Origin of the sequence: Cryobacterium tepidiphilum (assembly GCF_003716325.1) — a bacterium.
Classification (GTDB): Bacteria; Actinomycetota; Actinomycetes; order Actinomycetales; family Microbacteriaceae; genus Cryobacterium; species Cryobacterium tepidiphilum.
Map to the genome: position 1 here is coordinate 1 of NZ_RDSR01000001.1, position 111,707 is coordinate 111,707.

General features: G+C 68.8%; 116 protein-coding genes, 1 tRNA gene and 1 pseudogene (1 of these 118 running past the window's edge). 57 read left to right on the forward strand and 61 right to left on the reverse strand.

The annotated features are described in order from the left end of the window. Positions 1–189: 189 nt before the first annotated feature. Genes EEJ31_RS00005 through EEJ31_RS00015 form a run of 3 tightly spaced genes read left to right on the forward strand, consistent with a single transcriptional unit; the run spans position 190 to position 3,354 of the window. Positions 190–1,503, forward strand: coding sequence for an ABC transporter substrate-binding protein (locus EEJ31_RS00005; protein ID WP_123044242.1), 1,314 nt, complete (start codon positions 190–192; stop codon positions 1,501–1,503). A gap of 1 nt (position 1,504) precedes the next feature. After that, positions 1,505–2,431 (forward strand): carbohydrate ABC transporter permease, encoded by a 927-nt coding sequence (locus EEJ31_RS00010; protein ID WP_123044243.1) that lies wholly within the window; start codon positions 1,505–1,507, stop codon positions 2,429–2,431. Continuing rightward, positions 2,428–3,354: a carbohydrate ABC transporter permease gene (locus EEJ31_RS00015; RefSeq protein WP_233563637.1), complete on the forward strand. Its 927-nt coding sequence runs from the start codon at positions 2,428–2,430 to the stop codon at positions 3,352–3,354. The genes EEJ31_RS00010 and EEJ31_RS00015 overlap by 4 nt, the downstream gene beginning before the upstream one ends. A gap of 12 nt (positions 3,355–3,366) precedes the next feature. Here the strand turns inward: EEJ31_RS00015 and EEJ31_RS00020 are convergent, their stop codons facing one another. After that, positions 3,367–4,023 carry a GntR family transcriptional regulator gene (locus EEJ31_RS00020; protein ID WP_123044244.1) on the reverse strand — a complete coding sequence of 219 codons (657 nt, stop codon included), beginning with the start codon at positions 4,021–4,023 and terminating at the stop codon, positions 3,367–3,369. A gap of 141 nt (positions 4,024–4,164) precedes the next feature. Here EEJ31_RS00020 and EEJ31_RS00025 point away from each other — a divergent pair, with 141 nt between their 5' ends. From EEJ31_RS00025 to EEJ31_RS00065, 9 genes and pseudogenes are all read left to right on the forward strand, one after another. Continuing rightward, positions 4,165–6,246 (forward strand): beta-galactosidase, encoded by a 2,082-nt coding sequence (locus tag EEJ31_RS00025; protein WP_123044245.1) that lies wholly within the window; start codon positions 4,165–4,167, stop codon positions 6,244–6,246. A gap of 4 nt (positions 6,247–6,250) precedes the next feature. Next, positions 6,251–7,666, forward strand: coding sequence for an aminomethyl-transferring glycine dehydrogenase subunit GcvPA (gene gcvPA / locus EEJ31_RS00030; protein WP_123044246.1), 1,416 nt, complete (start codon positions 6,251–6,253; stop codon positions 7,664–7,666). Next, positions 7,663–9,225 carry an aminomethyl-transferring glycine dehydrogenase subunit GcvPB gene (gene gcvPB, locus EEJ31_RS00035; RefSeq protein WP_123044247.1) on the forward strand — a complete coding sequence of 521 codons (1,563 nt, stop codon included), beginning with the start codon at positions 7,663–7,665 and terminating at the stop codon, positions 9,223–9,225. Before gcvPA ends, gcvPB begins: the two co-directional genes overlap by 4 nt. Positions 9,226–9,227: 2 nt before the next feature. Beyond that, positions 9,228–10,388 carry an ATP-NAD kinase family protein gene (locus EEJ31_RS00040; RefSeq protein ID WP_123044248.1) on the forward strand — a complete coding sequence of 387 codons (1,161 nt, stop codon included), beginning with the start codon at positions 9,228–9,230 and terminating at the stop codon, positions 10,386–10,388. Next, entirely contained in the window at positions 10,379–11,137 is a 759-nt protein-coding gene (locus EEJ31_RS00045; protein ID WP_123044249.1) for an SDR family NAD(P)-dependent oxidoreductase, read from the forward strand. Before EEJ31_RS00040 ends, EEJ31_RS00045 begins: the two co-directional genes overlap by 10 nt. A gap of 17 nt (positions 11,138–11,154) precedes the next feature. Beyond that, positions 11,155–11,382, forward strand: a pseudogene (locus tag EEJ31_RS14040) (NUDIX domain-containing protein); the annotation flags it as partial. 306 nt (positions 11,383–11,688) lie between these two features. Further along, a complete protein-coding gene (locus EEJ31_RS00055) occupies positions 11,689–12,039 on the forward strand; it encodes a cupredoxin domain-containing protein (RefSeq protein WP_123044480.1) in 351 nt (116 codons plus the stop codon). Further along, positions 12,036–12,473: a hypothetical protein gene (locus EEJ31_RS00060; RefSeq protein WP_123044250.1), complete on the forward strand. Its 438-nt coding sequence runs from the start codon at positions 12,036–12,038 to the stop codon at positions 12,471–12,473. The genes EEJ31_RS00055 and EEJ31_RS00060 overlap by 4 nt, the downstream gene beginning before the upstream one ends. Before the next feature lie 144 nt (positions 12,474–12,617). Continuing rightward, positions 12,618–13,919: an L-fuconate dehydratase gene (locus EEJ31_RS00065; protein ID WP_123044251.1), complete on the forward strand. Its 1,302-nt coding sequence runs from the start codon at positions 12,618–12,620 to the stop codon at positions 13,917–13,919. A gap of 68 nt (positions 13,920–13,987) precedes the next feature. Here EEJ31_RS00065 and EEJ31_RS00070 read toward each other — a convergent pair whose 3' ends face one another. After that, positions 13,988–14,869, reverse strand: coding sequence for a fumarylacetoacetate hydrolase family protein (locus tag EEJ31_RS00070; RefSeq protein WP_199727224.1), 882 nt, complete (start codon positions 14,867–14,869; stop codon positions 13,988–13,990). A 119-nt stretch (positions 14,870–14,988) separates the two neighbouring features. Between EEJ31_RS00070 and EEJ31_RS00075 the strand changes: the two genes are divergently transcribed. After that, positions 14,989–16,296, forward strand: coding sequence for an enolase C-terminal domain-like protein (locus EEJ31_RS00075; RefSeq protein ID WP_123044253.1), 1,308 nt, complete (start codon positions 14,989–14,991; stop codon positions 16,294–16,296). A gap of 34 nt (positions 16,297–16,330) precedes the next feature. On the opposite strand, the gene EEJ31_RS00080 is transcribed toward EEJ31_RS00075, so the two are convergent. Then, complete coding sequence (locus EEJ31_RS00080; protein ID WP_123044254.1) at positions 16,331–17,005, reverse strand: FadR/GntR family transcriptional regulator; 675 nt, start codon at positions 17,003–17,005, stop codon at positions 16,331–16,333. A gap of 232 nt (positions 17,006–17,237) precedes the next feature. Between EEJ31_RS00080 and EEJ31_RS00085 the strand changes: the two genes are divergently transcribed. The 5 genes from EEJ31_RS00085 to EEJ31_RS00105 all read left to right on the forward strand — a co-directional run bounded on the left by EEJ31_RS00085 (position 17,238) and on the right by EEJ31_RS00105 (position 20,873). Beyond that, positions 17,238–18,104, forward strand: a complete 867-nt coding sequence (locus EEJ31_RS00085) for a transporter substrate-binding domain-containing protein (RefSeq protein WP_158603863.1) — start codon at positions 17,238–17,240, stop codon at positions 18,102–18,104. A 107-nt stretch (positions 18,105–18,211) separates the two neighbouring features. Next, on the forward strand, positions 18,212–18,925 hold the full coding sequence (locus EEJ31_RS00090; RefSeq protein WP_123044256.1) for an amino acid ABC transporter permease: 714 nt from the start codon (positions 18,212–18,214) through the stop codon (positions 18,923–18,925). Position 18,926: 1 nt separating this feature from the next. Beyond that, positions 18,927–19,577 (forward strand): amino acid ABC transporter permease, encoded by a 651-nt coding sequence (locus EEJ31_RS00095; protein ID WP_123044257.1) that lies wholly within the window; start codon positions 18,927–18,929, stop codon positions 19,575–19,577. Then, positions 19,574–20,302, forward strand: a complete 729-nt coding sequence (locus EEJ31_RS00100) for an amino acid ABC transporter ATP-binding protein (RefSeq protein WP_123044258.1) — start codon at positions 19,574–19,576, stop codon at positions 20,300–20,302. Before EEJ31_RS00095 ends, EEJ31_RS00100 begins: the two co-directional genes overlap by 4 nt. A 160-nt stretch (positions 20,303–20,462) precedes the next feature. After that, positions 20,463–20,873: a GNAT family acetyltransferase gene (locus tag EEJ31_RS00105; RefSeq protein WP_123044259.1), complete on the forward strand. Its 411-nt coding sequence runs from the start codon at positions 20,463–20,465 to the stop codon at positions 20,871–20,873. Positions 20,874–20,882: 9 nt separating this feature from the next. On the opposite strand, the gene EEJ31_RS00110 is transcribed toward EEJ31_RS00105, so the two are convergent. From EEJ31_RS00110 to EEJ31_RS00150, 9 genes are all read right to left on the reverse strand, one after another. Next, complete coding sequence (locus tag EEJ31_RS00110; RefSeq protein WP_123044260.1) at positions 20,883–21,329, reverse strand: hypothetical protein; 447 nt, start codon at positions 21,327–21,329, stop codon at positions 20,883–20,885. A gap of 36 nt (positions 21,330–21,365) precedes the next feature. Then, positions 21,366–21,761, reverse strand: a complete 396-nt coding sequence (locus tag EEJ31_RS00115) for a hypothetical protein (protein ID WP_123044261.1) — start codon at positions 21,759–21,761, stop codon at positions 21,366–21,368. A gap of 93 nt (positions 21,762–21,854) precedes the next feature. After that, positions 21,855–22,346, reverse strand: a complete 492-nt coding sequence (locus tag EEJ31_RS00120; protein ID WP_123044262.1) for an SRPBCC family protein — start codon at positions 22,344–22,346, stop codon at positions 21,855–21,857. Further along, complete coding sequence (locus EEJ31_RS00125) at positions 22,343–22,759, reverse strand: ArsR/SmtB family transcription factor (protein ID WP_123044263.1); 417 nt, start codon at positions 22,757–22,759, stop codon at positions 22,343–22,345. The genes EEJ31_RS00120 and EEJ31_RS00125 overlap by 4 nt, the downstream gene beginning before the upstream one ends. 71 nt (positions 22,760–22,830) lie before the next feature. Then, positions 22,831–23,460 carry a class I SAM-dependent methyltransferase gene (locus EEJ31_RS00130; RefSeq protein WP_123044264.1) on the reverse strand — a complete coding sequence of 210 codons (630 nt, stop codon included), beginning with the start codon at positions 23,458–23,460 and terminating at the stop codon, positions 22,831–22,833. A 4-nt stretch (positions 23,461–23,464) separates the two neighbouring features. Then, positions 23,465–24,067, reverse strand: a complete 603-nt coding sequence (locus tag EEJ31_RS00135) for an RDD family protein (RefSeq protein WP_123044265.1) — start codon at positions 24,065–24,067, stop codon at positions 23,465–23,467. Positions 24,068–24,316: 249 nt separating this feature from the next. Continuing rightward, positions 24,317–24,517 (reverse strand): hypothetical protein, encoded by a 201-nt coding sequence (locus tag EEJ31_RS00140; protein WP_123044266.1) that lies wholly within the window; start codon positions 24,515–24,517, stop codon positions 24,317–24,319. Continuing rightward, positions 24,510–24,962, reverse strand: a complete 453-nt coding sequence (locus EEJ31_RS00145) for a hypothetical protein (protein ID WP_123044267.1) — start codon at positions 24,960–24,962, stop codon at positions 24,510–24,512. The genes EEJ31_RS00140 and EEJ31_RS00145 overlap by 8 nt, the downstream gene beginning before the upstream one ends. Before the next feature lie 82 nt (positions 24,963–25,044). Then, a tRNA-Gly gene (locus tag EEJ31_RS00150) sits at positions 25,045–25,115 on the reverse strand. 74 nt (positions 25,116–25,189) lie between these two features. Between EEJ31_RS00150 and dcd the strand changes: the two genes are divergently transcribed. Next, positions 25,190–25,798: a dCTP deaminase gene (gene dcd, locus EEJ31_RS00155; protein ID WP_123044268.1), complete on the forward strand. Its 609-nt coding sequence runs from the start codon at positions 25,190–25,192 to the stop codon at positions 25,796–25,798. A gap of 145 nt (positions 25,799–25,943) precedes the next feature. Here dcd and EEJ31_RS00160 read toward each other — a convergent pair whose 3' ends face one another. Then, positions 25,944–26,183, reverse strand: a complete 240-nt coding sequence (locus EEJ31_RS00160; protein WP_123044269.1) for a hypothetical protein — start codon at positions 26,181–26,183, stop codon at positions 25,944–25,946. A 157-nt stretch (positions 26,184–26,340) separates the two neighbouring features. On the opposite strand from EEJ31_RS00160, the gene EEJ31_RS14230 reads away from it, so the two are divergent. The 3 genes from EEJ31_RS14230 (at position 26,341) to EEJ31_RS00175 (ending at position 30,735) form a co-directional block, all read left to right on the forward strand. Beyond that, on the forward strand, positions 26,341–29,277 hold the full coding sequence (locus tag EEJ31_RS14230) for a helix-turn-helix transcriptional regulator (protein ID WP_123044270.1): 2,937 nt from the start codon (positions 26,341–26,343) through the stop codon (positions 29,275–29,277). A 97-nt stretch (positions 29,278–29,374) separates the two neighbouring features. Then, positions 29,375–30,166 carry an alpha/beta fold hydrolase gene (locus tag EEJ31_RS00170; RefSeq protein WP_123044271.1) on the forward strand — a complete coding sequence of 264 codons (792 nt, stop codon included), beginning with the start codon at positions 29,375–29,377 and terminating at the stop codon, positions 30,164–30,166. 44 nt (positions 30,167–30,210) lie between these two features. Beyond that, the gene (locus EEJ31_RS00175) at positions 30,211–30,735 is read left to right on the forward strand and encodes a hypothetical protein (RefSeq protein WP_123044272.1); all 525 of its coding nucleotides are present in this window, start codon (positions 30,211–30,213) and stop codon (positions 30,733–30,735) included. Positions 30,736–30,748: 13 nt separating this feature from the next. On the opposite strand, the gene EEJ31_RS00180 is transcribed toward EEJ31_RS00175, so the two are convergent. From EEJ31_RS00180 to EEJ31_RS00190, 3 genes are all read right to left on the reverse strand, one after another. Beyond that, positions 30,749–31,525 (reverse strand): SDR family NAD(P)-dependent oxidoreductase, encoded by a 777-nt coding sequence (locus EEJ31_RS00180; protein WP_199727232.1) that lies wholly within the window; start codon positions 31,523–31,525, stop codon positions 30,749–30,751. Positions 31,526–31,616: 91 nt separating this feature from the next. Beyond that, positions 31,617–32,249 carry a bifunctional 4-hydroxy-2-oxoglutarate aldolase/2-dehydro-3-deoxy-phosphogluconate aldolase gene (locus EEJ31_RS00185; RefSeq protein WP_123044274.1) on the reverse strand — a complete coding sequence of 211 codons (633 nt, stop codon included), beginning with the start codon at positions 32,247–32,249 and terminating at the stop codon, positions 31,617–31,619. 62 nt (positions 32,250–32,311) lie between these two features. Then, positions 32,312–33,640 carry an MFS transporter gene (locus EEJ31_RS00190; protein WP_123044275.1) on the reverse strand — a complete coding sequence of 443 codons (1,329 nt, stop codon included), beginning with the start codon at positions 33,638–33,640 and terminating at the stop codon, positions 32,312–32,314. Between the two features lie 179 nt (positions 33,641–33,819). On the opposite strand from EEJ31_RS00190, the gene dnaK reads away from it, so the two are divergent. From dnaK to EEJ31_RS13795, 8 genes are all read left to right on the forward strand, one after another. After that, positions 33,820–35,682, forward strand: a complete 1,863-nt coding sequence (dnaK, locus tag EEJ31_RS00195; RefSeq protein WP_123044276.1) for a molecular chaperone DnaK — start codon at positions 33,820–33,822, stop codon at positions 35,680–35,682. Positions 35,683–35,690: 8 nt separating this feature from the next. Further along, complete coding sequence (locus EEJ31_RS00200) at positions 35,691–36,308, forward strand: nucleotide exchange factor GrpE (protein ID WP_123044277.1); 618 nt, start codon at positions 35,691–35,693, stop codon at positions 36,306–36,308. Continuing rightward, a complete protein-coding gene (locus EEJ31_RS00205) occupies positions 36,301–37,293 on the forward strand; it encodes a DnaJ C-terminal domain-containing protein (RefSeq protein ID WP_123044278.1) in 993 nt (330 codons plus the stop codon). Before EEJ31_RS00200 ends, EEJ31_RS00205 begins: the two co-directional genes overlap by 8 nt. 14 nt (positions 37,294–37,307) lie before the next feature. Beyond that, entirely contained in the window at positions 37,308–37,733 is a 426-nt protein-coding gene (locus EEJ31_RS00210) for a heat shock protein transcriptional repressor HspR (protein ID WP_123044279.1), read from the forward strand. Between the two features lie 21 nt (positions 37,734–37,754). Beyond that, positions 37,755–38,885, forward strand: coding sequence for a class I SAM-dependent methyltransferase (locus EEJ31_RS00215; protein WP_123044280.1), 1,131 nt, complete (start codon positions 37,755–37,757; stop codon positions 38,883–38,885). 137 nt (positions 38,886–39,022) lie between these two features. Continuing rightward, positions 39,023–39,412: a hypothetical protein gene (locus EEJ31_RS00220; protein ID WP_123044281.1), complete on the forward strand. Its 390-nt coding sequence runs from the start codon at positions 39,023–39,025 to the stop codon at positions 39,410–39,412. 46 nt (positions 39,413–39,458) lie between these two features. Continuing rightward, positions 39,459–41,627, forward strand: a complete 2,169-nt coding sequence (locus EEJ31_RS00225) for an ATP-dependent Clp protease ATP-binding subunit (protein WP_123044282.1) — start codon at positions 39,459–39,461, stop codon at positions 41,625–41,627. A 38-nt stretch (positions 41,628–41,665) separates the two neighbouring features. Beyond that, positions 41,666–42,742: an FUSC family protein gene (locus EEJ31_RS13795; protein WP_158603864.1), complete on the forward strand. Its 1,077-nt coding sequence runs from the start codon at positions 41,666–41,668 to the stop codon at positions 42,740–42,742. Here the strand turns inward: EEJ31_RS13795 and EEJ31_RS00245 are convergent. Continuing rightward, positions 42,736–43,293, reverse strand: coding sequence for a gluconokinase (locus tag EEJ31_RS00245; RefSeq protein WP_123044285.1), 558 nt, complete (start codon positions 43,291–43,293; stop codon positions 42,736–42,738). The genes EEJ31_RS13795 and EEJ31_RS00245 overlap by 7 nt on opposite strands. A 55-nt stretch (positions 43,294–43,348) precedes the next feature. Between EEJ31_RS00245 and EEJ31_RS00250 the strand changes: the two genes are divergently transcribed. Next, entirely contained in the window at positions 43,349–44,398 is a 1,050-nt protein-coding gene (locus EEJ31_RS00250; RefSeq protein ID WP_123044286.1) for a zinc-dependent alcohol dehydrogenase family protein, read from the forward strand. Between the two features lie 45 nt (positions 44,399–44,443). On the opposite strand, the gene EEJ31_RS00255 is transcribed toward EEJ31_RS00250, so the two are convergent. The 4 genes from EEJ31_RS00255 to EEJ31_RS00270 all read right to left on the reverse strand — a co-directional run bounded on the left by EEJ31_RS00255 (position 44,444) and on the right by EEJ31_RS00270 (position 48,227). After that, the gene (locus tag EEJ31_RS00255; protein WP_123044287.1) at positions 44,444–45,037 is read right to left on the reverse strand and encodes a nitroreductase family protein; all 594 of its coding nucleotides are present in this window, start codon (positions 45,035–45,037) and stop codon (positions 44,444–44,446) included. An 82-nt stretch (positions 45,038–45,119) separates the two neighbouring features. Then, entirely contained in the window at positions 45,120–46,208 is a 1,089-nt protein-coding gene (locus tag EEJ31_RS00260; RefSeq protein WP_123044288.1) for a threonine aldolase family protein, read from the reverse strand. A 16-nt stretch (positions 46,209–46,224) separates the two neighbouring features. Next, positions 46,225–47,346, reverse strand: coding sequence for an ABC transporter permease (locus EEJ31_RS00265; RefSeq protein ID WP_407643181.1), 1,122 nt, complete (start codon positions 47,344–47,346; stop codon positions 46,225–46,227). After that, a complete protein-coding gene (locus EEJ31_RS00270; protein WP_123044289.1) occupies positions 47,343–48,227 on the reverse strand; it encodes an ABC transporter ATP-binding protein in 885 nt (294 codons plus the stop codon). The genes EEJ31_RS00265 and EEJ31_RS00270 overlap by 4 nt, the downstream gene beginning before the upstream one ends. 87 nt (positions 48,228–48,314) lie before the next feature. Between EEJ31_RS00270 and EEJ31_RS00275 the strand changes: the two genes are divergently transcribed. After that, the gene (locus EEJ31_RS00275; RefSeq protein ID WP_233563638.1) at positions 48,315–49,538 is read left to right on the forward strand and encodes an MFS transporter; all 1,224 of its coding nucleotides are present in this window, start codon (positions 48,315–48,317) and stop codon (positions 49,536–49,538) included. A 104-nt stretch (positions 49,539–49,642) separates the two neighbouring features. Here EEJ31_RS00275 and EEJ31_RS00280 read toward each other — a convergent pair whose 3' ends face one another. The 3 genes from EEJ31_RS00280 to EEJ31_RS00290 all read right to left on the reverse strand — a co-directional run bounded on the left by EEJ31_RS00280 (position 49,643) and on the right by EEJ31_RS00290 (position 53,499). After that, entirely contained in the window at positions 49,643–50,560 is a 918-nt protein-coding gene (locus EEJ31_RS00280) for an aldose 1-epimerase family protein (protein WP_123044290.1), read from the reverse strand. 4 nt (positions 50,561–50,564) lie between these two features. Then, complete coding sequence (locus EEJ31_RS00285; protein ID WP_123044291.1) at positions 50,565–52,403, reverse strand: glycoside hydrolase family 2 protein; 1,839 nt, start codon at positions 52,401–52,403, stop codon at positions 50,565–50,567. A 67-nt stretch (positions 52,404–52,470) separates the two neighbouring features. Then, entirely contained in the window at positions 52,471–53,499 is a 1,029-nt protein-coding gene (locus EEJ31_RS00290; RefSeq protein ID WP_123044292.1) for a LacI family DNA-binding transcriptional regulator, read from the reverse strand. A gap of 248 nt (positions 53,500–53,747) precedes the next feature. On the opposite strand from EEJ31_RS00290, the gene EEJ31_RS00295 reads away from it, so the two are divergent. Genes EEJ31_RS00295 through EEJ31_RS00305 form a run of 3 tightly spaced genes read left to right on the forward strand, consistent with a single transcriptional unit; the run spans position 53,748 to position 56,919 of the window. Continuing rightward, complete coding sequence (locus tag EEJ31_RS00295) at positions 53,748–55,067, forward strand: ABC transporter substrate-binding protein (RefSeq protein ID WP_123044293.1); 1,320 nt, start codon at positions 53,748–53,750, stop codon at positions 55,065–55,067. Further along, on the forward strand, positions 55,060–56,001 hold the full coding sequence (locus tag EEJ31_RS00300) for a carbohydrate ABC transporter permease (RefSeq protein WP_123044294.1): 942 nt from the start codon (positions 55,060–55,062) through the stop codon (positions 55,999–56,001). The genes EEJ31_RS00295 and EEJ31_RS00300 overlap by 8 nt, the downstream gene beginning before the upstream one ends. 6 nt (positions 56,002–56,007) lie before the next feature. Continuing rightward, on the forward strand, positions 56,008–56,919 hold the full coding sequence (locus EEJ31_RS00305; RefSeq protein WP_123044295.1) for a carbohydrate ABC transporter permease: 912 nt from the start codon (positions 56,008–56,010) through the stop codon (positions 56,917–56,919). Between the two features lie 89 nt (positions 56,920–57,008). Here EEJ31_RS00305 and EEJ31_RS00310 read toward each other — a convergent pair whose 3' ends face one another. The 5 genes from EEJ31_RS00310 to EEJ31_RS00330 all read right to left on the reverse strand — a co-directional run bounded on the left by EEJ31_RS00310 (position 57,009) and on the right by EEJ31_RS00330 (position 63,430). Continuing rightward, positions 57,009–58,139, reverse strand: a complete 1,131-nt coding sequence (locus EEJ31_RS00310) for an acetylxylan esterase (RefSeq protein ID WP_233563639.1) — start codon at positions 58,137–58,139, stop codon at positions 57,009–57,011. A gap of 100 nt (positions 58,140–58,239) precedes the next feature. Then, positions 58,240–59,625 (reverse strand): carboxypeptidase-like regulatory domain-containing protein, encoded by a 1,386-nt coding sequence (locus EEJ31_RS00315; protein ID WP_123044296.1) that lies wholly within the window; start codon positions 59,623–59,625, stop codon positions 58,240–58,242. Positions 59,626–59,816: 191 nt separating this feature from the next. After that, entirely contained in the window at positions 59,817–61,313 is a 1,497-nt protein-coding gene (locus tag EEJ31_RS00320) for an FAD-dependent oxidoreductase (RefSeq protein WP_123044297.1), read from the reverse strand. 28 nt (positions 61,314–61,341) lie between these two features. Next, on the reverse strand, positions 61,342–62,043 hold the full coding sequence (locus tag EEJ31_RS00325) for an SDR family NAD(P)-dependent oxidoreductase (RefSeq protein WP_123044298.1): 702 nt from the start codon (positions 62,041–62,043) through the stop codon (positions 61,342–61,344). Beyond that, the gene (locus EEJ31_RS00330; protein WP_123044299.1) at positions 62,036–63,430 is read right to left on the reverse strand and encodes a DUF6421 family protein; all 1,395 of its coding nucleotides are present in this window, start codon (positions 63,428–63,430) and stop codon (positions 62,036–62,038) included. Before EEJ31_RS00330 ends, EEJ31_RS00325 begins: the two co-directional genes overlap by 8 nt. Positions 63,431–63,620: 190 nt before the next feature. On the opposite strand from EEJ31_RS00330, the gene EEJ31_RS00335 reads away from it, so the two are divergent. Then, complete coding sequence (locus EEJ31_RS00335) at positions 63,621–64,397, forward strand: DNA alkylation repair protein (RefSeq protein WP_199727226.1); 777 nt, start codon at positions 63,621–63,623, stop codon at positions 64,395–64,397. Here the strand turns inward: EEJ31_RS00335 and EEJ31_RS00340 are convergent. The 5 genes from EEJ31_RS00340 to EEJ31_RS00360 form a co-directional block, all read right to left on the reverse strand. After that, a complete protein-coding gene (locus tag EEJ31_RS00340) occupies positions 64,378–65,370 on the reverse strand; it encodes an LLM class F420-dependent oxidoreductase (protein WP_123044301.1) in 993 nt (330 codons plus the stop codon). The two genes, EEJ31_RS00335 and EEJ31_RS00340, sit on opposite strands and share 20 nt — an antisense overlap. Positions 65,371–65,530: 160 nt before the next feature. After that, a complete protein-coding gene (locus EEJ31_RS00345; RefSeq protein WP_123044302.1) occupies positions 65,531–66,334 on the reverse strand; it encodes an ABC transporter permease in 804 nt (267 codons plus the stop codon). 21 nt (positions 66,335–66,355) lie between these two features. Further along, positions 66,356–67,387, reverse strand: coding sequence for an aliphatic sulfonate ABC transporter substrate-binding protein (locus EEJ31_RS00350; RefSeq protein ID WP_123044303.1), 1,032 nt, complete (start codon positions 67,385–67,387; stop codon positions 66,356–66,358). 68 nt (positions 67,388–67,455) lie between these two features. Then, positions 67,456–68,415 carry an ABC transporter ATP-binding protein gene (locus tag EEJ31_RS00355; protein ID WP_123044304.1) on the reverse strand — a complete coding sequence of 320 codons (960 nt, stop codon included), beginning with the start codon at positions 68,413–68,415 and terminating at the stop codon, positions 67,456–67,458. A 124-nt stretch (positions 68,416–68,539) separates the two neighbouring features. Continuing rightward, a complete protein-coding gene (locus EEJ31_RS00360; RefSeq protein ID WP_123044305.1) occupies positions 68,540–69,208 on the reverse strand; it encodes a hypothetical protein in 669 nt (222 codons plus the stop codon). Positions 69,209–69,359: 151 nt separating this feature from the next. Here EEJ31_RS00360 and EEJ31_RS00365 point away from each other — a divergent pair, with 151 nt between their 5' ends. After that, on the forward strand, positions 69,360–70,178 hold the full coding sequence (locus EEJ31_RS00365) for an SDR family NAD(P)-dependent oxidoreductase (RefSeq protein ID WP_123044306.1): 819 nt from the start codon (positions 69,360–69,362) through the stop codon (positions 70,176–70,178). Positions 70,179–70,202: 24 nt separating this feature from the next. Here the strand turns inward: EEJ31_RS00365 and EEJ31_RS00370 are convergent, their stop codons facing one another. Together EEJ31_RS00370 and EEJ31_RS00375 are read right to left on the reverse strand one after the other, a co-directional pair. Then, positions 70,203–70,823, reverse strand: a complete 621-nt coding sequence (locus tag EEJ31_RS00370; protein ID WP_233563640.1) for a nucleoside/nucleotide kinase family protein — start codon at positions 70,821–70,823, stop codon at positions 70,203–70,205. Between the two features lie 4 nt (positions 70,824–70,827). After that, positions 70,828–71,196 carry a hypothetical protein gene (locus EEJ31_RS00375; protein WP_123044307.1) on the reverse strand — a complete coding sequence of 123 codons (369 nt, stop codon included), beginning with the start codon at positions 71,194–71,196 and terminating at the stop codon, positions 70,828–70,830. Between the two features lie 181 nt (positions 71,197–71,377). Here EEJ31_RS00375 and EEJ31_RS00380 point away from each other — a divergent pair, with 181 nt between their 5' ends. Continuing rightward, positions 71,378–72,409 carry a serine hydrolase domain-containing protein gene (locus EEJ31_RS00380; protein ID WP_123044308.1) on the forward strand — a complete coding sequence of 344 codons (1,032 nt, stop codon included), beginning with the start codon at positions 71,378–71,380 and terminating at the stop codon, positions 72,407–72,409. A 108-nt stretch (positions 72,410–72,517) separates the two neighbouring features. Here the strand turns inward: EEJ31_RS00380 and EEJ31_RS00385 are convergent, their stop codons facing one another. Continuing rightward, positions 72,518–73,333, reverse strand: a complete 816-nt coding sequence (locus EEJ31_RS00385) for an alpha/beta fold hydrolase (protein WP_158603865.1) — start codon at positions 73,331–73,333, stop codon at positions 72,518–72,520. Positions 73,334–73,357: 24 nt separating this feature from the next. Here EEJ31_RS00385 and EEJ31_RS00390 point away from each other — a divergent pair, with 24 nt between their 5' ends. After that, positions 73,358–74,278 carry an AEC family transporter gene (locus tag EEJ31_RS00390; protein ID WP_123044310.1) on the forward strand — a complete coding sequence of 307 codons (921 nt, stop codon included), beginning with the start codon at positions 73,358–73,360 and terminating at the stop codon, positions 74,276–74,278. 50 nt (positions 74,279–74,328) lie between these two features. On the opposite strand, the gene EEJ31_RS00395 is transcribed toward EEJ31_RS00390, so the two are convergent. Next, positions 74,329–75,162 carry an exodeoxyribonuclease III gene (locus EEJ31_RS00395; protein WP_123044311.1) on the reverse strand — a complete coding sequence of 278 codons (834 nt, stop codon included), beginning with the start codon at positions 75,160–75,162 and terminating at the stop codon, positions 74,329–74,331. A gap of 82 nt (positions 75,163–75,244) precedes the next feature. Here EEJ31_RS00395 and EEJ31_RS00400 point away from each other — a divergent pair, with 82 nt between their 5' ends. Genes EEJ31_RS00400 through cofC form a run of 3 tightly spaced genes read left to right on the forward strand, consistent with a single transcriptional unit; the run spans position 75,245 to position 77,786 of the window. Continuing rightward, entirely contained in the window at positions 75,245–76,246 is a 1,002-nt protein-coding gene (locus EEJ31_RS00400; protein WP_123044312.1) for a TIGR03557 family F420-dependent LLM class oxidoreductase, read from the forward strand. Positions 76,247–76,248: 2 nt separating this feature from the next. Continuing rightward, a complete protein-coding gene (cofE, locus tag EEJ31_RS00405; protein ID WP_123044313.1) occupies positions 76,249–77,154 on the forward strand; it encodes a coenzyme F420-0:L-glutamate ligase in 906 nt (301 codons plus the stop codon). Beyond that, positions 77,151–77,786, forward strand: a complete 636-nt coding sequence (cofC, locus tag EEJ31_RS00410; protein ID WP_123044314.1) for a 2-phospho-L-lactate guanylyltransferase — start codon at positions 77,151–77,153, stop codon at positions 77,784–77,786. The genes cofE and cofC overlap by 4 nt, the downstream gene beginning before the upstream one ends. On the opposite strand, the gene EEJ31_RS00415 is transcribed toward cofC, so the two are convergent. Genes EEJ31_RS00415 through idi form a run of 7 tightly spaced genes read right to left on the reverse strand, consistent with a single transcriptional unit; the run spans position 77,768 to position 83,418 of the window. Beyond that, entirely contained in the window at positions 77,768–78,643 is an 876-nt protein-coding gene (locus EEJ31_RS00415) for a prenyltransferase (protein ID WP_123044315.1), read from the reverse strand. The two genes, cofC and EEJ31_RS00415, sit on opposite strands and share 19 nt — an antisense overlap. Further along, entirely contained in the window at positions 78,633–78,959 is a 327-nt protein-coding gene (locus EEJ31_RS00420) for a lycopene cyclase domain-containing protein (RefSeq protein WP_123044316.1), read from the reverse strand. Before EEJ31_RS00420 ends, EEJ31_RS00415 begins: the two co-directional genes overlap by 11 nt. Next, positions 78,956–79,285 (reverse strand): lycopene cyclase domain-containing protein, encoded by a 330-nt coding sequence (locus EEJ31_RS00425; RefSeq protein WP_123044317.1) that lies wholly within the window; start codon positions 79,283–79,285, stop codon positions 78,956–78,958. Before EEJ31_RS00425 ends, EEJ31_RS00420 begins: the two co-directional genes overlap by 4 nt. Beyond that, a complete protein-coding gene (crtI, locus tag EEJ31_RS00430) occupies positions 79,282–80,859 on the reverse strand; it encodes a phytoene desaturase family protein (protein WP_233563641.1) in 1,578 nt (525 codons plus the stop codon). Before crtI ends, EEJ31_RS00425 begins: the two co-directional genes overlap by 4 nt. Beyond that, complete coding sequence (locus EEJ31_RS00435; protein ID WP_123044319.1) at positions 80,844–81,734, reverse strand: phytoene/squalene synthase family protein; 891 nt, start codon at positions 81,732–81,734, stop codon at positions 80,844–80,846. Before EEJ31_RS00435 ends, crtI begins: the two co-directional genes overlap by 16 nt. A 2-nt stretch (positions 81,735–81,736) precedes the next feature. After that, positions 81,737–82,804 (reverse strand): polyprenyl synthetase family protein, encoded by a 1,068-nt coding sequence (locus EEJ31_RS00440; protein ID WP_233563642.1) that lies wholly within the window; start codon positions 82,802–82,804, stop codon positions 81,737–81,739. Further along, a complete protein-coding gene (gene idi / locus EEJ31_RS00445; RefSeq protein WP_123044320.1) occupies positions 82,801–83,418 on the reverse strand; it encodes an isopentenyl-diphosphate Delta-isomerase in 618 nt (205 codons plus the stop codon). Before idi ends, EEJ31_RS00440 begins: the two co-directional genes overlap by 4 nt. A gap of 60 nt (positions 83,419–83,478) precedes the next feature. Between idi and EEJ31_RS00450 the strand changes: the two genes are divergently transcribed. Together EEJ31_RS00450 and EEJ31_RS00455 are read left to right on the forward strand one after the other, a co-directional pair. Next, on the forward strand, positions 83,479–84,063 hold the full coding sequence (locus tag EEJ31_RS00450; RefSeq protein WP_233563643.1) for a MarR family winged helix-turn-helix transcriptional regulator: 585 nt from the start codon (positions 83,479–83,481) through the stop codon (positions 84,061–84,063). A 279-nt stretch (positions 84,064–84,342) separates the two neighbouring features. After that, positions 84,343–85,536, forward strand: a complete 1,194-nt coding sequence (locus tag EEJ31_RS00455; protein ID WP_123044321.1) for an ATP-binding protein — start codon at positions 84,343–84,345, stop codon at positions 85,534–85,536. A 2-nt stretch (positions 85,537–85,538) separates the two neighbouring features. Here EEJ31_RS00455 and cofD read toward each other — a convergent pair whose 3' ends face one another. Further along, complete coding sequence (gene cofD / locus EEJ31_RS00460; protein WP_123044322.1) at positions 85,539–86,525, reverse strand: 2-phospho-L-lactate transferase; 987 nt, start codon at positions 86,523–86,525, stop codon at positions 85,539–85,541. A 58-nt stretch (positions 86,526–86,583) separates the two neighbouring features. Here cofD and pyrE point away from each other — a divergent pair, with 58 nt between their 5' ends. The 3 genes from pyrE (at position 86,584) to EEJ31_RS00475 (ending at position 88,475) form a co-directional block, all read left to right on the forward strand. Further along, positions 86,584–87,132: an orotate phosphoribosyltransferase gene (gene pyrE / locus EEJ31_RS00465; protein WP_123044323.1), complete on the forward strand. Its 549-nt coding sequence runs from the start codon at positions 86,584–86,586 to the stop codon at positions 87,130–87,132. Between the two features lie 232 nt (positions 87,133–87,364). Next, complete coding sequence (locus tag EEJ31_RS00470; protein WP_148040100.1) at positions 87,365–88,111, forward strand: hypothetical protein; 747 nt, start codon at positions 87,365–87,367, stop codon at positions 88,109–88,111. A gap of 40 nt (positions 88,112–88,151) precedes the next feature. Then, positions 88,152–88,475 carry a hypothetical protein gene (locus EEJ31_RS00475; RefSeq protein ID WP_123044325.1) on the forward strand — a complete coding sequence of 108 codons (324 nt, stop codon included), beginning with the start codon at positions 88,152–88,154 and terminating at the stop codon, positions 88,473–88,475. Here EEJ31_RS00475 and EEJ31_RS00480 read toward each other — a convergent pair. Further along, positions 88,472–89,272 (reverse strand): HAD-IIA family hydrolase, encoded by an 801-nt coding sequence (locus EEJ31_RS00480; protein ID WP_123044326.1) that lies wholly within the window; start codon positions 89,270–89,272, stop codon positions 88,472–88,474. The genes EEJ31_RS00475 and EEJ31_RS00480 overlap by 4 nt on opposite strands. A gap of 62 nt (positions 89,273–89,334) precedes the next feature. Further along, a complete protein-coding gene (locus EEJ31_RS00485; RefSeq protein WP_123044327.1) occupies positions 89,335–90,564 on the reverse strand; it encodes an Nramp family divalent metal transporter in 1,230 nt (409 codons plus the stop codon). A 58-nt stretch (positions 90,565–90,622) separates the two neighbouring features. Between EEJ31_RS00485 and EEJ31_RS00490 the strand changes: the two genes are divergently transcribed. Together EEJ31_RS00490 and EEJ31_RS00495 are read left to right on the forward strand one after the other, a co-directional pair. After that, positions 90,623–91,282: a TrmH family RNA methyltransferase gene (locus EEJ31_RS00490; RefSeq protein ID WP_123044328.1), complete on the forward strand. Its 660-nt coding sequence runs from the start codon at positions 90,623–90,625 to the stop codon at positions 91,280–91,282. 22 nt (positions 91,283–91,304) lie between these two features. Then, the gene (locus tag EEJ31_RS00495) at positions 91,305–91,673 is read left to right on the forward strand and encodes a DUF4440 domain-containing protein (protein ID WP_123044329.1); all 369 of its coding nucleotides are present in this window, start codon (positions 91,305–91,307) and stop codon (positions 91,671–91,673) included. Between the two features lie 16 nt (positions 91,674–91,689). Here the strand turns inward: EEJ31_RS00495 and EEJ31_RS00500 are convergent, their stop codons facing one another. The 3 genes from EEJ31_RS00500 to EEJ31_RS00510 are packed head-to-tail and all read right to left on the reverse strand — an operon-like array spanning position 91,690 to position 94,369. Then, positions 91,690–92,424, reverse strand: a complete 735-nt coding sequence (locus EEJ31_RS00500; protein ID WP_158603866.1) for an FAD:protein FMN transferase — start codon at positions 92,422–92,424, stop codon at positions 91,690–91,692. Between the two features lie 44 nt (positions 92,425–92,468). Beyond that, a complete protein-coding gene (locus EEJ31_RS00505) occupies positions 92,469–92,960 on the reverse strand; it encodes an FMN-binding protein (RefSeq protein ID WP_199727227.1) in 492 nt (163 codons plus the stop codon). Then, positions 92,957–94,369: a ferredoxin reductase family protein gene (locus tag EEJ31_RS00510; RefSeq protein ID WP_158603867.1), complete on the reverse strand. Its 1,413-nt coding sequence runs from the start codon at positions 94,367–94,369 to the stop codon at positions 92,957–92,959. The genes EEJ31_RS00505 and EEJ31_RS00510 overlap by 4 nt, the downstream gene beginning before the upstream one ends. Positions 94,370–94,655: 286 nt before the next feature. Here EEJ31_RS00510 and EEJ31_RS00515 point away from each other — a divergent pair, with 286 nt between their 5' ends. From EEJ31_RS00515 to EEJ31_RS00545, 7 genes are all read left to right on the forward strand, one after another. Beyond that, positions 94,656–95,867, forward strand: coding sequence for a baeRF2 domain-containing protein (locus EEJ31_RS00515; RefSeq protein ID WP_148040101.1), 1,212 nt, complete (start codon positions 94,656–94,658; stop codon positions 95,865–95,867). 125 nt (positions 95,868–95,992) lie between these two features. After that, complete coding sequence (locus tag EEJ31_RS00520; protein WP_123044333.1) at positions 95,993–96,196, forward strand: hypothetical protein; 204 nt, start codon at positions 95,993–95,995, stop codon at positions 96,194–96,196. A 779-nt stretch (positions 96,197–96,975) separates the two neighbouring features. Beyond that, positions 96,976–98,085 carry an ABC transporter substrate-binding protein gene (locus EEJ31_RS00525; RefSeq protein ID WP_158603868.1) on the forward strand — a complete coding sequence of 370 codons (1,110 nt, stop codon included), beginning with the start codon at positions 96,976–96,978 and terminating at the stop codon, positions 98,083–98,085. Positions 98,086–98,230: 145 nt separating this feature from the next. Then, on the forward strand, positions 98,231–99,370 hold the full coding sequence (locus tag EEJ31_RS00530) for an ABC transporter ATP-binding protein (protein ID WP_233563644.1): 1,140 nt from the start codon (positions 98,231–98,233) through the stop codon (positions 99,368–99,370). Continuing rightward, complete coding sequence (locus tag EEJ31_RS00535) at positions 99,367–100,284, forward strand: ABC transporter permease (protein ID WP_123044336.1); 918 nt, start codon at positions 99,367–99,369, stop codon at positions 100,282–100,284. Before EEJ31_RS00530 ends, EEJ31_RS00535 begins: the two co-directional genes overlap by 4 nt. Before the next feature lie 2 nt (positions 100,285–100,286). Continuing rightward, the gene (locus tag EEJ31_RS00540) at positions 100,287–101,099 is read left to right on the forward strand and encodes an ABC transporter permease (RefSeq protein WP_233563645.1); all 813 of its coding nucleotides are present in this window, start codon (positions 100,287–100,289) and stop codon (positions 101,097–101,099) included. A 41-nt stretch (positions 101,100–101,140) separates the two neighbouring features. After that, positions 101,141–102,160, forward strand: a complete 1,020-nt coding sequence (locus tag EEJ31_RS00545) for a LacI family DNA-binding transcriptional regulator (RefSeq protein WP_123044338.1) — start codon at positions 101,141–101,143, stop codon at positions 102,158–102,160. Between the two features lie 357 nt (positions 102,161–102,517). On the opposite strand, the gene EEJ31_RS00550 is transcribed toward EEJ31_RS00545, so the two are convergent. Genes EEJ31_RS00550 through EEJ31_RS00595 form a run of 10 tightly spaced genes read right to left on the reverse strand, consistent with a single transcriptional unit; the run spans position 102,518 to position 111,296 of the window. Continuing rightward, complete coding sequence (locus tag EEJ31_RS00550; protein WP_123044339.1) at positions 102,518–103,048, reverse strand: gluconokinase; 531 nt, start codon at positions 103,046–103,048, stop codon at positions 102,518–102,520. After that, complete coding sequence (locus EEJ31_RS00555; RefSeq protein ID WP_123044340.1) at positions 103,041–104,108, reverse strand: L-idonate 5-dehydrogenase; 1,068 nt, start codon at positions 104,106–104,108, stop codon at positions 103,041–103,043. Before EEJ31_RS00555 ends, EEJ31_RS00550 begins: the two co-directional genes overlap by 8 nt. Positions 104,109–104,128: 20 nt before the next feature. After that, complete coding sequence (locus EEJ31_RS00560; RefSeq protein WP_123044341.1) at positions 104,129–104,899, reverse strand: SDR family oxidoreductase; 771 nt, start codon at positions 104,897–104,899, stop codon at positions 104,129–104,131. A gap of 14 nt (positions 104,900–104,913) precedes the next feature. Next, complete coding sequence (locus EEJ31_RS00565; RefSeq protein ID WP_199727228.1) at positions 104,914–105,963, reverse strand: D-2-hydroxyacid dehydrogenase; 1,050 nt, start codon at positions 105,961–105,963, stop codon at positions 104,914–104,916. A gap of 48 nt (positions 105,964–106,011) precedes the next feature. Then, the gene (locus tag EEJ31_RS00570; protein ID WP_123044342.1) at positions 106,012–107,226 is read right to left on the reverse strand and encodes an aspartate transaminase; all 1,215 of its coding nucleotides are present in this window, start codon (positions 107,224–107,226) and stop codon (positions 106,012–106,014) included. Next, positions 107,223–107,966, reverse strand: coding sequence for a 4-carboxy-4-hydroxy-2-oxoadipate aldolase/oxaloacetate decarboxylase (locus EEJ31_RS00575; RefSeq protein WP_123044343.1), 744 nt, complete (start codon positions 107,964–107,966; stop codon positions 107,223–107,225). The genes EEJ31_RS00570 and EEJ31_RS00575 overlap by 4 nt, the downstream gene beginning before the upstream one ends. Next, positions 107,963–108,718: an SDR family oxidoreductase gene (locus EEJ31_RS00580; protein ID WP_123044344.1), complete on the reverse strand. Its 756-nt coding sequence runs from the start codon at positions 108,716–108,718 to the stop codon at positions 107,963–107,965. Before EEJ31_RS00580 ends, EEJ31_RS00575 begins: the two co-directional genes overlap by 4 nt. A gap of 48 nt (positions 108,719–108,766) precedes the next feature. Next, a complete protein-coding gene (locus EEJ31_RS00585; RefSeq protein ID WP_123044345.1) occupies positions 108,767–109,807 on the reverse strand; it encodes a 5-oxoprolinase subunit C family protein in 1,041 nt (346 codons plus the stop codon). Then, positions 109,804–110,532: a 5-oxoprolinase subunit B family protein gene (locus tag EEJ31_RS00590; RefSeq protein WP_123044346.1), complete on the reverse strand. Its 729-nt coding sequence runs from the start codon at positions 110,530–110,532 to the stop codon at positions 109,804–109,806. Before EEJ31_RS00590 ends, EEJ31_RS00585 begins: the two co-directional genes overlap by 4 nt. Then, entirely contained in the window at positions 110,529–111,296 is a 768-nt protein-coding gene (locus tag EEJ31_RS00595; protein WP_123044347.1) for a LamB/YcsF family protein, read from the reverse strand. The genes EEJ31_RS00590 and EEJ31_RS00595 overlap by 4 nt, the downstream gene beginning before the upstream one ends. A gap of 226 nt (positions 111,297–111,522) precedes the next feature. Here EEJ31_RS00595 and EEJ31_RS00600 point away from each other — a divergent pair, with 226 nt between their 5' ends. Next, positions 111,523–111,707 carry the beginning of a LacI family DNA-binding transcriptional regulator gene (locus EEJ31_RS00600; RefSeq protein WP_233563669.1) on the forward strand. It continues 793 nt past the right edge of the window, so the window shows 185 of its 978 coding nt (coding positions 1–185); the start codon lies at positions 111,523–111,525; its stop codon lies off the right edge, out of view.

Sequence of the window (111,707 nt, forward strand, 5' to 3'; positions counted from 1 at the left end):
CGCGCGACGACGGGGGCGCGCGACGACGGGGGCGCGCGACGACGGGGGCGCGCGACGACGGGGGCGCGCGACGACGGGGCGTGGGACTCGGGGGAGCGGGACGCTGCTCCGTGCGCGATTCTGCTTGACGAGGTTCCGTCACTCGCGTACTGTATACAGTATTCTGAACACCCCAAAGAAGAGGTTGCAATGAAGCTCTCCACGTTCCTCCTTCCCACGGCAACCGTCGCGGCCGTAGCGCTGCTCTCCGGCTGTGCGGCCGGGGGCGCGGGCACCGGCACGTCGCCGACGGCCCTCGACCCAGACGCGAAGGTCTCCGGCGAGATCACCGTCTGGTCGTGGGACACCGCTGCGGCGGGCCTCAAGCGGCTCGGCGTCGAGTACGAGAAGAGCCACCCCGGCACCACCGTGAAGGTCGTCGACGTCGGCTACGACAACGCGTACGACAAGCTCTCCGTCGGGTTGCAGGCAGGCAGCGGCCTGCCGGATGTCGTGACGATCGAGACCGACCGGGCGCCCGGCTACATCTCGGAGTTCCCCCAGGGCCTCACCGACCTCACCCCGGTGCTCGGCGACAAGAAGGCGGACTTCGACCCCTCGAAGTGGTCGGCCGGCTCCAACGCCGACGGCAAGCTCATGGTCGCGCCGTGGGACTCGGGCACCGTGGGGCTGTTCTACCGGTCCGACTACCTGGCCGCGGCCGGCGTTGACCCGGCATCGCTCGGCACCTGGGACGACCTCGTCGCCGCCGGCGAGAAGATCAAGCAGGCCACCGGGCACACCCTCATGTCCATCGACGTCTCGAGCGGCTCGACGTTCGCGATGATGCTCCAGCAGCAGGGCCAGGGTCTCTTCGACGACAACGGTGACATCACCGTGAACTCACCGGAGGCCGTTCACGCGCTGACGCTCCTCAAGGAAATGAACGACAAGGGCCTGATCAAGAACGTCAAGGGCTGGGACGGCCGCGTCACGGCCACCAAAGACGGCGACTCCGCCGTGCACCCCGAAGCGGTGTGGTGGATCGGCACCCTGACCGGCGAGATGCCGGAACTGGCCGGGAAGTTCGGCGTGGTCCCGCTCCCCGCGTTCGACGATGGCGCCCGCACGTCGAACAACGGCGGCTCCAACCTCGCCATCCCGACCCAGGCGAAGAACCCCCAGCTGGCTGCCTCGTTCATCGGCTACGCCCTCGCCGACGCCGACAACCAGGTCTCGCTTATGAAGAATGAGGGCCTCTTCCCGTCGTACCTGCCCGCCCTGAAGAGCGACTACTTCCAGCAGGCCGACCCGTACTTCGGCGGCCAGAAGGTGTACGAGCTGTTCGCCGCCGAGACGGCGAACATCCCCTCGATCACGTTCACGACAGACAACGCGAAGGCGCTGGACATCGTCGCCAACGCGGTCGTCGCATCCGTCGTAGGCGGCGACGACCCGAAGAAGGCGCTCGACGACGCGGCCAAGCAGATCGCCACCGCCACCGGTCGCGCGATCGCCGAATAGCATGTCCGTCTCGGAAGTCCGCCTGCGTCTGCGGGCCGGGGCATCCGGGCGTCGTCGCCCCCGGCCGCTGGGTCGCAGGATCCAGCGCCCGGGGGTGTACTTCGCCCTTCCCGCCATCGTGCTGTTCGCGATCTTCTTCGCGTACCCGCTGGTCGCCTCGTTCTGGCAGAGCCTCACCGCGACGAGCGGCGGCGTCACGCGGTTCGTCGGCCTCGACCAGTACGCCCGCCTGTTCGCCGACCCGCTGATCGGCACGAGCCTGTTCAACGCCGGCATCCTGCTCGTGGTCCAGGTGCCGCTCATGATGGCCCTCGCCGTGGGCCTGGCCTACCTGCTCAACCAGGGCTGGCTGAAGTTCAAGGGCGGCTTCCGGGTGCTGCACTTCCTGCCCGCCGTCACCACGCTGGTCGCGTACTCGGTCGTGTTCCGGGTGATGCTGGCAACGGATGGCGGCGCCGTCAACCAGCTCATCGGTCTCGTCGGCATCGCCCCCGTCGACTGGCTGAACCACGAGACCTGGGCGCGCGTGGCGCTCATCGCGTCGATCACCTGGCGCTGGACCGGCTACAACATGGTCATCATCCTGGCCGGGCTCCAGGCCATTCCCGCAGAACTCTACGAGGCCGCCCGCATGGACGGCGCCGGCCGCTGGACGATCTTCTCCAGGATCGTCATCCCGCAGCTGCGCCCGGTGCTGCTGTTCACGGGCATCACGTCCACGATCGGTGCGCTGCAGCTCTTCGACGAGAACTTCATCCTCACCGGCGGCGGCCCGAGCGACGCCACCCTCACCCCGGTGCTCTACCTCTACAAGGTCGGCTTCCGGCAGTTCGACTTCGGCTACGCCTCGGCGATCGCCTGGCTGCTTGTGGCACTCACCGCCCTGATCGCCTTCGTCCAGTTCCGTCTCACGAGGGAGAAATTGTGACCCACACCGTCGCCACGCGCCCGGCGCCGAGCGAGAACTCGGCGGCGCCTGGCCCGGCCTGGCCAACGGATGACGCACCCGGCGCGAGCCTGGCGCCCCGCCTGCTCCGCGGCATCCGTCACCTGCCCGTCTACCTGGTGCTCGTGGCCGGGTCGGTCGTCAGCCTGATCCCGTTCCTCTGGATGATCATCGCCTCCACGCACCAGACCTCCGACCTGTTCGGCACACCGCTGCCGGTGCTTCCCGGCGGCGAACTGCTGGAGAACCTGGCCCGGCTGCAGGCGGAGACGAACTTCGGCCGCGTGATGGTCAACAGCCTCGGCCTCGCCGTCGTCTATACCGTTTTCAGCTCGGCCGTGAGCATGATGGCCGGCTACGGGCTCGCGAAATTCCGCTTCCGCGGCCGTGGCGTGGTGCTGGGGCTCATCCTCGTCACCATGATGATCCCCATGCAGGTGCTGCTCGTGCCGCTGTTCCAGATGATGGCGAGCCTCGGCTGGATCGACAGCTACCAGGCCGTCATCCTGCCCTTCGTGGCCAGCGCCTTCGGCATCTTCCTGATGCGGCAGTCGTTCCTCGACTTCCCCGACTCGCTCATCGAATCGGCGCGCATCGACGGGGCGAACGAGTTCCGCACGTTCTACCGTATCGTGCTGCCGGTGGCCAGGCCGCAGATCGCCGCGCTCGTCATCTACACCTTCATGACGCAGTGGAACGCGTTCATCTGGCCGCTGTTGATGCTGAACACCGAGGACAAGTACACCGTGCCGGTGGCCCTGAACACCATGATCGGGCTGTCGCGGGTGGACTACTCCGGACTCATGCTCGGATCGCTGATCGCGACGCTGCCGCTCTTGATCCTGTTCCTCGTCTTCCAGCGGCAGTTCATCGCCGGCCTCCTGGGAGGCGCCGTCAAGGGATGAGCGGTGAGCCGGTCAGGAGGCGAGGTAGGAGAGGCTGGCGTTCTGCCGGATGCGACGGACCCCGTTGATCCAGTTGTCCTTCAGCGCTTCCTTGGCCGCCGCAATGTCGCCGTCGATCAGCGCCTCGGCGATGTGGCCGTGCTCGGTGGCGACCCGTTCGATCATGACCTCGTCGGGCACGAGGAGCGACTCGTACCGGTGGAAGAGCTCGCGCATGTTGCCAATGAGGTCGAGCAGGCGGGAGTTGGTGCAGGCGCTCAGCATCAACTCGTGCCACTCGTCGTCGCGCTGCGCGATGAGGGAGTGCTCGGCGAGGTTCTGGTTGAATTCCTCGGCGAGCACGGCGAGCTTCGTGCCGAGCTCCCGCATGGTCTCCGGCGGCGAGAGCTCGATCGCGAGCCCCTCGAGGGCCGCCATCACCGGGCCGAGCTCCTCGAACTCGTTGGCCGACAGCTTGACGAAGCGAAAGCCCTTGCCGTTCTCGCTGGTGATCTGGCCCTCGCTCTCGAGGCCGATGAGCGCCTCGCGAAGCGGCGTGCGGCTCACTCCGAGCTCGGCCGCCAGTTGCATCTCGTTGATGCTCTCACCCGGGTGCGCCTCGCCGGAGCGCATGCGCGCGAGCAGCTCTTCCCTCACTTGCGAGCGAAGAGTCTTCCGTTCGATTGCCATGCGCCCTCCCAGGCTCCGTGTGCCGATCAGTTTATGGGTTGACCGGGCCACACATCCGTTCTACAGTTGTTGTATACAGAATACAATGTTCAAATTCTGGATGACAACCGCCGGCATCGCCGCTTTCGAAAGGGACGACACATGACGAGCACCTCGCCGCGCCCCATCCGGCTCGACGCCCTCGCCTACGGCGGTGACTACAACCCCGACCAGTGGCCGGAATCGGTGTGGGCCGAGGACGCGCGCCTCATGCAGCAGGCCGACGTCAACCTGGTCTCGCTCCCCGTTTTCTCGTGGCCGCTGATCGAGAAGACCCCCGGCAGCTACGACTTCGGCTGGCTCGACCGGGTGATCGACCTGCTCTGGGAACACGGGATCAGGATCGACCTGGCCACCGCCACGGCCACCCCGCCCGCGTGGCTCATCCGGCAGCACCCCGAGGTCCTGCCGCACGATGTGCACGGCCAGCGCCTCGAGTTCGGCTCCCGTCAGGCCTACTGCCCGAGCTCCCCGGTGTTCCGCGAGCACGCGCTGAAGCTCACCGAGGCCATGGCCACCCGCTACGGCGACCACCCGGCGCTCGCCATGTGGCACATCTCCAACGAGTACGGCGACCACGTTCCCCGCTGCTGGTGCCCGGCATCCGCTGTTCACTTCCGTGCCTGGCTGGCGAACCGCTACGGCAGCATCGACGGGCTCAACGAGGCGTGGGGCACCAGCTGCTGGGGCCAGAACTACCTCACCTTCGAGCACGTCGAGCCACCGCGCACCTCGATGGGGCCGATCAACCCCACCCAGCAGCTCGACTTCGAGCGCTTCTCGTCGGATGCGCTGCTCGAACTCTTCCAGGCCGAGATCGACGTGCTGCGCAGGGTCACCCCCGACATCGCGGTCACCACCAACTTCATGAGCCTATTCAAGGAGCTCGACTACTGGGACTTCGCCGCCGTCGAAGACGTGGTAACGGACGACGCGTACCCCGACCCCGCCGACCCCCGTGCCCACGTGCCCGCGGCGCTGAACTACGGCCTGATGCGCTCACTCAAGGCCGGGCAGCCCTGGCTGCTGCTCGAGCAGGCGCCGAGCGCCGTCAGCTGGCGCGACGTCAACGTGCCCAAGGCGCCCGGGCGGATGCGCCTCGACAGCTTCCAGGCGATCGCGCACGGCTCCGACGGGGCCATGTTCTTCCAGTGGCGGCAGGCCCGCTTCGGGCCGGAGAAATACCACTCCGCCATGCTCGGCCACCGCGGCGAGGACAGCCGCACGTTCCAGGAGACGGCCGCCCTCGGCGCCGAGCTGCGGCGCATCGCGCCCGTGCGCGGCACCCGGGTGAAGGCGCGCGTCGCGCTCGTCGTCGACTGGGACTCCTGGTGGGGCAGCACAGCGCCCGACTCGCTGCCGTCGCAGCGGCTGAACTGGCTGGCGCAGGCCCGCGCCTGGCACGGCGCGCTCTTCGCGCTCGGCCAGACCGTCGACGCCGTGCGCGCCACCGGCCCCTTCGACGGCTACGACCTCGTCGTCGTGCCGAACCTCTACATTGCAACCGACGAGCAGCGCGACGCGCTCACCGCGTTCGTCGAACGCGGTGGACAGCTCGTCGTCGGCCCGTTCAGTGGCGTCGTCGACCCGACCGAGAAGGTGCACCCCGGCGGGGCACCCGGTCCGCTCCGCGAGCTGCTCGGCGTCGAGGTCGACGAGTGGTGGCCGCTGCCGGAGGGCGAGGGCGCCGCGGTCAGCCTCACGAGCGAGCCCGGCACGGAGCTGACCACCGGCATCTGGAGCGAGTGGATCGTCGCGGCCCCCACCGTCGAAGTCGTCGCGGCCTACACCGGCGGCGTGCTCGATGGCCGCCCGGCGATCGTGCGCAACACCCTCGGCGCGGGAGCCGCGTGGTACCTGAGCGCCGCGCTCGATGACGCGGGCCTCGAAGAGATCCTGGCCCGCGCCCTCGACGCCGCCGCACTTCCCGTGCGTGCGACGCCGAACCGCGACATCGAGGTGGTCACGCGCGGCGACGGGTCCACCGACTACACCTTCGTGCTCAACCACGGCACGGCGCCGGCGACCGTCGCGGCGCCGGAGGGAGCGCACGACCTTCTCACCGGCGACGACATCACCGGGGAGCTCACGCTGCCCGCCTCGGGCGTGGCCGTGCTCGCCCACCCGGCCACGGCATCCGCTGGCCTTCTGACCGTAACCACAACCGACACCACCGGGAACTAGCCACATGACACAACCGTTCGTCCACCCGTACCTGCCGAACACGGCACCCGATGTGAAGGCGGCCATGCTCGCGGCCGTCGGCGCCGCGTCGACCGACGAGTTCTACGCCGACATCCCCGAGGGCCTCCGGCTCGACCGGCCGCTCGACCTCCCGGCGCCGTTCGTCGCCGAGCAGGACCTCGTGCGCCACGTCGACGGCCTGCTCGGTCGCAACGTGTCCACCCGGGAACGGCTGAGCTTCCTCGGCGCCGGCACCTACAACCACTATGTGCCCGCCGTCGTCGATGAGGTCATCAACCGCAGCGAGTTCCTCACCGCCTACGCGGGTGAGCCGTACGAGGACCACGGCCGCTTCCAGGCGCTGTTCCAGTACCAGTCGCTCATGGCCGAGCTGCTCAACATGGACGTCGTGAACGTCCCCACCTACGACGGCTTCCAGGCCACGGCCACCTCCCTCTCGATGGCCGGCCGCATGTCGGGCCGCCGCGGCGTCATCGTCGCCAGCGACGTGCTGCCCGACAAATTCTCCCGCGTGCACGACTTCGTGCGCACCAACCTCGACCTCACCGTCGTGCCCACGGTCAACGGCACAGCGGATGTCGCAGCCGTCGCCGCGCTCGCCACCGAGCAGACCGCCGCCATCTGGGTGGAGACCCCGAGCTACTCGGGCGCCGTCGAGACGGCCATCCGGCAGCTCGCCGACGCGGCCCACGCCGTGGGCGCCGTGCTCGTCGTCGGCACCGACCCGGTCGGCTACGGCGTGCTCACCCCGCCCGCCGACCAGGGCGCCGACATCGTCTGCGGCGACATCCAGTCGCTCGGCCTGCACCAGTGGTTCGGCGGCGCGCACGCCGGCTTCATCGCCGTGCACGACGACCCCCGCTTCGTCATGGAGATGCCGTCGCGCCTGTTCGGGCTGGCCACGACGGATGTCCCGGGCGAGGTCGGCTTCGGCGACGTCGCCTACGACCGCACGAGCTTCGCCCACCGTGAAGACGGCAAGGAATGGGTCGGCACCGCCGCAGCCCTGTGGGGCATCGCCGCGGGCGTGTATCTCGCGCTGATGGGCCCGCAGGGCATGGCCGACCTCGGCGAGACCCTCCTCGCCCGCACCCGGTACGCCCAGCTCCAGCTGTCCGCGATCCCCGGGGTGGCGCTCACCGACACGGCCCTGCACCTGCGCGAGTTCGTCGTGGACTTCAGCGCAGCATCCGTCACCGCCCACGCCGTCGTCGACACCCTGCGTGCGCAGGGCATTGAACCCGGCGTCGCCGTCGGTGAGTACGAGCTGCTCGTCGCGGTCACCGAGATGACCGGCCAGGGCGACATCGACCGCCTGGCCGATGCCGTCGCATCAGTCGTCGCGGCCAGCGACACCGCCGACACCAGCACCAGCAACACAGAGGAGAAGAGCGCGTGAGCCTCCCCATCGCACCCAAGCCGGCCCTGCGCCGTTTTCACCAGGCCCGCTGGGACGAACCCGTCATCTTCGAGCTGACCACGCCCGGCGAACGCGGCGTGCTCGTCTCCCGGCCCGAGCCCGGCGTGCGCGAGGCCGTCGGCGACGTCGTCGCCGACCTGCCCGCAGGCATGCGCCGGGAGAAGCCGGCGGCGCTCCCCGAGATGGGGCAGATGCGCGTGCTCCGGCACTATCTGCGCCTCAGCCAGGAGAACCTGGGCGCCGACTTCAACATCGACGTGGGCCAGGGCACCTGCACCATGAAGTACGCGCCCAAGGTCAACGAGACGCTCATCAGCACCCCGAAGCTCACCGAGCTGCACCCGCTGCAGGACCAGGGCGACGTGCAGGGAATTCTCGAGATCATGTGGAGCCTGGAGCGCGCCGTCGCCGAGATCTCCGGCATGCACAGCGTCTCGCTGCACACCAGCGGCGGCTCGACCGCGATCTGGACCAACATCGCCATGATCCGCGCGTACCACGAGGCCAACGGCGAGGGCGAGCAGCGCGACGAGGTCATCACCACGATCTTCAGCCACCCCTCGAACGCCGCGACCGCCAAGGCCGCCGGGTACAAGGTCATCACCCTCTATCCGGATGCCGACGGGTACCCCGACGCTGAGGCGCTGCGGGCGGTCATCGGACCGCGCACCGCGGCGATCATGATCACCAACCCCGAAGACACCGGCATCTTCAACCCCCGCGTCAAGGAGTGGGTCGACCTGGCCCACTCGGTCGGGGCGCTCGCCTCCTACGACCAGGCCAACGCCAACGGCATCCTCGGCATCACCCGCGCCCGCGACGCCGGCTTCGACGTGTGCCACTTCAACCTGCACAAGACGTTCGGCACGCCGCACGGCTGCGGCGGACCCGGTTCCGGCGCCAACGCGGTGTCGGAGGCGCTCGCCCCGTTCCTGCCCGGACCGGTCATCGTTCGCGACGGAGACCGGTTCGCGCTCGACTCCGACCGGCCGCAGTCGATCGGCAAGGTCGCGCCGTTCTACGGCGTCGCCCCGAACCTGGTGCGCGCCTACGCGTGGATCATGGCGCTCGGCGCCGAGGGCATCAAGGCCGTCGCCGAGACCGCGGTGCTGAACAACAACTACCTGATGAAGAAGATCCTCGAGATCCCCGGCGCCTCCGCGCCGTACGCCACCGGGCGTCGCCGCATCGAGCAGGTGCGCTACTCCTGGCAGGAGCTGTTCGAGGAGACCGGCATCAGCTCGGAGGAGATCGGCATCCGCGCCTCCGATTTCGGCATGCACTACTGGACCAGCCACCACCCCTATGTGGTGCCCCAGCCGTTCACGCTCGAGCCGACCGAGTCGTACTCCATGGCCGAACTCGACGAGTACGCCGCCGTGCTGGCGGAGGTCGCCCGCGAGGCGCGGGAGACCCCCGAGGTCGTGCGCACCGCCCCGCACAACCAGACCGTGCACCACACGCACCACGACGACCTCGATGACCCCGAGCGGTGGGCGATCACCTGGCGCGCCTACCAGCGCAAGTACTTCAGCTAGCCATGACGCGTACCATCGGCCTCGTCGTCAACCCCGTCGCCGGGGTCGGCGGGCCGGCCGGGCTGAAGGGCAGCGACGGCGACGCCGTGCAGACCGCGGCGCGCGAGCGGGGCATGACCCCGCGCGCGGAGGGTCGTGCCCGCTCGGCGCTCGGCGTGCTCGCGGCCGCACACCCGGGCGCCGAGATCATCACCGCCGCGGGCGGCATGGGGGCGGATGCCGTGCGCGCGGCGGGGCTGCGGGCGCGCGTCGTGTACACGGCCGGGGAGCGGAGCACGGGTGCCGACAGCGCGTCGGCCGCCGCGGCCATCGCCGCCGCGGGGGCCGACCTGCTGCTCTTCGTCGGGGGCGACGGAACGGCGCGCGACGTCGCATCCGCTGTGCCGTCGGAACAGCCCGTGCTCGGCGTGCCCGCCGGCGTGAAGATGTACTCCGGCTGCTTCGCCGTCAGTCCCTCGGCGGCGGGCGCGCTCGCCGCCCGGTGGCTCGCGGGCGACGAGCTGCCGCTCGAGCCCCGCGAGGTGCTCGACGTCGACGAGGAGCAGATCCGCGCCGGCCGCGTCGACCCGCACCTGTTCGCCCTCGTGCCGGTGCCGTTCGTGGTCGGCCGCACCCAGTCGCGCAAGAGCGCGACGCCGGTGTCCGAGGCGGCGGCGGTGCGATCGGCCGCGGCGGGCGCGATCGCCGCGATGCACGACGACACCCTGTACCTCCTCGGCCCCGGCGGAACCACCATGGAGATCGGCCGCCAACTCGGCGTGTCGAAGACCCCCCTCGGCGTCGACGCGATCCGCGGCGGGGCTCTCGTGCTCGCCGACGCCTCCGAGGCGCAGCTGCTGGCGCTGCTCGACACCGCGGCGGATGCCGGCACCCCGGCGAAGGCCGTGGTCACCGTCATCGGCGGCCAGGGCTTCCTGCTCGGCCGCGGCAACCAGCAACTCTCCGCCGCCGTGCTCCGCCGGCTGGGCCCCGACCCCCTGCTCGTCGTCGCCACCGAGCAGAAGCTCACCGACCTCGGCGGCCGCCCCCTGCTCGTCGACACCGGCGACCCCGACCTCGACCAACGCCTGGCCGGATACATCCGCGTCACCACGGGTGTCACCACCGCCAGCGCTTACCCTGTCACCGCACCAGAACACGAAGGAGCGCACTCATGCGTCTAGAGAACAAGAACGCCATCGTCACCGGCGGCGCCGGCGGGATCGGCCGCGCGACGGCCCTGGCCTTCGCCGCCGAGGGCGCGAAGGTCGCCGTCGTCGACCTGCGAGCGGATGCCGCGCAGGCCGTCGTCGACGAGATCCGCCAGGCCGGCGGAACGGCCGTCGCCATCGAGGCCGACGTGTCGAACGAAGACGAAATCCAGCGCATCCTGGGCACCACCGTCACCGAGTTCGGCGGCGTCGACGTCGTCTTCAACAACGCCGGCATCATCCGCCGCACCACGGCCGTCGAGACGACCGCCGAGGAGTGGGACCGCGTCTTCGGCGTCAACGTGAAGTCGATCTTCCTGATGTGCAAGCACGTCGTGCCGATCATGGCGGGCAACGGCGGCGGCTCGATCATCAACACCGGCTCCGGCTGGGGGCTCAAGGGCGGAGGCAAGGCCATCTCGTACTGCGCGTCGAAGGGCGCCGTCGTAAACATGACCCGCGCGCTCGCCATCGACCACGGGCCGCAGGGCATCCGGGTGAACTCGGTCAACCCCGGCGACGTCAACACGGGCATGCTGCGCGACGAGGCCCGCCAGCTCTCGCAGGACGCCAACGCGTTCCTCGCCGAGGCCGCCGACCGCCCCCTGCAGCGCATGGGCGAGCCGCGGGAGATCGCCGCGGCCGTGGTGTGGCTCGCGAGCGACGACTCGAGCTACGTGACCGGTTCTGCGCTCGTGGTCGACGGCGGCGGCATCGCCTAGCTGGCTACGATGGGCGCATGGCCACGCCCGATTTCATTCTCGCCCTTCGGGAGAAGGTGGGAAATGCGCGCCTCTGGTTGACCGGGGTCACCGCCGTCGTCGTTCGCGATGACGAGGTCCTGTAGGTGCGCCGAGCCGACAACGGGGCCTGGACCCCGGTGACCGGAATCATCGATCCGGGCGAGGAGCCGGCGGTCGCGGCCGTGCGCGAGGTCGAAGAGGAGAGCGGCGTTCGGGCGCGAGCGCGTCATGGCGGGCGTCGCGTGTCTACCCGAGGCCCGGTTCGCCGCTTCGTAGTTCTGGGCTCCGTGACGGCCGTGCGCTCCCGTCCAATCCAAAACGGCACCGGCGTCGAACCCTTGATAGAGACGTGGTTCGGCGGCGGCATGCTCGCCGCCGTGCGGAGACCATCTCGGTCTCTGAGCCGTCGATTGATGGCCCTGCTCCAGTAGCGGAGGACGAAAATGAAGATCACACACGCATTCGCAGGGGTCGCAGTCGCAATCGGGCTCTTCACGCTTTCCGGATGCGCAACCGACAGTTCCTCGTCGATGTCCGCACCCGCGCAGACTCCCGCCGCATCGAGCGCCGCACCCGACACGAGCGCGCCATCGTCTGACGAAGCGACGCCGTCGGCATCCGCTGACGCCGCCGAGCCGGCGATGATCACCATCAAGAACTTCGCCTATGACGTGCCAGCCACCGTCGCCCCCGGCGCCACAATCATGGTGACGGACGCCGACGGTACCAGCCACACGATCACGGCTGACGACGGCAAGGCGTTCGACCTGCCCGTGCCAGGGGGCGGATCCGCCACGTTCACCGCGCCGATGAAGCCGGGCAGCTACCCGTTCCATTGCACATACCACGCGAACATGCACGGCGTGCTGGTCGTGAAGTGACCGACAGCCGTCGGGCGACGGATGTTCTCCTGCGCGTGCTGGTCGCCGCGGCCCTTGCCGTTGACGCGGGCGTGCACCTGAGCCTCGCTTCGAACTACCAGCTCGCCGCCCCCGGCGGGATCGGTGCCGGGAACGTCTTCCGCATCGAATCCGTGGTTGCACTCCTCGCGGCGCTGTACGTGTTGATTCGAGGCAGCCGGTGGGCGTATGCGGTGGCCTTCCTGGTCGGGCTCAGCGCGTTCGCCGCCGTGATCCTCTACCGGTATGTGGATGTGCCGCCCATCGGGCCGATTCCCGCCATGTACGAACCGGTGTGGTTCTTCCAGAAGTCGCTCAGTGCCGTCGCCGAGGCGCTCGCCGCCCTGCTCGCGGGCATCGGCTTCGCGCTCCACCATCGCCGCCGCCCCGCGAGCCGCGACTCGTCGTCGGCTTAATGCGCGAAGAGCGCTACGACGTAACATCGGAACTCTTACCCCGTTTTCGCCGCTGTTCGGGCTGCATATCCCCGCTTTCCGGGGTTTGACGCGGCATACATCGGATGTTTATTCTTGAGCTATCAGCCCCAAGAAGGAGTATCCGTGAGCACCATCACCGCGTTCGACACCAGCGACGTCCGCTTCCCCACCTCGGTCCTGCTCGACGGCTCCGACGCCATGAACCCCGACCCCGACTATTCGGCGGCGTACCTGCGCATCCGCACCGACAGCGACGACGGGCTCGAGGGCCACGGCTTCGCCTTCACGATCGGCCGCGGCAACGACATCGAGGTCGACGCCATCGCCGCGCTGTCGCCGTACATCTTGGGTCGCAACGTCGAAGAGCTCCTCGCCGACATGGGTGCCACCTGGCGGGAGCTGGTCTACGACTCCCAGCTGCGCTGGCTCGGCCCCGAGAAGGGCATCATGCACATGGCGATCGGCGCGGTCGTCAATGCCCTGTGGGACCTCAAGGCCAAGCGCGAGGGCAAGCCGCTGTGGCTCCTCCTGGCCGAAATGACGCCGGAGGAGATCGTCGCCCTCGTCGACTTCCGCTATCTCACCGACGCCCTCAACCCGGAGGAGGCCCTCGACATCCTCCGCGGCGCGGTGTCCGGGCGTGACGAGCGCACCGCGACGCTGCGGCGCGAGGGTTACCCCGCCTATACGACGTCTCCCGGATGGCTCGGCTACGACGACGCGAAGCTCGCCCGGCTCTGCCGGGAGGCGGTCGAGCACGGTTACCAGCAGATCAAGCTGAAGGTCGGCGCGAACCTGCAGGACGACATCCGTCGCATGGGCATCGCCCGCGAGGTCTGCGGACCCGACATCAAGATCGCCGTGGACGCCAACCAGCGCTGGGGCGTCGACGAGGCGATTGCGTGGATGAAAGAACTGAAGCGTTTCGACGTGGCCTGGATCGAAGAACCGACCAGCCCCGACGACATCCTCGGCCACGCGGCGATCGCCCGGGGCGTCGCGCCCATCCCGGTCGCCACCGGCGAGCACGTGCAGAGCCGCATCATCTTCAAGCAGATGCTGCAAGCGGATGCCCTGCAGGTGCTGCAGATCGACGCCACCCGGGTGGCCGGCGTCAACGAGAACGTCGCCATCCTGCTCCTGGCCGCGAAGTTCGGGGTGCGGGTCTGCCCCCACGCCGGCGGCGTCGGACTCTGCGAGGCCGTGCAGCACCTGTCGATGTTCGACTACGTGGCCGTCTCCGGCTCAATGGAGGGGCGCATGATCGAGTACGTCGACCACCTGCACGAGCACTTCGCCATTCCCGTCGACGTGCGCGCGGCGCGCTACTTCCCGCCGACAGAGCCAGGCGCCGGCTACGAGATGTTCGAGGCCTCGGTCGCCGAGTACACCTTCCCGCGCGTGCTGGAGCCGGTCGCGCCGTAACCGCCGCCGCCCGTACGACGAAGCCCGGGATCCACGGTTCCCGGGCTTCGTCGTTGCAGCTCCCGGCGTCAGGCCGGGACGACCTCGGAGCGCTCGCCCAGGTAGGCGAAGTGCTGCTTGCCGGTGACGACCGTGTTGCTGAGGCGTCCCACCGACTCGACGTCGATCACGATGACGTCGCCGACGGCGAGCGTGAACGACACCTCGGGCACGACGCCCGTGCCCGTCGAGAGCAGCGCGCCGTCGGGGAAGTTCTCCTCGAGCGTGAGGTACGCCGCCAGGTCGGTCAACGGACGGTGCAGGCGCGCGGTGGACGTCTCGCCCTCGAAGACTCTCTCGCCGGAGCGCTCCACGGTGAGCGTGATCCGCAGGTCGGCCGAATCGACCTCCCACGCCGGGCGGATGCCGTCGGAGACAGCGCACGCGCCCGCGTAGAACTTGGCCTGGGGAAGGTAGAGCGGGTTCTCACCCTCGATGCTGCGCGACGACATGTCGTTGCAGACGAGGTAGCCCACGATCTCGCCGCTGCTGTTGATGGCGAGGCCCAGCTCGGGCTCGGGCACGTTGAGCGTCGAGTCGGCGCGGATCGCCACGTTCTCGCCCGTCGTGACCACGCGCCAAGCCGGGGACTTGAAGAACAGCTCCGGGCGCTCGGCATCGTAGACGAGCTCGTACACCGACTTCTGGGTGGATTCCTCGACGCGCGCCTCCCGCGACCGCTCGTAGGTGACACCGCTCGCCCACACCTCGGTGCGTCCGTCGACGGGAGGCAGCACCTCCGCCACCTCGGCGGCCGGGCCGCCCGCCTCGACGAGGGCGCGCAGTTCGGCCAGTGAGAGGCGCAGCAGGTCGGCAACGGATGCGACGGGCAGCTCCGACACGCTGCCTGCGTCGTCTCGGGTTCCGACGCCGGTGGATCCGTCGGGTCGGCGGTAGCGAATGATGTGCACGGGGGTCTCCTGATCTCGAAAGTGATGCGCCACCAGCGGCCGGCGGCGGGCGCGTGACGGGCAGTCTAACTGCGGCCGCATCCGTTGACAGCTTATTCATCGGATGTTTCACTTACCCTATGCCTCGAATCAGCGCCGCCCGCGTAACCGACGTGAGGTTTCCGACCTCGCTCCAGCTCGACGGGTCGGATGCCGTCAACGTCGATCCCGATTACTCGGCGGCCTACCTCGAACTCGTGGTGGACGACCCGTCGTGGCCGAGAGGGTACGCGCTCGTGTTCACCGGCGGCCGCGGCAACGAGGTCGTGTGCAGCGCGATCGAGTCGGTTGCGGCGCTGCTGCCGGGCCGTGACGTGGAGGACATGCTGGCGAACCTCGGCGAGGTGTCGCACGCCCTCGTGCACGACTCGCAGTTCCGCTGGATCGGCCCGGAGAAGGGCGCCACACACATGGCGGCCGGTGCCGTGATCAACGCCCTGTGGGACATCAAGGCCAAGCGGGCCGGCAAGCCGCTCTGGCGCTTGCTCGCCGACAGCTCCCCGGAAGAGCTGGTCGACGTGGTGGACTTCAGCCACCTGCACGACGCGCTCACCCGGGACGACGCGCTTGAGATGCTGCGCGCCGGGCAGGAGGGCAAGGCCGAGCGCATCGCCGAACTCGAAGCGAACGGGTATGCCGCCTACACGACGGGCCCCGGATGGCTCGGCTACACCGACGAGAAGATGCAGCGCCTGGCCCGGGAAGCCGTCGACGCCGGCTTCGGCATGATCAAGCTGAAGGTGGCCGGCAACCTCGCCGACGACCAGCGGCGGCTTCGGCTGGCGCGGGAAGCCGTCGGGAGCGAGATCGGCATCGCCATCGACGCGAACCAGCGCTGGGAGGTCGACGAGGCGGCCGACTGGATCAACGCGCTCGGCGAGTTCGACCTGTGGTGGGTGGAGGAGCCGACGAGCCCCGACGACATCCTCGGCCACGCCCGCATCCGCCGGGAGATCTCGCCGATTCCCGTGGCCACGGGCGAGGCGGTGCAGAACCGCATCGTCTTCAAGCAACTGCTGCAGGCCGAGGCCATCGACGTCATGCAGATCGACGCGACCCGCGTCGCGGGAGTGAACGAGAACATCGCCAACCTGCTGCTGGCGGCGAAGTTCGGCGTACCGGTGTGCCCGCACGCGGGCGGCGTCGGGCTCTGCGAGCTCGTGCAGCACTTCTCATTCTTCGACTACGCCGTCATCTCCCGGTCCCAGGAGAAGCGCATGATCGAGTATGTCGACCACCTGCACGAGCATTTCGCGGCGCCGGTGCGGCTTCGCCACGGCCGTTACCAGGCGCCCACCGCGCCGGGCATCGGCGCCGAGATCCTGTCGGACTCCGTCGAACAGTGGACCTACCCGGCCGGGCCGGGATGGTCGTCGCTCCGGGCGTAGCGCAACCGGCGCTCGGCCGACAGCGGATGCCGCGCTACGCGGCGGCGTTGCGGAGCCACTGCTCCACGCCGCTGATGTGCATGATCGCGGCGGAGCGGGCGAGCTCGGCGTCGCCGAGTTCCAGGGCGTCGAGGATCGCCTTGTGCTCCCTGAGCGTGCGTTCCACCGTGTGCTCCTCGCTGAACCCGCGCCAGACCCGGGCACGCATGGTGTTGCTGGAGATGCCGTCGAGCAGGCTGGAGAGGTAGGCGTTGCCCGGCAGGTTGTTGATGAAATGGTGGAACGACTTGTCGTGTGCGACGAGGCTCTCGATCGACGCGCGCTCGTCGACGTCGTCGAGGATGGCGCGCAGCTGCCCGATGTCTTCCGGCGTCGCGATCGTCGCGGCCATGGCCGCAGCCGCCGGCTCCAGCAGTCGGCGGACCGCGAACAGCTCCAGGATCGAGCTGTCCTGATGGATGTCCACCACAAACGTCATGGCCTCGAGCAGGAGTTGCGGTTCGAGACTGGTCACGTAGGTGCCATCGCCGCGGCGCACGTCGAGCACATGGATGAATTCGAGCGCCTTGACCGCCTCACGCAGGGAACTGCGCGACAAGCCCAGTGACTCGCTGAGCTCCTTCTCCGGGGGCAACCGGTCTCCGGGCGCGAGTGCGCCGGAGACGATCATGTCCTTGACTTTCAGGATCGCTTCGTCGGTGACGGCCATGTGCCGAGTGTATAAGGGCGGCGGCGCGCCGCTCGTCGATGACGCGACTTGACCGCCCCGCCGCGGCCGAAGCATCCGTTGTTTGGGGGTGTTTGACTTGACAGACATCAGATGTCTAAACTTCACACACGGCGCCGTCACGGCGTTGCAACCAAGGTAGTCACAGCCAATCACGTTTGCGGGTTCGGATTCCATCCGTTGCCCGAGTGTCGAATTTCAAAGGAGAAATACCGTGCGGAGCACCAAGAACAATCGGCGCAGTGTCAGCCTCGCGATCGGAGTCGGGGCGGCCGTACTCGGCCTCACGCTCTCCGGTTGCGCCGCTTCCGGTGGCGACTCCGGCGGCTCCGGATCAGCCGGCGCCTCGGATTCGGTCGTGCAGCAGATCAAGGACCGCGGCACGGTCAACGTGGGCGTCTGCCTCACCTCGCCGCCCTACGGCCTCATCAAGTCCGACGGTGACCCCGACGGTTTCGACGTGACCATCGCCAAGAAGATCGCCGACGACCTGGGCGTGAAGCTCAACATCATCGACACCAACAACGCCAGCCGCATCCCCGAGCTCCAGACCGGCAAGGCCGACGCCGTGGTCTGCACCTTCACGATCACGCCGGAGCGCCAGAAGGAGGTCGACTTCACCGACCCCTACATGGTGACCGGCCGCAGCCTCGTGGTGCGCAAGGACAGCGACATCAAGACCCTCGAGGACCTGACCGGCCGGACCGTCGCCTCGACAAAGGGCGGCATCAGCGTTCAGATCATCAACGAGGCCAATCCCAAGGCCAAGCAGCAGCCGTACGACAACTACGCGCAGGAGGTGCTCGCGCTGCAGCAGGGCCAGGCCGACGCAATGATCGAGGAATCGAACCTCGTCGCCCAGGCCGTCAAGAAGGACCCGAACCTGAAGGTGGTCATCGACGGTGACGTCGGTGACAAGTCCTACTTCGGCATCGGCGTGAAGAAGGACCGCCCGGAGCTCCTCGACGAGATGAACAAGGTCGTGCACGACTTCGTCGACAGCGGCGAGGCTGCGGACGCGTTCACCAAGTACTTCGAAGCAGATCCGACCTTCCAGTTCCAGAACCTCGACAAGAAGTAGGACCTCTGGACGTGGGTGGCGCCTGCGCGAGCGGGCGTCACCCCCTACTCACCGGCTGAGCGACTCAGCCGACTAACGTTGGGAATCGAACGAATGTCACGAGCGCCGTGGAAGTTCTAGCCTACTTCCCCGACTATCTGTCGGGCCTCTGGATCACGACGACAGCCTCGCTGCTGTCCTTCGCCGCCGCACTGGTCCTGGGAGTGATCACCGCCGTCTTCCGCCGGTCGGGAATCTGGCCCCTGAAGGTCATCGGCGCCGTCTACGTCGAGGTCATCCGCAACACCCCGTCGCTGGTGCAGATCTTCTTGATCTTCTTCGGGCTCCCGTCGATCGGCATCCACTTGCCGGCCTTCGAAGCCGGCGTCATCGCGCTCGCCATCAACGGCGGCGCCTACCTGGCGGAGATCATCCGCGCCGGCCTCACCAAGGTGCCCTCCGGCCAGTTCGAGGCGGCCCGCACCCTCGGGCTGGGGCGCACGGACACGTTCTTCCACGTCGTCTTCCCGCAGGCCGCACGCTACGTGTATCCGCCGGTGATCAACGAGTTCATCCAGATCATCCTGGCCACGAGCCTCTTGTCCACTGTGGCGCTGAACGAGCTCACCGGAACGGCGCTCGTCGTGAACTCGCTGACCTTCCAGACCCTGGTGGCCTTCGCCGTCGCCCTGGTGCTTTACCTCATACTCACGAACGTGGTGTCGTTCGCGGCCGCATGGCTGGGCCGCCGGATGTTCCACCCGCCGCTGCAACTACGGCAGGAGCGCCAACACGGCAAGACCCTGCTGAAACGGCTGACAATCATGGCAGGGGGTCGTTGACATGGGCTGGGCTGGAATTTGGGAGAGCCGCGAGCTCTTGCTCCTGGGCTTTTGGTTCACGGTCATCCTGACCGTCGTCACCATCATCACGAGCACCGTGCTCGGTTTCATCGTGGCGCTGGGCAGAACGGCGCACATCCCGATCCTGGGTCCGATCCTGCGTGGCTACCTCGAGCTGTTCCGGGGAACGCCGCTGCTGATCCAGATCCTCTTCATCTATTTCGGGTCGGCGTACCTGAACTTCACGGGCGTCACGGTGTTCGCTGCGATCGTGATCGCGATGACCCTGTACTACGGGGCCTATGTCTCGGAGATCTTCCGGGCCGGCTTCGAATCAGTGCCCTATGGGCAGCAGGAGGCGGGGCGGTCGCTCGGGCTGTCGCGGTTCCACGTGATCAGGGACGTGATCGTGCCGCAGACCGTCACGATCGTGCGGCCTCCGCTGGTGGGCCAGTACATCAGCCTGGTGAAAGGCACCGCGCTCGCCTCGGTGATCGGCTACGCCGACCTGGTTCGCCAGGGCCAGGGGATCATCGACCGCATCGGCAGCCCGTTCGCCGTGTTCCTCGTGGTCGCCGCACTGTACTTCGTGATCTCGTACCCGATGTCCCTGATTGAACGCCACCTAGAAAAAAGGACCCTACAAGCATGATCGTCGATGTGAAAGACGTCCGTAAGAGCTTCGGTGACGTCGAGGTGCTCAAGGGCATCGACCTCTCGGTCGAGAAGGGCGAGGTCATCGTCATCATCGGGGCGAGTGGCTCGGGCAAGAGCACGCTGCTGCGCACCATCAACAACCTCGAGACGATCGACTCGGGCGAGATCTGGGTCGACGGCACAGCCGTGCACGATCCGAAGGCGGCGCACAATGTGCACCGCGACGTCGGCATGGTCTTCCAGCAGTTTAATCTCTTCCCGCACCTGACCGCGCTGAAGAACGTCACCCTCGCACTGCGACGCGTCAAGCGGATGAGCAAGGACGAGGCCGAGAAGGTCGCGATGGAGGCGCTGGCCAAGGTGGGTCTCGCCGAGAAGGCCGGGAACTACCCGCAGCAGCTGTCCGGCGGCCAGCAGCAGCGTGTGGCCATCGCGCGTGCGCTCGCCATGGCGCCCAAGATCATGCTCTTCGACGAGGCCACGTCGGCGCTCGACCCGGAGCTGGTCGGCGAAGTGACGAAGGTCATGCGCGACCTGGCCCAGGAGGGCATGACCATGCTGGTCGTCACCCACGAGATGGGGTTCGCCCGCGACACCGCCGACCGCGTGCTGTTCGTGGACAGCGGCGTCATCGTCGAGCAGGGTGCGCCCGAGCAGATCTTCACGGCGCCGAGCAATCCGCGCACGCAGCAGTTCCTGCACCGCGTTCTCGAAGCGTAGGCGGGGCGCGCCTGACGGCGCTGTCGCGAGAACAGGACGAATCGGGGCACGTGCAGCCAAAGCAGGACGGATTGGGCTCCTGTCGACATCGCTTCCTGTCTTCGCGGCATCCGCTGGCGGGCCAGTGGTGGCAGTCCGTGTCGCGCTGGTTCAATGAAGTGTGAACATCGCCGACCTGACCACGGATGACGTAGCGAACGCCGCCGAGCTCTGGCGCGAGGCGGGGCTGAGTCGGCCATGGAACCCGCCGGAACGCGACATCGAGCGGGCGCTGTCGGGCGAGATGTCGACGGTGCTCGGCGGCTTCGACGACAGAGGGCTCGTCGCCACCGTCATGGTCGGTCACGACGGGCACCGCGGCTGGGTGTACTACCTCGCGGTGACCGACCGTTGTCGCGGGACGGGCCTGGGCAAGCGGATGCTCGAGGCGGCTGAGCAGTGGCTGCGCGAGCGCGGCGCCGTGAAGGTGCAGCTGATGGTGCGCTCAGGCAACGATTCAGTGCTCGGCTTCTATGAGCATCTCGGCTACGAGGATGCCGACGTGCAGGTGCGTGCGAAGTGGCTCATTTGAGTCGCCACCTCAGGTACCGCGTGCTGGATCGGGCCCCTTCTGAATGCTTCTGATGAGCCGTGGGAAGAGCCAGATGTTCAGTGCGGGGGAGATCCCGATGAACAAGCCGAACGCCACCTCCCACCACTGACCGTTGATTGCCGAGTAGATGGCACCGGCTAGCAGGACCGGGAGGAACACGCAGTTGAACACGAACAGGATCCGCAAGCGGCGCAGTTGTTTCCTTCGATCAGGCGCCGTATAGGGCGGCCACGGGTCTGACCATGTTCTCTTCAGCCGCCAGATTGCACCGACGCAGAGCAGTATCGTCCCCACGACGAGGAGCACGGCTCCGGGAATGCTGAGTGGGGGATGCGCGATAAGGAAGCCAGCGACAACGGCAAGAATGATGCCGGTGAGCACCGTCACACTGCCCGCGGTCCGCGGCGAGACCTTGTGCAAACTGGCGAGCTTCATCGAAGCCCTCCGATCTGAACTGGCCCGCGATCGGGATCAGCGACGGGGCTCTGTGGGATTGCCGGCGTCGTCATGGGATCCGGCGTCGCCGTGCCGTCCCGTGTGCACGTCCGGGTCGAGCTGGTCGGCTTTACGCACCTTCTCTTCGGAACTCGCTCGCACCTCCTGCGCGTCGTTCTGCCGGTCGCGGGCTTCCGCACGAAGGCGCTCGGCGTCGACCTCGGCCTGCTTGGCGTCGGCATCCGCTCGGGCCGCCTTCGCCTCCCGCTCACGGGCCGCAAGCTGTTCTTCGCGAGCCTGGTCGCGCATCTCCACCGAATGACGTCGGTCGACCTCGAGCTTGCGCTTGCGACCGAAGTAGACGAGCAGTCCGATGACCACGAGAACGACGATGATCACGATGACAATGATGACGATGGTGGTCGTATTCATTTCGCGCGCCTTTCCTATGCAGTTCCGGCGAGGCCGAAACTGTTGGATGGCTTGGACGCTACTCGCGTCTCCGCTTGCCGGCAATGGCCGGGCTCACGGCGACGTCGTCAGCTCGCTGAGGACTAGCTTCTCGAGTCGTTCGTAACCCTCGCGCACGCCCTTCTCCATGCCGCTCGCCACCATGCCATCACGCGCTTCGAGTGACGGGTACACGGAGTGCACGCGGAGCCTCGTGCGGCCGTTCCCGAGGTCCTCGAATCGGACCGACTCGATGCTCACGACATCCGGGTAGCCCTCGAACTCGAAGGTCTGGACGGCGAATTCGTTCTCACGCACCACGTGGAAGACTCCGTTGAAGGCGAACTCCTCGCCATCGGGGTTGCGGTGGACGTAGCGATAGCCGCCCTGGCTGGTGAAGTCGTAGTGGTCGATCTCCATCTCGTAGCCGTGCGGCCCCAGCCATTGCTTGATGAGTTCCGGGTCTTTGTGCGCCCAGAACACGGCCTCGACCGGAGCGTCGAATTCCCGCTCGATGTCGATGAAGGGAAGCCCTTCTGGTGCGGTGATGGTGAGGGAGTTCGTCATTGTCCTGCCTCTTTCTTCGGATCGGATGTGGATGTGCCGCTTGCGGGCGAAGCGGTCGGTGTCGTCGTCTCGTCGGCCTCGGGTCCAGCGGATGCGAGGACGGCGTCGAGACGGCGGAATTGCTGTTCGTGGATCAGCCGGTAGGTGTCGATCCACGCTGTCAGCGCCTCGAGCTGGGCGGCGTCAAGGTGCACGGGGCGCCGTTGGGCGTCTCGGGTGCGGGTGACCAGGCGCGCTTGCTCAAGGACCTGGATGTGCCTCGATACCGCCTGCAGGGTGATGTCGAACGGCTCGGAGAGCTCGCCCACCGTAGCCGGTCCGTGGCTGAGCCGGGCGATGATCCGACGGCGAACCGGGTCGGCCAGCGCGGTGAACGCGCGGTCGAGCCGGTCATCGTCTGTGGCTTCGCTCATGGTCAACACATCCGTTTATCAACCGTTACGTTGATCACGATACGCGCGTGTTCGTGGGAAGGCAAGAAACGCTATTGAGTAACGGGTGCCTTCTCGAACTCGGCGAGGAGCACGGTGTCACCGCCGAGTGTCCAGAACTCGTGGCGGCGGCGCACAAGGCCTGCCCCGTCGAGGAGGGCGGCGATCAATTCCGGCGTGCGGAACCGGTCGTGCTGCGCCTGAGGCGAGGGCGCCGACCCGTGCCGGTTGCCGTGTTGTGAGCGGTCGACCTCCGCGAAGGTGGCGGTGATCGCCCGCCCGCCCGGCCGGAGCACGCGCGCCCATTCTGCGACCGCCGTGGCGGCATCCGGGATCAGATGGAGGACGGTGACGCAGGTCACCAGGTCCACCGAGGCGTCTGCCAACGGAAGGTGCGCGGCATCCGCTTTGATGAATTCGGCCTGGGGGAGGGCTGCCCGGGCGACGGCGAGCATGCCGGGCGAGAGGTCGACGCCGACCATGCGCTGCTCGCCGCCGGAGGCGCGAATGGCGCGCAGCACGAGGCCGGTTCCCGTGCCGACATCGAGCACCGATTCCACGTGTGCAATATCGGCGAAGGCCGCAACGGCGTCAGCGAGTGAGCGGTGCATCTCGCTCTGGTCGTACTCCGGCGCACGTTCGTCGAAGCGGCGCCGCACCGCCGCCGAAGCATCATCGTTCATGCCGTCACTCTACGGCGCGGCCCCGGGCAGGCAGGCGTGCCGTCTCGGCGAGACGACGCGAAGCGGGGCCGTCGCGATGACCGCCTGCGGCATCGCCGATAGCCACGTGCGATCGCGCGGCGCGGTCGTACGGTGTCGCGCCCGCTCCCATGAACAGGGTCACGACATAGACGACGGGCACCACGTATGCGAGGGCGGTGAGCACCCAGATCCAGGGCGGAGCCGCATCCGCTGCGGCGGTGGCCACCATGCCGAACACAGCTGCGTGGCCCACCGCCCACGGCAGGGCGATCTTGAGCACGTTGCGTCCGAGAGCGCGCGGGAACGAGAGCCGTGAGCCGGTGGCGGCATCCGTCACGACCAGGCGCTGCATGCGCTTGCCGATCGTGGCCTGCCGCCTGCCCGATTCGAGGGCCGCCAGCGCAGCCGTCACGGGCGCGACCAGCACTACCACGGAGATGACATTGAGCACGATCGGGCCGAGACCGGCTGTCGCTCCGCTCAGGTAGAGGGGAACCCCGACGGCGGCCGTGATGCCGGCCCAGGCCAGCACGAGCACCCAGTCGATGAGCCATGCGACGAGTCGCTTCCACGGATGCCGGATCACCGTTAGACCCTATCGGCGACGCTTCACCTTATGCGCGGCTGGTACCCGCGGTTCGGCTCCGGGTCACTTCTCCTTCTCGTTGGCCTCGGCGCGGCGTCGCCACGTCGGGAAGATCGCAATCCAGAAGACAGACGCAATGGCGCCGCCCATGATCATCGAAGCGGTATCCATGCGGTCGAGGCTAGCAAAGCCGGCAGTCTTGGCGGAAGACGACTGGCTGAGCGTCAACCCGGCGGACGCTTGGGCGCGCTACTCTCGGGTTTCCTGATCGCTGGTGGTCGCGTCCAGTTCGGACGCGTCCTGGTCGCGCTCGTCAAGGACGGTGGTGTCGCCACTGGCAAGCCGCAGCAGTTTCGGTGACGATGGCAGGCCCAGAAGTTTGTTCGACGTCACGCGGGTCCTCGCGGCGGCGACGTAAACGCTGGGCGCGTAGGTGAGCGGTCTAGCCATCTCGCACCTCCTCTTCCGCGATTTTACGCCCGTTTGTCCCTCTGGGATCCGAGTCGCTTCTCAATCCTGCCTCGTCCAGCACATTGTCGGTGAGCGCCCGGATGAAGGCCACCTGGGAGTCCTCAATGGCCCAGGTGCCAGACGACTGCAGCGCTTCCAGCGCCCGGTAGCCAAGCGCTGCTTCGTTGCTGTCTGGGGAAAGCGAATGGTCGGCGGCCCACATCGTCGCCGACCACCATTTCTCCCACCGGCTGGCCTGAACCCGTTGCCTCTGATCTTCACTTGCGGTGCTGCGTGCCGCTTTTGTCGATCGGCTCGCCGCGAGGAATGCAATGATCGCCGCGGTCAACGCCGCAACCGCCGCAGCGCCGGGTGAGAACAGGAACGGGCGCCAGAATTCTGTCCAGGCATCACCCGAGGCGGCCTGGACGATCAGCGCCTTCACGGCGACTTCCTCGTCTGCATGCCGTCAGCATAGATCGGGCAACGGACGTCGCGGGAGGAGCCACAAGCGGCGCCACACAGAGAGCGGATGACGGGAATCGAACCCGCGCTATCAGCTTGGGAAGCTGAAGTTCTGCCATTGAACTACATCCGCATGCTCCCGAAGCGCGCGACGGCGGCATCCGGAACCATGCCAGCTTAGCAAGTGCACGCCGATAGGCTGGCACCGTGCTTCTCTCGGATCGCGACATCAAAGCTGAACTCGGCGCAGGACGCGTCACGCTCGACCCCTTCGAGCCCGGCATGGTGCAGCCGTCGAGCATCGACGTGCGCCTCGACCGCTATTTCCGCCTGTTCGACAACCACAAGTATCCGTTCATCGACCCGGCAGAGGACCAGCCCGAGCTCACCCGGCTGATCGAGTCGAAGCCGACCGAGCCGTTCATTTTGCACCCCGGCGAGTTCGTGCTCGGGTCGACCTACGAGCTCGTCACGCTGCCCGACGACATCGCCGCGCGCCTCGAGGGCAAGAGTTCGCTCGGACGCCTCGGCCTGCTCACCCACTCCACCGCCGGATTCATCGACCCCGGGTTCTCGGGTCACGTCACCCTCGAGCTCAGCAACGTCGCCACCCTGCCGATCAAGCTCTGGCCGGGCATGAAGATCGGGCAGATGTGCTTCTTCCGGCTGTCGTCACCGGCCGAGAAGCCGTACGGCTCCAGCGAGTACAGCTCCCGGTACCAGGGGCAGCGTGGCCCGACGGCGTCGCGGTCGCACCTCAATTTCCACCGAACGGATGTCTCCACCGGCCCCGGCGACGCGAGTTCGCCGAGCTGAGTCCCGGGCCGACGGCCGCCGTAGCGTCACGCGGGTTGAACGCCGCTACGCGCGCTGAATTCAGCCCGCGCAACGGCGTTCAACCCGCGCATGGCGCGCCGCACGCGTAGCGGCGCTATGCGTGCGGCGGCGTTGAGCGAGAGGCTCAGCTCTCAGGAACCCAGGGGGCGGCGGGGTTACCGAGCCCGGTGAGGTTGTCGCACCGCACCAGTTGGGTGCCGACACGCGTGAGGTGGCACGACAGCTCGCGCGGCACGACGCTCACGCTCGGCACGCCCGGATCCTGGACCGCGGCGGCCGGCACACCGGCCACGACTCCGCCGACGACGAGGGCAGCGCCTACGAGGACGACGCTCCAGCGCGGCGCCGAAGTGATGACGGACATGGTCAGGCCTTTCACATGCAGGAGGTCAGGCAGTCGCCTGATCACTTCACACTGCGCTCACGGCAGCCGGTGAGGCATCCGCCGATACCCCTCAAATGTGAGCGACGAATCCTCAAATAACCGCGCCGGGGGCCCACATCGGTGGGAAACTTGCACCATGGCCGCTCGTTCCGGCGGAATCGGGCCGGCTTTCGTGGGGCGGTCCAGGGAGCTGGACGTCGTCGGTGCGCTCGTGCAGCGGGCGGTCGACGGTGAGTCCGGCGGTCTCCTGGTCTTCGGTGATGCCGGCGTGGGAAAGACGGCCCTCGTGCAGCAGGCATGCTCGAATGCCGACCCAGACGCCCTGGTGCTCGTCGGCGCGTGCCTGCGCCTCACCTCCATGACGGTCCCGTTTCTCGCCATCCGCTCTGCCTTGCGGGCTGCCCCGCGCGACGTCGTGTCGTTACCGCAGCTCCCTCCCGGCGACACGCCGGCGAACGTGCCCGTCGCCTTCGATGCCTGGATCGATGATCTCTGTCGCGAGCGGCCGGTGGTCCTCGTGATCGACGATCTGCACTGGGCCGACCGGAGCACCCTCGACGTGCTGATGTACCTCCTCGCCGGTCCCGCCCAGCGGCGCCTTGCGCTCATCGTGACGGCTCGGGCCGGGGAACTCGGCGACGACAACGTCCTGCAACGCTGGCTTGCCGACATCCGTCGCCTGCCACGCGTAGAGGAACTGGCCCTCGAGCCGCTCGACCGGGTCGAGACCGGTGACCAGATCGCCCAGCTGCTCGGGGCCGCGCCGCACCAGTCGCTCGTTGAAGACGTCTTCGCGCACACGCATGGCAACGCCTACCTCAACCGCCTTGTGGTGCACGACCTCACCGCAACCGCCCGCCACCTCCCGCCCGACCTCCCCGGAGACCTGAAGTCGGCCGTGCTGGAATCCTGGCGGAGCCTCACGTCGGCGGCGCGTGAGCTGACGCGCATCGTGGCGGTCGGAGGGCGGCCTGTCCATCCGCGCCAGCTCAGCGACGTGACGTCGCGGCCGGTCGACGCGGTCCTGCCGCTCCTGCACGAGGCCGTCGACGCGGGTGTGCTCGACCAGTCCGCGCGAGGCGGCTACTGGTTCCACCACCCGATGATCGCCGAGCTGCTGCAGCAGAGCCTCGACCCCGACGAACGCGTGCGCTGGCACGCCGCCTTCGCCGCGCACTACGAGAAGACGGTGACGGATGCCGCTCCGACGGCCGACGGGTCCACTCCCGTCGAGCCCATGGTCGCCGTCGCCGACCACCACTACCGGGCGTATCACCCGGCCGAGGCCTACCGGTGGGCGCTCCGGGCCTCCGATGCGGTCGGGGCGGTCGGGGGCGTGAGCGAGATGCTGCGTCTGCTCCGGCGCGCGGTCGACCTGCGGGAGCAGCTCGGGAGCGCGGTGGAAGACCGGCAGGAGCTCCTGCTGCGGCTGATGCAGGCCGCGTGCGACGCCGGCGCCCATGAGGAGGAGCTCCGGGCGATCCACCTCCTGCTCGACGAGGTGCAGCGCGACGCGCAGCCCCTGCTGGTCGCCGAGCTCCTGGTGCGCCGCGCCCACCTGAGGTTCACGGTGGGGCACGCCTTCCTGTCGGCGAGCGACATGCGATCGGCGGTGGCCTTCGCCTCGCGCGAGCCGGCGAGCTGGCAACACGCTTTCGCGCTCGCCGAGCTCGCCCATGCCAAGATCTGGCAGGGCGACCCGGGAGCCCCGGCGCTCGCCGACCAGGCGTTGGCGGGCGCCCGGACGTCGGGGCATCCCCGGGCCCTGTCGTACGCACTGACCGCAAAGGCGATGTCGGCTCTGGTCGGCGGTGACGCCGAGGAGGCCGTGGGCCGGGCAACGGAGGCGGTGGACGCATCCGTTGCCGCGCGGGACTACTGGGCGTACTTCAACGCGGCCGTGTGGGAAGCCAACGCCCTCGAGATCTGGGCGAGCCGCACGTTCGCCGACCGGCTCCGGCTGCGCCGCGAACAGCTCGCGGCCCTCGGCGCGCCGCACCCGTACCTTGCCATGCTTTCGGCGGAGGAGGCGAGCAGTTGGCTGGCGGTGGGGGACTGGCGGGAGTGTCTCGACCGGCTTCGCGTGGCGCTGGGCTCCGACCCGGGACCGTTCGCGGACGTCAGCGCTCGGCTGGCCGCTGCCCGGCTGGCCGCCCTCCAGGGCCGCCCGGCGGAGGCGCGCGGTCACCTCGACCGGGCAGACGAGGTGTTCATCGCGAGCAGCGGCTACCCGAACTTCACCTTCGACGCGGTGCGCGCCGAGGTGTGCCTGGCCGGGGGCGACCCCGCCGGCGCCGTCGAGGCGGCCCTGGCCGGAGCGAACTCGCCGGGGATGCCGCCCACCATGTGCGAATGGTTGCTTCCGCTCGCGGCCCGGGGGTTGGCCGACCAGGTCGAGGCGGTGCGCGTCGTCGGCGGCGACCCGACGCCGCTGCTCCGGGCGGTGGATGGGCTCACGGCGAGGTTCCCGTCGGTGATCCGCGACTTCGGGCTCCCGACCGAGCTGTGGCGCCGGCAAGTGCGCGCTCTGGAGGGCCTGTACCTGGCCGAAGTGGCGCGGGCCCGGGAGGACGCCGACAACCAGGGCCGGTGGGTCGCCGTGATCGACGACTGCCACGAGGGACAGCTGGCGTGGGAAGAAGCCTATGCGTGCTGGCGCGCCGCGCAGGCGCTGTTGGTGCGCGGGCACCAGCGTGAGCGGGCCGCGTCCGTTCTCCGTCGGGGCCTTGCCCTCGCCGAGGAGCTGGAAGCCCTGCCGCTGCAGACGGAGCTCGAGGAGCTGGCCCGCACGGCCAGGATCCCGTTCGGGCGGGTCGATTCGGGCGCCCCCTCGGAGCGCACGAACCGGTCCGCGTCGTCGGCGCGGCTGCCTGGCCTGACCTCGCGGGAGCTCGAGATCCTCGACCATGTCGTGGCCGGCCGCACCTACGGTGAGATCGCTCGTGCGCTCGTGATCAGCGAGAAGACGGTGAGCTCCCACATCTCCAACCTGCTGCGCAAGACCGGGGCGGCAAATCGCGTCGACCTCGCCCGTCTGGCGCGCGCTCGGCAGGGGCGACCGCGGGGCATGTGAACGGATGCTTGCGCCAGGTCGGGGTGGACGGCAAGCTGGGCGAAGCATCCGTTGCGGCAGGTGCCCACATGAATGACCACCAGACGAAGGAGTCCCGATGACGCTGACTGTGACCTCCGCCGACGGAAGCACCATCGCGTACGAGAAGACGGGGACCGGCCCCGCGGTGATCGTGATCGGCGGGGCCTTCAGCACCCGGCAGTCAGCGGGCGGTCTCGCGCCGCTGTTCGCCGCGCACTTCTCGGTGTACGCGTACGACCGACGCGGGCGGGTCGACAGCACACAGGCCGGGCCGTATGCCGTCGAGCGCGAGGTCGAGGACCTCGCCGCACTCATCGAGGTGGCGGGCGGCTCCGCGTGCGTCTTCGGGCACTCCTCCGGCGGCTTGCTGGCCCTCGAGGCAGCGGCACGCGGATTGCCCATCGCGCGGGTGGCGGCGTACGAGCCGCCGTACACCGAGACTCCGGGCGGGTACCGCTCGGTGCAGGAGTGGCGCGCTGACATCGAGGGGGCGCTCGAGGCCGGGGACCGGGCAGCCGCGGCACGGTCCTTCATGCGGGGCACGGGCGCCGATGCCGCGAGCATCGACGCCATGGCCAATCTGCCATGGTGGCCGGGAATGCTGGAGGTCGCCCACACCTTGCCGCACGACCTCGCACTGCTGGGAGACGGCACGGTGCCCGTCGAGCGGATGCGGCGCATCGCGGTTCCCACCCTCCTCATCTACGGCGGCGACAGCGGGGACTGGGCCGGGAAGGCGGTGGAGGCCCTCGCGTCGGCGATTCCCGGCGCCAAGCAGGTGGCGATGCAGGGCCAGACCCATAACGCTGACCCGGCGACCGTGGCCCCCGAGGTCATGGACTTCTTCCGCGAGGACGACGCCCGGTAGGGCATCGACGCGCGGCGTGTCGGCATCCGGGATAAAATCGGCACATGGATGCCCGCCGCCCGTCCCGCCTGGCCGAGGCGCTCCTCGCGCCCGGGCCCACAACCGACTACCCGGCGAGAATGCGCCGCTTCGGGCAGCTGGTCGGCACCTGGGCGGTGAAGGGATCGCGGCTGGATGAGGCCACCGGCGAGTGGTCGGCGCACGAGTTCACGTGGATCGTCGACTACATCCTCGACGGCCGCGCAGTGCAGGATGTGGAGCTCGTGCCCAGCACGACCAGCCCCACCGGTTTCGTGACCCGCGCCACGACCATCCGCGTCTACGACCCGGAGGCCGGTGCCTGGCGGGTGACGTCGTTCGCCCCCACGATCGGCGAGTACTGCCATCTCATCGCGACCTCGTACCGTAGCGGCGTGCGGCAGGACGGCACGCGCACCGACGGCAAGCCCATCCGGTGGAACTTCACCTCGATCGCCGACGATTCCTACGCCTGGGAGGCCTGGGTCTCCCACGACGAAGGCGGCACCTGGACCCTCATCGGACGCAACGAGGGCACGCGCCTCAGCTGACAGCCGACCGGGCCTACTCGGGCCGCAACCGCAGATTCTGCATGCCGCCGTCGACCGCGAGGGCGACGCCCGTGGTCGACCCGGCGCCCGGGCCGGCGAGGTAGGCGACGGCTTCCGCCACTTCTTCCGCCGACACCAGTCGGCCGTGCGGCTGGCGCGCATTGAGGGCGGCCCGCTCGGCCTCGGGGTCGGCGGCCTTCTCCAGCAGCCGGCTGACCCACGGGGTGTCGGCGGTGCCGGGGCACACACAGTTCACGCGGATGCCCTCGCGCAGGTGATCGGCGGCCATCGCGCGGGTCAGCGCCAGCACGGCCCCCTTCGACGCGCTGTACAGCGCGCGCTGGGGCAGGCCGGCGGTCGCCGCGATCGACGCCGTGTTCACGACGGCCGCGGCCGGGGACTTCTGCAGCCACGGCAGCGCGGCCCGGGTCACGCGGGCGACGCCCACGACGTTCACGTCGAGCACGCGCGCCCACTCGTCGTCATCGTTGTCGGCGATGGTGCCTTGAGCGCCGATCCCGGCGTTGTTCACCACGATGTCGATGCGCCCGAACTTCTCGACGACGGCCTCGACCCCGCCGCGGACGGACGCATCGTCGGCAACGTTCACCGGGAGGGCGAAGAGCGCGGGATCCGCCGCTTCCGGGCGCAGGTCGAAGGCGGCGACCGACGCGCCACCCGCCAGCAACCGCTTCGCGACGGCGGCCCCGATACCCGAGGCCGCTCCGGTGATGATCGCGACGAGTCCTTCGAAATCCTGGCCCACTGGTTCTCCCGTTCCTGTCCACATCGACGCGGCCGTGCCCGCCCTCACAGCTTATACATCGGATGTCTCAGTGGCATCAAGAACCGAACGTGCCAGTGGGGTCGTCAGGAACGGGTCAGGCCCCGACGCCGCCGGGCATGAAGAGGCGCGCCTTCCGCTCCACCTCGTCGTAACGGTCGGCGGCCAGGTCGGCCGCCGAGACCAGGTCGCTGCCCGCCCCGACCGCGATGGCACCCGCAGCGAACCATTCGTCGATGTTGTCGGGCGTGACCCCGCCGGTGGGCATGAGTGGCACGTCGGGGAACGGGCCGCGGAGCGACCTGAGGTAGCCGGGGCCGCCGAGCGACGCCGGGAAGATCTTGACGACGTCGACCTCGAACTCGGTGGCCGCCATCACCTCGCTCGGGGTGAGTGCCCCGGTCATCACCACGAGCCCGGTGTCCTTCATCGCGGCGACCAGGTCGCGACGCGTGCCGGGGCTCACCAGGAACGCGGCGCCGGCATCCGCTGCCTGCTTCGCCTGGTCGGGCGTGGTGACAGTGCCCGCGCCCAGGTAGATCTCGTCGCTGTATCGGTCGGCCAGCGCCCGGATGACGCCGGGGGCGTCGGGGGTGGAGTAGGTGATCTCGAGCCCGGTGATGCCGCCCGCGATCAGGGCGTCGGCGGCACGCAGGGCGCTGTCGGCGGACGGCGCCCGCATGACGGCGAGCACACGAGTGGTCTGGAGCACATCGAGGGAGGTGGACATGCGCTAAGCCTTGCATAGAACCGATGCGGTGGTCCCGCGACGCTCAGTCCTCGACAGCGGGCTCAGCGCAGCTGCTCCTGCTTTGCCGTGACCGGCAGCAGTGCCAGCAGCCCGGCCAGCAGCACGAGCATGATGCCGAGGATGCCCCAGTACGTCGCGCCGAAGATGCCCACGAACGCCGCGAACGCGGTGGGGGCGAGGAAGCTGACGGCGCGGCCGGTGGTCGCGTAGAGGCCGAACACCTCGCCTTCACGCCCCGGGGGGATAAGGCGGGCGAGGAAGGTGCGGCTGGCCGATTGCGCGGGGCCGACGAACAGGCAGAGCGCCAGGCCCGCCGTCCAGAACACGATCTGGCCGCCGTCGTGCAGCAGGAAGATGAGGGCGGCGGAGATGACCAAACCGATGAGCGCCGTCACGATCACCGGCTTCGCGCCGAGCCTGTCGTCGAGCGCCCCCACGCTGATCGTCGCGACCCCGGCCACGACGTTCGCGGCGATCGCGAAGATGATGACCTCGCCGGCCGAGAAACCGAACACGGATGCCGCGAGCACGCCGCCGAACGTGAACACGCCGGCCAGCCCGTCGCGGAAGATCGCGCTCGCCACCAGGAACCAGACGGTGGGGCGGCTCACCGCCCACAGGCGGGCGATGTCGCGGCCGAGGCGAACGTAGGAGCCGAAGAAGCCGACGCGTTCACGCCGGGCCTGCGGTGGCACGCGGTACTCCGGCACTGTCAGCAGCAGCGGCAGCGCGAAGAGACCGAACCACGCCGCGGAGATCAGCATCGATACCCGCACGGCCAGCCCGTTGGCATCCGTCACGCCGAACCAGCCGACCTCCGGGTGGATGAACCCGAAATACACGATGAGCAGCAGCACGATGCCGCCGAGGTAGCCCATGCCCCAGCCGAAGCCGCTGACCTTGCCGATGGTGCGCGGGGTGGAGACCTGCGCGAGCATGGCGTTGTAGTTGACGCCCGCGAACTCGAAGAAGACGTTGCCGGACGCCACCAGCACCAGCCCGAGGAGCAGGTAGGAGGGGGACGCCTCGACGAAGAACATGGCGGCGGTGAGAGCCACGACCAATGCGGTGTTGACGCCGAGCCAGAACTTGCGGCGGCCGGCCACGTCGGAGCGCTGGCCGGTCACGGGCGCGAGCAGCGCGATCAGCAGGCCGGCGGCGGCCAGGGCCCAGCCGAGCTGCGCCGAGATGACGTCTTTGTCGCCGAACGACGAGCTCGTGATGTAGACGGTGAAGACGAAGGTGGTGACCACCGCGTTGAAGGCCGCAGACCCCCAGTCCCACAGGCTCCAGGCCAGCACCCGCCCTCGGGGAATGTGCGTCGGTGTGGTGTCCATCCCCGCGCCACTCTGCGCCGTGATCTCGGTCATGCGATCAGGTTAGTGGTCGCGGTCACCGCACGGCTGCATTGCAAGTTGAGTCCAGCGTGCTCAAGTTTTCGTTCCTGACCTTGACAGCAACGGATGGCAGGTGCACACTTGAGTCAGCAAGGCTCAAGTCTTAGAAATCCCCCCGCAGTACGCACAATACCTGAAGGAGAAACACCCCTATGTCTCGTGCAGTAGGTATCGACCTCGGAACTACCAACTCCGTGGTGTCCGTTCTCGAAGGTGGCGAACCCACCGTCATCGCGAACGCCGAAGGTCTGCGCACCACCCCGTCGGTGGTCGCCTTCACCAAGGACGGCGAGGTGCTCGTCGGCGAGACCGCGAAGCGCCAGGCCGTCACCAACGTCGACCGCACCATCTCCAGCGTCAAGCGCCACATGGGCACCGACTGGAGCGTCAAGATCGACGACAAGAAGTACACGCCGCAGGAGATCTCGGCGCGCATCCTGGCCAAGCTCAAGCGCGACGCCGAACAGTACCTCGGCGACACCGTCACCGACGCCGTGATCACGGTTCCCGCCTACTTCAACGACGCCGAGCGCCAGGCCACCAAGGAAGCCGGTGAGATCGCCGGCCTCAACGTGCTCCGCATCATCAACGAGCCCACCGCAGCCGCCCTCGCCTACGGCCTCGACAAGGGCAAGGAAGACGAGCTCATCCTGGTCTTCGACCTCGGTGGCGGCACGTTCGACGTCTCCCTGCTCGAAGTCGGCAAGGACGAGGACTTCTCCACCATCCAGGTGCGCGCCACCGCCGGTGACAACCGCCTCGGCGGCGACGACTGGGACCAGCGCATCGTGGACTGGCTGATCAAGAAGTTCAAGGAGACCACGGGCGTCGACGTCTCGGGTGACAAGATCGCCAAGCAGCGCCTGAAGGAAGCCGCGGAGCAGGCCAAGAAAGAGCTGTCGAGCAGCATGTCGACCAGCATCCAGCTGCCCTACCTCTCGCTCACCGAGAACGGACCGGCCAACCTCGACGAGACGCTCACCCGCGCCCAGTTCGAGAACATGACCAGCGACCTGCTCGACCGCACCAAGAAGCCGTTCCAGGACGTCATCCGTGAGGCCGGCATCAAGGTCAGCGACATCGCCCACGTCGTGCTCGTCGGTGGATCGACCCGCATGCCCGCCGTCTCGGATCTCGTGAAGCAGGAGACCGGCGGCCAGGAGCCCAACAAGGGCGTGAACCCCGACGAGGTCGTCGCCGTCGGCGCCGCGCTGCAGGCCGGCGTGCTGAAGGGCGAGCGCAAGGACGTTCTGCTCATCGACGTCACCCCGCTCTCGCTCGGCATCGAGACCAAGGGCGGCATCATGACCAAGCTCATCGAGCGCAACACGGCCATCCCGACCAAGCGCAGTGAGACGTTCACGACAGCGGATGACAATCAGCCGTCGGTCGCGATCCAGGTGTTCCAGGGTGAGCGCGAGTTCACCCGCGACAACAAGAACCTCGGAACCTTCGAGCTCACCGGGATCGCTCCGGCGCCCCGCGGTGTTCCGCAGGTCGAGGTGACCTTCGACATCGACGCCAACGGCATCGTGCACGTGTCTGCGAAGGACAAGGGCACCGGCAAGGAGCAGTCGATGACCATCACCGGTGGCTCTTCGCTCGCGAAGGAAGACATCGAGCGCATGGTGCGCGAGGGTGAAGAGCACGCCGCGGAGGACAAGCGCCGCCGTGAAGCGGCCGAGACCCGCAACTCCGCCGAGCAGCTCGCCTACTCGATCGAGAAGCTGATCAAGGAGAACGACGAGAAGCTGCCCGCCGACGTCAAGAGCGAGGTGCAGGCGGATGTCGACAACCTCAAGTCCGCCCTCGCCGGTGACGACGACGACGCAGTGAAGTCGGCGTTCGACAAGCTGAACGAGAGCCAGGGAAAGCTGGGCGAGGCCATCTATGCCTCCAGCCAGGCCGACGCCGGCGCATCCGCTGCCGGTGGCGAGCAGCCCGCCGACGCGAGCGGATCCGATGAAGACGTTGTCGACGCCGAAGTGGTCGACGACGAGAACGAGACGAAGTAGAGGCGAACATGACTGACGAGAAGCGTCCCGAGGAACAGCCCGAGCCGGAGCAACAGCCCCAGCCTGGTCCGCAGGATGACTCCGTCGAGCAGTCTGAGACCGAGGGGGCGCCTGCCGATGGCGCCCCCGAGGCCTCGGCCGACGGGATCGAAGAAGACGAGCTGACCGTCCAGGACATCCTCGATGCGGCCGAACGCGAGGCGGCTGAACCCAGCGATGAGCACCTGATCGACCTCAAGCGCGTCACGGCGGAATACGCCAACTACCGCAAGCGCACCGAGAGCAACCGTGAGGTGGAGCGCGAACGCGTCGTCGGTGACGTCGCGAAGCTCCTGCTTCCGGTGCTCGACGACCTCGACCGCGCCGAGAAGCACGGCGACCTGGCCGGCGACGCTCCGTTCGCGACCATCGCGGCGAAGCTGCGCGTCACGGTGGAGCGCCTGGGTCTGAAGCCGTTCGGCGAGGCGGGCGAACCGTTCGACCCGACCAGGCACGAGGCGATCTTCCAGCAGCCGGCCGACGTCGAGACCGAGACGGTGGCCGACGTCGTCGAGACCGGGTACTACCTGGGGTCGACGCTGCTGCGGGCCGCCAAGGTCGTGGTGCAGGTGCCCAGCAATGGCTAGCCAGGACTGGTTCGACAAGGACTTCTACAAGGTCCTCGGCGTCTCGAAAGACGTGACGCCGGCGGAGCTGAAGAAGGTGTACCGCAAGCTCGCTCGCAAGTACCACCCCGACTCGAACCCCGGCGATGCTGCGGCAGAAGCCAAGTTCAAGGAGATCAGCGAGGCGCACTCGGTGCTCTCCGATCCTGAGCAACGCAAGGAATACGACGCCATCCGCGCCATGGGCGGCGGTGCCCGGTTCACCGCCCCCCGCGCGGGCGGCGGCCAGCAGGGTGGCTTCGAGGATGTCTTCGGCAACATGTTCGGCGGGGGCGGCCGCCAGGGCGGTTATACGTTCCAGCAGGGCGGCTTCGATGACATCCTCGGCGGCATGTTCGGCGGCGGCGGGTTCGGGAACCCGAGCGGCGGCTACCGCGGCTACGGGGGACCGACGCGCGGACGTGACGTGACGGCATCCGCCACCATCGACTTCGCGACCGCCGTGCACGGCGACCAGATCACCCTGCAGACGCAGGACGGCCGCCCGATCAAGGTGCGGATCCCGGCCGGCGTCAGCGACGGGCAGAAGATCAAGCTGCGCGGCAAGGGACAGCCCAGCCCCGACGGCGGCGAGGCCGGCGACATCGTGCTCACCGTCACCGTGCGCAAGCACCCGGTGTTCGAGCGCGACGGCCTGAACCTGCGCGTTCGCGTGCCGGTCACCTTCGCCGAGGCGACCCTCGGGGCGACGATCGAGGTGCCGACACTGGGCGGCGATCCGGTGAAGCTCAAGGTGGCCCCGGGAACGCCGAGCGGACGCATCCTGCGCGTCAAGGGGCGCGGCGTCACAACGGCCAAGGGCGGCTCGGGCGACCTGCTCGCCGAGGTGCTCGTGGCGGTGCCGTCGCACCTGTCCAAAGACGCGGAAGAGAAGCTCCGGGCCTTCGCCGAGGCGCTGCCGAAGGAGAATCCGCGAAGTGACCTCCTGGCCAAGGCCCGGGACTAGCGACGGGGGCCGCAATGGATGAGACGTTTCCGGTGTTCGTCATTTCTATGGCGGCCGAGTTGGCCGGGATGCACCCACAGACCCTGCGCCAATACGACCGGCTCGGGCTCGTGCGGCCCGGTCGCACGGCAGGCAAGTCACGCCGCTACTCCGTGCGCGACGTGGCGAAGCTGCGGGAGATCGCCCAGCTGAGCTCCGAAGGCGTCAGCCTGGAAGGCATCCGTCGCATCATCGAGCTCGAAGACCAGGTGCGCGGGCTGACTGCGCGCGTGGGGGAGCTGGAGAGCGCACTGGCTGATGAGCTGCTGAACCGCCCCGGGCGGCGCGTGTTCGCGGCAGGCTCTGCCGGTGATGTCATCGCCCTGAAAGCCGGTGCCCGCATGCGCCGCTCGAATCAGGTCGTCATCTGGCGTCCCGCGCATCGGAGCGGGCAGCAGTAGCCGGGCGGATAACCTGACGGGGTGAACCGATTCGACTTCGACGCCCTGCGCCGCTGGCCCGACGTCGAGGCCGACAACCTGTTCGCCGTCGACGCGACCGACCGGCTGCTGCTCGATGAGGCACGCCCGGCGCTCGCCGCAGCCGCCCCGGGCGATGTGGCCGTGGTGGGCGACCGCTACGGGGCGCTCACCTTGGGGCCTGCGGCCCTGTTCGGCGCAACGGGCGTGCGCGTGCACCAGGATCCGTTGTCGGGCGAGCTGGCGCTTGCTGCCAACGCTCGGTCTGCCGGGCTGGCGGGCTCCTACCGGTCGCTCGGGCTGGACCGTGAGCTCGTCGCCGGCGCCCGTGTCGTGTTGCTGCAACTGCCGCGCAGCCTCGCGGCCCTCGAAGAGACGGCGGCGCTCATCGCGCGCTACGCGAACCCCGAGGTGGTCGTCTTCGCCGGCGGCCGGGTCAAGCACATGACGACCGCGATGAGCGAGGTGCTCCGCCGCCACTTCGGGCAGGTGAACGCGTCGCTCGCACGGCAGAAGTCGCGGGTGCTGAGGGCTGAGGGCGCGGTTGCCGATGAGGCGTCAACGGATGCCTGGCCTCGCCGCGAGTTCCACGCTGACCTCGGTCTCTGGGTGTGCGCGCATGGTGCCGCCTTTGCGGGCACCTCCGTCGACATCGGCACGCGCTTCCTGCTCGAATTCCTGCCGCGCATGAAAGCGGATGCCGCATCGGCCATCGATCTCGGGTGCGGCACGGGCGTGCTCGCTGCCGCGCTGGCGGTCTCTCGCCCCGCGCTCACGGTGGTCGCGACGGACCAGTCGGCGGCGGCCGTCGCCTCGGCGCGCGCGACGATGGAAGCGAACGGCGTGGCCGACCGCGTGGAGGCGGTGCGCGACGACGCTCTGGGGAGCCGGCCGGACGCATCCGCTGAGCTGGTCGTGCTCAATCCGCCGTTCCACATCGGCGCATCGGTGCACGCCGGTATCGCACTCAAGCTGTTCGAGGATGCCGCACGTGTGCTCGAACCGGGCGGGGAGCTGTGGACGGTGTGGAACTCTCACCTCGGCTACCGGCCGGCGCTCTCCCGCATCGTCGGACCCACCGAGCAGGTGGGCCGCAACGCGAAGTTCACCGTCACCGTGTCAACGCGCCAGTGACGGACCGCATTCGCGATGCGCGGGTTGAACGCCGCTGCGCGGGCTGAATTCAACCCGCGCAGCGGCTTTCAACCCGCGGAGCTCCCGGGGAGCAAGCGGACCTCCCCGGGTCAGGTATCGCGGCGTACGCTGGCGCCATGACACGCAACGACGGATTCGATGACGAACATGTGCAGAACGCGTTCTTCCGGCCCGACACTCCTGATGCGGCGAACCCCGACACGACCGGGAAGCTCGGCAACCAGGAGAACGCCGGCGTGCCCGACCGCGACGATCGCGAAGAGGACGCGCCGGAGGGACGGTGGCAGGCTGACCTCCCCGGCCAGCTCGACACCGACAAGAGTGCGGCCGGCGCGGAGCAAGGCGGGGAGATTCTCGACACCGTCAACGCCGCCGACTCGGAGGCCTCCAATGTTCCGGGCGAGACCGGCGTGAACAGCTCCGGCAATTCAATGGGCGACGACGACGATCTGCCCGGCGCGGAGCGCGTGAGGGAGCAGGAAGCACGGTTGGACGACAACGCCTGACTTGCTAAAATTGAGTCGATAAGACTCAACTTCGGAGGAACCGCAGATGCAAGCCGGCCAACAGCCACCGCAGGAAGACGCAAAGAGCGCCCTCGAGCAGTACGGCGTCAACCTCACCGAGATCGCACGCAACGGCAAGCTCGACCCCGTGATCGGGCGCGACGCCGAGATCCGGCGGGTCAGCCAGGTGCTCACCCGCCGCACAAAGAACAATCCGGTGCTCATCGGCGAGCCCGGCGTCGGCAAGACGGCCGTCGTGGAAGGACTCGCCCAGCGCATCGTCGCGGGCGACGTCGCCGAATCACTCAAGGGCAAGCAACTCGTCTCGCTCGACCTCGCCGCCCTGGTCGCCGGCGCGAAGTACCGCGGTGAATTCGAAGAGCGCCTCAAGGCCGTGCTCAAGGAGATCAACGACGCCGAAGGCGAGATCATCACCTTCGTCGACGAGCTGCACACACTCATGGGAGCCGGCGGCGGCGAAGGATCCGTTGCGGCCTCGAACATGCTCAAGCCCATGCTTGCCCGCGGGGAGCTGCGGCTCATCGGAGCCACCACCCTCAACGAGTATCGGGAGTTCATCGAGAAGGATGCCGCCCTGGAGCGACGCTTCCAGCAGGTTTTCGTGGGCGAGCCATCCGTTGAAGACACCGTGGCCATTCTTCGCGGGCTGAAGGAGCGCTACGAGGCGCACCACAAGGTCAGCATCGCCGACTCGGCGCTCGTTGCGGCCGCATCGCTCTCCAACCGGTACATCCCGGCGCGCCAGCTACCCGACAAGGCCATCGACCTCATCGACGAGGCCGCGAGCCGACTGCGCATGGAGATCGACTCTGCCCCGGTGGAGATCGATGAACTGCGCCGCAGCGTCGACCGGCTGAAGCTCGAGGAGCTCGCCCTCAAGAAGGAGAAGGACGAAGCGTCGAAGCAGCGCCTGGTCGCACTGCGCGAGACCCTGGCCGAGCGCCAGGACGAGCTGGCGGCCCTGCAGGCACGGTGGGACCGCGAGCGCGCCTCGCTCAACCGCGTCGGTGAGTTGAAGACCCAGCTCGATGAGGCGCGGATGCTGCGTGACCGGGCCATGCGTGAAGCCAACTACCAGGAAGCCTCCCGTCTCGAGTACGAGGTGATCCCACCCATCGCGCGCGAGATCGAGGCTGCGGAGCGGGCCGAGCAGGCGCCCGAGGAGGCGCGGATGGTCAACGACCAGGTGACCGCCGAGGACATCGCCGCCGTCGTGGCCGCGTGGACGGGCATCCCGGTCGGACGACTTCTCCAGGGCGAGACCGAGAAGCTTCTCCACCTCGAGGGCGAGCTCGCACACCGCCTTATCGGCCAGAAGCGCGCCGTCACGGCCGTGGCCGACGCGGTCAGGCGCAGCCGGGCCGGCATCTCCGACCCCGACCGGCCCACCGGCTCGTTCCTCTTCCTCGGTCCCACCGGCGTCGGCAAGACCGAACTCGCCAAGGCCCTCGCCGACTTCCTCTTCGACGACGAGAAGGCCATGATCCGCATCGACATGAGCGAGTACGGCGAGAAGTTCTCCGTCTCACGCCTGGTCGGTGCACCCCCGGGCTACATCGGGTACGAGCAGGGCGGGCAGCTCACCGAAGCCGTGCGCCGGCGACCGTACTCCGTCATCCTGCTCGACGAGGTCGAGAAGGCCCACCCGGAAGTGTTCGACGTGCTGCTGCAGGTGCTCGACGACGGCCGACTGACCGATGGCCAGGGCCGCACGGTCGACTTCCGCAACACGATCCTCATCCTCACCTCCAACCTCGGGTCGCACATACTCATCGACCCGTCCCTCTCCCAGGAGGAGAAGGAGGATGCCGTGCAGCAGCTCGTGCGCCAGGCGTTCAAGCCCGAGTTCGTGAACCGCCTCGACGACATCGTCGTGTTCTCCCCCCTCTCGAGCGACGATCTCGGCCAGATCGTGGAGCTCTACATCGAGCGGCTGCAGCGCCGGCTCGGGGAGCGCCGCCTGCAGCTGGCTGTGACTCCGGATGCCCGCTCCTGGCTGGCAGAGCGCGGTTACGATCCGAATTACGGGGCCCGGCCGCTCCGCCGCCTGATGCAGCGGGAGATCGACGACTCACTGGCGCAGGCGATCCTCGCCGGAAACGTGCGCGACGGCGACACCGTGCGTGTGGATCTGGCGCCCGACCGCGAGCACCTCACCGTGGCATCCGCTCCGCAGCTGCTCGACGAGGACTAGTGCCGGGGTCCCGGATCCGCGGCTGGGCGCACACAACGGTGACCCAGCCACGGGTGCTGCTCGCCTTCAAGACGGCGCTCGCGGCATCCATCGCGTGGTTTCTCGCTCCGCACCTCCCGTTCCTGGACTCGGATTACTCGTACTACGCACCCCTGGGCGCCGTGATCAGCATGTACCCCACGCTGGTGCGCTCCGTTCGCACCGCCGTGCAGGCGATGGCCGGGCTCGCCGTTGGGGCAGCCGTCGCGTTCGGGGCACTGGCGCTGGGGGCGCCCGGCGTGTTCAAGGTGGCGCTCGTCGTGGGCGTCGGCGTGCTGCTGGCCGGCTGGCGGCTGCTGGGGGAGGGGCGCAGCTGGGTGCCGGTGACGGCCCTGTTCGTTCTGCTCATCGGTGGCGGTGACGCCGACGCGTATTCGATCAATTATCTGGTGCACGTCGTCTTCGGAGCGATCGTGGGGACCCTGGTGAACCTCTTCATCGTTCCCCCGCTCTACCTGCGCGACGCCGAGGAACGGCTCGACAAGCTGCGTGACCGCGTCGCCGACTACCTGCGCAACCTAGCCGACGCGCTCGATGACGATCCTCCCGGCGACCATGACTGGTCGACGGACATCGGCAACCTCGAGGAGGCCGCGGGCACGGTGCGTTCCGCCGTCTCGCAAGCCGACGAGAGCCGCAAGGGCAATCCGCGCGGGCGGCGGGCGGGCAAGCAGGTGAACCAGGACTACCAGCGGATGCGTGCGCTCGAGCACGCGCTGTTCTACGTGCGCGACCTCACCGACCTGCTGCGCCGCTTCCTCACGTCGGACTCCGAGGACGGTGAGGAGGACGGCGCCGGTGACGAGACGGCGGTGGATTCGGCCGTCGTGACCCGGGAACTGCAGGCCGCGATCGGCGCCGTGGGAGAACTGATCGCGAGCCCGGTGCGCGCCGAGGAGTCCGCCGACCGGCTGCAGGCCGCCGAAGACGCCGTGGCGACGCTCAGCCGGTCGCTCGACCAGCGCGTGGGCACGGCGACATCCGTCTCGATCGGCGTCGCGGCATCCGTCTCGCTACGCAGCATCATCGACGTGTCGCGCCCCTTCGTGGCCGACAAGCCGTCAGCCGATCACTGAGTGCGGGCCGCCGCCACGTCGTTCAGGCCCAGCTTGTCGATGGCGTTCTGCGCGATCACCGGCGGCAGCGGCGTGATGTTGACGTGGACAGCCGGTTCATCGTCACCGGGCACCTGGAGGTCGGCGAACTGACTGTCGAGCAGACCCGGCGGCATGAAGTGGCCCTCCCGAGACGAGAGCCGGTCGGCGATGAGCTCCTTCGATCCCTCGAGGTAGACGAAGACCACACCCGACCCACGGCGGTCGAGCACATCACGGTAGGCGCGCTTCAACGCAGAGCAGGTGACCACGCCGCTCTTGCCGCGGTCCAGGCATCCGTCGATCCAGTCGGCGATGAGCTCCAGCCACGGTGCCCGGTCGGCGTCGTCCAGCGGATGCCCCGACGCCATCTTTTCGACGTTGGCCCGGGGGTGCAGGCTGTCGCCCTCCTCGTACGCCCAGCCCAAGCGCTTGGCGAGGATCTTCGCCACGGTCGTCTTGCCGGAGCCGGACACCCCCATGACGACGAGCACCAGGGGCTGCTCCGGTTCTGATTGCGTTCCGTTGCTCATGGTCCCATCCTCCCCCCGCCGGGCGGGAGGCCGAAATGCGGTTTAGGCTCGAATCATGCTGGCAACGATGATCTACGGTGAACACGACGTTCGACTCGAGGAGGTTCCCGACCCGGTCCTCTCCACCGGTGGTGACGCCATTGTGCGCGTGCTGGCCGCCTGCGTGTGCGGCTCCGACCTCTGGCCATACCGCGGCATCACCCCCACAACGGCACCGCGACGCATCGGCCATGAATTCGTGGGCATCGTCGAGGAGACCGGCCCCGACGTGCAGAACGTGCGCGTGGGCGACTTCGTGATCGCACCCTTCTACGACTGCGACAACACCTGCATCAACTGCCGCAACGGCGTGAGCACGTCGTGCCTGAACGGCGCTTCCTGGGGTGCTGAGGACCCGTTCGGCGCATTCGCCGACGGCGGCCAGGGCGAGCGTGTTCGCGTTCCGCACGCCGACGGCACCCTCGTTTCCACCCCGTCGCAGCCGGAACCGTCGCAGGTTCCCGGGCTGCTGGCCCTCGCCGACGTGATGGGCACCGGGCACCACGCTGCCGTGTCGGCGGGCGTCACGACCGGAAGCACCGTCGTGGTCGTCGGCGACGGCGCCGTCGGCCTGTGTGCGGTGCTGGCGAGCCGGCGCCTCGGCGCGTCGCGCATCGTCGCTATGTCGCGCCACGCCGACCGGCAGGAGCTGGCCCGGCACTTCGGCGCCACCGACATCGTCGAGGAGCGCGGCGACGCCGGCGTGGAGCGCATCCGGGAGATGTTCGATGGCATCGGTGCCGACTGCGTGCTGGAGTGCGTCGGCACGAAGGAATCGATGGACCAGGCGATCCGGTCGACCCGCCCGGGCGGCATTGTCGGCTACGTGGGCGTGCCCAACGGCGGCGCTGAGTTGCCGATCCGCCAGCTGTTCGGACGCAACGTCGGCGTGAACGGCGGCGTCGCGCCCGTGCGCGGCTACATCCCCGAGCTGCTGCCGGAAGTGCTCTCCGGTGCGATCGACCCCGGCCGGGTATTCGACCTCGAGCTTCCGCTCGCGGAGGTGTCCGAGGCTTACGCCGCCATGGACGAGCGCCGCGCCGTCAAGGTGCTGCTGCGGCCCTGACTTCGCGTGAAGGCGTGAAGGAACGAGCGCGACGGGCGGAACGGGTTACGCATCGACGAGCAGCAGCTCCGACAGCGGCTTGCGCGTGCGCGGCGCGGACTCGCGCTTGCGCAGTTCCTCGGGCAGCAGCTCGGGGTCGCCGAGCATCCCGAGCGCGGTAACGGTGACGACCGCCTGATCGTCGCTCAGGTCGAATGCAGCGCCCAAGGCGGCCGGGTCGAAGCCACCCATCTGGTGGGTGTGCAGCCCCTCGTGCTGCGCCTGGATGCTCAGGTGCGCGACGGCCTGCCCGAGGTCGTACTTCGCCCAGGGGTTCTCGCGTTCCGCGTCGATGTTGAGTTCGGCGACGCCGACGATCAGAACGGATGCCGCATCCGCCCAGGCCCGGTTGAATCCCGCCAAGGCGTCGTGGATGGTGTCGAACGCGCTGGAACCCCGGCGCGCGACGATGAAGCGTGCCGGCTGGATGTTCGATGCCGACGGCGCCCAGCGCGCAGCCTCGAGGATCGTGGTGAGGGTGTCCTCATCGATCACCGCTTCCGCGTCGAAGCCACGGGGGCTCCAGCGCTCGGCGAGGATCGGCAAGATGGGAGCCTCGGTGTCGGCGGAGCGGTTGACGGTATCGGTGATGAGGCTCATGAACGTCTTTCGGTTGAACGGATGCGGCCGGGGCGACGATGACCCACACGCTTTAACACGGTGCGGCATCCGTTATTCCGGTTCAGGCGGCGGCGAGCTCGCGCTTCACGGCCGTCACGAAGCGATCGATGTCGTCTTCGGTGGTGTCGAAGCCGCACATCCAGCGCACCTCGCCGGTGGCCTGGTCCCAGTCGTAGAACCGGAACTCGCCGCGGAGCCGGTCGGCGACGCCTGCGGGCACCACCGCGAACACGGCGTTCGACTCGGTGGCCTGGCTGAACGAGAGACCGGGGCATTCGCCGGCGGCGATGCCATCTTCGAGGGCGGAGCGCAGCCGTGCCGCCATCCCATTCGCGTGCGACGCGTTGCGCAACCACAGGTCGCCCTCGAGCAGGGCGATGAACTGCGCCGAGACGAAGCGCATTTTCGACGACAGCTGCATGTTGAGCTTGCGCAGGTAGTGCAGGCCGGCGGATGCGTCGGGGTTCAGCACGAGCACGCACTCGCCGAGCATGAGGCCGTTCTTCGTTCCGCCGAAGCTCACCACGTCGACCCCCACGTCGCGCGTGAACGCACGCAACGGCAGGCCAAGGCTGGCCGCCGCGTTGGAGATGCGCGCTCCGTCCATGTGCAGCTTCATGCCGCGCTCGTGCACGTGGTCCGCGATCGTGCGGATCTCGTCGGCGGTGTATGCCGTTCCGAGCTCGGTGGTCTGGGTGATCGAGACGGCGAGAGGCTGTGCGCGGTGCTCATCGCCCCAGCCCCACGCCTCCCGGTCGATGAGGTCGGGGGTCAGCTTGCCGTCGGGCGTGGGAACGGGGAGGAGCTTGAGGCCGGCGACCCGCTCGGGCGCGCCGCCCTCATCCGTGTTGATGTGCGCGGTGGCCGCACAGATCACCGCACCCCAGCGCGGAAGCATGGACTGGAGGCCCACCACGTTGGCGCCGGTGCCGTTGAACACCGGGAGGGCTTCGACGCCCGCGCCGAAGTGCTGCACGAAAACTTCCTGCAGTCGCGCCGTGTACACGTCTTCGCCGTACGCGATCTGGTGCGCACCGTTGGCCTGCACGATCGCCTCGAGGATCTCGGGGTGGACCCCCGAGTAGTTGTCGGAAGCGAAGCCGCGGGAGGAGAGGTCATGGAGTGGAGTCACCCGACTATCTTCCCGCATCCCGTGGAGCAGCTTGTCATGCCCGCAGCGCCTCCTTCAGCGGTACCTTCGCGCCCATGCGAAGCAGCGAGTTTGAGTAGACGCGGGCGCCGAGCAGGATCACCGCGAGCGTCGTCGCCAGCAGGATCGCGAGGGAGACCAGCGGCTCCCACCACGCTGCGCTTCCGAGGAAGACGCGCATGGGCATGCCGACCGGCGCTGAGAACGGGATGTACGACATGATCGCCAGCACGAAGTCGTTGTCGTTGAAGAAGATCACCAGGAAGTAGGGGATCATGACGAGCAGCATCACGGGCGACGTTGCCGAGCCCACGTCCTCCTGCCGGGAGACGAGCGACGCGGTCGCCGCGTAGAGCGCCGCCAGCAACACGAAGCCGATCGCGAAGAACACCGCGAACCAGATGATCGACGGCCCGACATCGCCGAGCAGCGTGTGCTGGCCGGTCACGGCCATGCCGAGCGACACCAGCAGGCCGATCAGCACGATCTGCCCGAACGCCATGATGCTGTTGCCGGCGACCTTTCCGGTCAGCAGCGCCCGGGCCGAGATGGTGGACAGCAGGATCTCGACCACGCGGGTCTGCTTCTCCTCCACCACGCTCTGGGCGATGGTGCTGCCGAAGGTCATGGCCGACATGAAGAACACCAGGCCGAAACCGAGCGCAACGAGGTAGACGAGGAATCCGTTCTGCTGGGGCGGGTCGAGCAGGGTGACCGGTGGCGTCACGCTCAACGCGCCGAGCACATCGCTCGGCGGCGAATCCTTCGCGATGACCGTCACGCCGAGCAGGGTGTCGCCGCCGGGGACCACCGCCGCGTCGACGGTGCCGTCACGCACCAGCTGCTCCGCGGCATCCGTATCGTCGGCCGGAACGGCCTCGAGTGCCGTCGCCTGGTCCACGAGCTGGGCGGCCGAACCGACGACAGCCACCTTGGGCAGGCTGGGGTGCGCGCTCACGAGGCCGCCGATGACAACGGATGCGACGGCCGCCACGAGCAGGATCCCGGTGGACACCAGGAAGACCTTGCTTCGAATCCTCGCCATGATCTCGCGCACCGCGATGAGGCGCACACTCTCCGCGAAGGAGGGGGCGGGGTAGGGAGAGGTCGTTCGGACGGGGGAATCGCTGGTGCTCACGTGACGATCTCCTTGAAGATGGTGGCCAGGGACGGCCGCTGCCGGCCGAAGGAGTGCACCGGCCCGCGGGCCAGCGCCTGCTGCAGCACCGCCTGGCTCGCGGCATCCGTTTCGGCTTCGAACACGGCCGAACCGGCGGACGAGGAGACCACCGCGACGCCCGGGACCTCCCGCACCCAGTCGGTGTCGCCGGGCACGCCGATCTCGAACCGCGGTGCACCGAAGTCGTCGCGCAGGCCCTCCCTGGAGCCGTTCGCCCGGATCTCGCCGTCGGCGATGATGACCAGGTCGTCGCAGAGCCGCTCGACGATGTCGAGTTGGTGGGAGGAGAACAGCACCGGCGCGCCCCCGGCGGCGTAGTCGCGGAGGACGTTCAGCACGACCTCGACGGCCATCGGGTCGAGGCCCGAGAACGGTTCGTCGAGCACGAGGAACTCGGGGTCGTGCACGAGCGCAGCCGCGATCTGCGCACGCTGCTGGTTGCCGAGCGACAGCGACTGCACGGTGTCGCCGGCGCGCTCGCCGAGGCCGAGGCGCTCGAGCAGCGCGTCGGCGTTGGCCTTGGCGGATGCCGTGGGCAGGCCGTGCAGGCGCGCCAAGTAGACCAGGTGCTCGGCCACCTTCATCTTCGGGTAGAGCCCGCGCTCCTCGGGCATGTAGCCGAAGCGGCGGCGGTCGCCGGCCGTGAGCGGCTGGCCGTCCAGCAGCACCGTGCCGGAATCGGCCGACAGCACCCCGAGGATGATGCGCATCGTCGTGGTCTTCCCGGCGCCGTTGCCGCCGACGAAACCCGTCATGCGCGCGTCCCCGACCGTGAAACTCACGTCCTTGAGCACCTGGCGACTGCCATAGTGCTTGTTGACGCCTCTGATCTCCAGCATCCGTCCCCCTCCGTTGCAGGTCAGCCCTACGTTATCGAGGTCGGGACGGCGAGCGCATCCCGGGCGCCGGCGGATAGCCTGATACACGTGCCTCGCCTCCCCCATCTCACCCGGTCGGCCGGGGTCCGGTCCGGGCGGCCGCGGCTCTCCCGCGACGTCATCGTGCTCGGCGTCATCGCCTTCTTCGTGATGGTCGGCTTCGGCGTCGTCGTGCCGGTGCTGCCGGTCTACGTGCGGAGCTTCGGCGTGGGGTACGTCGAGATCGGGGCCGTCATCTCAGCGTTCGCCCTCATGCGGTTCGTGTTCAGCCCGTTCTGCGGCCGCCTCATCGACTGGGCCGGGGAACGCATCATCCTCTCGACGGGCATCGGCATCGTGGCGGTGTCGAGTGCGCTCGTCGGGCTCGCCCACACCTACCCCCAGGTGCTGGTGCTGCGCGGCGCGGGCGGGATCGGCTCCGCCATGTTCTCGGTGTCGGCGATGACGCTCCTGCTCGGGTCGACCGCGCCCGGCACAAGGGGCCGATCCGTCGGGTTCTATCAGGGCGGCTTCCTCATCGGTGGCATGGCCGGGCCCGCGCTCGGCGGGCTGCTGGCCACCATCTCGCTCACAGCACCGTTCTTCTTCTACGCCGGCACACTGGCTATCGCCGGCGCGATCGGCATCATGCTGCTGCGGCCCCGGGCGCACGCGGCACAGGCGACGGAGGAGGCGGTGCCGGCCGTCCCCTTCAGTCAGGTGCTGCGCGACGTGCGCTTCCAGGCGGCGTGCCTGACCAACTTCGCACAGGGTTGGACCTCACTCGGCGTGCGGAGCGCGCTCATCCCGGTGCTCGTGGTCGAGGTGCTGCACGATCCGGCCGCGTGGACAGGCGTCGCCTTCGCCTGCGCGGCCGTCGCGCAGACGCTGGCCCTCGGGCCGGCGGGCGCGTTCGTCGACACCATCGGCCGCAAGCCGGCGATCATCGGCGCCTGCGCGGTCGCGGGGGCGACCATCTTCGCCGTGCCATTCGCACCCAACATCGTCGTGCTGGCCGCGCTGCTCTGCGTCTACGGGATCGCGGCGGCGTTCCTCGGTACCGCGCCCGCGGCATCCGTGGGCGACGCCGCCGGGGCACGCGGCGGTCGACCGGTCGCGGTCTTCTCGATGGCCTCGGACTTCGGGGCGATCATCGGTCCGCTCGTGGCCGGGTGGCTCGTGGAGGTGGCGTCGTACCCGGTGGCGTTCGGGGTCGCGGCCGTGTTCCTGCTGGGCGCGTGCGGGTTCGCGTTCCGCATGCCGGCGGCAACGCGAGCGCCCGCGCCCGCCTGACCCGCGGCATCCGTATTCGCGAGGCGCGGGTCGAACGCCGCTGCGCGCCATGAATTCAACCCGCGCAGCGGCGTTCAGCCCGCGTAGCTCGTGAGGGGCGATCGTCAGAGGGCGGCGATCGTCCAGGCAGCGGATGCGTATGCGCCCGGCTCGAGCGTGATGAGGTCCGTGCCCGAGTTGAACGCGTCGGGCGGGCACGTCATGGGCTCCACCGCCAGGCCGATGCGGTTCACGGCCGCCACGGGCTGGTCGGCCGTGTGCACCTGCACCCAGGGGCAACTCGCATCCCAGCGCATGGCGACCCCGGTGCCGGAGGGCGCGGTGACTCGCACCTCCGCCACCCCCGCCGGCGTGCGAGACAGGCCCGTGAACGCGTGGTCGATGAAGGTGTCGCCGATCCGGCGTGGCTGCCGGAAGTCGAGTGCGCCCGCCTCGGCTGAGCTCACGTCGACGAGGTCGACCGGGATGAGGCGATCGGGCGTGACGGTGAGCACCTGGGATGCGCCGAGTTCCAGCGTCCAATCGTCGACGCGGCCGTCGCCGGCGACCAGGTAGGGGTGCGGAGCGGTTCCGTAGGGCGCGGCATCGCGCCCGGTGTTGCGGGTAGTCACAGTCGTGTGCAGCCCGTCGCCGTCGAGCCTGAACTCCACGCGCACCTGGAGCTGGAACGGGTAGCCCTCCTGCGCCTCGATCGTGGTGGCCAGCAGCACCCGGTCGGCGGTCTGCTCCAGGTCGACGAAGTCGAGCCACGCGGCGAGACCGTGCAGGGCGTGCCCCCGCTTCGGCTCGGTGAGCGGCAGCTCGTATTCGCTGCCGCGGAACGAGTACCGGCCGTCGACCACCCGGTTCGGCCACGGGGCGAGGGTGGCGCCGCGATACGCGGGTCGCACCTCGTCGGCCGCGAAGGGAACAACGAGGTCGCGACCGTGGTGGCGGAGGGTGCGGAGCGTCGCCCCGACGCTCGCGATCGTGGCGGTGTAGTCGCCGAAGGCGAGGTCGAACTGGGTGCCGGAAAGGGTCATCCCGCTATTCTGCCCCGCCCATCATGCGCGCGATGTCGCCGGCGGGCAGCTTCGGAACCCGGTTCTCGTCGCACAGCCCGTTGGCCTCCTGCATGGTGTCGGTCAGCTGGGTGTAACAGAAACCGGCGAGGACCCCGCTGGAGCGCACGGCCTCCAGCAGCGACCCCACCCGTTCGGCGAAGTCGTCGACCGATGTCGCCTGGGAATAGCCCCAGGCATCCGTCGCCGGTTCGTCGACCGAGAACTGGATGCCGCCGAACTCGGTCAGCATCACCGGCTGGCCTTGGTCGGGCTCGCCGGTCAAGCGGATGCGCCGCCCGGCCGGGCCCATCCCCGCGAACAGGCGCTCCATGGCCGCCTCGTCGGCGTAGCGCTCGCGCATCACCTCCGGGGAGGCCTCGTAGTCGTGCACCGACCAGATGTCGGACTCGAGGTGCTCCCAGCCGTCGTTCGAGATGACGGGCCGGGACGGGTCGAGGGCCCGGGTCAGGTGGTAGAGGCCGCGGGCGTAGTCGCGCATCGCCGGCGTGTGAGCGATGTGCTGCACGCCCCAGCTCTCGTTGAGCGGCACCCAGGTCACGATCGACGGATGCGACAGGTCGCGGTCGATCACCTCGGTCCATTCCGCCATGGTGCGCGTGACAGACGCCGTCGTGAACTCGAAGGTGCTCGGCATCTCACCCCACAACAGCAGCCCGAGCTTGTCGGCCCAGAACAGGAAGCGCGGGTCTTCCACCTTCTGGTGCACGCGGGCGGCATTGAACCCGAGGTCCTTGATCAGCTGCGCCTCGGCACGGAGGGCGTCGACGGAGGGCGCCGCGAGATGCGAGTCGGGCCAGTAGCCCTGACTGAGCACCGAGCGCATGTAGTAGGGCCTGTCGTTGAGCAGGAACGCTCCTCGTGCCACGGCCACCGAACGAAGCCCCAGGTAGGAGGCGACGGTGTCGCAGGGCTCGTCCCCGACGAGGAGCGTGACCTGGGCGTCGATCAACCGGGGGTGTTCCGGCGCCCAGAGCAGTCGCTCGTAACCCTGGCCGTTTCGTTGGCGGGGGAGCGGGATGACCGCGTCGACCTGGGCGCCGGCGGCCTGCACGACGACCGTGCCCAGGCACTCGCCCGCGTAGGAGAGCTCCACCTGCACGCGTGCGTCGGCATCGGGCCAGCGGTTCAGCCGCAGGGCGAGCTGGACGGAGGCGCCGGGGATGTCGGTGACCCAGTGCAGGGACTCGATCGACAGCGCGGGCACCGCTTCGAGCCACACGGTCTGCCAGATGCCGGTGGTCCGCTGGTACCAGATCGAGTGCGGCTCGGGAAGCCAGTCCTGCTTGCCGCGCGGCTGGGAGACGTCGAGCGGCTCGTCCTCGGCGCGGACCACGAGGATCTGTGTCGTACGGGCCGGGTCGATGGCCTGTGTGATGTCAAGCTGGAACGGCGTGTGTCCGCCTTCATGCCCACCGAGGAATATGCCGTTCAGCCATGCCTGGCAGCGGTAGTCGACGGCGCCGAAATGCAGCAGGATCCGGCCGTCATCGCCGCGGTCCCCGGCGGCGGCGAGATCCTCGGCGCTGAGCTCCCGCTGGTACCACGCCACCGGGTGGTAGCCGGGGTCATTCACTCCCGATGCGGGCGACTCCGGCGGGAACGGAACGGTGATGGTGTGGTCGAACTGGGGATCCCGGTACCAGGCGGCAGCGATCCCCTCACGCTGGTCGTCGAAGCGGAACCCCCACTCGCCCGACAGGTCGCACCAGGCTGCCCGCATCAATTGGGGTCGTGGATACGTCCCGTCCTGCTCACTCGCCCGAAGCGTCGCGTCGTCGCCGATTGCCCCATCCGTATTCATGGCTACAGTGTGCCCCAGATTTCCAGCGCTGTAAAACAGCACCAGAACCGCACCGCGTCAGGGAGGGTCAGGAGACGAGGACCGCGGGCAGGCCCGGAGCGCTCTCCCGTGCGAGGAGTGTGAAGTCGACGATGCGGTGGCGTCCCATGCCGTCGTGCCCGTTGATGCGCTCCTCGAGAAGATCGAGGGCGGTCTCCGCGAGGCTGAGGGTGTCGGGGGCGATCGTCGTCAGGGTCGGATGCGTGAAGGACGTCATCGAGATGTTGTCCCACCCGGTCACCGCGACGTCATCCGGTACCCCGAGCCCGCGCTCCTGCAGGGCGCGCAGCGCGCCGATGGCGGCCAGGTCGTCGCGGCAGACGAGCCCGTCGAAGTGCAGCCCCCGGTCCAGCGCACTGGAGACAGCCACCACGGCGTCGGCGGAGGTCACCGCCTTGCTGGGGAGCAGCAGGTCGAGGTCGGGGGTGAGTCCTGCTTCCTCGAGCGCGTGCTGGTAGCCGCGCAGGCGCTGCTTGGACGTGGCGGAGGTCCTCTGCTCCTCGTGGCCCAGGAACCCGATGCGCCGGCGGCCGAGATTCAGCAGATGCGTGGTGGCGGCGGCCGCGGCCGCGGCGTTGTCGATCATCACGTGGTCCACGGTGACCGGTGCGGGCCCCTCGCCGAGGAGCACCAGGGGAACGTCATTGCGGTGCTGGGCGATCTCGGTGGACGACATGACGGACGGCTGGAAGATGACCCCGTCGACGAGGCCCGCTTCGCTGCTCGACACCACGGCGCGCTCGCCCTCCAGGGTGCCGTCCGTCTGCTCCAGCAGCAGCCGGTACCCGCGACGGGCGGCCGCGGCAGAGACGATCCGGGCGAGTTCCGAGAAATACGGCAGGCTCACGTCGGCGAAGGCCAGCGCCAGCAGGCCGGTGCGGCCGGTGGCGAGCCGGCGGCCGAGCACGTTCGGCCGGTACCCGAGCTCGTCGATGGCACGCTGCACCCGGTGCCGCATCGCCTCGCTCACGTGGGGATAGTCGTGCACGACGTTGGAGACGGTCTTCATCGACACGCCCGCTCTGCTGGCCACATCCTGCAGCCGTACCTTGCCCATGCCGCGACCTTCCCCTACCGCTACGAGCACGTTCCGCCTTCTCGCTCGAGTCGACTCTAGTTGCCTGTCAGCACGGGACGGACGCCGGTGTGCCTCCTGCCAGTTGCGGGCGGGCTCCTTGACTTCCATATTACAGCGCTGTAAATTCACAAACAGGTTCGAGGATGAGCTACTCCCACCGGAGTCTCGCCGCGGGCCGGGGCAGATATCGCCGTGTCCGGCGATCACAGGTGAAGGAGAGCAGCACAGTGAAGCGGAGAACAGGCAAGCGCGCGCTCGCGGCGGCGCTGGCAATCGGAGTGGGCGCGGCTCTCGTCGGTTGCAGCGGCGGCGGAGGCAGTGCCGACAAGGGCGTGTCACTCGAGGGCGGCGAATACAGCGGTCCCGACGTGACCATCAGCTTCTGGAACGGATGGACCGGTGGCGCAGCCCCGGTGCTGGTTCCGAAGCTCATCAAGCAATTCAACGACGAACACAAGAACATCACCGTCAAAGACGTGCCCATGGAGTGGGCGGACATCTCCGCCAAGATGCCGTTGGCCATCAAGGCCGGCAAGGGCCCCGACGTCTCGGTCGCCCACGGTGACGACCTCGCCACGTACGCCGCCCAGGGGCTCGTGCTCCCGGTCGACGACATCGTCAAGACGCTCGGCTACAAGGCGGAGGACTTCCCGTCCGGCCTGTTCGACGCGAGTGTCTACAACGGCAGCCAGTACGCCATTCCGTGGAGCGTGACCCCGTTGGGCCTCTACGCCAACACGACCGTGCTGAAGGAGGCCGGACTCGACCCCGAGAACCTGCCCACAGACAAGGACAGCTACCTCAAGGCGCTCGACAAGCTGAAGGCGGCCGGCGTCCAGGGCGAATGGGTCGACGGATACGTCTTCACCGGAACGTTCGAGTTCGAGTCGCTGCTCTGGCAGTTCGGTGGCGACCTCTACAACGAGGACGTCTCGAAGGCCACCTTCAACTCCGACGCCGGCGTGCAGGCGCTGACCTGGATGGTCGACCTGGTGAAGAAGGGCTACAGCCCGAAGAACGTCGCCCAGGACGGCAACATCAACGCTCTCATCGGAGGCAAGACAGCCTTCAACTGGAACGGTGTCTGGCAGACCACCAACGCCGCCCTCGACAAGATCGAGTGGAAGGCCGCCGTCGTGCCGCAGATCGGCACGGAGAAGGCCGTCTGGTCGAGTTCAACGCACTGGATCTTCCTGAACAACAAGGGCCAGGACAAGAACAAGACGGCCGCCGCTGCCACGTTCGTCAAGTGGATGAACGACAACTCCAGCGGATGGGCCGCCACGGGCGAGCTGCCCGCGAAGAACAGCGTGCGGGAAGACCCGGCGCTGCTCAAGCAGTACCCGAACCTCGAGCCGTTCATGAAGGAGCTGGAATACGCCCACTACGAGACGGTCTCGCCGGGTATCAACGGGGCCAACGCCCTCATCACGACCGCGGTCAACGAGGCCGTGCTCCTGAAGAAGTCGCCGAAGCAGGCCCTCGACGACGCTGCGGCGCAGGCGGACAAGATCCTGCAGCAGAACAAGAAGCAGTACGGTGGCTAGCACCAGCCTCGCCCCTGTGGTCCCCCGGAGCACCAGCTCCGGGGGACCCGGTCGCGGCAGGAAGACCGGAACGGCCTATCTCTTCCTGGCCCCGTTCCTCATCCTGTTCTGCGTGTTCGTGCTCGCGCCGGCGATCTACGGAATCTGGATCAGCCTGCACATCTGGAACCCGCTGTTGCCGCTCAAGCCGTTCAGCGGCATCGACAACTACGTCGACCTGTTCACCCCCGGCTCGCTCACCTTCGGTGACTTCTGGGAGAGCATGACCGCGACCGGCATCTTCACGGTCGCCAGCGTGCCGTTCCTCCTGGTGATCCCGTTGCTGATCGCCGTGATGCTCAACCAGAAGATCCGCGGAGGCACCATCTTCCGCGGGATCTTCTTTGCCCCGTACGTGCTCGGCGTCGCCGTGATCGGCGTGATCTGGCAGTACCTCCTCGACCCGCAGCTGGGCGTGGTCAACCACGTGCTCGAGCTGTTCGGCCTCCCGTCCCGCATCCCGTGGACGGTCGACGTCCCGTGGGCCTGGGTATCGCTGGTCGGCGTCACGGTGTGGTGGACGATGGGCTTCAACACCGTCATTCTCCTGGCCGGGCTGAAGGGCATCAACGCCGAACTGTACGATGCGGCATCCGTTGATGGAGCCGGGGCGATGCGCAAGTTCTTCAGCGTCACCCTGCCGGGGCTCAGGCCCGTCATGGCGTTCGTCACAACCGTGACGATCCTCGCGTCGGCCAACATGTTCGGACAGTCCTACCTGCTGACCAACGGTCACCCGGGAACCACGACGAGATCCGTGATCATGTACATCGCCGACCAGGGACTCGCGCAGAACCAGATGGGTGCGGCCGCGGCGATGAGCTACGTGCTGTTCGCCTTCCTCGCGGTGATCAGCATCGTGAATTTCCGCTTGCAACGCGAGAAGACGGAGTGAGGACCGATGACTGTCAACGCTGAACCGACGGTGGCCCGCAACACGGCCCTGCCGTCTGAAGCGCCGCTCGACCGGTCCCCCCGGAGGCGCCGGAGCGTCGGGAAGGCGCGCGTCTGGTTGTACGTTGCCCTGATCCTGACGGCACTCGTGATCGTCGTGCCGTTGATCTGGATCTTCCTCACGTCGTTCAAGACGGACTACAACGCGATCAACGCGCCGGCCAACCCGATTCCGAACCCGTTCACTTTCGAGGCCTACGAGACCCTGTTGTCCAGCGGGCAGCAGCCGATCTTCCGGTGGTTCTTCAACAGCGTGGCCGCGGCCACGCTGCAGACGGTCATCATCCTGGTGACCGCCTCGATGGGGGCGTACGCTCTGGCACGGCTGGAGTTCCGTGGCAAGAAGATCGTCTTCGGGGCGATCGTCTCCACCCTGCTGGTGCCGCCGGTGATCTTCCTGATCCCGAACTACCTCATCGTGCAGAACTTCGGGTGGCTCGACAGCATCTGGGCGATCACCATCCCCGGTGCCGCCGGAGCGTTCGGCATCTTCTTCCTGCGGCAGTTCTTCGTCGGCCTGCCCGGGGAGATCGAGGAAGCAGCGCGCATCGACGGCGCCGGCGACATCCGCATCTTCCTGCAAATCGTGCTGCCGCTCTCACGGCCGGCGATCGCGACGCTCGCGGTGCTCAGCTTCCTCACCAACTGGAACGACTTCCTGTGGCCGATCTACGTGCTGCTGAGCCCGGAGCACCTCACGCTGCAGCCCGGGCTGTCGGTGCTGCAGGGCGCATACTCCACGCACTTCGGCATCGTGATGGCCGGCGCGGTCATCGCCTCGGTGCCGGTGCTCATCCTGTTCACGCTCGCCCAGCGGCAGATCGTGGACAGCGTCGCCAGCTCGGGCCTGAAGGGCTGACCCCTTACACGCGAAACCGGACTTGTGGTCGCTTAGACGCGCGCGGAAAGCGACCACAAGTCCGGTTTCGCGGTGGGGGAGCGGGCGTGTCAGGCGACCTCGGCCAGGGTCTTCGTGAAGAACGCCGCAACCTCAGACTGCATGGCTCGGGTCATCGCGTGCCCGCCCGCGTGCCAGGCTGCGGTGTAGTCGAATCCCGCGCCTGACGCCGCGGTGAGCAGCGCATCCGCGTCACGCATGCCCTGCTCCGGAAAGAGCTGGTCGTCGAGCGCGTACTGCACCAGGAGGGAATGCGGGTTCACCGCGGCGCGCGTGAAGGGGATCTCCGGCCAGTCGGCGAGCTGCCAGAGGCCCGGGGTGTGCATGAGCCAGGAGTGCAGGTCGAGGTACGCGGGAAGCAAGGACGCGAACGTCGTCATCATGCAGGAGATGACGTGCGCACGGATGCGCGGGCTGAGCGCAGCGAGAATCATCGCCCGGCCACCGCCACCCGAGAGCCCGGCGGTGCCCAGCCGTGAGGAATCGACGCCCGGCAGCGCGCCCAGCACATTCAGGGCGGCGAGGTCGTCGTGCGCGACCATCCCGGCGAACGTCGTGCCGATGAGCGCTCCGGCCTTGGCCACCGTGTTCTCGTGGTCCGCGGCGAATGCGTTGTAGCGCATCTCCTCCGTGGGCTCGATGCCACCGGAAGTCCACAGCGCCTCCTGGCCGGCGAGGTGCCGGGCGGAGCGCTCCGCGGGCGGATCCATGGTGAACCGCCGGGTTCCCCAGCCGAAGGTATCGTGCGCGAGGACCGCGAATCCGCGCGACGCCAGCGCGTTCGCCGGCGCCTGCCCGTCGTACATCGCCGCACGCAGGGCCACGGCCTCTGGCCGGGAATCGTACCCGAGGTCGACGAGCCTGTCGGCGCCGAGCCATTTGTTGTCGGAATGGCAGTGCATGAAGAGCACGCCCGGCAGGGGACCGTCCTCGCCGGCGGGACGGAGATGATACGCGCGCGTCCGTGGGCCGTAGCCGAGCTGCCAGGACAGCTCTGTCGTGCGAACATCGCGCGTGGTGGACTCACCGTCGACGCGCAGGTCGAGCACGGCCGGAACCGCGGGCACTCCAAGCACGCGAGCGAGCTCGCCGGGTACCGCTTCGCGGCCGTTGCTCGACCAGACGTACGGAGGCCAGTCCTCGTATCCACCGAGGGCAGTGGGCAGTGCTGTGCGCGTCACGTGGCTCCCCCTTAGACCGACGATGGTAGCCGATGCGCGGCGGCCCGGGTATGACGAAGGGGCACGGCCTGTGGCCGTGCCCCTTCGTGTGTGCGGATGCTTAGGCGTGCACGCGGCGGCGACGAACCACCAGGAGCGCCGCACCAAGCAGCAGGAGCAGCGCGGCGATGGCGAGCGGGCCACCGGTGTTGAAGCCCGTGGCGGCCAGCATGTCGGCGACGGTCAGTGCCACGGCCTGCACGGCACCGGAGCTCTGGCCGGTGACGACGAGCGTGTGGTTGCCGGCTTCGAGCTCGCTCAGTACCTCGGCGCTCAGGGTGATCTGCACGGCACCGTTGACAACCGGGAAGGTTCCGACGAGGGTCGGCGTGGAGTAGAGGTACACGTCGACGTAGGAGTCGGTCGCGGTCCACTTCAGTTCGGCTTCGTAGTCCTCGCCCGGGTTCAGGTCACCGGCGGGCAGGCCGGCCGACGTCTGCGACTGAGCGGTCACGCCGCGTCCCTCGAGGTACACGGCGAGGCCACCGGAGTCACCGGCCGGTGCGGCAGCGGCGTCCTTCTTCGCGGCCGCGACGTGCGGTCCGAAGGCAGAGGCGCTCGTGGGCGCGAAGCCGTCGTTGGTGCCAGTGACGATGAAGACGATCTGCATGCCGACCAGGTCCTTGGTCAGCTTCAGCGTGGTTCCGGTTGCGCCGTCGATCGGACCGCCGAACTGGCCGCCGTTGAATCCCCACTGGTAGCTCAGCTTCGTTCCAGCAGGCCAGCCGGTCGTGCTGCCGGTGAGGACCTGGCCGACCTCGGCGGTGCCGGTGATCTTCGCGGTACCAGCCTTGAGTTCGGGCAGGTTGGGCAGCAGCTCAACGTTCACCTCGGCATCCGCGGCACTGATGTCGACGTCTTTGGTGACCGTCTGGTATCCATCTGCGGAGAACGTAAGGGTGACGTCGGCGTTCGGCTCGAGGTTCTCAAACGAGAAATTTCCGGAGGAATCCACCGGGATAACGGTGTTGGAGTAGCCCTGGTTCTCGTTCATCTCCACGGTGGCGGCGAAGTCGGAGTTGCCGTCCTTGGCGGTCACCGTGCCGGTGATCGAGTAATAGCTCGGCTCGGGGTCGGCGGGAGTGACGGCGGTCAGCGTGACCACTTCGGGAAGGGTCACATCACCACCGGCAATCGTGGTGTCGGTCGTGACCGTGGCGTATCCGTCCAGCGAGATTTCGAGGGTGTAATCACCATCGGCCAGTCCTGCCAGCGTGAAGCCGCCGATGGCGTCGGTGCTGGTGGACTCTGCCGGGTTGTTCACGTCCGTGACTGTGGCGCCGTCGGCGGCTACGCCGACGCCATCGCCGTTGTCGACGTTCACAGTTCCGGAAATGGAATACGTCGGCGGGGTCACAGCCGTGGCGGGCGTGGCGGCCACGAGGGAGAGGCCCCCGATCATGGCCAGGCCGAGGCCCAGGGCGGCGATGCGGCGCAGCCCGCTCATGGATGAATTCTTCACGTTCTCAATACCTCATTTGCTCGGTGGATCACTCGGTGCACTAAGTCGGAGAGAACGCAGGACAGGCAGACGGCGGCGCAGTGCGCCCAGTCATAAACGGCGGCCCGAGAGTTTCCCCCACCGAAGCGTAGCTGTGAGATGTCTTTGAAAAGGGCGTGAGTCCCCGAAGTGGGGGTCTATTCGGGCGAATCAGTGATGGATTCGAGGTCGCGGAGTGCCGGCCCCTCGAGCCGGCGGCCGTCGTGGGTGAAGCGGGAGCCGTGCAACGGGCAGTCCCACGTCTTCTCCGCGTCGTTCCAACCGAGCACGCCATGCATGTGCGGGCAGACCGCCGACACCTTTCGCGTGTCGCCACCGACCGTGCACAACCCGACCGGGCGCATCCCCTCGCTGAAGACAACGCCCTGTCCCTCGGCCGGTGCTGCGTCGGGATGCTTCGCCACGGCCTGGCCGGCCCAGTGCTTCGCCATCTCGAAGCCGACGCTTCCGTTGACCTGCACCGCGTCGCCCGCGTCGGCGAGTGTCGCGGGCCGGTTGTAGAGGGTGTCCGCCCAGCCCATCGCGCCGTCGAGGAGCCGCGCCGAGAGGGCAAGGCTCGCCGCCACGGCGTTGGTCATCCCCCACTTGTTGAATCCTGTCGCCACGAAGATGCGGTCGTCGCCGTGCACGATCGGCCCCACGTAGGGGGCTCGGTCGAGCGAGCGGTAGTCCTGTGCCGACCACGCATGCGTGCGAACGGCGCCCGGGAAGTGCTCCGCCGTCCACGCCTCCAGATCGCGCACCTGGGCGAGCGCCGAATGTTGCCGGCCCACAACGTGCCCGTTGCCCCCCACGACCAGGTGCTCGGTGCCGTGGGTCGGCGTCGTCCGGAGCGACCGGGTGGGCTCGTCGATCGACAGGTACATACCGAGCGGCACCGGACCGGGCACCGTGAACGCGAGCGCGTATGAACGGAGGGGCTGCAGCCTGGCGAAGTGCCCGCCGCGATTGAGGATGGGCGTTCCGGTTGCCAGAACGACGCGGTCCGACCGGACAAGACGGTCGCCGATGCGCGTCTCGATGCCGCTCGCGTTCCTGGTGATGCCGGTGACGAACGCGCCCTGCACCACGTGCCCGCCGTGCAACCGAAGATCACGCGCGAGGGCGTCCACGACATCGAGCGGGTCGAACTGGGCCTGGTCGGCGAGGCGCACCGCTCCCCAGGTGGGGTAGGGCAGCTCGGTCTCTGCCTCCAGCGTCACGTCGAGGCCCACCATCCGGCATGCCTCGTACTCCCGCTGCACCCGGTCGGCGCCCTCCGGGGTTCCCGCGTAGGTGAAGGCGTCGCGTTCCTGGAACGGCACCTGGTGCTCGTGGCAGTAGCGCAGCATCCACTGCTGGCCCTCGCGGTTCGCCTCAACGTACGCCCTCGCGACGTCGGGCGAGTTGGCGTGCAGGAGCTGTGAGAGCTGGCCGCCGTGCAGCAGCGACAGTTTGCCTGTGGTGTTGCCGGTGGTGACGGCGGCGAGGGTGCGTGCCTCGAGCACGACGACGCGCTGCCCGGAGCGCGCCAGCAGGAGAGCGGTGGTCAGGCCGGTGAGACCGCCTCCGACGATGACAGTGTCGTAGCGGGCCTGGTCGATGAACGGGTCCGTTGCGATGGTTTGCTCGCGATCCAGCCAGAGTGACGTCACCGTGCTCCCTCCGCCGCTTGCGCCCAAGCTACTCCGATTCACTCCGTGGTGGCACGGGTGCGGTCTCGCCGAGGCGGATGCGCGTGTTGTTGACGGAGGCGGCGTCCTGCTCCCACAGGTCGACCACGTGGTCGGCGAGGTCGTTCTCGAGGCCCTCCAGGGTTTTCACGACGAAGACGACGGATGCAGCGGCCGACTCCGCCTTGGCGAATCCGTTTCCGACGGCACGCGTCCACGTCTCGGCAGCAGCCTTGGCGGCGGCGTAGTTGGCGCCGCCGGGAGCCGGGTTGTCGACCGTCACCGAGGAGACGATGGCGAGCCGGCCGGCCGTCGAGGCGAGGAGATCGTTGTTGAACGCCCGGGTGGTGTGGCGGAGGGTGGTGAGCACGCGTTCGTGCAGGAAGTCCCAGTCCTCGTCGCTCTGCCCGGCCAGGCCCCCGCCGCCGCGCCAGCCGCCCACGAGGTGCAGCAGCCCGTCGATGGGGCCGTGCTGGTCATGCACGGCCTGCACGAGCTCCAGCACCGCCGGCCAGGAGGCGAGGTCGCAGGCGTGGGTGCCCGCCTCGGGCACGGCCTCGCGCAGGTGCTCCAGTCGGCCGGCGTCCGAGCCGACGGCGACGACTCGTGCTCCGGCGGCGGCCAGCGCCGTCGCGGCCGCGATCCCGGCGGCGCTGGTGGCGCCGGCGATGAGAACCGTGTGGCCGGCGACGGCGGCGTGGGTGTCAGGCATCCGCTGTGATACCCACGGTCGATTCGATGACCGGCTTCATCTTCTTGTCGAGCGCCTCGAAGAACATCGAGAGCGGGAACTCGTCGTCGAGCACGGCGTCGGTGTAGCCCTTCGGCGCGCCGGAGAGTACCTCGTCGCTGAGCCCGCGCGCCCACTGCGACGCCGGGTGCGGCGTGAGGGTCTCGCGGATCATGTCGTATGCGGCGAGCCAGTGCGCGGTCTTCGGCCGGTCGATCGAGCTCCAGTACAGCTCCTCGATCCGTGCGCCGAGCGCAACGACGACGTCGGGCGCGGCGTCCCAGTCGAAGCTCAGCCGGGTGTCGGTCCAGTGGAGCGCGTGGTGCTGGTGCAGCCAGGCGAAGAGCAGCTGGCCGCCGAGGCCGTCGTAGTTGCGCACCCGGCTCCCGGTGATCGCGAAGCGGAAGATCCTGTCGAAGATCACCGCATACTGTACGAGCTTGGCGTGCTTGCGTGCCTCGGGGCTGGCCGACTCGTCACGCTCGATCGCCACCGATTCGCGGAATGCGGTGAGGTCGCAGCGGAGCTCCTCCAGGGAGTAGAGGAAGAACGGCATCCGCTGCTTGATCATGAACGGGTCGAAGGGCAGGTCGCCGCGCATGTGGGTGCGGTCGTGGATGAGGTCCCACATCACGTAGGTCTCCTCGGTGAGGTGCTGGTCGTCGAGCAGCGCTGCCGCGTCGGCCGGCATCTCCAGGCGGGTGACCTCCGCTGCGGCGCGCACCACGCGTCGGAACCGGGCCGCCTCGCGGTCGGCGAAAATCGCGCCCCAGGTGAAGGTGGGGATCTGCCGCATCGCGACCGTCTCGGGGAACAGCACGGCCGAGTTGGTGTCGTAGCCGGGGGTGAAGTCGAGGAAGCGGATGGGCACGAACAGGGCGTTCGTGTAGGTCTCCTCGAGCTCGGCGATGAAGTCCGGCCAGATCACCTCGATGAGCACGGCTTCGACCAGGCGGTTGGTGCTGCCGTTCTGGGTGTACATCGGGAAGACGACCAGGTGACGGATGCCGTCGACGCGGTGCTGCTGCGGGTGGAAGGCGGTGAGCGAGTCGTAGAAATCGGGCACGCCGAAGCCCTCGCTCGCCCAGCGCGTGAAGTCCGCCGTGACCGAGCGGAGGTACGTGGCGTCGTGGGGAAAGAGCGGGGCCAGCTCATCGATGGCCGACACGAGCGTTTCGACGTGGGCGACGGCATCCGTGTGGACCTCGGCGTCGGGAATGGAGCCGTCCTTCACCTGCAGCGGCTGCAGGGCGGTGGCCGCGGCCTTGAGGCGGAGCCAGGCCGGCTGTGCGGCGACGGCGTCGGCGCTGATGGCGTCCTCGAGAACCTCGGGCTCACCGACTACTGCTTCTGCAACGTACTTCGACATGGGAACCTCCCGTCCTCGTGACTGCCGCGCTATGCGGGCCTGATCGCGCGATCGCGCGCCGTTCTCAGGCTATCGACGCAGGATGGACGTTTTTCGCCGAAGTCCTGCAACAAAACTGCGGCGCCGTTCGAACGGCGCAACGCATCGCTGTGACGCGGCGGCCGCACGGGGGAACGAGTAGGGTGCGAGCGTGAGTGAGGCAACGGATGCCGGCGGCACGGCTCGGGAGGTGCAGGCGGCGCTCGCGTCGGTCGCCGACCCCGAGCGCGCCATCGGCGCCGCACGCTTCTTCAAGACCGCGCCCGGCGAATACGGCGAGGGCGACCGGTTCATCGGCGTGACGGTGCCCGCGACTCGCGCCGTCGTCAAGCGGTTCGTCGCCCTGCCGGTCACCGAGGTCGCGGAGCTGCTGGACAGCGACATGCACGAGCACCGGCTGGCCGGTCTGCTCATCCTGGTGAAGCAGTTCGACAGGGCGAGCGCTCCACGCACGCGCGACGACGCGGCGCGCACCCGGTTGGCCGACTTCTACCTCCATGCGGTGCGGCGCGGCCGGGTGAACAACTGGGACCTCGTGGACGCCTCCGCCCCCACACTGCTCGGCAGCTACCTCGTGGACCGGTCGCGGGACGTTCTCTTCGAGCTCGCCGGCAGTGACATGCTCTGGGAACGTCGTGTCGCCGTGGTCGCGACCTACGGGCTGATCCAGCGTGGCGACGCGTCCACGACCCTCGCCCTGGCGGCCGGGCTCCTCGACGACCGCGAGGACCTCATGCACAAGGCCGTCGGCTGGATGCTGCGCGAGGTGGGCAAACGTGTCGACCGGGCCCTGCTCATCCGCTTTCTCGACGAGAACGCCGGACGGATGCCGCGGACCGCGCTCGGCTACGCCACGGAGCACCTCGATGCGGAGGTGCGCGCCGCATACCGGCGAGCGGATCGTCCTGCTACTGCAGGGCCGGCATGACCTCGCGCTCGAACAGCTCAACGCCGGAGAGGTCGTAGGCCGCCTCGGGGAAGTAGTGGATCGAGTACGCCAGCCCGCGCTGTTTCATGTCGGTGAGGCGCTCGACCACCTGCTCGGGCGTTCCGACGCCGAGTGCCGTGCTGCTGCGGTAGTCGGCCATGAAGCTCTTGGCGCCGTCGTCGCCGAGATACGGAGTGACCCGCGCCTCGATGGCGTCCAAGCGGTCTGTGATCTCGGCATCCGTCGCACCGATCACGGTGTTGTAGTTGGCGGAGCGGACAATAGCGGCGAAGTCGGTGCCGACGGCCGCGCAGTGATCGCGCAGGAGGTCGCTCTTGTGCGAGAACTCCTCGGGGTGGCCGCTGAAGTTGGTGTAGTCGGCGTACTGCGCGGCGATGCGGAGGGTGACCTTCTCGCCGCCGCCGGCGATCCAGATCGGGATGCCGCCCTTCTGCAGGGGGAGCGGGCGCACGATGGCGTCGTCCACCTGGTAGTGCTCGCCGTCGAGGGTGGCGCTGCCGGTGGTCCACGCCTGCTTCATGATCTCCACGCCCTCGCGCAGTCGGGCCAGGCGCTCGCCGGCCCGCGGGAAGCCGTAGCCGTAGGCCAGCCACTCGTGCTCGTACCAGCCGGCGCCGATGCCCATCTCGATGCGCCCGCCCGAGATGATGTCGGCGGTTGCCGCGACCTTCGCGAGATAGGCCGGGTTGCGGTAGCTCATGCACGTGCACATCTGGCCGAGGCGCACGCGGGTGGTGGTGGCGGCGAAGGCGGCCATCAGTGTCCACGCCTCGTGCGTGGCCTCCTCGCTCGGAACCGGCACCGTGTGGAAGTGGTCGTAGACCCAGAGCGATTCCCACGGGCCCGCATCGGCGTGCGCCGCCACGTCGCTCATGGTCTTCCACTGCCGGGCCGGCTCGATCCCGACGAGGTCGTGCCGCCAGCCCTGGGGTACAAACATTCCGAATCGCATGCGCACAGCCTAGGCCTGCGGGCTCGCGCCGCCGGGCTGAACGCCGCTGCGCGGGCTGAACGCCGTTGCGCGGGCTGAATTCAGCCCGCGAAACGGCGTTCGACCCGCGCCGCGTGGAAAGTGAGGGCCAGCGGATGCCGCGGGGCCGCGTTCGGGAAAGCTACGACCAGCGGCGCGCGGCCCACTTCTCCAGCAGCCCGATGAGAGCGTCGCTGAGCTTGCCGAGCACGGCGAGCATGATGATGGCCAGCAGGATGCGGTCGAGTCGTCCGTTGGTGCCGGAGTCGGAAAGCAGGAAGCCGAGCCCCATCGAGGCGCCGAGGAGTTCGGCGGCGACGAGGAACAGCCAGGCCTGCGCCAGCGCGAGGCGGAGTCCCGAGATCACCGACGGGATCACGGCCGGCAGCTGCACGGTCGTGAACAGGCGCACGCCCCGCAGCCCGAACGCCCGCCCCGCCTCCACCAGCTGCCGGTCGACGTGCCGGAGCGCCCCGGTGACCGTCGTGTAGACCGGAAAGAAGGCGCCGATCGCGATCAGCGTGATCTTCGACTCCTCGCCGATCTTCAGCCAGAGCAGCAGCAGGGGCACCCACGCCAGCGACGGTACGGCTCGGAGGGCGCCGATCGTCGGGGCCAGCAGGATGTCGGACGCCCGGGAGAGCCCGACGAGCGCGCCGGCACCGAGCCCCAGGGCCGCTCCGATCACGAAGCCGATGATCACACGCTGTGTGGAGATGGCGACGTCGAGGGTGAGCAGCCCGCGATCGAACAGGTCGACCGCAGCCGTCCAGACCATCTCGGGCGACGGCAGCTGGGCGATTGTGAAGACGCCGAGCGCCGTGGTGAGCTGCCAGGCGGCGATGATCAGCACCGGCAGGATGGCCCCGCCGAGGATGACCGCCCAGCTGCGCGAGCTCAGCGACCGCTGGGGTGTGCGCGACCTGCTCACATCGGTGTCGACCATTGCTGCTGCCCTACCGAATGCCTACTTGATCGCCGACGGATCGGCCTTCTTCGCGAAGGTGTCGTCGATGATCGTGTCGAGCGCGTCGTCGATCTGGCTCTGCTTCGCGACATCCCCGGTCTCAACGAAAGTCGGGCCGATCTTTGTCAGCACCTTCAGCTGCGCGTCGCCGGGGACCGGGTTCACGTCGAGGTTGGAGCGCTCCACGATGACCTTGGTGGCGACGTCGAGGTCGAGCCCCGCGACATCCGCCAGGATCTGGGCCGTCTCGTCGGGGTGCTCCGCCGCCCACGCCCGCGCGTGCTCGTAGGCGTTCACCACGGTCTGGGCCACGTCGGGCTGCTCCTTGAGGAAGCTCTCGGTGGCGTTGAGGAAGCCGTAGGTATTGAAGTCGACGTTGCGGTAGATGAGCTTGGCGCCCGATTTCTCGGCGCCGGCCATGATCGGGTCGAGACCGCTCCACGCGTCGACGGAGCCGTTCTGCAGCGCCGCCCAGCCGTCCGCGTGCTGCACGTTCTGCACGGTCACGTCCTTGGGGCTGAGCCCGTTGGCCTCGAGCGACTGCAGCAGGAAGAAGTAGGGGTCGGTGCCCTTGGTGGCCGCGATCTGCTTTCCCTTCAGTTGGGAGGCATCCGTGATGGTCGAATTCGGGCCGACGACCAGCGCGGACCACTCCGGCTGGGAGTAGATGTCGATGACCTTGATGGGCGACCCGTTCGAGCGGGCGAGCAGGGCGGCTGAGCCGGCGGTGGAGCCGACGTCGATGGCGTCGGCGCGCAGGTATTCGTTGGCCTTGTTCGAGCCGGCGGACTGCACCCAGTTCACGGTGATGTCCTGGTCGGCGAGGGCGTCTTCGAGCCAGCCCTTCTCCTTGATGATGAGGCTGAGCGGGTTGTAGGTGGCGAAGTCGATGTTCAGCTCACCGCCGTGGGTTCCGCCGTCAGCGGCCTGTGCGGCGGGCTGGTTCTCGCCGGCCACGCATCCGGTAAGGAGCAGCGAGGCGGCAGCCGAAGCGGCGATGAGGGCGGTTGCGGTCAGTCGTCGGTTGGTCATGTGGGTACTCTCGGTAGGGCCAGCGGATGCTGTGGGCTGGGTGGCGGGGCCGGGCGTCGGGTGATGCATCAGTACGGGAAGTGCGGGACCGTGCTGGTGGACGGGAGGCCGCGGGGCTGACCGTGGCGCTCAATGCCGAGGCCGGCGAGCAGGCGCCCGCGGAGCTCGGCGAGTTCGGCGGAGCCGCGGTCACGGGGTCGGCGGCCGGGCACGACGACCTCCTGGCGGATGGTCGCACCAGCCCGGCCGTCCTCGCGGCCGAGCAGGATCACGCGGTCGGCGAGCTGGAGCGCCTCGTCGACGTCGTGCGTCACGAGGAGCACGGTGGTGGGGGCGGCGGCGTGCACGTCGAGCAGGAGGTCCTGCATCTTCAGCCGGGTGAGCGCGTCGAGGGCTCCGAACGGCTCGTCGAGCAGGAGCACGCCGGGGTTGCGGGCGAGCGCACGGGCGAGAGAGGCGCGCTGCGCCATGCCGCCGGAGATCTCGCGCGGCCGGTGCCCGGCGAATGCCGACAGGCCGACGAGCTCAAGCAGCTGGGCGACCCGGGCGGCGCCGGCGTCGCGCCGGGTTCCGCGCGGCAGGCCGAGCGCCACGTTCGCCGACACCGTGCGCCAGGGCAAGAGCCGCGGCTCCTGGAATCCGACCGCGCAGCGGGCGTCGATGCCGTCGACGGCGGACCCGTCGATGCGCACCGTGCCGGTGCTCGGGGCGTCGAGGCCGGCGGCAATGCGCAGCAGGGTGGACTTGCCGCATCCGCTGGTGCCGAGAATCGCCAGCACCTCGCCCGGCGCAACGGTGAGAGTGACGTCGCGGAGCACCGGTTCGGCGGCGAAGGTGCGGCCGACGCCGGCGAATTCGACGGTGTACGCCGTGTTGCCGGCCGGCGCGGACGGGCCGGCCGTGGTCGCACCGGCACGCAGCTCGTCGCGGTCGCGCACGCCGGCGCCGGTCGGGTCGGCGCCGGTCGGGCCGGTGCCGGTCGCATCGGTGCCGGTCAGGTCGGTGCTGACGTCTGCGGTGTGCGACATGGGAGGGTCATCCGTGTTCTGGGGGCGGGGCTCGGCTGAGATCGACGGTAGCGACCCCGAGGCCGCCGGCGCTCGCCGCCCGCAATGCGACGTAACACTGGATGCCGCCGGCTGCGCCCGCCGCTCAGCCCTCGAGCGCGGGGTGCTCCGGCAGGAACGGGCGGTAGCCCTGCTGCTCGGCCCATTCCGGCCAGCGTGCCGGGATCCAGGACCGGTCGAGCAGCTGCGGATGCCGCGGGTGGCGCGCCATGGCCCACATGACGAAGACGAGTTCTGCCCAGTCCGAGGTGATTCGCCAGGTCACCGGGCCGGTGGCGGACTGGCCCTGCATCACGAGGCAGCTGAAGCCGACGACCTGCATGAGGTCGATCGAGTCCCAGTCCCAGTCCAGTTTTCCGGCGTGATCGAGAAGGTAGAAGCCCTGGCTGGTGACCACGATCGAGCCGCCGAACGCCGGCCGCCACATCGGCGTCGCATCCGCGGTCGCCTGTGCCTGTCTGTTGGCGTTCGCGATCGCGTATGTCGCCACGCCGAGCGCCAGCCCGAAACGGCCGGAGGTCGCGAGGAAGGTGCTGCTCGATGGGCGGCTTCCGTCGCCGATGGCGTGGAACGACTCGACGCTCGCCGGCCCGTGGGCGAAGGCCACTTCGCCGGGGCGCAGCGGAAAGAGGGTGGGCACGCGGTAATCGGGCACGCGACGCTGCACCAGGTCGGATGCCATGCGGCAGGTGTGCCACATGGCCGCGTCGGCCGGCAGCCACGGCCGGGCCGGCGCATCCGCTGTTTCGCTCACACCCCCGATGCTACCCAGCCCGGCATCGCCCCCGGTCCCCGTGAGGGGACAGCTTTACCCAGTGCTGCCGGCTCGGCACTAGGAAGAGTTGGCCCCTCACGAGCGACGACGAGCGACGGCGAGCGGCCGCAGCACTTGGGATGATGGAGGCATGAGCCGTACTGTCGCAGGAGCCGTCGTTCTCGTCACCGGAGCAGCGCGGGGAATGGGGCGGCTCTATGCCGAGCGGGCCGTCGCGGAGGGGGCCGCCGCGCTGATCCTGTGGGACCGCGACGCCGCCGGGCTTGCCAGCGCAGCAGCCGAGCTCGGCGCGGCCTCGGACGGCCGCACCCGCATCGCCTACTACGTCGTCGACATCTCCGACCTGGGGGCGATCGCGCAGACGGCCCAGCGGGTGCGCACCGAGGTGGGCAACCCCGACATCCTCATCAACAACGCCGGCGTCGTGATCGACAAGTACTTCTGGGAGCACGACAACGGCGACGACACCCGCACCACCATGCAGGTGAACGCGCTGGCGCCGATGTACATCACCCGGGAATTCCTGCCCGGCATGATCCGGCACGCATACCGGCCGGCGCGCATTGTCAACATCGCCTCGGCGGCCGGCACCCTCTCGCACCCGCGGCGGAGCGTTTACGCGGCCTCGAAGGCCGCCCTCATCGGCTGGAGCGACTCGCTGCGGCTCGAACTGCAGCAGCAGGACCACGGCAACATCAAGGTCACCACGGTGTGTCCGAGCTACGTGTCGGGCTCGGCGCATTCCCGGGGCAGCCGCCTCACCCCGGCGATGACGCCGGAGTACGTGGTCGACCGGGTGTGGCGGGCGATGCTCGCGGGCACGCCGATGCTGCTGCTGCCGCGCGCGGTCGGCCTGTCGACGGCGCTGCGTGGCGTGCTGCCGCTGCCGGTGTGGGATGCCGTCGCCGGCCGGGTGCTCGGTTCCCGCCGCGCTCGCCGCGGCGCGTAACCGGCTGTCGCGGCGCTTCGCTCCTCAGTCCAGGCGGATGCGATGGGTCGCGTGCCGCGCCGTATCGGCGATCAGCCGGGCATTGGCCTGGTCGGGGCCGAGCGCCCACGCGCGCGCAGCCTCCGGCGTCTTCCCGAAACGTTCGTGCCGCTCGATGAGGCGCGCCAGGCGGATGCCGTCGTCCAGTTCGAGGAACAGCGTCAGGTCGAGGAGCGCGGCGACGGCCTCCCAGCCGTCCCGGCCACGGAGCAGGTAGTTGCCCTCCGCCACGATCACGTCCCGTTCGGGGCCGATGGTGATCGCATCCGGTACCGGCTCCTCGACCTCCCGGTCGAACCCGGGCGCCCGCACCGTCTCGCCCGGGCGACGGAGAGCCGCGAGGGTGGCCGCGAAGCCGCCGACGTCGAACGTATCGGGGGCGCCCATGCGATCGCGCCGGCCCAGGTGGCGCAGGGTCGCCTGGGGAAGGTGGAAGCCGTCCATTGGCAGGAGCGCGGCGCGGGGGCCGAGCCGGGCAACCACGTCCGTGGCGAGCGTCGACTTGCCGGAGCCGGGCGAGCCCGCGATGCCGACGATCGTCCGCGCCCGGCCGGCCGCGGCATCCGTCACCGCCTGCACGACGTCGGCCACGGAGTGAAGGATCACGAGCTTAGCGACCGCCGGACAGCACCTCGGCTCGAGCGGCAGCGTGCTCCTCGGCGCTGATCACTCCCTTTGCCCGCAGCGCATCCAACTCACCCAAGCGTGCTTCAAGGCCCTGCGCCGGAGTGAGTATGTCGCTGCCGAGCACCCGCATGGCCAGGTCCGCCTGGAGCGTTGTCGGGTCGTAGCCGGCGCGGTTGACCTTGCGCGCGTTGCGGACGATCAGGACGATGACGGCGACGAAACCGAGCAGCACGATGACGGCCCCGACGGCAATGATGATCGGCACAATCTGAAACAGAGGATCGGTCTGCGGCATGGTCTCCCCGCCCGCTTCATTGGTCTCGAGCGGGAACGACTCCAGCTCGTCGCTCACGGTAGCAGAACTCCTCTCACGGGTCTCCTGTGCTCGGCGCCCGGGGGGATGCTCCGTTTTCGTTCGTGAACCTGAGGCTCATAGTGAGCCGGAAGTTCAGGAGCGGCACCATCGTCGGCACCATTGTCGGCGCGCGTGTCGAGCAGAAGCGGCGTATTGCCGCGTTCCCTAGGCTGAGGGGATGGATACGACAGGGCTCGACGACTTCCTGGCCGACACCGAGTTCTCGGGGGTCGTGCTCGTGCGCCGGGAGAACGCGACCGTCTTCGAGGCCGCGACCGGCCTCGCCACGCAGCGCTGGGGCATCCGCAACACGCTCGACACCCGGTTCGACACGGCGTCGATCACCAAGCTGTTCACGAGCGTGGCCGTGCTGCAGCTGGTCGGCGCCGGCCGGCTCGACCTGGAGCGGTCGATCCACGACTACGTCACCCTCGACGGCACCACCATCCCGCACGACGTCACGCTGCTGCACCTGCTCACGCACACGAGCGGCATCGCCGACATCGCCGAGGAGTCGGTGGGCGAGGATGCCGACACCGGTGAGGACTACGCGGCGCTCTGGGCCCGCATCCCCGCCTATACGCTCACCGAGACCGCCGATTTTCTGCCGCTCTTCGCGCACAAGCGCCCCGCCACGATGCCGGGCGTCGAGGCGGCGTACTCCGATGCCGGGTACATCCTCGCGGGCCTCGCCGTGGAGAACGCCACCGGCATGCCGTACCGGCAATACGTGTACGACGAGGTCTTCACTCGGGCCGGCATGACGGATGCGGGTTTCTACGACCGCCGGGACGCCGCGCCGCGCCTCGCCGAGGGCTGGGACCAGGGCGCCGACGGCCTCTGGCGGGCGAACCTCTTCGGCGCCCCGCCCATCGGGTCGCCCGCGGAGGGAGCCCAGGCGACCGCCGCCGACCTGGCGCGGTTCGCGCAGGCGCTGCGCGCCGGGGAACTGCTGAACCCGGAACTCACCGGGGAGTTCTTCATCCCGCAGGTGCAGCTCGACGACGAGACGAGCTACGGGTTCGGACTCGAGTTCGACCTGAACCGCAACGGAACCACCCATTCCTGGTACAGCGACGGCATCGGCGCCGGGGCCAGCGGCATCCTTCGCCACTATGTCGACCCGGGGCTCGACGTCGTCGTGCTCAGCAACTCGGAAGAGGGCGCCTGGCCCGTCGTGCGCGAGCTCGACGAGCGCCTCGGCGGCTAAGTAGCGCGCGACTTCCGCGCGTCTTCCCCCGGTTTCTCTCCCGTTTCAGGGGCGCAGGCGGAGCGCGACCGAGGAGCCGGCCTCAGAGCGCTCCCTGGCGCCCGGCGATCAGAGCGCGTTCTCGGCCAGCCAGCCGGTGAGCACGCGGGTGAAATCATCGGCGCGCTCGACGCTCGGCAGGTGCGCCGTGTCGCGGAAGGTGCATCCGCTGGCCGTCGGAATCGCCGACAGCAGGTACTCGTACTCCGCCAGTACGCCGCTGATGTCGTACTCGCCGACCGTGACGAGTGTCGGCACAGTGATGTCGGCGACGCGGTCGAACGCCGGCGGCTCAAGCGGGATCGGCGTGGGGTCCTCGTCGGCGTGCACGACGTTCACGCGGTTGAGTTCGGAGGCGGTGGCGAGGAACTCGGGATCGACCTCGTCCTCCGAGCGGGTCGGCCCCACCGCCCAGAGCAGCACCTCGAGCTGGGCCAGCCGGTGCCAGTCCTTCTGCGCGAACGCCTCATCGAGACCGTCGAAGAGCGCGTCCTCGCGTTCGGTGAGCTCCGTCTCGGGGAATCCGCTGGGCCCTGCCCCCACGGTGACCAGCCCGGCGACCCGGCCCGGGCTCTCGACGGCGAGGTCGATCGCGAGCGCGCCTCCCCGCGAGCAGCCGATCAGCGTCGCCTTCGCGATGCCGAGGTGGTCGAGCACGGCCAGCGCGTCGGCGCGGGGCGAGAACTCCACATTGAGGCTCTCGGTCTGCCCGAAACCGCGGGCGTCGAAGCGGATGACGAAATGGTCGGCGGCCAGCGCGGCCACCTGGGGGTCCCACATCCGCAGGTTCGCGATGCCGGCGTGCAGCAGCAGCAGCGCGGGCTTCGACACGTGGCCGTCGGTCTCGTAGTAGAGCGAGGCACCCGGGACGTCAATGTGCGGCATGGCACTCAGCCTAGACTGCATGAAATGGGCGGAGTGCTGATCGGATTCGGAATCATCGGATTCGTCATCCTCGTCGGTTACATCGTGCAGCGCTCCGGCGTGACCGGCCCGAGCGGGCGCGTCGTGCTCAACCGCGTCGCCTTCTTCGTGGCCACCCCGGCGCTGCTGTTCACTGTGCTCGAGCACGCGGATGTGCGGGTGCTGCTGTCGTCGTTCCTCGCCACGGTGCTGTGCTCGGTTCTCGTCGGCGCGGTGCTGTACGTGGTGCTGTCGAGGATCCTGTTCCCCCGCCCGCTCGCCGAGACCGCGCTCGGCACCGCCGGGTCGATGTACGTCAACGCCAATAACATCGGCCTGCCGGTGGCCGTGTACGTGCTCGGCGACGCGCAGTACGTGGCGCCCGTGCTGCTGCTGCAGCTGCTGGTGCTTGCGCCGGCGACGCTCATGCTGCTCGACATCTCCACCAGCGGCCGGGTGTCGGCCCGGTCGATCATCACGCAACCGGTGCGCAACCCGATGATCATCGCATCCGTTGCCGGGGTGGCGGTCGCGGCCCTGCACATCGACCTGCCCGACGCCCTGCTGGCGCCGCTTGAGCTGATCGGCGGCGCCGCGATCCCGCTGGTGCTGATGGCATTCGGCATGTCGCTGCACGGCGAGCGGCCGCTGCAAGCCGGCACGGGGCGCAAGCAGGTCGCCGCCGCATCCCTCATCAAGGTCGCGGTGATGCCGCTCACCGCGTGGCTGTTCGGGCGCTTCGTGTTCGGGCTGGACGGCGCCGATCTCTTCGCGGTCGTGGCCGTTGCGACGCTGCCGACGGCGCAGAACATCTACAACTTCGCGGCCCGCTACGGGCGTGGCGAGGTCGTGGCGCGCGACACCATCCTCGTCACGACGGTCGCGTCGATCCCCGCCCTGCTCGTCGTCGCCGCCCTGCTCGCCTGAGCTCGCGTCCTCACCCCGCTTCCTCGGCTAGGGGCTCGGCGGCGGAGAGGTCAGAAGATCATCGGGCGGTCGTCGTCCTCCTCGACCTCAAGGTCGACGACGACGGGAACGTGGTCGCTCGGGGCGTCGCCCTTGCGCTCGTTGCGGTGGATCGACGCGTCGGTCACCAGGTCGCCGAAAGCGGGCGAGCCGAGGATGAAGTCGATGCGCATGCCCTCATTGCGCGGGAACGCGAGCCGCTTGTAGTCCCAGTAGGTGAACCCCTCGGGCACGAGGGGGCGCACCACGTCGGCGAGACCCGCGGTCTCGAATGCGAAGAACGCGGCGCGCTCCGGCGGGGAGATGTGCGTGGAGACGCCCGGCAGCAGGCCCGGCACGTTGGCGTCCGAGTCCAGCGGGGCGACGTTCCAGTCGCCCATGAGCGCGAGGGCGAGGCCCGGGTCCGCGGCGAGCTCGGCCCTGGTGTGGTCGAGAAGCCGCGCCAGCCAGTCGAGCTTGTAGGCGTAGTGAGGGTCGTCGAGGGAACGCCCGTTCGGCACGTACAGGCTCCACAGCCGCAGGTCGTTCACGGTGATCCCGAGGGCGCGCGCCTCGAGGGGCAGCCCCTCGCCTTCCTCGCCCTTCAGGAAGCCGGGCATGTGCGGAAAGCTGGTGGCGACATCCGTCATGCCGTAGCGGCTGGCGAACGCGACGCCGTTCCACTGGTTCTTGCCGTGGATCACGAGCTCGTATCCGGCCTCCTCGAAGGCGGCGGCGGGGAACTGCTCCGGCGTGCACTTGATCTCCTGCATGGCCAGCACGTCGATGTCTTCGCGAACCAGCCAGTCCACCACCCGGGGAGCGCGGGCACGGATCGAGTTCACATTCCAGGTGGCGATACGCATGCCTCTCAGCTTATTTGGCGCGCCCGGATGCCCCGCACGCCGGGGTGCGTCAGGCCTCGTCGATCGGGGGCAGGATGGAGGCATGACGGGATTGCAGATCGGCTACGCGGCCATGCTCGAGCAGTTCGCGCCGGCCGAGGCCGTGGCGCTCTCCGCCTACGCGGAGGAGCACGGCTTCAGCGGAGTGATGGCCGCGGACCACTACCAGCCGTGGGTGCCGGCGCAGGGCCAGGCATCCTTCGTCTGGAACGTGCTCACGGCGGTGGCCGAGCGCACGCGCGGCGACTTCGGCCCCGGCGTGACGGCGCCCACCTTCCGCTGGCACCCCGCCATGGTGGCGCAGGCGTCGGCGACCCTGGCGGCGATGTATCCGGGCCGGCACTGGCTGGGGCTCGGCTCGGGCGAGGCGCTCAACGAGCACATCGTCGGCGGCTACTGGCCCGAGGTGCCCGAGCGCATCAACCGCATGTTCGAGGCCATCGAGATCATCACCAAGCTCTTCCAGGGCTCCCTCGCCGGCAAGGACGTCAAACATTCCGGCCAGTTCTACAAGCTCGAGTCCACCCGGCTGTGGACCATGCCGGAGGTCGCCCCGGAGATCCTCGTCGCCACGGCCGGGCCGGTGACCGCCAAGCGCGCGGGACGCCATGCCGACGGGCTCATCACGGTGGGCGCGCCGCTCGAGAAGATCGAGATGCTCTTCGGCAAATTCGACGCCGGCGCGCGAGAGGCCGGCAAGGACCCGGCGACCATGCCCAAGGTGCTGCAACTGCACCTCAGCTGGGCCAAGACGCACGAGGAGGCGCTCGCCAACGCAATGCACGAATGGCCCAACGGCGGCATGAAATTCCCGAAGGGCGACATCCGCTCGCCGTTCGAATTCGAGCAGATGGCGAAGCTGGTGCGCCCCGAGGACTTCGAGGGCCGCCTGCTCATCTCGGCCGACCCCGACGAGCACCGCGCCTACATCCAGCGGTTCGTCGACCTCGGCTTCGACCGCATCTACCTGCACAACGTGGGGCGCAACCAGCGGGAGTGGATCGACGTGTTCGGCCGCGACGTATTGCCGAAACTGGGGCGGTGACCATGTCGCGGCTGCACGTCTTCGCGCTCGAGGGCATCGGTGAGATCGCGGCCGGTGACGACCTGGCATCGGTCATCGTGCAGGCGGCGCGCGCGACGGATGTGAGGTACTCGCCTCTCCAGGACGGCGACATCGTCGCGGTCACCAGCAAGATCGTCTCGAAGGCGGAAGGCCGGGCCGTGGCGGCGGAGGGCCGCGACGACGCCATCGCCGCCGAAACCGTGCGCGTGGTGGCCAGCCGCGAGCATGCCGGCGGCGTCACCCGGATCGTGGAGAACCGGCAGGGACTGGTGATGGCCGCCGCGGGCGTCGACGCGAGCAATACCGCGGAGGGCACGGTCCTGCTGCTGCCCGAAGACCCCGACGCCTCGGCGCGGGCGCTGTGCGCGGCGCTCCGGGCACGCACCCGGCTGCGGCTCGGCGTCGTCATCACCGACACCGCCGGGCGCGCCTGGCGGGAGGGCCAGACCGACATCGCGATCGGTGCGGCCGGCGTGGTGGTCATGGACGACCTGCGGGGCGCAACGGATGCGTCGGGCCGGCGCCTCGACGTCACGGTCGCCGCGGTCGCCGACGAGATCGCCGCCGCCGCCGACCTGGTCAAGGGCAAGGCGAATGGCATCCCGGTCGCCGTCGTGCGCGGCCTGGAACGGTTCGTGGAGGACATCGGGCAGTCGGATGCCCGCGCGATACAGCGACCGGCCGCGACCGACATGTTCCGGCTCGGAACCGCTGAGGCGCACGCGGAAGGCTACGACGAGGGGTTCGACGCCGGGTTCGCGGAGGGGAAGCTCGCGGGCTTCGCCGACGGCCAGGCGGCCGGCTTCGCGGAGGGCATCGACGCGGGGCGCGCCGAGGGACGCGAGCGCGGCGACGCTCCCGCGGTCGACCCCGGCACCGTGTCGTGAGCTGGAGCGTCGTCGTTCCGGTCAAGGGGCGGCCCGGGGCGAAGAGCCGCCTCGGGGACGTGCCCGACCGCGAGCAGCTGGCGGAGGCGTTCGCGCTCGACACGGTGGCGGCCCTCCTCGCGGCACCCGCGGTCGGCCGCGTCTACGTCGTGACGCCCGACCTGTCGGTCGCGCGGCGCATGGAGGCGCTCGGGGCGGAGGTCGTGCCCGAGGATCGGGCCGAGAGCGATCCGCTGAACGCGGCCGTGCGGCGGGGGCTGGCCGTCGCCCGGACCGACCCGCATGCGCACCGGGCGGTCATCACCGGCGACCTGCCGGAGCTCACGCCCGGCGACGTGGACCAGGCGCTGCGGCTGGCGTCGGCACATCGACGGTCGATGATCCCGGATGCGGAGGGCACCGGCACGACGGCCCTCTTCGCGCTCGCCGGGGTACGCCTCACGCCGCGGTTCGGCGCCGGGTCGCGGGCGGTACACGAGGCCGACGGCCACGTTCCCCTCCCGCTCCCGGCGGCCGCACGCATCCGTCGCGACGTCGACACCGCCGACGACCTCGCTGAGGCGTTGCGCCTCGGCGCCGGCGTGCACACCCGCGCGGCGCTGGCCGTGGCGGCTCAGCGCCCGAGCGCGTAGGCGATCAGCACGAGGGTGACCAGGAACCCGACGAGGTAGTTGATCCACAGGAACCGGCGCCAGCCCCGATTGGCGCGTTCCGACTCGGCGTCGCTCACCGACCGGAACGGCAGCGCCGTCGCGATATACGGCAGGGCGAAGACGGCAGCGAGTGCGCCGGGCCAGCCCGTGGGCAGCATCAGCAGCCCCGCGAGGGCCCAGGCGGCGATCGCGAAACGCACGGTCCACTTCGCGCCCATCACGGTGGCGACCGAGTGGATGCCGCCGGCCCGGTCGGGCACCACGTCTTGCACGGCGCCGAAGGCGTGACTGGCCATCCCCCAGAGGAAGAACGCGGCCAGGAGCAGCACGAGCGCGGGCGTGACGGTCGCGCCCGCCAGCACCAGCCCGTACACCGCCGGGCTCACGAAATGCGTGCTGGAGGTGATCGAGTCCAGAAACGGCTTCTCCTTGAAACGCAGGCCCGGCACCGAGTACGCCGCCACCGCGAAGAGGCTCACGGCGAGCACGACCCAGGAAGCCGGGCCGCCCACGGCGACCAGCACCGCCACGAACGGGACGCACAGCAGCACCGCGACCCGGAGCGTCAGCCGGTGGGCGCCCTGCTGCAGCACCGCGCCCTCGAGCCCTCCCTTGCGGGGGTTGGCGAGGTCGGACTCGAAATCGAACACGTCATTGATGCCGTACATGGCCAGGTTGTACGGCACCAGGAAGAACAGCGTTCCGACCACGAGCGCCGCGTCGAGCCGGCCGGTGGAGAGCAGATAGGCGGCGGCGAACGGGAAGGCGGTGTTGATCCAGCTGACCGGGCGGGATGCCACGATCAGCTGGCCGACGGCGCTACGGTCACCGGTCATGGTCGCCTCGCCTGCCGAACAGGAGCCATAGCGCGGGGAGCAGCAGGAGGGCGGCAAGGGGGTACGCGAAGTCCTCGAGGGGCGCCACGCCCACGAGCACGCCGGAGATGGCGTCCGGCGCGTAGGTCATGAGCCCGAGCCGGATCATCACGTTGTCGAAGACCGCGGTCAGCGCCAGCACCACGAGGCCGGCCAGGGCGACCGGGAGCCACCAGCGGGTCGCGAGCGCGCGTCCGGCGGGATGCGCCGCCAGCGCAATGGTCAGCACCAGCGCGGCAAGGGCGAGGAAAGCCAGACTCAGCCCGATGTAGGTCATCGGCCGTCCCTCCGGCGCCCCGAGGCCATCTGGCCGATCCCGGAGATGAGCACCACGGTCAGGTAGCACAAGAAGGCGAGGAACACCGGTTCCTCGAGCGGGAGCTCCGGGGCGAGCTCCATGCCGGTCATGATCCGCGTTTCACCGCGGGCGAAGATCCCGAAGGCGATGCCGAGGAGGTCCCACGCCAGGAAGAAGATCAGGCCGCCGGCGAGCACCAGGGTCGCACGCCCGGCATCCTTCCAGAAGAAGAGCCGAAACCGGCGGTCGAGCAGTGCCATGCATCCGAGCGCCACGAGAAGGCAGGCGAGGTAGGCGACGCTCACAGCGGCTCCGGCAGCGCACCCGCGCTCACATCGCCGCGCAGCCTCTTCACGACCAGCTCTGCGCTGATCAGGCACATGGGCAGGCCGATCCCCGGCACGGTGGTGCCGCCCGCGTAGTAGAGACCGTCCACGACGGATGACGCATTCCGTCCGCGGAGGAACGCGCTCTGCCGGAGGGTGTGGGAGGGACCGAGTGCGCTGCCCTTCCAGGAATTGAAGTCCCGCGCGAAGTCCGCGGGACCGAGGGTGCGGCGGAGCACCACCCGCTCGGCGAGGTCGGGAATCCCCGCCCACCGTGCCACCTGGCGGATGGCGCGATCGGCGATTCCCTCTACCGTGTCATCGCCGCCTTCGTCCTCACCGCCGGCGCCGATGCCCGGAGACGCCGGCAGCGGAACCAGGATGAACAGGTTCTCGTGTCCCGCGGGCGCCACGGTGTCGTCGGTGGCGCTCGGACGGCAGACATAGAGGGATGCCGGGTCGGGCACCGACGTCGGCTCGGTGAAGATGCGCTGGAAGTTGTCGTCCCAGTCCTCGGTGAAGAAGAGGCTGTGATGACTGAGTGCGGGCAGGCCGCCTCGCACGCCGAGGAGGACGAGCACGGCGCTCGGTCCCGCCACGCGGGTGGACCACCAGTCGTCGGGGTAGGTGCGCAATTCGGAGGGCAACAGCGTCGTCTCGGTGTGGTGCAGGTCGGCCGCGGAGACCACCACCTCCGCCGGAGCCTCGCGCGGCGAACCGTCCGCGTCGGCGTACCGCACGCCGGTGACCCTCGGGTGGGCGCCGTCGCCGGTCTCGATCGCCGTGGCGCGCGCGTCGGTGATGATCGTCACCCCCTCGCGCTCGGCCAGTCGCCTGATGCTCTCGATCACGGCGGAGAAGCCGCCCTGCGGGTAGTAGACGCCGTCCTCGAGGTCGAGGTGGCTCATCAGGTGGTACATGCTCGGAGTCATCGAGGGGGCGGAGCCGAGGAACACCGCCGGGTACCCGAGGATCTGCCGGAGCCGGTGGTCTGTCACGAACCGGGCGATGAACCGGTCCAGCGGCTGAAGCAGCAGCCGGCCGAGGCGGCCCGCGCGGAGGATGACATCGGCGACCAGGAGCGGTCGGAACGAGGCGAACGTGCTGTAGAGAAAGTGGGCGAGCGCCAACCGGTAGGTCGATCGCGCCGACGTGAGGTAGCGTCCGATCGACCGGCCTGCCCCGGGCTCGATCGCCTCGAAGGTCGCGAGGTTCCGCGCGCGGTCCGCGGCCACGTCGACGGGCTCGTCGTGGTTCTCGAAGAACACCCGGTAGCCGGGGTCGAGCCGGGTGAGGGTGAGTTGCTCCGCGGCGGAGGTGCCGAGGAGCCGATAGAAGTGGTCGAACACCTCCGGCATCAGGTACCACGACGGCCCGGTGTCGAACCGGAACCCATCCCGGGCCCAGCTTCCCGCGCGGCCGCCGACCTCGCTTCGCGCTTCCAGCAGGGTCACGTCGTAGCCTTCCCTGCCCAAAAGCGCTGCGGTGGCGAGGCCGGCGATCCCCCCACCGATGATGACGGCCCTGGAGCGCTCGTTCACAGCGTCGTCCACCGGGAGGCAGGCGACACGTTGCGGATGAGGATGCGCGCCTTCTCATGAGCGGGCACGCTTGGTCGCTGGTGCAGCAACGAGTCGGCAGGCGTGGCGCGAATCCGGTCGTTGAGCGCCTGGAACAGGTCGTGCGCCGCCGCCACGGCCTTGCGGCATCCGGGTGGCAGGGCAGGGATCACGTCGGCCGCCGCCCTCAGGTCCGCATCGATGTCGGCGACCAGGATCAGCTTTTGATCCTCCGACAGCGTTCCCGCCGAGAAGCCGGGGAAGTAGTTGCGGCCGAGCGTCGTCCAGTCCGTGTCGAGGTCGCGCAGGAAGTTGATCTTCTGGAACGCTGAGCCCAGTCGCCGCGCTCCCCCCTCCAGCCGTGCGCGCTCATGATCAGCCGGCGGGCAGTCGGCGAGGAAGACCCGCAGGCACATGAGGCCCACGACCTCCGCGGAGCCGTGGATGTAGCGGCGCACCTCCTCCTCTGAGAGGGGAGCAGGATCGAGGTCCCGGCGCATGGAGGCGAAGAAGGGGGCGGTGAGCTCGGGGCCGATCCCGGCACTGCGCGCCGTTGTCGCGAAGGCGTGCACCACCAGGTTGGTGCTGTAGCCGGAACGGATGGCGAGCTCCGTGTCGCTCTCGAGGTGGTCGAGCAGCTCTCGCTGTTCGTCCACGCCGAGGCCCGCCTCCGCGGCGGCACCGTCCACGATCTCGTCGGCGACCCGCACGAGCCCGTAGATGTTCTCGACGTGAGGCCGCACCGACGTGTGGAGGAGGCGGGTGGCCATGGAGAAGGAGGTCGAGTACTGGCGGATGACGCGGGCCGAGCTGCGCTGCGCGCAAGCGCTGTATGTCGCGAGGCTGCCCGGCGCATCGGTTCGTCGCATGCTCACGCCGCCCGCTCGCAGGACTGGTGTGCGATGTCGTGCAGGTGGCGCTGGAAGGCTTCGGGAACGGCCGGCGTGCCGATGGCGGCCAGCGCCGCGTGCCGGTGGTCGTCGATCAGCTTCTCGACGAAGCGACGGGCGCCCTTCGCCTCCAGGAGCTGCCGCACGCGGTCGCGGTCGGCGTCGGTCACGTCGGCGCGACCGACGGTCTCCCGCAGCTCGTCGGAGCCGCTCAGCTGCCGGGCGTAGAACATGAGTGGGGTGAGCTTTCCCCCCTGCAGGTCGCTCAGCGTGCTCTTCCCCGTCTGTCCGGTCCCGAAGATTCCAAGGAGGTCATCGCGAAGCTGGAAGGCGATACCGATGGAACGGCCGAACTCGCCGAGCGCCGCGACCGCTTCTTGGCCGGCGCCGGCCAGGATCGCCCCTGCCTGCAGAGGCGCCTGGAACGAATAGTGTGCTGTCTTCCACTGCGTCATCGCCATCACCTCCGAGAAGACGGGCGACTCGACGCTGGTGCTGAACGCCACGTCGGCGTGTTCCCCGGCCGCCGTCACGAAGAGACACTCCTCCAGCAGGTCGAGGAGGGCGGAACGCTCGCGAGCGCCGACCGTGAGTCTGGCGACCATGGCCTGCGCGGAATGGATCAGCAGGTCGCCCGCGAGGATCGCTGACGCGTTCCCCCAGACAGCGGCCTCCGTTCCCCCGACGCCACGGTCACGCGCCTGCTCCATGAACGTGCCGACCAGGTTCGGCCGGCCGCGCCGCACGGTGTCGCCATCGATCACGTCGTCGTGGAGGAGGAACGCGGTGTGCAGGAGCTCGAAGGCCGTCGCCACGGCGACCGCCGCCGCTTCGTCGTTCCCGCCCCACGCGCGGTATGCGGTGAGTACGAGCGCGGGCCGGAACTTCTTGCCGCCCTCCGAGGCGTGCCGGGCGGCGTGCCACAGCTCCGTGAACTGCCGCCCGTAGGCGGTGGCCTTCGCCTCCTTCTCCTCGAAGTAGAGCGAGAGGTGACGGATGACGTCAGCCACGCCAACCGTGTCGTTCAGGGTCGTCATCGTGAGCGTCATCGCAGCACGTCCTCACCAATGTCGGATGCGGGGGTAGGGGAGTCGCCGCCGAGAAGCGGGAGGAGTCGCGCTTGCAGCACGAGCCAGGGGCTGAACGCCCACGGCGTGAGGCGCGTCGACCGGCCGAGGTCGAGCGGGTCCACCCACGCGTGGTCCATCACCTCGCGCGCGTTCGGCCGTGGTTCTTGGGAGGTCCAGGCGACGAACACCGGGCAGACCTCGTTCTCCACGAGCCCAGAGGCGTCCACGGCCCGGTACCGGAACGAGGGGAGTTCGAGCTCGATCCCCGACAAATCCAAGCCGAGTTCGTGGTCGGCGCGACGTCGCACGGCCGCGGGCACCGATTCCGCAGGACGCGGATGTCCGCAGAACGAATTGGTCCACACACCCGGCCATGTCGTCTTCGACAGCGCACGCCGGGTGACGAGAAGCCGACCGCGCCGGTTCATCACGTGGCACGAGAAGGCGAGGTGCAGCGGAGTCTCCGTGCCGTGAACAGAGACCTTCTCGGTGACGCCGATGGGTTTTCCGTCATCGTCGAGCAGCACGACCTCGTCGGTCTCGGCCCGTGCGTCGCCCGCGGCTCGAGGGCCCAGTGCCGTCTGCTCCACCATTCCGCTAGCCTAGCAAACTAATAGCCTTTCAAGCATTATTCCGAGATATAGAATCGGCTCATGTCAGCACTCAGCGTCCATCCCGACCGGGTCGCTGTCGCTGACTCCATGCTCGATCCGAGGGTCATCGATCCGAACGAGGAGCTCGTGCACTACGCGGGGATGGGCGAGGAGGAGATCACGCAGGTGGTGCGCGTCCTGCGTGGAATCCGCCGCTGGCGAGAGGCCGAACAGGCGCTCAGCTTCGCCTCCCGCGCGCACATGCGTCTGAATGAGACCGATATGAAGGCATTGCGCTTCCTCGTCGTGGCGAAGAACCAGGGGACGATCGTGACGCCGGGCTCGCTGGCGGAGCACCTGAACATCTCCACGGCCTCCACCACGAAGCTGCTCGACCGACTCGAGGCTGCCGGCCACATCGTTCGCTCGCCGCACCCCACCGATCGCCGCGCGCTCATGATCACCATCTCGCAGAGCGCCCACGAGGAGGTGCGCGAGAGCGTCGGCCGCTCGCACGCGCGGCGCTTCGAGGTCGCGGCCGCGCTCACTCCCGGCGAGCGGGACGTCGTCATCCGCTTCCTCGACGCCATGAGCGACACCACGGAACCACCGCCGGCGAGCAGGCAGGCCGAACCGGGGGTGTGACGTCCTCAGCGCGTTTTGACGGCCAGGGGCGAGGGCCTCGCGGGCGATCGCGGCGGCAGAGGGCACGTCGCGCATCCAGAGCGGCACGGCGGCCGAGCGGATGCCCGCGGCGGCCAGCGCAGGCAGGCTGGCGGCATCCGCTTCACCGGCGCCCTGCCCGAGAGCCTGCGCCTCGGGGTCGGCGGGCGCCCGCGCCGAGATCCGCTGCTCTTACCTCGAATATAATGGACGATAAGGCCGTATAAGGAATTTCTTATACGGCGAGATAGAATCTTATGCATGTCTGACTTCGTCCCCAATCCCTTCCGACCCGGCGCTGGTCGCGTACCCCCGGAGCTCGCCGGCCGTGGCGAGCTGCTGGAAGCGTTCACCAGAATGCTCCAGCAGGTCGGAGCTTCAGGGGAGGGAGAACGTCCGTGGGTGCTGTCGGGCCTTCGCGGTGTTGGAAAGACGGTATTGCTTAACGAGTTCGTTCGTCGTGCTCGGGACATCGGGTGGGTCACTGTCAAGGTTGAAGCGTCGGCGGCACAGCCTTTAGCTGCTTCATTGAGCAGAGAATTGGCCGTGGCACTTCGACGCCAGGCGTCTTTGTCTGAGCGCGCCGCAGCCGGGTTGAAGCAAGCCTTTGCGGCACTGCGTAACTTCCGGGTCAGGTTCGATCCCGACGGGGCAATTGGGATTGAGATCTCGACCGACGTGGATGCCTCCGGCATCGCCGACAGCGGAGATCTGGCTGTCGATCTACAGGAACTGCTTCGTACTCTCGCTGAAGGGGCAGGGCTTCTCGGCATCGGTGTGCTGCTTGCCGTCGATGAACTGCAGGAGGCATCGGTCGTGAACTTGAGTGCCCTCAATGTCGCCCTTCACAATCTGGGACAGGAGGCCTTTCCTCCGCCGATCGTCTTCATTGGCACGGGACTCCCCTCTCTTCCGGCGGTCCTCGCGGACGCCACAAGTTACGCTGAGCGACTCTACGATTACCGCACGATCGGGCTGTTAGATGCGGAATCAACTGGTGCTGCGTTGTCCTCTCCCGCGGCCCACAATGGTGTGACGTGGAATCGTGAAGCGCTCCGGGCGGTAGTACGAGCGACGGGCGGCTATCCATACTTCGTTCAGGCGTGCGGCAAGCACGTCTGGGATGTTCGAACCGGAGAGCTGATCGGTATGGAAGACGCGAACATTGGCATAGCGCTAGCTCGCAACGAAGTGGACGAGGGGCTATACCGCTCCCGCCTGGATCGGGTGACTCCCAAGCAGCGGGATCTATTGCGAGCGATGGCAGTTGATGGTGACGGTCCGTCGTCGATCACTGACCTGGTGGCACGCACGGGCAAACGTCGCACCTCAGACCTATCTGTGTCCCGAAGCGAACTGATTCGAGCGGGACACATTTACGCGCCCGATCGTGGTTACGTTGCCTTCACCGTCCCAGGCATGGCTGACTACATAACCCGACTCGCTGACGACTAGCCCTACCGCTCTACCAGGGTGAGGGCCTCGCGGGCAATCGCGGCGGCAGAGGGCACGTCGCGCATCCAGAGCGGCACGGCGGCCGAGCGGATGCCCGCGGCGGCCAGCGCAGGCAGGCTGGCGGCATCCGCTTCATCGACCAGCCAACCGTCGAGCAGCCCGCCGGAACGCCGTGACCCGTAATGCAGGCCCACGCCCAGCGCGCTCGTCTCGACGCCGATGGTGCGCAGGCATTCGTCGGCCATGCCCCGCACGGCCGAGCCGCCGATGATCGGTGAGACGCCGACGACCGGAGCGGCCGTCGAGCGCAGCGCGTCCCGGATGCCGGGCACCGCGAGGATCGTGCCGACGGAGACCACCGGGTTCGACGGCGGCAGGAGCACCACGTCGGCCTCGCCGATGGCCTCGAGCACGCCGGGTGCCGCGGTGGCCGCGCCGAGTCCCACCTGGACGAATTCCGTCACGGGAATATGAGCGCGATACCGCACCCACCACTCCTCGAAATGCACGAGGTCCCCGGCACGGTGCTCGTCGGCATCCGCTCCGATGCGCACGTGCGTCTCAACCGGCTGGTCGCTCATCGGCAGCAGGCGCGCACCCGGCTGCCACCGCTCGCAGAGGAACGCCGTCGCCTGACTCAGCGTGGCACCGCCGCGCAGCAGGTCGGTGCGCACGATATGGGTGGCGAGGTCGAGGTCGCCGAGGGTGAACCACGACCAGCCGCGCCCGTACGCGGCGATCTCCTCTGAGGTGCGGCGTGACTCGCCCGCCCGGCCCCAGCCCCACTCCTCGTTGATCCCGCCGCCGAGGGTGTACATGACGGTGTCGAGGTCGGGGCAGACGCGAAGTCCGTTCAACCACAGGTCGTCGCCCGTGTTGACGATCACTGTGACGTCGGCCGACGGATGCGCGTGCTCCAGCTGGTGCAGCAGCCCCCGGGTGAAGCGGGCGCCGCCGACCCCGCCGGCGAGCACGGTGACCTTCTGCATGCCGTCCTTCCGCTGAGCCTGAAACCGCGATTCTAGCCGGTGGCCTAAAGTTGAGGGTGTGACCGACGTACGCAGCCAGCTCATCGACTTCATCTCCGCCGACGCCGTCTTCCACGGCGACTTCACCCTCACGAGCGGCAAGAAGGCGACCTACTACGTCGACATGCGCAAGGTCAGCCTCGACCACCGCGTCGCCCCGCTGATCGGCCAGGTCATGCTTGACCTCATCGCCGACATCCCGAACGTCTCGGCCGTGGGTGGCATGACCATGGGCGCCGACCCCATCGCGTCGGCCGTGCTGCACCAGGGCGTCGCGCGGGGCCTGAACTATGACGCCTTCGTCGTGCGCAAGGAGCCGAAGGACCACGGTCGCGGCCGGCAGGTCGAAGGTCCGGATGTCGCGGGCAAGCGGGTGGTCGTGCTTGAGGACACCTCCACCACCGGCGGTTCTCCGCTGAAGGCGATCGAGGCACTCGTGAAGGCGGGGGCCGAGATCGCGGGCGTCGCCGTCGTCGTCGACCGCAACACCGGTGCGCGCGAGGTCATCGAAGCAGCCGGTTACCCCTACTTCGCGGCCCTCGGCCTCGACGACCTGGGCCTGGGCTGATGGTTGGCCGGGGCGGGCCCGACGGCCCTGGCACGCCGGACCGGCCGGAATCGGCCGCACCGGAACCACGCCGGCCGGAACCGCGCCAGCCGGGACCACGCCAGCCCGACGCGGCCGAGGCGGAACCGCGCCAGCCGGACGCGACCGAGCCGACCCGGCCGAGGCGGAACCGCGCCAGCCGGACGCGACCGAGCCGACCCGGCCGTGGTGGGCGGCAACAGCGGCGAACCCGTTGCCGCCCTCCGCGCCGCCTCGGCCGAGTGCCGCGACGGATGGCACTGCTGAGCCGAGCGGCGCACCACGCGTCGAGCCGGCATCCGCTGGCACCCACGGCGCCACAGCCGTCGATGCCACGCCCCGGCCGTCGAAGGACCGCGGCTCCGTCATGGACGAGCCCGAGCGGGTGCAGACGCCCGCGCGGCTGGCCTGGGCGGCCGGCATCCTGCTCGCGAGCGTGATCCTGTTCAGCCTGTTCTTCTTCGGGCAGCGCCTCGGCAGCTCCCCGGCCGTCCCGGCGACGCCGACCCCGACCCCGACGCCGGCGCCCACCGCCGCGCAGGCGCCGGGCGTGCACGTGTGGAACACCCTGTTCGGCGGCGAGTGCCTGCAGCCGTACAACTCCCCGTGGGACCACGACTTCACCGTGGTCGACTGCGCCACGCCCCACGCCGCGCAGCTGGCGTACCGCGGGACGGTCGACCCCACGGCCGCCTTCCCCGGCGAAAAAGCCCTCGCCGGCCAGATCAACGACCTCTGCACGGCGCCCGGCATCATCGACCTCGCGGCGGCCCGCGATTATCCGCACCTCGTGATGCAGGGCAGCTACCCGATCACCCAGACGCAGTGGGAGGAGAACCCGTACTACTACTGCTTCGTCAGCAGCTCGTCGGGACAGCCTCTCACGGCCGATATCGCGGGCCCCGGCCCGACCGACGAACCCGCGCCATCCGCCGCGCCGACCCCCGCTCCGGCGGGATAGCGCCCGGGCTTCGCGGGGGCTCCCGGGCTAGACTGGAATCGTGTCCGACGATCCCACGAAGGTCCGAAACCAACCCGCGCTGACGCGCGGGCCGGGGAACTCGTGGCTCCTCATCGGGGCCGCCATCACGCTGCTCTCGGCCGTCTTCTTCCTGCTCCAGTTGGACTCGCATCCGGTGGGGCTGGCGCTCACCGGAGCGCTCGTCGTCGTGGCGCTGTACGTGTGCATGCTCATCGTGCGGTTCACGATCCCCGGCGATCGCGTGCGGCTCGGCACGCTCGCCGTGCTGCTCCTCTTGATAGCCGCGGTCGCCCTGATCGGTCTCGGCGTCATCGCCTGGACCGAGTGGGTCAGCGTCACCTAGAGCGCGTCGGTCTCGATCGGCGTCGTCGACACGAGCTCGTGCACGCCCGCGAGCACCTCGCCGGGCCGGAACGGGTAGCGGTTGATCTCCGCCTGATCGCTGATCCCGGTCATCACGAGAACCGTGTGCAGCCCCGCCTCGATGCCGGCCACGATGTCGGTGTCCATGCGGTCGCCGATCATGCCCGTGTTCTCGGAGTGCGCGCCGATCTTGTTCATGGCCGACCGGAACATCATCGGGTTCGGCTTCCCGACCACGTACGGCTCCATGTTGGTGGCCTTGGTGATCAGGGCCGCCACGGCGCCGGTGGCCGGCAGCGGACCGTCGGCACTCGGCCCCGTCGCATCCGGATTCGTCGCGATGAACCGTGCGCCGCCCAGGATCAGGCGGATGGCCTTGGTGATCGCCTCGAACGAGTAGCTGCGCGTCTCGCCGACGACCACGTAGTCCGGCTTGGTGTCGGTGAGGATGAAACCGGCCTCGTGCAGCGCGGTGGTCAACCCGGCCTCGCCGATGACGAACGCGCTGCCGCCGGGCCCCTGCGACTTCAGGAAGTCGGCGGTGGCCAGCGCCGACGTCCAGATGCGCTCCTCCGGCACGATGAGTCCCGAGTCCCGGAGCCGGGCGCTCAGGTCACGCGGCGTGAAGATCGAATTGTTGGTGAGCACGAGGAACGGCGTGTGCGTGTCCGTCCACTGGGCGAGCAGCTCGGCGGCGCCCGGCAGCGCGTGGTTCTCGTGCACCAGCACGCCGTCCATGTCGGTCAGCCAGCATTCGATCTCATCACGGCGCGCCATGGCGAGCTCCTCTCGTCGGCTCAAGCCTAGCCGGGGCCCTGCGCCGCGATCCGACCCGCCGGTTACGGCTCCGTGAACAGCAGCAGCACCAGCAGCAGGTTCAGCGCGACGAGCAGCACCGCGCACACCGCGCCGGCCGCCGTCGTGTACCACCGGTTCACGTACCCGGCCATCACCCTCCGCTGGCCGGTGACCCAGACCAGCGGGATGAGCGCGAACGGGATGCCGAACGACAACGCCACCTGGCTGAGCACCAGCGCCCAGGTCGGATCGATCCCGGCACCCAGGATCACCAGCGCCGGGATGAGGGTCACCAGCCGCCGGGCGAGGATCGGCACCCGCACGTGCAGCAGCCCGTGCATGATCTCCGCCCCCGCGTAGGCGCCCACCGACGTCGAGGCCAGCCCGGACGCCAGCAGCCCCACCGCGAATACGGTCGCGATCCCGCCGCCGAGCGCCTGTTCCAGCGCCCGGTACGCGCCCTCGAGGCTGTCGGTTCCCGGCGTGCCATGCAGAGCGGATGCCGCGAGCAGCAGGATCGCCAGGTTCACCGCCCCGGCGATCACCATCGCGATCGCCACGTCCCACCGCGTGGCCCAGAGCAGCCGCGGCACGCCCGTGCGGCCCGGCAGCTGCGGGAACCGGTCCCGCGCGAGCGCCGAGTGCGCATAGATGGCGTGCGGCATGATCGTGGCCCCGAGGATCGAGGCGGCCAGCAGCACCGACCCGGTGCCCTCGAAACGGGGGAGGAGGCCGGCGGCCGTCGCCGCGGCATCCGGTGGTGCAAAGAAGATGCCCGCGGTGAAGCCCACCGCGATGATGAGCAGCAGGGACACGATCACTCGCTCGAAGGTGCGGGGGCCGCGCCGGCTCTGCACGACGAGCACGGCCATCGAGACGACACCGGTGATGAGCCCGCCGAGAAACAGCGGCAGCCCGAACAGCAGGTTCAGGGCGACGGCGCCGCCGATGACCTCGGCGAGGTCGGTGGCCATCGCCACCAGCTCCGCCTGCAGCCAGTACAGGCGTCGCACGAGCGGGCGACGGATGCGACGCCCCAGCACCTCGGGCAGGCTCGCGCCGGTGACGATGCCGAGCTTCGCCGACAGGTACTGCACCAGCATCGCCATGACGTTCCCCCCGACGACGACCCAGACGAGGAGGTAGCCGTACCGGGCGCCGGCGGTCATGTTGCTGGCCACGTTGCCCGGGTCGAGGTAGGCGACACCGGCGACGAGGGCGGGGCCGAGCAGCCAGATGAGTCGTGTCGGTGCGACGGCCGGTTGACCCATGCTCGAATCCTAGCCGGGCCGGTTCGAGGGCAGCGGATGCCGCGGGTACGGTTGACACGTGCCAGACGAGCAGAGCCCCGAGGAGAAGAGCCGGCAGGAGCAGAGCCCGACACCCGAGCTGTCGACGCACGGCGTCGGACCCTGGCCGGGCGAGAGGCCCACCGAGGACGTCTACGACCCCGAGCTGCTGGAGCGCGGCGACACCCGCAACGTCATTGACCGGTACCGCTACTGGCGCATGGAGGCGATCGTCGCCGACCTCGACGAGCACCGGCATCCGTTTCATGTGGCCATCGAGAACTGGCAGCACGACATGAACATCGGCTCCATCGTGCGCAGCGCCAACGCCTTCGCCGCCGACACGGTGCACATCGTGGGGCGCAAGCGCTGGAACAAGCGCGGCGCGATGGTCACCGACCGCTACCAGCACGTGCAGCACCACGCCGACGTGGCGGCGTTCGTCGCCTGGGCGCGCTCGGCCGAGCTGCCCGTCATCGCCATCGACAACGTGCCCGGCAGCGTGCTCATCGAGACCTACCCGCTGCCGGAGCGCTGCGTGCTGCTGTTCGGCCAGGAGGGCCCCGGGCTCTCCGACGAGGCGGTCGCGGCAGCGGATGCGGTGCTCGAGATCAGCCAGTTCGGTTCGACCCGGTCGATCAACGCGTCGGCCGCGGCGGCGGTGGCGATGCACAGCTGGATTCTCCAGCACCGCTTCTGAGCAAACCGGCTAACGTGAGGGCATGACTGAGATCACCGACGATCTGCCCGCCCGCCTCCTGCACGAAGAGCACAGCGGATGGCAGGCCATCCTCGAGGGCCGCGGCGGTGAGTACTACCAGCGCACCATGACGCGCGACGCCCTCGTGATCGTGGAGGGCGCGGTGCTCAGCCGCGAGAAGATCGCCGACTCCTTCGCCGGCGTGGCGCCCTGGGACAGCTACGAGATCCGCCAGCCCGCGGTCATCCGCCTGGGCGAGCGCGCCGGCATCCTCGTCTACCGCGCCGTGGCTGTTCGCGGCGACGAGACCGTCACGCTCCTCATGTCCACCACGTACCTGTTCGAGAACGGCGGCTGGTGCATTGCCGCGCACCAGCAGACGGCGGCCTGAGCCACCTGCCTACGGGTCAGACTCGCGACGCCGCCACGCCGGGAAAGCCGTCGGCCGCGATGTGAAGCTCCTCGCCGTCTTCGAACGAGATGGCGACGACGAGATCCCATTCGGCGGCAGCGGTCTCCGCGAGGGAGCGGCCGCCGGCGATGATCGCGGTGGCGAGGACGTCGGCGGTGACGATGTCGGCGGCGACGACGGAGCATTGGCGGATGGGCACGCCGTCGGGAAGCCGCCAGATGTGCGCACCGCGCTCGGCGCTGCCGGAGGTGGCGACGGCGCGCTTCTTGCTGTCGAGGGCGATGGTCCGCCACAGCCGAGTTCGATCCCACGGGTCGACGAGGCCGATCGACCACGGCGTGCCATCGGCGCTGCCGGAGGTGAGCACGTCGCCGCCGACGTTCAGGCACCAGTTGGCGCAGCCGAGGGCGGCAAGAGCCGTGCCGGCCTCGTCGATGGCCATCGCCTTGACGATGCCGGCGAGGTCGACCGTGCCGTCGTGCCGATGCGGGTCGAAGGCGCCGCCGGTGCGGTTTCGCCAGTCGACGGCCTGGGCATAGGTGTCGCGATGCTGGCTGCTGCTGTCCAGTAACCGAAGGCGCCCCTCCGCGATCGCCGTGGCAGGGGACGAGGGCCGATACAGGCTGAACTCGTCTTCCCAGCGCTCGAAGATGCCCCGCAGGCGACGGTGCGCCTCCGCGAACGTGGCCGGGTCCGTCCCGTCGACCCGGAGCGAGGCAACCGTGCCCATCGTGGCACTTGTTGCGCGATGCCGCCCGTTCGGCATCGGGTGGGTCATTGTGCCTGGTCGAGGGCGGCCTGAAGCGATTGCCGGTAACCCTCGCTGGTGTACGTCGCCCCGCTGATGGCATCGACGGACGCGGACTGGGCGGCCAGCGCCTCCTGCTGCAGAAGCGGCGCGGCGTGCTGGCTGATCATCACCGAGCGCCGGTCCCGGTCGGTGAGCCGAAGGGGTGTCACGGCGGCGATGTCACCGCCCGAGACCTGCACCCGCACCTGCACGTTCCCGAACCTGGTGGAGATGGTGGAGCCGGTGTAGGTGCCGTCGCGGTAGGCGCCCGAGGCGGACTGCGCGGTGTCTGCCGGGCTCGATCCGGCCGAACGCGTGGCCGATGAACCGGTGGCCGATGAGCCGTCCGCTCCGGTGTGGCCGGCGGGGCTGGAGAGCGCCTGGTGCGACGGCGGCGTCACTTCGCCCGCCTCCCAGCCGACGACGATGACGGCAGCACCAGCCAGGATTCCTCCGATGACGACGCGCCTTCTCACCAGTCGAACCTTTCCCTGTGCAACTGCTCCGGGTGCAAGCCGGCCCGGCGGGCATCCGCTTCGACGCAGTCGGCCCAGCCGGCCGGCCCGCACACGTAGAGGTCGCTCGCGGCGAGGTCGGGCCAGATCGTCGCCGCCGACACGCCGCGCGCCTCGTCCGTGGCGGAGAGCCACGCCGCGGAGCCGGCACCGCGTCGGCCGACGCTTGTGTAGCAGGCGGCGCCGGTGTCCCGTGCCCAGGCGAGGATCTCGTCCCAGAGGTACGTCTCCCGCTCCGACCGGGCCCGCAGGAGGATCGTCACCGCGCCGGGTGCCGCGTCGAGGTTCTCGAGGAACGCCCGGATCGGAGTCACCCCGATGCCGGAAGCGGCGACGGCGATGCGGGATCGCGATCGCGCCTGGTCGCTGAAGATGCCGTACGGACCGGCGAACGAGACGCGCGTCCCCCGCCGAAGGGAGGCGAGTCGGCGGGATCCGTGGCCGAGGGCGCGCACGGTCACCCGGGCGTGGGTTGGCGTCGGCGCCGCTGAGAGGGAGAGCGGATGTCCGTGCCACCACGTCGACCCCGACCAGAATCGCCAGATGAAGAACTGGCCACCGCGCGCCTGGAGCTCGTTCAGGTTGCGGCCGCGAAGCCACAGCGAGACGACGCCGGGCGCGACCTGCTGAACGCGCTCCACCACCACCCGGTGCCGGATGCTTCGCACCAGGGGCACCGCGAATCGGAACCAGACGATCGCCCCGAAGCCGCCCACGTACAGCGCGAGCCAGTAGACCCGCTGCCACGATCCCTGGGCGAGCATCCCGCCCATCGACAACTGGTGCGGCAGGGCGATCCAGACGGCCACGTAACTGCCGAGGTGGATCAGGTACCAGGCCTCGTACGGCAGCAACGCCCGCACAGCCACGATGCTGGTGATCACGACCGCCGCGATTCCCAGGAGGCCGAGCGTGGCCAGCAGCACGTCGGAGACGGTGAGCAGCGAGATCGTCTCGGCGAGCCAGGAGGATCCATCTGTCGCGGCGTAGCCAACGACGAGGAGGCCCGCGTGAGCCAACAGCAGGTACAGGGCCGGCTTCCCGAGCGAGCCGTGGACCGTCATGGCCGCGTCGTGACCGATGGTGCGTTCGATGACAGGGATTCGCGCGGCGAGCACGATCATCACGAGGATGAGGTCGGTCCCGATCATTCCTGCGGCGATTCCGGCCGCCGTGATCACGTCGCCCGGGCTTGCCAAGCGGACCGGCGCAGCGGCCAGCCAGAGCGCGATGGCCATGCCGGCGGAAACCCAGGCGGCCACGCCCAAGAGGTCCGCGCGGGCGAGGCGCCGACGGTGACCGATCTGAAGGCGCCACTCGGAGACCGGACGCCGCGCCGGCACGGGCCGCTGCAGGGTGCTCGTCTCCATTCTCCCTCCCGGTCCCGCCTCCGCGAGGCTTCGGCCCATTACAGCCCTCGCGGCTTGGGAGTTCCTATGACAAAGCCGTGAACTGACCAACGGCTGGGCCGCCCTTCGGGCCAGGCGCGCACCCTTGTCGGTCCCCAAGGCGGGGCGTAGCGTGAAAGTTCGGCGCGTGAACCGAGGTCGCGGCATTCTCCATCGAACGTGGGCACTGTGCCGGCGTCTGGAGCATCCGTTGTGGTGACCGAAGCCCGGGAATAGCGTGACTGGCAAACGGGAAGGGATGGACACGATGACCGAACTGGGGAACGAAATGCTCTCCGACCTGTACCGCCATGACGGGGCGGTGAGCACGCTCTATGTGGCGCTCACGCCGGACACGACGGATCCGCGGCACACGCAGACCCAGCGGCGGGCGGCCCGCCAGGCGATGCTCGACGCGGGATCGCCCGAAGCGGATGCCGCTGCCGTCGAAAGCCTGCTGGAGGACCAGCCGGGCGTGGCCAACCCGGTGAGCCGGTACCTCATCGTGCGGAACGGCGAGGTCGTGGTCGACGAGCTGCTCCTCGGTGAGCCGCTGGCCGAGCGCATTGCCGCCTACGGTCTGCCCTCCGCCATCCCGCTGCTCCGGCACCGGCCTCGCGAGCTCAGCTACGCCGTCGTGGAGGTGAACCGCGAGGAGGCCGAGATCCGCCTCTACCGCCTCAACCAGCTCGAGCCGGTGATGGAGCGCGACATCCAGGGCGATGACGAGTACACCCAGAAGGTCAAGGTCGGCGGCTGGTCGCAGAAGCGGTACCAGCGTGACGCCGAGCAGATCTGGAAGCGCAACGAGGGCCAGGTGGCCGAGGCCGTCGACGACATCGTGCGCGAGCACAAGGTCGAGCTGGTGCTGGTCGCCGGCGACATGCGGGCCTGCCAGCTGCTTGCCGACCAGCTGGCGCCCGCGAGCAGGGACCTCGCCGTCGTCGTGCCCACGAACACCCTGGCCGGCGGTGCCTCCGACGAGGCGCTGGAGGAGGAGCTGCACAAGCAGATCGTCGCCGTGCTCGCCCGCGACCAGACGGATGCGCTGGACCGGCTCGCCGCGGAGAGCGGCCGTGACGACGGGCTCGCCGAGGTGGGCATCGGCCCGGTGGTGCACGCGCTGCAGCAGGCCCAGGTAGACACGCTGATCCTCGACCCGGCGGGCCTGGGGGACAAGACGCTCCTCGCGCTCGCGGCCGAACCATGGATAGCGACGGCGCCGGAGGACGCGCTCGGAGCGCCCTCGCTCGGCGCGGTTCCCGCCGCCGACGCCCTGGTGCGCGCTGCCGTGCTCTCGGACTCCACGGTGGTTCTCGTGGAGACCGACCGCGGTGCGCCCGGTACGCCGCTCGACGACACCGGCGGCAGCCCCGCGCTCGGCGCGACCATCGGCGCGAACCACCACGTGGCCGCGGTGCTCCGCTGGCGCACCGGCCCGGCCACCCCCGGCTCCGCCACCCCCGGCTCCGCCGCCTGACCGCTGCGCCATCGGCGCCGTTTCCGCCGCGCCGCAGGCGGGCGGTTTCACGCCCGCGACGCACCTCCGCTCCTGCGAACGGTGCTGGTGGTGGGAGAATTCTCGCGCAGAACCAGGAGGAGAGGGTGACGTTGACGGCATTCGAATTGCTCCGGGTCATCCTGGGGCTCGTTAACTTCCTGCTCGTCTTGGGATTGAGCCATGTGCTGAACAGCACGTTCCCACGGGGGCGGGGCGGTCCACTTCCTCCGTGGCGACTCGTGATGGCCGCTGCAATCGTCGTGTCGTTCGCGCTGTTCGGCCTCGCGCTGTGGGACCTGAGGAGCTAGGTCGTCACCACTCGGATGACGTCGGGGAACCAGTGGCGCGTCGCATCCGTTGCCCCATACCGTTGGCAGGAGCGCGCCGGCGTGTCGCGTGCAGCCGCGCGGCTTCGCGCCCGCGACACACCTCCGCTCCTGCGAACGGTGCTGGTGGTGGGGGAATTCTCGCGCCGAACCAAGAGGAGAGGGTGACGTTGACGGAGCGGGGAAAGCCGCTCCCGCTATGGAGGCTCCTTCTCGTCCTTGCGAGCATCGCAGCACTTGGCCTCTTCCTCGTCACTCTCATCAGGATGACTGAGGCAGGCCAGTCGTAGTTCCGCCTACCGGCGGCTGGTGATCCACGTCCTGAGAACTCTTTTCCGACTGCAGTGTGGACTGCAGGAGGGTGGCGAACCCGTCATCACACGGCACAAGCAACACGGGGTATTGGCACGATTGGCAACATTCTTGCTGTGACCTCGGCGCCGGGGGATAAAACCACGCGGGATCTTGGATTCCGATTGAACTCCATAACTTCGCTTTGACCGGGTTGTTCTCCTCATGCGAAGAAGGATGCGTCGTCGGGAGGGGCGCCGGGCCAGGTCGGACTTTCCGCACAGCTTTGGCACGTTTGGCACATGGCTCTGGGCACTGAGGACAGGCCGCAGTTACCGTATTCACAACGTGTCGCAGGGTGCGACTCGGCCATGACACCAGGGTGGCTAACAGCCATTCGTCATTCACAGCAGTGCGCAACGATGGGTCCCTGTGGAACGCCCGTCTCTCGTGCCAAGGATGGAGCGAAGATGTTCAATCGTTATGGAAAGTCGGCCGTGATGGTGGCGAGCGCCGCCATCGTCGTCGCCGGGCTCAGCGGATGCGCCAGCGGCAAGGTTGCCGGCGGCAGCAGCAGCACGGAGACAGGCAGTTGTGCCGGATCGCCCACCAGCGGCACAATCGGTCTCATCGGCTACGCCGACATCTGGCAGAAGCAGTACCAGGACGCCGTTATCAAGCCGTTCGAGGCGAAGTACCCGGACATCAAGGTGGAGTACCAGTCGAAGCGATCCTCCTCCGATATGCTCGCGGCTCTCCAGTCGCAGGGTTCTTCGCCGACGACGGACGTCGCGATCATGGACAGCGCGGTCGCCGCATCCGGCAACAAGCAGGGTCTGTTCCAGAAGATCTCCGAGGCCGACGTGCCGAACGTCGCCCACGTGAAGAAGGACATCCTCGACACCGGTGACTACGGCCCCGTGCTGCAGGCGGATGCCGTGGGACTCCTTTACGACACCACGAAGGTGCCCTCGGCGCCGACCTCGTGGAACATCCTCTGGGACCCGCAGTACAAGCAGAAGGTGTCGGTTGTCGCTCCGCCGTCCGGGCTGGGGATCAACCTCACGATGATCACCGCCAAGATGGAGGGTGAGGACTTCACTAAGAGCATTGACAAGGCTGTCGATCGGCTCAAGGAGCTGGCCCCCAACGTTCAGACCTGGGCGCCGCTTCCCGACGAGTATCAGAACATCATCACGGGGCAGACGGTCCTGGGCATGGGCCAGAACGCACGTGGGCAGTACTACAGCGACCAGAGCAACGGCAAGCTGGGCATCGCCTTCCCGAAGGAGGGAACGATGTACCAGATCAACACCATCAACCTCCTCAAGAACGCCCCCAACTGCGCAGCGGCCAAGACCTTCATGAACTACGCCCTCAGCCCGGAAGCGCAGGTCGCCTTCGCGAAAGCCCTCTTCTACGCGCCCTCGGTCGACAACGCCGAGCTGCCGGCCGATGTCGCTGACCGAGTGGTGAAGACCGACGGTTCGATCGACATCATCACGTACGACCCCGAATGGCTCGCAACTGTTCGCTCAGACTGGACGGACATCTGGAAGCGCGAGATCATCGGCGGATGACCCGCGGTCGCCAGTAACTCATCTCCTCATCTCCATCAAGGACCACACCATGCACGCAGAGTCACCGCTAGCGGGATCCCCTGTTTCCCTCGCCTCGGGCGCACCGGCCACGACCGAAGGCATCTCCAATCGAAGGGGCACGCCTGTGTCAGACCTGTCGGATCGCGCCAAGCTCTCCATCGTGGACCTCACGAAGCAGTACGCGGCGGGGCTTGAGCCGGCTGTGGACCGCCTCAACATGGAGATCGAGCCGGGTCACCTCGTCGCTCTTCTCGGACCCTCGGGGTGCGGGAAGACGACGACCCTGCGGATGGTTGCCGGCTTGATGGAGCCCACGTCCGGCGCCATCATCGTGGACGGCCAGGACATCACCTCCACGCCCGTGCACAAGCGCGGAATGGGCATGGTCTTCCAGTCCTATGCGCTGTTCCCGCACATGAACGTGCTGGACAATGTCGCGTTCGGCCTGAAGATGCGGAAGGTAGGGCGCGACGAGCAGCGCAAGCGAGCGCTCGACGCCCTGGCGATGGTCAAGCTCGAGCACCTGGCGAAGCGGCGGGTGAAGGAGCTCTCGGGTGGCCAACAGCAGCGGATCGCCCTGGCGCGCGCGTTGGTGGTGGAACCGACGCTGCTGTTGCTTGACGAGCCGCTGTCGAACCTCGACGCGAAACTCCGCGAGTCGATGCGTTCAGAGATCCGCTCGATCCAGCAGCGCTCCGGCGCCACCACCCTGTTCGTCACCCACGACCAGGATGAGGCACTCGATATGGCGGACAAGATCGCGGTGATGAACGGCGGCTTGATCGAGCAGTTCGGGGCGCCGAGCGATATCTACCGGCGACCGCGGACCCGCTTCGTGGCGGATTTCATCGGTCGCGCCAACCTGTTCGAGGTCGACGTGGAGAGCGCGCTGGGTGCGGCAGCCGATGGTGAGGTCTGGTACCGCATCACGGCTGCCGCCCTGGGTGCCGCCGGCGCCGTGGGCGAGCCGGGCCTGGAAGGCAAGCGGACGACGGTGGTCCTCCGTCCGCACAACGTGACTGTGACGGCGGCCGCCGACGCCGACGGCGTCAACGGTCTCGCCGGAAACGTCGCCTCGATGAGTTACACCGGCGACTCGGTGGGCTACCGCGTGGCAACGGCGGGCGGCGAGTTCCTCGCCGAGATCGCCGCATCTGCTTCCCGACTTCCTCGCGTCGGCGACCTGGTCGTCGTCAGCTGGGAGCCGGCCGACGCGTACCTCCTGCCTGGCACAGAACCTGCCGAAGGGGTGGCGTCGCGATGACGACGACGGTCATCAGCACGCTCGAGATCGACCCCGACGGCAATCGGGGCCACCTCGAGCGGGCCCGGTCCCGGCATAACCGCCTCGTCGCTTGGGGGCTGGTCATTCCGGCGCTCGCCGCCTTGATCGTCAGCTACGCGTATCCGCTCGTGTGGATGATCCGAATGTCCTTCAACATCGGGCTCGGTGACGGCCTCTACGTTGAGACCTATTCGCTCGATTCCTACCTCAAGTCACTCTCCGACTCCTATTACTGGGAGGTCATCGGCAACACCCTCTTCCTCGGAGTCCTCGTCGCTGTCCTGTGTGTGGCCGTCTCATACCCCATCGCGCTCTTCCTCGCCCGGACGAACAGCAAGTGGAAGAGCCTGCTTGTCGCTCTCGCGATCGCGCCACTGCTTACCTCCGCCGTCGTACGCACCTTTGGTTGGATAGTGATCCTGGGCACGCAGGGTCTGGTGAACTCCACCCTCAAGGGCTGGGGCCTCATTGACACGCCGTTGCCGCTGGCGAACAGCTTCACCGGCGTCGCCATCGGCCTGGTTGAGATCTTCATGCCCTACGCGATCCTGGGCATGATGTCCGGCTTCGGCCGCCTGAACACCCAGCTCGAGGAAGCGGCCTCATCCCTTGGCGCGAACCGCGCCGCCGTGTTCTTCCGCATCACGCTTCCGCTCAGCCTTCCCGGCCTCCTGACGGCGCTGCTGTTGGTGTTCGTGCTCACGATCAGCACGTTCGTCACCCCGCAGCTCCTGGGAGGCGGGCGTGTGCATGTCATGGCCACCGAGATCTACGACCAGACCACGGGCCTCCTCAACTGGCCCTTCGCCGCATCGCTGTCCGTGATCCTGCTGATTCTGTTTGGCAGCGTTGTGGCACTGTACCAGCGCGCTGCGCGCAGACTTGGAGCATAGAGGTGTCCCAACTCAACCCCACCCGGCGCATCGACCTCGGCGGCGTGGCCTTCCGCGTCCTCGTCGCCATTCTCTATCTCTTCCTCCTCGCGCCGCTGCTCATCGTCGTGGTGATCTCGTTCAGTTCCAACCAATACATCTCTTTCCCGCCGCAAGGTTTCACCTGGCACTGGTACGAGATCCTCCCCACGAAGTCGCTGTTCACGAGCGGCCTGCAGACGTCGCTGATCACCTCGTCGGTCACGACCCTGATCGTGCTGGCGGTGGGCGTGCCGGCCTCCTTGGCCCTCCAGCGCTTCGAGTTCCCTGGCCGGTCCGCACTGTCGGCATTCTTCCTGTCGCCGTTGCTGGTCCCCACGATCGTGCTGGCACTCGGCCTGGTCCTTGTCCTCGGCCCGATCGGACTGACCAACACGTACGCGGGCATCGTCATCGGTCACGTGAGCATCACGCTCCCCTACGTGATCCGCACCACCTTGATGAGCCTGGAGACATCCGATACCTCCAGCGAAGAAGCGGCCCGCGTCCTCGGCGCTGACGGCGCTCGCGTGTTCTGGACCGTTACGCTCCCGATCATCCTTCCCGGCATCATCGCGGGGGCCGTGATGGCGTTCATCGTCTCGTTCGACGAGCTGGTCATCGCGCTCTTCGTCGCACAGTCCGGCAAGCCGACCTTGCCCGTGCAGCTGATGAACTACGTGGCGACCTCCGCGGATGCCGCGGTCGCGTCGCTCTCGGTCGTGCTGATCATCTTCTCCGCGCTGATCGTCGTCGTGCTGGAGCGACTGGTCGGCCTGCGGCGGGCGCTGCGCTGAGCACGGGGGAGCGAGACGTGGATGCCATGGACGGTCGTCACATGACTCTTCCGAACCGCCGGATCCGACGGAGGGTCACGCTCACTGAGATCGCCGCCGCATGCGGGATCGCGCCGTCCACCGTGTCGCGGGCGATGTCGAATCCCAATCGTGTCAGCCCCGAGATGTACGAGCGAATCGTGCGTAAGGCGCGCGAACTCGGATACGAATCGGCGACGCTCCCCGAGAACCGCACCCGGATGGCTCGCGGAACGATCGCGCTGCTGCTGCCGAACCTGACGAACCCGTTCAACTTCGACGTCATCCGCGGCAGCCAGGTCCAGGCTCAGGCGGCCGGCTTCATGCAACTCCTTGTCACGAGCGAGGAGTCTGAGCAGGTCGAGGCCAACTGGTTGGTCGAGCTGTCACAGAGTGTTGACGGCATCGTGGTGGCGTCGCCCCGTTCCAAGGACGAGCTGCTGAACCAGGTTGGCGAGCGGGTCCCGCTCGTCGTGCTTAACCGTGAGATCCCATGGCTGTCGGGAGTGCTCATCGACACGCCATCCGGGCTCGCTCTCGCGCTCGACTACCTCGTGTCCCTCGGCCACACGCGTATCGCGTACGTGCGCGGACCGTCCACGTCGTGGACCGACGAAGCCCGCTACAGGGCGCTTCGCGCCGCCGCGAACCGCCACGAGGTTGAGCTCATCCCCATTGGCGCGTTCCGTCCCACGTTGTCGGCGGGCGCGGCGGCAGCGGATGCCGTGGCGCTGGCCGACGTGACGGCGGCGATCTTCTTCAACGACACACTCGCGATCGGCGCACTAGGCCGGTTCCAGCACCGCGGCATCAGCGTGCCGCGGGATCTCAGCGTCATCGGCTGCGACGACATCTTCGGGTCGTCGTTCACCTCCCCGCCGCTCACGACGGTGAGCGCGCCCGGGGAACAGGCTGGCCGCGCGATCACGGACATGCTGCTCAGCAAATTCACAAGTAAGGACCGCTCCCACCGGATCGATCGACTGCAGACACACCTGACGGTGCGGGAATCGACCGGACCGGCGCCCAGCCTCGGGACGTAACCGCAAGCGGCCGGATCAGGAGACGTGGCGACGCGGACGAAAGGGCCGGTCGGCCTGACCGTCATGGGGCCTGGCAAGAGCGCGCGATCCGTCATTCTCCTTGAAGACAACGGCAGCTTCGCTGACAGGGAGCAGTTCGGTGGGTTCCGCGACCGTCCACCTCGTCGGGACCATCGGGGGTAGTGTGCACATGCTTCCTCTGCGGAGGTAGATCAACGCGTCTCCCTCATCGAACTCCACGGTTGCTCGTCCGGAGAGAACAACGAAGGGGCGGCCGTTCGCCGTGCGATGGTGGATCCCCGCAGAGAGCGTTTCGGAGTGGGCATCCTCCGGGCGGAAATCGGACACTGCTGTCTCCTACTCGGCGATTGTGGTGCTGTCGTCGGCCGCGGCACGTACTGCCCGGTGGGCAAGGCTCACCAGGACGTCGACGGGAAGTCGGACGTCGAGCACCGTCCCGCGCTCGTGGGGCGTGAGGTCCTCCAGCGTGCTCAGCTGGTCGGCGAGCAGGGTCATCGGCATGAAGTGCTCGGACCGGGCTGACATGCGGGAAGTGATGATGCCAGGGTCGCCGTGCAGGTGCACGAACCGGGTACGCGGTTCCTCCCATAGGATTACCTGCCGATAGATGCGGCGGAGCGCGGAGCAGGCGATGACGAGGCCGGTTTCGTGGTAGTCGCGCAGGGTGCGGCCCACGTCCGCGAGCCATGGCCATCGGTCGGCGTCGGTCAGCGGTGCGCCGCTCGCCATCTTCGTGACGTTCGCGGACGGGTGCAGGTCATCGCCGTCGATGAAGTGGACGCCGAGGGCCGCGGCCAGACCGCGGCCGACCGTGGACTTCCCGGAGCCGGACACGCCCATCACGACGACAAGCGGGCGCTCAGTCATCGCTGTCCTCCTGGCGGAAGTCGAGGAGGACCTTTCCCGATGACGAGGCGTCGGATGCGACGGCGAGCGCCTCGAGCGCGTGTTTGGCGGGGAAGACATGAGTGACGATCGGGCTCAGGTCGAGTGAGCCGTCGGCGAGTGCGGCGAGCACGTCGTCGATCTCGTCGTTGAACCGGAAGGAGCCGACCAGCTGGAGCTCGCGAGTGATCGCCAGGGACACGGGGACTGGTTGGTCCCCGGTGGGCAGCAGGCCGACCATGACGACGATGCCGCCCCGGGTTGCGCCCCTGATCGCGGAGGATAGGCCGCGGTGATTGCCCGACGACTCGAAGACGACATCAGCGTCGACGGCGGCGATCGCATCCGCTTCGGAGGCCCGAAGGGTCTCGGTGACGGGAGCGCCGACCTCCCTGGCGATGTCGAGCGGAGTGTCGTGCATGTCGACCGCGACGATGCTCGCCGCGCCCGCCCGCTTGGCGATTGCGATGATCAGGGCGCCGATGGGGCCGCTGCCGACGACTAGCACGCGCTTGCCGCTGAGGTCACCGGCACGGGACACCGCGTGCCAGGCGACGCTCGCGGGCTCGGCGAGGGCTGCCGTCTTGAGCGCCAGACCGTCGGGAAGGGCCCGCAGCATCGCCGCGGGGAGGACGATGCGCGTGGCGAACGCGCCCTCGGTGTGTGGGAACCGCGCCGCGGATCCGAGGTAGCTGATGCCGGGGGAGAGGTTCGGGCGGTCTGCGGGGAACCGGGTGTCGCTGTGGTCGCGCCGGGCGGGGTGGACAGCGACGGCAGTGCCGGCGGCGGGGCCGCTGCCGTCTGCGGCCGCCTGGGAGACGACGCCGACGACTTCATGTCCGAGCACCATCGGCGCACGGAGAATGGACTCGCCGACCGCTCCGTGCTTCCAGTAGTGGATGTCGGAGCCGCAGACGCCCCCGTAGGCCACGTCGATGATCGCCTCGTTCGCGCCCGGCTCCCGAACCGGCACATCCTCGATACGCACGTCATCCGGACCGTGCACGACGACAGCGCTGGCCGTCACCTCAACCGTTTTCATCTCGTTCCTTCTCCCGGTTCTCAAACCACGACGCTCATGCCGCCGTCGACGAAGATCACTTGCCCGTTCACGTAGTTGGAAGCCTGCGATGCCAGCCACACGGCGGGCCCGACAATGTCGGCGACGGAGCCCCAGCGGCCGGCCGGGGTGCGGCCCAGGATCCAGGCGTTGAATTCCTCGTCGTCCACGAGGTTCTGGGTCATTTCGGTGTGGATGTAGCCGGGGGCGATGCCGTTGACTTGCAGCCCGTGCCTGGCCCACTCCGCGGTCATCGCGCGGGTCAGATTGCGGAGTGCGCCCTTCGCGGCCGTATACGGCCCGATGGTGGGACGGGCCAGGTCGCTCTGGACCGAACAGATGTTGACGATCTTGCCGGCACCACGGTCGATCATCCCGCGGGCTACCGTGCGCCCGACCAGGAAAGCTCCGGTGACGTCGATGTCGATCACCCGCCGCCAGTCATCGAGGCTGACGTCGACCAGTGGTTGGCGGTGCTGGACGCCCGCATTGTTGAACAGGATGTCGATCGGGCCGACGTGTGACTCGATCCACTGGATCGCCTGGTCCACGGACTCGCCGTCGGTGATGTCGAAGGCACGGGCGTGGACGCGGTCGGCCCCATGCTTTTCGGCAAGGTCGGTGCAAGCGGACTCCAGCCTGCCCGCGTCCACGCCGTTGAGAACGATGGTCGCGCCGGCGTCGGCGAGGCCGTCGGCGATGCTGCGGCCGATGCCGCGACTCGAGCCGGTCACGAGGGCGATCCGTCCGGTCAGGTCGAAGGGGGATGTCACAAGCGTCTCCTCACTCAGTAGAACTCGACGGTGTCGACGCGGTTCAGTAGCGGCCGGCCGTCGAGGAAGCGGGTCGCATTGCTCGCGAACAATTCGGCGATGCGGCGGTCCTCGGCCGCGCTGAGCGCCGCGGTGTGCGGGCTGACGAGGACGTCGGGGCGGTCCCACAGCGGGCTGTCGTCAGGTAGCGGCTCGGACTCGAAAACGTCGAGGGCAGCGAAGCCGACCCGACCGGCATCCAGGGCGGTGACGAGGGCGCGCTCGTCGATGACGGTTCCCCGGCCGACATTCACGACGGTGACGCCGCCCTGCACAGCCGCGAAGAAACCGTCGCCGAGCATGTGCTCGGTGGCGATGGTGCCGGGAAGCGTGTTGACGACCGCGTCGATGCGCGCCGCGGCGGCAACCAGCTCGTCGGGGTGGATGACCTGGTCGACGCCTTCCACGGTGACCGTTCGACGGCTCACCCCGATGACGGTAGCGCCCAGTGCGCTGAGCTTGGCTGCGACTACCCGGCCGATGCCGCCGAGTCCCAGCACCAGGACAGTTTGCTCGGCCACCTGGCCCATCGTCCAGCGGCCGCTCCATTCGTGGTCGCGTTGCTGGCGGAGCAGGCGGGGAAGGCTCTTGGCCCCGGCGAGCAGCCCGAAGACCGCGAATTCGGCGAGCGGTTCCCCGTGGATCCCGGCCGAGGTGGTGAACGTGACCCGCTCCAGCTCGCCGGGGCTCAGGTCGGCCTGCTTGACCTGACTGCCGCCGCCGGCCGCCATCGTGTGCACCCAACGGAGCCGTGGATTGTTGCGGACCACGCGTCGGAGGGCGTCGGGGGAGACGTCGGGGATGCCGTAGAGCGCGTCGGCGCTATCGAGCAGGTCCTCGAAACGGAGTTGTTCCTCAGGCGTGCGCTGGAAGGCGGGGTCGCCCGAGAAGTCGGCCGGCCAGCGCATCGCCGGCAGCAGGGACGGTACGCACACGAGTTGCACGCGCGGTTCGCGCTGTTCGATGAGCTGGCACAGGTCGTCGGCCAGAGGCGCGGCGACGGCGACGCAGAGATGTGATGGCACGCGGGTCCTTCGGGGTGTCGTGGGGTCGGGCGGGTGCTGCCGGCCGGGTCAGGAGAGCCGCGAGACGGCATTCGCTATGGCGGCGGCGCCCCGTTCGATCTCGGCGACGCTCGTGGCGAAGGAGATGCGGAAGAACGGTTCGCTGCCGTAGGCGGAACCCTGGATGACCGCGACGCCTGCCTCGTTGAGGAAGTAGAGCGTTACGTCCTGGTCGGTGTCAAGGGACGTCCCGGCCGGCGTGCGCTTGCCGATCAGGCCGGCGCAGTCCAGGAACAGATAGAAGGCTCCGTCCGGGACGACGGGGCGCAGCCCGTCGACCTGGGTGAGGAGCTCGACAGCCCGGTCGCGGCGCTCCCGGTAGGCCTGCACGCTCTCGGTCACGAAGGACTGGTCGCCGGTGAGCGCGGCCGCCGCCGCAGCCTGGCTGATCGAGGAGGGGCAGGAGGAGGACTGGGACTGGAGCTTATTGATCGCGGCCACGAGCGGGGCCGGGCCCACGCCGTAGCCGAGCCGCCATCCGGTCATCGCGTAGGCCTTGGAGACGCCGTTCACGGTGAAGACCCGGTCCCGGAGCTCCGGGACCGCTTCGGCGAAGCCGGTGAACCCGATGCCGGTGAACAGGATCTCGTCGTAGATCTCGTCGGTGAGCACCCACACCTGCGGGAACTCCGCCAGCACGTCGGCGAGGCCACGGATCTCCTCCGCCGTGTACACGGCCCCGGTCGGGTTGCCGGGAGCGTTGATGACGAGCCAGCGGGTCTTCGGGGTGATCGCCTGGCGGAGGGCGTCAGGGGTGAGCTTGTAGCCGTTGTCGGCCATGGTCGGCGCGATCACGGGGACGCCGTCGTTGGCGAGCACCATGTCGGGATAGGACACCCAGTACGGTGCGGGAATGATGACCTCGTCGCCCGGATCGAGGGTGGCGGTGAAGGTCAGGTAGAGGATCTGCTTGCCCCCGCCGCCGACGGTGATCTCACTGTCGTGGTAGCGGATGCCCGAGGTGCGTTCCATGCGGGTGCGGATCGCCTCACGCAGGGCGGGCGTGCCGTTCACGGGCGTGTACTTCGTCTCCCCGGTCGCGATGGCGGCGACCGCCGCGTCCTTCACGTGCTGAGGGGTGTCGAAGTCCGGCTCGCCGACGGTGAAGTCAACGATGGGCCGGCCCTCGGCCTTGAGCTCCCGCACCCGGTTCGCCGCGGCAGAGCTCGGGGACTCTCGAATGCGTTGTACCCGTGCGGCGGGGGTGAACTGCACGGCGCTCATCGCGGGCCCAGGCCCTGGTCGGGGTCGGTGTCGTCGAGGTCGGTGGTGATGCCCTTGGCGCGCAGCACGTCGTATAGTCCGCACAGGTCAATGGTCGTTCGCCCCTGCTTGTACAGCTCGATCAGCCGCGCCTCGTTGTCGTCGCGGGCGGCGGAGAGCCCGATGACGTCCTCCACCTCGTCACGGCGCACGATCACGATGCCGTCGGCGTCGCCCTTGACCACGTCGCCCGGATAGATGAGTTGGTCACCGAAGACGAGGGGCTGGTTGATGTGTCCCAGGGTCTCCTTCACGGTTCCCTTGATCGAGACGCTCCCCGAGAAGACAGGGAGGCCGAGCTCGCGGAGCTCCTGGGTGTCGCGCACACCGCTGTCGGTCACCACGGCCGCGATGCCCTTGGCCTTGGCCGCGTTCCCGAGCACGTCGCCGAACGTGCCAGCCTCGGCGAACTCCCCGGCGGATACGATCAGCACGTCGCCGGGCTGGGCGTAGTGGATGGCCACCTGCAGCATCAGGTTGTCACGGGGCGCGCAGACGACGGTGAACGCGGAGCCGATGAACGACTGGTTGCGGTCGATCGGCTTGATGTTCGATGCCACAGCGCCGCGTCGGCCCTGCGCCTCGTGGATGGTGGCCGCCGTGAAGGAACCAAGCCGCCTGATGCTGTCTTCGGGTGCGCGCTCAACGCGCGTGGTCACGTGCGGCGCTGCGGTCGTCGGGCGGGAAGCCGTGAGGGTCATGATTCTCTCCTGTCAAAGGTCAGTCCACCGGGGACCTGGAACGTGGGGGTGATCTCGATGAGCCCGAGGTTGACGTGCCGGGGCGCTTCGATGGCGAAGTCCACCGTGGCGACGATGTCCTCGGTGGTGAGGGATTCGAAGCCCTCGTAGTAGGTGTCCCAGGCCTCCGCCATCGCCTCGGGCGTGCCGCCGAGATTTCGTCCGAAGATCTCGGTCTCGACGCGTCCCGGGCAGATCTCGGTGACCCTGATCCGTCGGCCGAGGGTGTCGTTGCGTAGCTGGCGCGAGACCTGAGAGACTGCCGCCTTCGTCGCGTGGTACGCCGTGTGGCCGAAGAAGTTGTATCGGCCGGCGATGCTCGAGATGTTGACGATGTGGCCGAGGTCACGCTCCACCATCCCCGGCAGCAGGAGGCGCGCCAGATGCAGGACGGCACGCAGGTTGACATCGACCATGGCGTCCACGATCTCGCGTGAGGCGTCGAGGATGTTGCCGGTGGCGCTGACCCCGGCGTTGTTCACGAGCACGTCGACGGTGAGGCCGTCGAGCTCCGCCTCCAGCGCGTCGAGGTCCGCGAGGTCGACCACGTGCGGGATGGCCCCGGTCGCGTCTGCCAGTTCCTGGAGTCGCTTGGCGTCGCGGGCGACGGCGTGCACGGTCAGCCCGCGCTCGCGTAGCTTGCGAACGATGGCGGCTCCCATCCCGGTCGATGCACCGGTGACGAGGGCGGTTTCATAATCGCTGTAGGGCACGCGAAATCCTTTCTGCGTTGTGGTTCTGGTTGTGGGGCACGGGCCCGGTCATGTGATCCCCTCGAGGGTGGGCTCCGAGCGGTTATCGACGGATCCGAGCTGCCCCGGTTCGACCAGGCTCTGGATGCCAAGGCACGCGTAGATGGTGTTGATCCGCTGCCGCAAGCGATCCAGGTGAGCACGCCACGCGCGCACATTTTCGTCAGCGCGCTCGACCGTGGTATGGCGGAAACGGATGTGCTGTCCCGGGCGCACCTGTCCCAGGGCGTCGAGGGCGAGAGGGGTGACGACGGCGAGCACGGGATACCCCGCCGTGACCCCGCGGCCGCGGTGCAGTACCAGGAGCTCGTCGCCCGGCGGCACCTCGACGGCGCCGACCGGGACTCCCCGGGAGACCACTTCGTCGGTGCTGGTGCGCACGGGAAGCTGGCCCGTCATGCGCAGGCCGATGTGGTTGCTCTTCGCCGTAACGACGTAGGGCGCGTGGAACAGCCGGGACCGCGTTCCTTCGAACTGGTCGGCGTCGGGGCCGTCCGTGACGTCGATCACTGCCTCACCGCCGACGTAGGGGATCATCACGTCGAGGTTGAACAGCGACATGTCGAAGTAGGGATTGACGATCGATGGGCCGACCTCGCGGACGGCGAGGTTGGTGCCCGCCGTGAGGATGACGCCGAATCCGGCCACGGTGTCGGGGGCGCAGCTGTCAAGGAGCACGGGGACGTCGAAGGAACTGTGCACGGCGACGTACGTGCGGAGCCCTGCGGCCATTTCATAAAGCGCGATCTGCTGGCCGGCGCCGACCGACACCGGTTCCCACATGCTTCGCTCGATCCCGTCCACCAGCAGTGTCATTGGTGCCCCAGTGACGGCGATGAGCAGGTCGCTCTCGGCGGTGAACGCGAAGTCGAAGGCCGTGACCTCGATTATCGGGTCGCCCTCGGAGTTGGCGACGAGGATGTTCGCAACCCGCGCCGAGTACTGGTCGAGAGCACCGTTGACCGGGAGTCCCACCGCCGGTCCCCGGGAGCGGCCGAGGTCCGTCACCACGGCGACACCCGCCCCATCAACGCGCAGGCCGCCGGTCATTTCGTCGCCCCGTCCGCTTGCAGCCGTTCGCCGCTCAGGGCGTCAAACGTCTCCTCGTTGATTCTGGTGAAACGGATGCGGTCGCCGGGCGCGTAGGGAACCAGCGGTTCCCGCGTGAGGTCGAGGAGCGTGAGGGGTGTGCGCCCGATGACGGACCAGCCGCCGGGCGCGGACGCGGGGGCGACGGTCGCCTGCCGCCCGGCCACGGACACGACGCCGGCTGGCACGCTCGCACGAGGACTGCTCAGGCGCGGCACGGGCACGGGGAAGGGGCCGTCGAGCATCGGCGAGCCCCCGGGCGCGCCCAGGCAGCGCACGGTGTAGTTCGACTCCTGATGCACTCGGATGACGTCCTCTGCCTCGAGGCCGATCAGCCGGGCAACGTCATCGAGGTCCGGCCCCATCTCGCCGCCGTAGAGCACGGGAATGGTGAACGTCTGCGGAGCCGAACTCAGCGCCTCGTCGGGGGTGATGGCGTCGAGCGACTCTCGGATGCGCTCGGCGACCGCGGTCGCCGAGACCAGCATCGGGTCGAATTCGATCAGGACCGATTCGTAGGTGGGGATGGAACCGGTCAGTCCGAGGCCGCCGCGCCGGGCGAGACTGCGGGCCAGGTGATGCACAACGCGCCAGTCCTGCTCCCGATCGCCGGAGCATCCGCTCACCCGGATCGCGGCCGGGCCGCAGGCTGCGATGAGGACGTCGGCAGCGCTGACGGGGCTCATTGCCGGGCCTCGGGCGCCGCGATGGTGACGCCGGCGGACTCGAGCTCCGCCCGGATGCGCTGGGCGAGCTGCACGGCGGCCGGCGTGTCACCGTGCAGGAGGACGGTGTCGACCGAGACGAGGATCGGGGTGCCGTGACGGCTGTCGATCACGCCCTCGGTGACCATGCGCACAGTGCGGGCGGCGATCTCGCCGGCGTCGTGGATGACGGCTCCGGGCTGTGAACGGGGGACCAGTGTCCCGTCATCCTCGTAGGCGCGGTCGGCGATTCCGACGATGCCGACGGTGAGCCCGTTGTCGCGCGCGGACGAGGCGAGGCATCCGTCCTGGGCCAGTACGCGCAGGGAGCGATCGACGTGGCTGACGGCGTCGACCACGGCATCCGCGTAGTCCTCGCGTACGGCAACGAGGTTGCCGAGCCGACCGTGCGGGGCGATGTGGGCAACTCGCGTGCCGTGATACGCGGCAACGCCCATCAGGGCGCCCAGCTGGTAGACGACATCCGTTCGCACCTCGTGTGCAGTGAGGTCCATGGCGCGGCGGCCGAACCCGACGAGGTCGGGAAAGCTCGGGTGGGCTCCAACGCGCACGCCGCGGCGCACGCATTCTGCCACCGTGCGGTCCATGATCCGAGGGTCTCCGGCATGGAAGCCGCACGCGATGTTGGCGGAGGTGACGATCTCCAGAAGTGCGGCGTCGTCCCCCATCGCCCAGTCCCCGAAGCCCTCGCCCAGGTCTGCGACCAAGTCGACCTGTCTTGACATCCCTGAACCTCCTGCTCGCTTCATCACTCGCACGCTTGAAATGCTACGTTTTCGGGGCATGACGACGCCGTGTCTGTGCCAAGCTTGTGCTGGGGACGGGACATAGTTCCGCGAATTTCCGGGCCCTGCTAGTAATTGTCGGTGGCACCGTTGGCAAAGTCGTTGCCGCATGTCGTGCGGGAGGAGGGGCGTGATGGCGGTACCGGCCCGGCGCGTGCACCGAAGGGTGACTTTGACAGAGATCGCGAGCGCCTGCGGGGTGGCTGCGTCGACGGTGTCGAGGGCGATGTCGAATCCCAACCGGGTGAGTCCCGAGATGTACGAGCGGATCGTGAGGAAGGCGCGAGAGCTCGGCTACGAATCCGCGGCGTTGCCCGCAGGACGGGCCCGAAGCTCCCGGGGGACGATCGC

Bases quoted from the DNA above. Each gene is read 5' to 3' on its own strand.
- EEJ31_RS00355 (WP_123044304.1), bottom strand. From the start codon at position 68,415: ATGTCGCACACCGCAGACGTCAGCACCGACCTGACCGGCACCGATGCG.
- EEJ31_RS00205 (WP_123044278.1), top strand. From the start codon at position 36,301: ATGGCTAGCCAGGACTGGTTCGACAAGGACTTCTACAAGGTCCTCGGC.
- EEJ31_RS00365 (WP_123044306.1), top strand. From the start codon at position 69,360: ATGAGCCGTACTGTCGCAGGAGCCGTCGTTCTCGTCACCGGAGCAGCG.
- EEJ31_RS00285 (WP_123044291.1), bottom strand. From the start codon at position 52,403: ATGAATACGGATGGGGCAATCGGCGACGACGCGACGCTTCGGGCGAGT.
- EEJ31_RS00420 (WP_123044316.1), bottom strand. From the start codon at position 78,959: ATGACCTACATCGGGCTGAGTCTGGCTTTCCTCGCCCTTGCCGCGCTG.
- EEJ31_RS00350 (WP_123044303.1), bottom strand. From the start codon at position 67,387: ATGACCAACCGACGACTGACCGCAACCGCCCTCATCGCCGCTTCGGCT.
- EEJ31_RS00340 (WP_123044301.1), bottom strand. From the start codon at position 65,370: ATGCGATTCGGAATGTTTGTACCCCAGGGCTGGCGGCACGACCTCGTC.
- EEJ31_RS14230 (WP_123044270.1), top strand. From the start codon at position 26,341: ATGGCCGCTCGTTCCGGCGGAATCGGGCCGGCTTTCGTGGGGCGGTCC.
- EEJ31_RS00115 (WP_123044261.1), bottom strand. From the start codon at position 21,761: ATGAATACGACCACCATCGTCATCATTGTCATCGTGATCATCGTCGTT.
- EEJ31_RS00260 (WP_123044288.1), bottom strand. From the start codon at position 46,208: ATGCGGGAAGATAGTCGGGTGACTCCACTCCATGACCTCTCCTCCCGC.
- EEJ31_RS00510 (WP_158603867.1), bottom strand. From the start codon at position 94,369: ATGGAGACGAGCACCCTGCAGCGGCCCGTGCCGGCGCGGCGTCCGGTC.
- EEJ31_RS00495 (WP_123044329.1), top strand. From the start codon at position 91,305: ATGACTGAGATCACCGACGATCTGCCCGCCCGCCTCCTGCACGAAGAG.
- EEJ31_RS00245 (WP_123044285.1), bottom strand. From the start codon at position 43,293: ATGAGCAACGGAACGCAATCAGAACCGGAGCAGCCCCTGGTGCTCGTC.
- EEJ31_RS00170 (WP_123044271.1), top strand. From the start codon at position 29,375: ATGACGCTGACTGTGACCTCCGCCGACGGAAGCACCATCGCGTACGAG.
- cofD (WP_123044322.1), bottom strand. From the start codon at position 86,525: ATGCAGAAGGTCACCGTGCTCGCCGGCGGGGTCGGCGGCGCCCGCTTC.
- EEJ31_RS00500 (WP_158603866.1), bottom strand. From the start codon at position 92,424: ATGGGCACGGTTGCCTCGCTCCGGGTCGACGGGACGGACCCGGCCACG.
- EEJ31_RS00160 (WP_123044269.1), bottom strand. From the start codon at position 26,183: ATGTCCGTCATCACTTCGGCGCCGCGCTGGAGCGTCGTCCTCGTAGGC.
- EEJ31_RS00515 (WP_148040101.1), top strand. From the start codon at position 94,656: ATGACCGAACTGGGGAACGAAATGCTCTCCGACCTGTACCGCCATGAC.
- EEJ31_RS00255 (WP_123044287.1), bottom strand. From the start codon at position 45,037: ATGAGCCTCATCACCGATACCGTCAACCGCTCCGCCGACACCGAGGCT.
- EEJ31_RS00415 (WP_123044315.1), bottom strand. From the start codon at position 78,643: ATGACCGGTGACCGTAGCGCCGTCGGCCAGCTGATCGTGGCATCCCGC.
- EEJ31_RS00345 (WP_123044302.1), bottom strand. From the start codon at position 66,334: ATGGTCGACACCGATGTGAGCAGGTCGCGCACACCCCAGCGGTCGCTG.
- cofE (WP_123044313.1), top strand. From the start codon at position 76,249: ATGTCGCGGCTGCACGTCTTCGCGCTCGAGGGCATCGGTGAGATCGCG.
- EEJ31_RS00190 (WP_123044275.1), bottom strand. From the start codon at position 33,640: ATGACCGAGATCACGGCGCAGAGTGGCGCGGGGATGGACACCACACCG.
- EEJ31_RS00305 (WP_123044295.1), top strand. From the start codon at position 56,008: ATGACTGTCAACGCTGAACCGACGGTGGCCCGCAACACGGCCCTGCCG.
- EEJ31_RS00220 (WP_123044281.1), top strand. From the start codon at position 39,023: ATGACACGCAACGACGGATTCGATGACGAACATGTGCAGAACGCGTTC.
- EEJ31_RS00450 (WP_233563643.1), top strand. From the start codon at position 83,479: ATGTCAGCACTCAGCGTCCATCCCGACCGGGTCGCTGTCGCTGACTCC.
- EEJ31_RS00095 (WP_123044257.1), top strand. From the start codon at position 18,927: ATGGGCTGGGCTGGAATTTGGGAGAGCCGCGAGCTCTTGCTCCTGGGC.
- EEJ31_RS00210 (WP_123044279.1), top strand. From the start codon at position 37,308: ATGGATGAGACGTTTCCGGTGTTCGTCATTTCTATGGCGGCCGAGTTG.
- EEJ31_RS00455 (WP_123044321.1), top strand. From the start codon at position 84,343: ATGTCTGACTTCGTCCCCAATCCCTTCCGACCCGGCGCTGGTCGCGTA.
- EEJ31_RS00175 (WP_123044272.1), top strand. From the start codon at position 30,211: ATGGATGCCCGCCGCCCGTCCCGCCTGGCCGAGGCGCTCCTCGCGCCC.
- EEJ31_RS00270 (WP_123044289.1), bottom strand. From the start codon at position 48,227: ATGCTGGAGATCAGAGGCGTCAACAAGCACTATGGCAGTCGCCAGGTG.
- EEJ31_RS00550 (WP_123044339.1), bottom strand. From the start codon at position 103,048: ATGACTGAGCGCCCGCTTGTCGTCGTGATGGGCGTGTCCGGCTCCGGG.
- EEJ31_RS00400 (WP_123044312.1), top strand. From the start codon at position 75,245: ATGACGGGATTGCAGATCGGCTACGCGGCCATGCTCGAGCAGTTCGCG.
- EEJ31_RS00120 (WP_123044262.1), bottom strand. From the start codon at position 22,346: ATGACGAACTCCCTCACCATCACCGCACCAGAAGGGCTTCCCTTCATC.
- EEJ31_RS00390 (WP_123044310.1), top strand. From the start codon at position 73,358: ATGGGCGGAGTGCTGATCGGATTCGGAATCATCGGATTCGTCATCCTC.
- EEJ31_RS00140 (WP_123044266.1), bottom strand. From the start codon at position 24,517: ATGGCTAGACCGCTCACCTACGCGCCCAGCGTTTACGTCGCCGCCGCG.
- EEJ31_RS00485 (WP_123044327.1), bottom strand. From the start codon at position 90,564: ATGGGTCAACCGGCCGTCGCACCGACACGACTCATCTGGCTGCTCGGC.
- EEJ31_RS00325 (WP_123044298.1), bottom strand. From the start codon at position 62,043: ATGCCTGACACCCACGCCGCCGTCGCCGGCCACACGGTTCTCATCGCC.
- EEJ31_RS00225 (WP_123044282.1), top strand. From the start codon at position 39,459: ATGCAAGCCGGCCAACAGCCACCGCAGGAAGACGCAAAGAGCGCCCTC.
- EEJ31_RS00545 (WP_123044338.1), top strand. From the start codon at position 101,141: ATGACTCTTCCGAACCGCCGGATCCGACGGAGGGTCACGCTCACTGAG.
- EEJ31_RS00055 (WP_123044480.1), top strand. From the start codon at position 11,689: ATGTCCGCACCCGCGCAGACTCCCGCCGCATCGAGCGCCGCACCCGAC.
- EEJ31_RS00040 (WP_123044248.1), top strand. From the start codon at position 9,228: ATGACGCGTACCATCGGCCTCGTCGTCAACCCCGTCGCCGGGGTCGGC.
- EEJ31_RS00100 (WP_123044258.1), top strand. From the start codon at position 19,574: ATGATCGTCGATGTGAAAGACGTCCGTAAGAGCTTCGGTGACGTCGAG.
- EEJ31_RS00480 (WP_123044326.1), bottom strand. From the start codon at position 89,272: ATGGCGCGCCGTGATGAGATCGAATGCTGGCTGACCGACATGGACGGC.
- EEJ31_RS00575 (WP_123044343.1), bottom strand. From the start codon at position 107,966: ATGACCCTCACGGCTTCCCGCCCGACGACCGCAGCGCCGCACGTGACC.
- EEJ31_RS00020 (WP_123044244.1), bottom strand. From the start codon at position 4,023: ATGGCAATCGAACGGAAGACTCTTCGCTCGCAAGTGAGGGAAGAGCTG.
- idi (WP_123044320.1), bottom strand. From the start codon at position 83,418: ATGGTGGAGCAGACGGCACTGGGCCCTCGAGCCGCGGGCGACGCACGG.
- dnaK (WP_123044276.1), top strand. From the start codon at position 33,820: ATGTCTCGTGCAGTAGGTATCGACCTCGGAACTACCAACTCCGTGGTG.
- EEJ31_RS00125 (WP_123044263.1), bottom strand. From the start codon at position 22,759: ATGAGCGAAGCCACAGACGATGACCGGCTCGACCGCGCGTTCACCGCG.
- EEJ31_RS00005 (WP_123044242.1), top strand. From the start codon at position 190: ATGAAGCTCTCCACGTTCCTCCTTCCCACGGCAACCGTCGCGGCCGTA.
- EEJ31_RS00025 (WP_123044245.1), top strand. From the start codon at position 4,165: ATGACGAGCACCTCGCCGCGCCCCATCCGGCTCGACGCCCTCGCCTAC.
- EEJ31_RS00075 (WP_123044253.1), top strand. From the start codon at position 14,989: ATGCCTCGAATCAGCGCCGCCCGCGTAACCGACGTGAGGTTTCCGACC.
- EEJ31_RS00595 (WP_123044347.1), bottom strand. From the start codon at position 111,296: ATGTCAAGACAGGTCGACTTGGTCGCAGACCTGGGCGAGGGCTTCGGG.
- EEJ31_RS00435 (WP_123044319.1), bottom strand. From the start codon at position 81,734: ATGCGACGAACCGATGCGCCGGGCAGCCTCGCGACATACAGCGCTTGC.
- EEJ31_RS00110 (WP_123044260.1), bottom strand. From the start codon at position 21,329: ATGAAGCTCGCCAGTTTGCACAAGGTCTCGCCGCGGACCGCGGGCAGT.
- EEJ31_RS00585 (WP_123044345.1), bottom strand. From the start codon at position 109,807: ATGACCGGCGGCCTGCGCGTTGATGGGGCGGGTGTCGCCGTGGTGACG.
- EEJ31_RS00010 (WP_123044243.1), top strand. From the start codon at position 1,505: ATGTCCGTCTCGGAAGTCCGCCTGCGTCTGCGGGCCGGGGCATCCGGG.
- EEJ31_RS00080 (WP_123044254.1), bottom strand. From the start codon at position 17,005: ATGGCCGTCACCGACGAAGCGATCCTGAAAGTCAAGGACATGATCGTC.
- EEJ31_RS00330 (WP_123044299.1), bottom strand. From the start codon at position 63,430: ATGTCGAAGTACGTTGCAGAAGCAGTAGTCGGTGAGCCCGAGGTTCTC.
- EEJ31_RS00180 (WP_199727232.1), bottom strand. From the start codon at position 31,525: ATGTGGACAGGAACGGGAGAACCAGTGGGCCAGGATTTCGAAGGACTC.
- EEJ31_RS00440 (WP_233563642.1), bottom strand. From the start codon at position 82,804: ATGACGCTCACGATGACGACCCTGAACGACACGGTTGGCGTGGCTGAC.
- gcvPA (WP_123044246.1), top strand. From the start codon at position 6,251: ATGACACAACCGTTCGTCCACCCGTACCTGCCGAACACGGCACCCGAT.
- EEJ31_RS00590 (WP_123044346.1), bottom strand. From the start codon at position 110,532: ATGAGCCCCGTCAGCGCTGCCGACGTCCTCATCGCAGCCTGCGGCCCG.
- EEJ31_RS00290 (WP_123044292.1), bottom strand. From the start codon at position 53,499: ATGGGCAAGGTACGGCTGCAGGATGTGGCCAGCAGAGCGGGCGTGTCG.
- EEJ31_RS00185 (WP_123044274.1), bottom strand. From the start codon at position 32,249: ATGTCCACCTCCCTCGATGTGCTCCAGACCACTCGTGTGCTCGCCGTC.
- EEJ31_RS00380 (WP_123044308.1), top strand. From the start codon at position 71,378: ATGGATACGACAGGGCTCGACGACTTCCTGGCCGACACCGAGTTCTCG.
- EEJ31_RS00525 (WP_158603868.1), top strand. From the start codon at position 96,976: ATGTTCAATCGTTATGGAAAGTCGGCCGTGATGGTGGCGAGCGCCGCC.
- EEJ31_RS00555 (WP_123044340.1), bottom strand. From the start codon at position 104,108: ATGAAAACGGTTGAGGTGACGGCCAGCGCTGTCGTCGTGCACGGTCCG.
- EEJ31_RS00395 (WP_123044311.1), bottom strand. From the start codon at position 75,162: ATGCGTATCGCCACCTGGAATGTGAACTCGATCCGTGCCCGCGCTCCC.
- EEJ31_RS00130 (WP_123044264.1), bottom strand. From the start codon at position 23,460: ATGAACGATGATGCTTCGGCGGCGGTGCGGCGCCGCTTCGACGAACGT.
- EEJ31_RS00280 (WP_123044290.1), bottom strand. From the start codon at position 50,560: ATGACCCTTTCCGGCACCCAGTTCGACCTCGCCTTCGGCGACTACACC.
- EEJ31_RS00045 (WP_123044249.1), top strand. From the start codon at position 10,379: ATGCGTCTAGAGAACAAGAACGCCATCGTCACCGGCGGCGCCGGCGGG.
- EEJ31_RS00315 (WP_123044296.1), bottom strand. From the start codon at position 59,625: ATGAGCGGGCTGCGCCGCATCGCCGCCCTGGGCCTCGGCCTGGCCATG.
- EEJ31_RS00385 (WP_158603865.1), bottom strand. From the start codon at position 73,333: ATGCCGCACATTGACGTCCCGGGTGCCTCGCTCTACTACGAGACCGAC.
- EEJ31_RS00250 (WP_123044286.1), top strand. From the start codon at position 43,349: ATGCTGGCAACGATGATCTACGGTGAACACGACGTTCGACTCGAGGAG.
- EEJ31_RS00200 (WP_123044277.1), top strand. From the start codon at position 35,691: ATGACTGACGAGAAGCGTCCCGAGGAACAGCCCGAGCCGGAGCAACAG.
- EEJ31_RS00535 (WP_123044336.1), top strand. From the start codon at position 99,367: ATGACGACGACGGTCATCAGCACGCTCGAGATCGACCCCGACGGCAAT.
- EEJ31_RS00570 (WP_123044342.1), bottom strand. From the start codon at position 107,226: ATGAGCGCCGTGCAGTTCACCCCCGCCGCACGGGTACAACGCATTCGA.